Below are 112,540 nucleotides of genomic sequence, written 5' to 3'. Positions count from 1 at the left end.
CGGGTGAAGTGTTCAGTCTGGCAATGCGTATCCAGGGCCGCCTGGTCTGGCCATTGCTCGATAAAAATGAAGTGCCCGGGGTCTTTTTGGTCAACGAACAGATCGTAGGCGATACACAGCGGTTCCAGGCGGGTTTTTTCCACCAGTTCGGCGTACCACGGCCTTACGGTGTCCAGGTGTTCGGGTTTTATAAAGTCTTCGGCGATGACTTTCAGCATGGCAATCATCCTTTAAGCAGCGGCTGTTTCATGGGGCTCAAAACTATCGGCCCGCGCCATCTGCCACATGCGCGAATAGAACTCGCCGTTGACCTCGCCGGTGAGCAATTCGCCCGGCTTGAGGAACACATGCAACTGCGAGAACAGCTTGATCTCGGTTGCCGACATGCGCCGCACCAAGTGCTTGGCTGACAGCTGCGACGGGTGATCGAGGCCGGCGGCGGCGAGCATTTCGGCCAGGGCCTTGAGGGTATTGCGGTGGAAGTTGAACACGCGCTGGGCCTTGTCCGGTACGACAAGTGCGCGTTGACGCAACGGGTCCTGGGTGGCCACGCCGGTGGGGCATTTGTTGGTGTGACACGACTGCGACTGGATGCAACCAATGGCGAACATAAAGCCGCGGGCGGAGTTGGCCCAGTCGGCGCCGATGGCCAGTACGCTGGCGATATCGAATGCGCTGACGATCTTGCCGCTGGCGCCGAGCTTGATCTTGTCGCGCAGGTTCAAGCCCACCAGGGTGTTGTGCACAAACAGCAGGCCGTCACGCAGTGGCACGCCGATATGGTCGGTGAACTCCACCGGCGCAGCGCCGGTGCCGCCTTCCTTGCCGTCGACCACGATGAAGTCCGGGAGGATGCCGGTCTCCAGCATGGCCTTGGCGATGCCCATGAACTCCCACGGGTGGCCCAGGCAGAACTTGAAACCCACCGGCTTGCCACCGGACAGCTCGCGCAGTTGAGCGATGAATTGCATCAGCTCGATGGGCGTGGAAAACGCACTGTGGCGTGACGGCGAGACGCAGTCTTCACCCATCATGATGCCGCGCGTCTCGGCGATTTCCTGGGTGACCTTGTGCTTGGGCAGGATGCCGCCATGGCCGGGCTTGGCGCCTTGGCTCATTTTGATTTCGATCATGCGCACTTGCGGGTTCTGCGCCTGTACGGCGAAGCGTTCCGGGTCGAAACGGCCGTCGCTGGTGCGGCAGCCAAAGTAACCGCTGCCCAGTTCCCAGGTCAGGTCGCCGCCGTTTTCACGGTGGTAGGGGCTGATGCTGCCTTCGCCGGTGTCATGGGCGAAGTTGCCGAGCTTGGCGCCCTGGTTCAGCGCGCGGATCGCGTTGGCACTCAGGGAACCAAAGCTCATCGCCGAGATGTTGAACACCGACGCCGAGTACGGCTGCGTGCACTGCGGGCCGCCGACGATCACGCGAAAGGCGCTGGGGTCGCTTAGCGGCGCCGGGCGCATGGAGTGGCCGATGAATTCGAAGCCCGACTGGTACACATCGATCAGTGTGCCGAAGGGTTTGTCGGCGGTTTCGTTCTTGGCGCGCGAGTAGACCAGCGAGCGTTGTGAGCGAGAGAAGGGCAGGGCGTCGCTGTCGGATTCCACCAGGTACTGGCGGATTTCCGGGCGGATGGCTTCCACCAGGTAGCGGATATTGCCCAGGATCGGGTAGTTGCGGCGCACCGCGTGAGGGCTTTGCAGCAGGTCGAAAATGCCGATCAGGCTGAGGATGCCTGTGACCAGGGTGAAGGGCCACAGCCATTCATGTTCGATAAAAGGGAGGCTGGCGAGGGTGAAAATGACGCAGATGGCAAAGAACGCATAACGGCTTAGCAAGGACAGGCTCATACGGTTACCTTGGTTCGGACTCATCAGGAGCTGTAGGCGCCAGATAAATTCGGCTCCTACGGGGCTCATTCAGGCGTTTTGTGCCTGAAGAAAGATCGAGAACAGCTCTGACTGGGATTTGATCCCTAGCTTGCTGTACATGTGCTTTTTATGGACTTTCACGGTTTCAACAGAGATTTCCAGCTTACGAGCGATTTCCTTGCTGGAGCAACCGCTGAGCATCAAGCGGCCTACATCCAGCTCGCGGGCGGTGAGGTGTGCGCCCCAGTCATCATTCTGGATCGGCGGCTGCGGGGCGCTGACCTGGTTGAGTTCATAGGGCAGACGCTGGCGCAGCAAGCTCAGTACCCAGGGCTGAATCAACGAGAGCAAGGCAATCTGTTCCGGTTCAAAGCGCTTGCGTGAGCCCAGTGACAGGCAAAACGTGCGCCCATCAGGCAGATGGCAATTGAACTGGATCTCATCCGCCACCACATTCAGACGGAAGTAGCGCTGGTAATATTCGGTCAGCTCGAAATGCTCCGGCGCCACTTCGGCCAGGCGAAACAGCCCGGTGCGCGAGTGTTCGCGGCTGGCGATGTAGAACGGGTCGAGCAGGTAGAGACCGTTAAGGTAATCCTGGAACAGATGGTCCGGCGTACCATCCGCGCCGGGGCATTCGGCGAATACCAGCGGGCGGTGTTCGCTGCTGAACAGCAACACCACCCAACTGTCGAACGGCACATATGGGTCCAGCAAACGCACCAGTTGGGTCCAGAAGTTGGCCTGGTCGAGGGCGTCTATCATTTGCCCCACCGAACGATGCCAGGCGATGTCTTGCAGCGAAACTATCATTCGTCTACCCCCATAGGGTTACCCCAGCGGCGTGATTTCCCCGGGGGGTGCGGCTGCGCATACTGCGCCACAGATAAAACAACAGGACGTCCCATGAAGGTCGAATTTGCCCAGTTGGCAGGCCGCGATAACGGCACAGCTTACAACCTTGAGCGCGCCTTGACGGCAATTGCTGCCTGCGCCGTCGACACGCAACTGATCGTCTTTGCGGAAACCCACTTGATGGGCTTCCCCTCAGCCGAAACCGTCGCCGACATCGCCGAGCCGGTTGATGGCCCCACGGTGCAAGCGATTGTCCAGGCTGCCCGCGTGGGCAACATCGCGGTGGTCATCGGCATGGCCGAGCGCGATGGCGATCAATTCTATAACACTACCTTGCTGATCACCCCCGAAGGCATCGCCCTGCGCTATCGCAAGACCCACCTGTGGGCTTCGGACCGTGGCGTATTCACCCCAGGGGATCGCTACGCCACTTGCCTGTGGAACGGCGTGCGCGTCGGCTTGCTGATCTGCTACGACATCGAGTTCCCGGAAACCGCCCGTGCTCTGGCGCAGTTGGGCGCTGAATTACTGATCGTCACCAACGGCAACATGGACCCGTACGGCCCTACGCATCGCACCGCGATCATGGCCCGCGCTCAGGAAAACCAGGCGTTTGCGCTGATGGTCAACCGGGTGGAAGAGGGCGATGGCGGGTTGTTGTTTGCCGGTGGCAGCGCATTGGTCGACCCGTTTGGCACTTTGTTGTTCGAAGCGGGGCGTGAGGAAGGCCAGTTCGCGGTCGAGCTGGATCTCGGCCAACTGATGGCCGCCCGCAAGGACTACCGCTATCTGGATGACCAACGCTTGAAGTTGCCGGGTGAGGTAATCGAGCACGCTGACGGGACACGCGAGCTGCTTATCCCGAAACACTGACCCGATCGTGTGGCACGGACGCCGTTGTGGCGAGGGAGCAAGCGCCCTCGCCACAGGTAAAAGTGATCTGTATGCCTATAACAATTAGTGCACCCGCTACACCGACTTCAGTTCTGCCATAAATCTAATAAATCAGCGGAGAATCACTCATGGCTCGTTTGCAACGCACCCTTTCGTTAGGCTCGGTGGTGCTGTTTGGCATCGCTTATATGACGCCGATCATTGTGCTCGGCACCTTCGGCATCCTCGCTCAATCCACCGCCGGCATGGTCCCCGCCGCTTACCTCGCCGCCCTCGTGGCGATGTTTTTCACCGCGATGAGTTACGGGCGCATGGCCTCGGCCTTCCCAGTGGCGGGTTCGGCCTACAGCTATGTGCGCAAGGCGATCAGCCCCAAGCTCGGCTTTATCGCCGGTTGGGCGGTGTTGCTCGACTACCTGTTCCTGCCGATGGCTATCTGGCTGATCGGCGCGGCCTACCTCAACTCCGCTTTTCCCGCAGTGCCGCAGTGGATCTGGGTGCTGGCCTTTATCGGCATCACCAGCGCGATCAATATCGTCGGGCTCAAACTGGCCAACGGCATCAACGCCTTGCTGATGCTGGTGCAGTTTCTGGTGCTGATTGCGTTTGTCGCGCTTTGCATCCACTACCTCGGCGGCGATGCCAGCAAGCCGCTGTGGACGATCACGCCGTTCTTCAATGGCCAGATGCAAATACCGCTGATCATGAGCGGCGCCGCCATTGCCTGCTATTCGTTCCTGGGCTTTGACGCGGTCAGTACCCTCACCGAAGAAACCCGTGACCCACGGCGTACCATCCCACGCGCGATCATGTTGATCACCTTGATCGGCGGGTTGATCTTTGTAGCGGTGTCCTACTTTGTGCAGATCGCCCATCCGTCATCCGAGTTCGCCAACGTGGACTCGGCGGCGTATGAAATCGCACGCAACATCGGCGGTGATCTGTTTGTGTCGATCTTCCTGATCGGCCTGATCGTCGGCCAGTTCGCCTCGGGGCTGTCGGCACAGGCCAGCGGTTCACGCCTTCTGTTTGCCATGGGTCGCGATGGGGTGTTGCCCAAATCGTTTTTCGGTACCTTGCATGCGCGCTTCGGCACGCCAGTCAACAGCATCCTGTTGTGTGCGGTTGTGGCATTGCTGGCGTTGAAGCTGGATGTGACGACCTCCACCTCGTTCATCAACTTCGGTGCGTTCCTGGCGTTCAGCCTGGTGAACCTGTCGGTGATCTTCCACTACTGGATCGGCGCCAAACAACGCGGTGTGCGTGAGTTGATCCTGTTCCTGGTGTTCCCGGCCATCGGCCTGGTGGCGGACTTGTGGTTGATGGTCAGCCTCGATCACTTGGCGATTTATCTGGGCCTGGCGTGGTTGGCGATTGGGCTTGTTTACCTGGGTGTGCTGACGCGCGGTTTCTCGCAACAGCCGCCGGAAATGGACTTTCAGGAAGCGGCATAGAAGTTTCGGGTCTATTTTTATTGCAATCGGTTCTCGTTTGGGTACGTATTTTTGTGTTACTGTATAACAAATCAAATGCACCCAGACGCCCCGGAGGCCTTATGAAAACCGGTATCCATCCCGACTACCGCACCGTGCTGTTCCACGACACCGCCGCCGACAGCGACCGCACCCATCAACACAGCGACGGCAACACCTACCCCTACATCCCCCTCGACGTGTCGAGCGCCTCGCACCCGATCTACACGGGCCAGCAGCGCAAGACCCAGGTCGAAGGCCGGATCGCCGGGTTCAACAAGCGTTTTGCTTCGTTTGGTTCGAGTCCGAAACAAGCTGAGGCGTGATTGCGGCTAAAGCGTTTGGCGAATGGGCAGCACCACCCTGAACGTGGTGCCTTTGCCCACTTCGCTGCTGACGGAGATCGTGCCATGGTGTTTCTTGACGATCCCGTAGGAGAGTGACAACCCCAACCCCGTCCCTTCGCCCACCGGCTTGGTGGTGAAGAACGGATCGAAGATTTTCTGCACCGCCTCCGGGGCAATCCCGCAGCCGTTGTCCGCCACTTCCAGCCAGATATTCTCGCCTTCCACGCCGTTGCTGAGGGTAATGGTCCCGCGCTCCGGTCCCATGGCTTGCGCCGCGTTGATCACCAGGTTCATCACCACCTGGTTGATCTGTGAGGCCAGGCATTCGATTTCCGGCAATGGCGCATAGCGCTTGACCACGTCGGCCTTGTACTTGAGTTCGCTGGCCACGATGTTCAAGGTCGAGTCGATGCCTTGTTGCAGGTTGGCCCACTGCCAATTCTGATCGTTGTCCACCCGGGAAAAATCTTTCAAATCCTTGACGATTTGCACCACGCGACCAATGCCTTCCTTGGATTCGCGAATCAGCGTCGGAATGTCTTCCTTGAGAAACTCCAGGTCCAGGCTCAAGCGCAGGGCTTCGAGCTGATCATCGCCCATCGCCGCCTCTGCCTGCCGATAGGCATCCAACATCTGTTGCAACTGTTTGAAGTAGCCGTCCAGGGCGCCCAGGTTGGAGGAAATGAACCCCACCGGATTGTTGATCTCGTGGGCCACGCCGGCCGCCAGTTGGCCCAGGGACGCGAGTTTTTCCGACTGCACCAGCTGGCTTTCCAGTTGCTTGCGCTCGTCGATCTCCAGCTGCAAGGCCTGGCTGGCAAGCGTCAACGCCTGGGTGCGCTGTTCTACCAAGTGTTCCAGGTGGCTGGTTTGCAACGTCGCGCGCCGCGCCATGTCCCATTTGGCGGCTAGGGTGTTGGCCATTTGCTGGACTTCGATATTGTCGAAGGGTTTTTTCAGGATCAGCAGCCGGTCGTGGGCCTTCAGCCGAAACAGCAGCTCCTCCCAGGAGTAATCCGAGTACGCCGTACACACCACCACTTGCAGGTACGGATCCACCTTCCAGAGTGCTTCGATGGTCTGCGCACCGTCCCAACCCTGGGGCATGCGCATATCGACAAACGCCAGGGCATACGGTTGTTGCTCGGCCATGGCGGTTTCAAGCAACTGCAACCCCTCCTGGCCGCCGTACGCCGAGTCCAGTTCGAACGAGAGGCCCTGCAGTTTTTCGCTGGCCCCGAACAGCGTGGCTTCCATATCGTCCAGGGCGTGATTTTGCTCCATGGGCGGCTTGAGGATCTTGCGGAAGTCTTCGTGGATCGACGGCGTGTCGTCGATCAGCAGGATGCGCCGGTTCGGTGGTTTATTCATGCTTGGCCTGCGGCTTCGTTAAAGGGGATTTGCAAGGTGAACAGGGCCCCCTGGCCCGGCCCGTCGCTGTGGGCGGTCAGGCGGCCATTCATTTCAATGGCGGCCAGGGCGCAGCTGTGCAGGCCGAAGCCATGGCCTTCCTTACGCGTGGTGAACCCGTGGGTGAAGATCCGCGCCATGTTTTCGGCGGGGATACCTTCGCCGTCGTCCTTGACGCTGATCTGCAAGAGGTTGCCCTCCACGGTCTTGATCGACAAGGTAATCTGCCGAGGGCGGTTGGACAGGTTCGACATGGCGTACTTGGCGTTGCTGATCAGGTTGACCATGATCAGCAGCAGCCGGTGCTTGTCGGCCATTATCTCCGGCACCTCGGCGTATTCCTTGACCACGGTCACATGGTGGCGACTCAGCGCCCCGGAGTTCATGCGTAGGGCGTCCTCCATCAAGGCGCTGATATGCAAGGGCTCCAGCACGCTGGAAACGCCGGCGTAGGATTGCTGGGTGGAGACGATGTCCTTGATGTGGTCCACACTTTTGCTCAACTGCGCCAGCTCGTCGGTCAGGCCCTGTTGCTCGACGGCGATGGCTTCCACCAGTTGGTTGAGGTAGCCGGGCAGCAGTTTGCCTTTCTCGTCTTCGCGCAGGTAAGTGCCCAGGTCGTCAGGGTGTTCGTTGATCAATTGCATGGCCTTGCCCAGCCCCAATGCCTTGCTGGTGCGCAACTTGCGGGCGACCAGGTCGGCGGAGATGTTCACGCTGTTGAGCACGTTACCGACGTTGTGCAACACATTGGTCGCGATTTCCGCCATGCCCGCCTGGCGGGCACTGTCGAGCAGTTCGCTCTGTGCATCCTTGAGCTGACGGGTGCGTTCTTCCACGCGCTGTTCCAGGTTGGTATTGATGGCGTGCAGCGCGCGGTTGACGCGGTTGACCTCGGCGAAACTGCGCAACAGCCTGATGGCCAGGTACAGCAGCATCGCCACCAGCAAGGTGGAGAACACCAGCAGGTAATGGTGATATTTCTGTTCGATCAGGTCGGAGGCTTGCTGATCCTGGTTGAGGTGGGTGGTCAGGTCGTCCAGGCGCTCGGCCACCGGAACTGTGGCAATGCGTTCAAGCAAGGAGTTGACCACCGGCTGTTCGCGCACGATCAGCGCGATGTGGTTGCTCAGAATGTCCACCGGCACGTGGAATTCAGCCGGCATCTGTTCTTTGTTCACGGCCAGCAGGTTCAGGCCCAACAGGATTTCGGCCGCACGATCGTCGCTGGCGACCTGGGCGAACTCCAGGCTGCTGAGCAGCAGGTCATAGGTGTCGGTAGCCACGCTTTGCAGTTGCATGCGGCCCTCGTCGCCCAGCCGGTTGAACTGGGCCTGGATATCGTCTTCGGCGGTCGGCAGGAACGCCAGCGAGTTACGCAGTACCGCGTTATGGGATTTGAATTGGTCCACCAGCCGCGCTTTTTCCTCCAGCGCAACCTCGCCAGCCTCCAGGCCGGCTTGCCAGCGCGGCAGGTCTTGCGGGTCGTGATACGACGCGTGGCCCTGCAGTTCGGCCCACAGCCGGGTGATCTCGGTCAGCGGCGCTACCAGGGGGTCGTAGTTTTGAGTCAGGGCGATGCGGGCCTTGAGCACTTCACTGTCCCACTGGGCATTGAGTTGCTGCATCTGGCGAATCAGGTCGCGCGATTGCGTGTAGTGGGCGGTCTGGTCGGTGGATGACTTGATGTATAAAAATACCAGCACCGACGCCAGCAACACGGTCACGGTACCGAGCAGTAATTGGACAGCGTTGCGTCGCGAGGGTCTCATAAAGGCTTGCCTGCCCATTCGCCGGTCAGCGTCTTGAGAAATTTGACGATCCGGTCTTTATCTTCCTGGGAGGGGATACGTCCCAGTTGAAAGGTGAACATCACGTCGACGGCTTCTTCCAGTGTCTTGGCCGAAGCGTTGTGGAAGTACGGCGCGGTGACCGCGACGTTGCGCAAGCTCGGCACCTTGAACACGTTGCGGTCTTCTTCATCCTTCGTCACCAGATAGCGCCCCAGGTCCGTCTCGGCGGGCTCGCGCCCCTTGAAGTAATCGCCCATCACGCCGAACTTCTGGAACATGTTGCCGCCGATGTTCACACCTTGGTGACAGGCGATGCAGCCGTACTCCTTGAAGCGCTGGTAGCCGTATTTTTCTTCGAGGGTAAGGATCTCGGTGTTGCCCAGCAGGTACTGGTCGAAGCGCGAGTTGGGTGTGAGCAGCGTGCGCTCATAGGTCGCCAGCGCATTTTTTACGTTGGCCGCGGTCACGCCGTCGGGGTACACCTGGGTGAACGCCGCCTGGTATTGCGGCATGGCTGCCAGGTTGTCGATCACGGTCTTCCAGTCGCTGCCCATTTCCGCCGGGCTGATGACCACCTGTTCGATCTGGGCCTCAAGCGTGGTTGCCCGGCCGTCCCAGAACTGTTTGAAATTCAGGCTGGCGTTGAACACGGTAGGTGTATTGACCCGCACCGGCTTGCCATCAAAGCCCAGGGAAAAAGGCTTGTTGTCGGCCCCGCCTGTCGCCAGTTGATGGCAACTGGCGCAGGACAAGCTGCCATTGACCGAGAGGCGCTTCTCATTGAACAACTGGCGTCCCAATTCAACCGTTGCCCTATCCAGCGCCGGCTCGGGCGGGAGCGGTTTGAGCGGTTCATTCAGCGGCGCCGCCATGACGGCCGTGCACCCCAGGGTAATGACAAGGCCCAGCGCCTGTGGCGACAGGCAAAGCGAGCGTGACGGAGTGCGGCTCAAGCGGTCAGTCCTTGGGGCAAGAGGTTAATGGTCGGGCATCAGGCTGGGTTGCCCGGCTTGCATCAGCAGGGCGAAGTCGTCGGCAGCCACGGCCTTACTGAACAGGAAACCCTGGCCCTCCTCACACCGCAGGGCCTTGAGAAATTCCAGCTGCTCAATGGTTTCTACGCCCTCGGCAACGATGTTCAAGTCGAGGCTTTTACCCAGGCTGATGATCGCACCGATCAGTTGCGCGTCCTTGCTGTTGTCACTCAAGCCGCGAACAAACGATTGATCGATTTTCAGCACATCGATGGGAAATCGTCGCAAGTAGCTGAGGCTGGAGTAGCCGGTGCCGAAATCATCGACGGACAGCCGCACGCCCATCGCCTTGATCCCACGCAGCGTTGTGAGCGTGTCCTCGACGTTTTGCATCAGCACACTCTCAGTGATCTCCAGTTCAAGCAAAGCGGGCGCCAGGCCCGTGCGCTCAAGGATCGCCGCCAGGTTGGCGATAAAACTGCGCTGGCGAAAATCAATTGCCGAAATGTTCACCGAGATACACAGCGGGGGCAGGCCAGCCGCTTGCCAGGCTTGTGCCTGTTCGCAAGCCTCGCGCAACACCCACTGGCTCAGGGGCACGATCAAGCCGCTGTCTTCGGCCACGGGGATGAAGGTTGATGGGTAGATCCAGCCATGGTCGGGCTGGTGCCAGCGAATCAGTGCTTCGGCGCCGACAATCCGCCCGGTGGTCAAATCCAGTTTAGGTTGGTAATGCAAGACAAATTCATTGTTCTGCAGGGCCAGCCGGATAGCAGTTTCCAGGCTCTGCTGTTGCTGGGCGCGAAGGTTCATCTCGTCGATGAAAAAGCTGAAGTCGTTGGGGCCATGGTCCTTGATGGCGTGCATGGCGGTTTCGGCTTTCTTGATCAATTCCACGGCGCTGAAACTGTCATTGGGATAAATACTGATGCCGATGCTGGCGGTGACGCTCAGGTCGTGACCGGCCACATAACGGGCGGTGCTGACCGCCGCGAGGAGTTTTTCGGCAATGTACTGGGTTTGCTGGGGGTGCTTGATGTCGTTGAGGATCAACACGAATTCATCGGAGCCGTAGCGAAACACTGAGTCCGACTCGCGCACCGTCGCCACCAGGCTTTGGCTGACTTGCTTGAGCATTTCATCGCCGACCGGGTGGCCCAAGGCGTTGTTGATGCGCTTGAAGCGGTCCAGTCCGATAAAGATCACGGCCAATTGCGTGTCATGACGCCTGCAGACTGAAATGGCTTGTGTCAGCCGGTCGCCCAGCAGGGTGCTGTTGGGCAGTTCGGTCAGGGCGTCGTATTGCAGCAGGTGCGAAACCTTGAGCAGTTCCTGTACGCGCTCCTCAATCGTGCGTTCGAGCCCGATCAGTTTGAGCGCAGCGTCCTGCGCCAGCTGCCATTTCCAGGTCAGGGCACTGGCCATCTGGCGGATTTCCAGATTGTCGAAGGGTTTTTTCAGGATCAGCAACTGGTCGTCGTATTTGAGGCGCGCTTCGATGGCTTCGAAGGAATAGTCGGAGTAGGCCGTACACAGGGCGATTTGCAGGTTGGGGTCCACCTCCCACAGACGCTCGATGGTTTCCAGGCCATCCCAGCCCGGCGGCATGCGCATGTCGATGAACACCAGGGCATAGGGCGCGTTGTCGGCCAGGGATTTGTTGACCAGTGCCAGGGCTTCCTCGCCCTGGTAGGCGGAATCCAGTAAAAAGGTCTGCCGCACGGCCGGGGCGGTGCCAAACAGGGTTTCTTCGATACTGTCCAGCGACTGGCGGCCAGTGGCGTCGGCACACAGGATTTTGCGGAAATCCTCGTGGATTGAGGCGGTGTCATCAACGACTAAAATACGTCGATTGGCCCGCTCTGAGCGCGGGTTCACGGTTGATACCGAAAGGTGCGCAACTGCGAATTCTGGCGCATAGGGCTTCCTTACCTTGAATGCTTCGGTAGACAACCACGGACAATAGCTTCATGCCACTAGTCTAGTCGAATCCCTTGAATAAGTTGGTGACTTGGCGTCAAATCAACGCCAATTATCCCAGTCTTTATCTAGCGCTCAATGCTTGTGCATGTACAGCGATGGATCACAACGGGCGCAATGAAGCAATTTTGTGTCATTGCCAGGAGATGTCGCCATGGATGAACTACTCGCTACGACGTCCCCCTATAAACCCACTATTTTGCTGGTGGACGACGAAGAATCAATCCTCAACAGCCTGCGCCGCCTGCTGCGGGGGCAGCCCTATGATGTGCTGCTGGCCGGCAGTGGTGCCCAGGCCCTGGAGATTATGGCCGCCCAGCCCATCGACCTGATAATGACCGACGCGCGCATGCCGAACATGGACGGTGCGATGTTGCTGGCCGAGACCCACCGCCTGTACCCCACCACCACGCGCATCCTGCTGACCGGCTACGCCGACATGAGCATGATGATCAAGGCGATCAACGAAGGTCAGATTCACCGCTACATCAGCAAGCCCTGGAACGATGAGGAAATGCTCCTGACGTTGCGCCAGTCCCTGGAGCACCAGTATTCCGAGCGTGAGCGCCTGCGTCTGGAGCAACTGACCCGTGAGCAGAACGACCAGCTCAAGGCCCTCAACACCACCCTGGAAAAGCGCGTGATAGCGCGTACCAGCGAGTTGCAGCAAACCGCCGACATGCTCGACCTGGCCTACGATGAACTCAAGCGCAGCTACGTGACCGGCACGGAAGTGTTTTCGCTGCTGGCCAACCTGCGGCTGCCCAAGCAGAAACAGACCAATCGCCAGTTGATCGAGCTGATTCGGGTGTACTGCAAGGCCCAGTCGATGGACGAAGCCAGCGCCCGCGACCTGACCATGGCCGCAGCGCTCTACAACATCGGCAAGTTGAGCTGGAGCGACGGCATGATGATCGCGCCTTCGGACCAACTGCACAGCACGGACCGCGAACGCTATCGGGCTTATCCGACCCAGAGCGAGTCGTTGCTGATGACCCTGGAGCCGATGAAGGACGCCGCCCGGCTGATCCGCCATCACCAGGAACGCTGGGACGGCAGCGGTTTTCCGGACCACCTCAAGGGCGAGCTGATTCCAACGGGTTCCCGGTTATTGAAGCTGGCCGTTGACTTTATCGAGTTGCAAAAGGGGTTGGTCCTCGAACGGCAGATGAACAGCGATGAGGCGCTGCTGTACATCCGTAAATATGCCGGCAGGCTCTACGACCCGGACATGGTGGAAGACTTTGTGCAGGCGTGCTCGGCGTTCCTCAGTGACGTGACCTTGGGCGACCCGAGCGTGAAGGTGCTGACCACCCGCGAGCTGGCCGAAGGGATGGTGCTGGCGCGTAACCTCAATGCGGACAATGGCATGTTGCTGCTCAACGCCGGCAAGGTGCTGAACCTGCCGCTGGTGGACAAGTTGATCGCGTTTGAAGCCATGGAGGGTGCCAAGTACAGCGTGTTTATCAAAGAGCCGGATGAGGCGCTGCTTTCAGGTTGAGACGCTTCGTGTGATCCTTGCGTCTTTGCTTTCGAGGTCGCTTTTCCATGACGTCTACCATTCGCATCGCCGCAGCCCTCCTGATCGGCGGCGACGGCCAAACCCTGCTGGTGCGCAAGCGCGGCACTCAGGCCTTCATGCAACCGGGCGGCAAGATCGACGCCGGCGAGCAACCCGTGCAAGCCCTGGCCCGTGAACTGCACGAAGAGCTGAACCTGCGTATCGACCCGAACGAAGCGGTATACCTCGGACGCTTCTCGGCACCCGCCGCCAACGAGCCGGGCTTCACCGTGGAAGCCGAGCTGTTCCAGGTGCACATCGACGTGCCGGTGACGCCCGCTGCGGAAATCGAAGAGGTGCGCTGGATCGACCCGGCTGGTGACGGTGGCCTCGTCTTGGCACCCTTGACACGTGACCTGATCCTGCCGTTTTATCGTTCATCGCTGACTACCCTCGCCTGACTCACAAGCTCAAAGGACTGAACCGTGATCCCGCTAAACGAGTTGCTGATTTTTGCCGCTGCCTCCCTGCTGCTGGTGCTGACGCCGGGGCCGAACATGCTCTACCTGATCTCCCGTTCTATCTGCCAGGGCCGCAAGGCGGGGGTGGTGTCGTTGGTGGGCGTCGTAGCGGGTTTCTTCGTTCACCTGTTCGCTGCTGCAGCGGGCTTGACCGCCGTGTTTCTCGCCGTGCCGATGGCGTATGAAGTGTTGAAATGGGCCGGTGCCCTGTACCTGCTATGGCTGGCCTGGCAGGCGGTGAAGCCGGGCGCACGTTCGCCGTTCGAAGCCCAGCAACTGCCGCCGGATTCGACGCGAAAACTGGTGACCATGGGTTTTCTCACCAGCGCACTCAACCCGAAAATCGCGGTGTTCTACCTCTCGGTCTTCCCGCAATTCATCACCCCGGAACACGGCTCGGTGTTCACCCAGAGCCTTATGCTCGGCTTCACCCAGATCAGTGTGAGCTTCATGGTCAACCTGCTGATTTCGCTGTTCGCCGCGACCATTGCCGGATGGTTTATCAACAACCCCACCTGGCTCTCGGTGCAGCGCTATTTCATGGGCTTCGTGCTGGCGGCCCTGGCCGTGCGCCTGATGCTTGAGCAGCGTCGTAGCGCATGATTATTCGTGTGCTTGGGTCCCGCGATGCCGAGGCTTATCGGGCGTTGATGCTGGAGGCGTACGGCGCTTATCCCCAAGCGTTTACGTCCAGCGTGGCCGAGCGTGCGGCGATGCCGTTGAGTTGGTGGGAAAAGCGCATCGACAGCCCGCTGGATCGGCTGCTGGGTGGTTTTGATGGGGATGCGCTTGCGGGTATTGTCGGCCTGGCGTATGAACCTCGGGAAAAGGCGCGGCACAAGGTGACGTTGTTTGGCATGTATGTGACTGCGGCCTGTCAGCAGCAAGGTTTGGGGCGCCTATTAGTCGAGGCGGCGCTGGATGAAGCACGCAAGCATCCGCGGTTGAAAGTGATTCAACTGACCGTTACTGCCGGTAATGACGCAGCGTTTGCGCTTTACCAACGGTGCGGTTTTATCCAGTTCGGGTTGGAGCCGTTGGCGGTGCGGGTTGGGGTCGATTATTTCGACAAGATCCATATGTGGCGCGAGCTTAGGTTCGGCTGAGGACCTGTGGCTGGGTAGACGGAGTACATTGATCGTTCCCACGCAGAGCATGGGAACGATCATTCCCCCCTGGGCCCGGCCTAGCGAACCGCGCTGACGCCATCCAGCGTGGAAAACGATGTGTCCTTCGCCGTCAGCAAAAAGTCGCGCATATACGGCGCATCCAGCATGTCCGCGCGAATCCCCGCATACAGCGTCGCAAACAAGCCTTTCTCGCCCAGCCGCTTGGCCTTCACGTACCCACGTGAGCTGTATTCATGCAGCGCCCAATGCGGCATGCCGCACACGCCACGACCGCTGGCGACCAGTTGCATCATCATCACCGTCAGTTCCGAGGTGCGTACCTGGGCCGGTTCGACGTCGGCGGGTTCCAGGAAGCGGGTGAAGATGTCCAGGCGGTCGCGCTCCACCGGGTAGGTGATCAGGGTTTCGGTGAGCAGGTCTTCCGGCACGATGTACGACTTGCTCGCCAGCGCGTGCTGGTTGGCCACGGCGAGCATGGCTTCGTAGGTGAACAGCGGCACATAGGTGATGCCCGGCAGTTCCAACGGGTCGGATGTGACGACCAAGTCCAGGTCGCCACGGGCCAGTGCCGGCAGCGGCGCGAAGGCGAAACCGGACGCGAGGTCCAGCTCGACTTCAGGCCAGGCATCGCGGAACTGGTCGATGGTCGGCATCAGCCATTGGAAGCAACTGTGGCACTCGATGGCCATGTGCAAACGCCCGGCGGTGCCGCCGGCCAAGCGGGCGATATCGCGCTCGGCACCGCGCAGCAGCGGCAGGGTGGCGTCGGCCAGTTGCAGCAGGCGCAGGCCGGCGCTGGTGAAGCGCAGTGGTTTGGTCTTGCGCACGAACAGCTGCATGCCCAGGCGCTCTTCCAGTTCCTTGAACTGGTGGGACAGCGCCGATTGCGTCAGGTGCAGGCGTTCGGCGGCTTCCACCAGGCTGTCGGCTTCACGCAGGGCGTGCAGGGTCTTGAGATGACGGATTTCGAGCACGGGCTTTCCATGAGAAAAATTTGAGACGGAATCGAATAGCGTGAGTCTGTCTCATGTTGTTGCGACTGTCGACATCCGCATGTCTTTTTGCAAGGCCGGTTTCACAGAGCAAGTCATCGGGCCAGCCCCCTATTAAAAGTGAGTAGCGCGCGTGCCAAGGCGTACATCGTTGGCGGCGGTTTCGACCGTTGAGCGGCTTTAATCAAACTGTCACGTAACTGTGGCAGCGCGCTTGAACAAACTTCATCAGACTCGCGCTCTACTGGGGTTCTGCGTTTCGGTGTTTTTCATGCGCGTGTTGTTTTTACTGGCTGCTCTTTTGTTCAGCCTGCCGTCTTTTGCGGCGTCTCGATGTGATGTCAATGTTCCGACCCAAACCGTCGACCTGGCCCAGGTGAGCATCGCCTACCAGAGCATCGGCCGTGCGTCTGACCCTGCCTTGCTGCTGGTGATGGGCCTGGGCGGGCAGTTGATCCACTGGCCCGACGAAGTGGTGGTCGCCCTCTGCCAGCAAGGCTTTCGGGTGATCCGCTATGACAACCGCGACGTCGGCCTGTCCACTTGGCGCCAGGCCCCGGCCAGTGCCAACCTGACCTTCGAAGTGCTGCGCTACAAGCTTGGCCTGCCGGTGGCTGCGCCCTACACCCTGACCGATATGGCCGACGATGCCCTGGGCTTGATGGACGCCTTGCAGGTCAAGCAATTCCATGTGCTGGGCGCGAGCATGGGCGGGATGATCGCCCAGCACCTGGCGGCCATGGCGCCGCAACGGGTCGAGAGCCTCACGCTGATTATGACCAGCTCCGGCGCCGAAGGCCTGCCGGCACCGAATGCGGCGCTGGTGCAATTGCTGTCGCGGCGCAGCGCGCCCAATCGCGAAGTTGCACTGGAGCAACAGGCCGATTTGCTCGCGGCGCTGGGCAGCCCGAATGTGCAGGATGATCGCCAGGTGTTGCTGCATCAGGCGGCGCTGTCCTACGACCGTGCCTTCAACCCGGACGGTGTGAAGCGCCAGATCATGGCGATTCTCGCGGAACCCAGCCGCGTGCCGCTGCTCAACCAGTTGCGCGTGCCGACGCTGGTGGTGCATGGCACTGCCGACCCGTTGTTGCCGGTGATGCATGGCGTGCACTTGGCCGCGCATATCCAGGGTAGCCAGTTGAAGCTGATTCCCGGCCTGGCCCACAGGTTTCAGGAAGCGTTCAAGGCGCCGTTGCTGGCGGCGGTGTTGCCGTACCTGCAAGCCCATCGCGAGGATGCCGCGCATTGGGCGCAGATTGAACCGGTCGCGCCTTCGAAGGTGTTGTGACATTGGTGTATCGTGGTGACCTTTACGGCGTGCTAATGCCAACAAGAATGCCTGCGAGGTTGCCTAGCCATGAGTACTCCCCTGAAAATCGATTTCGTCAGCGACGTGTCCTGCCCCTGGTGCATCATCGGCCTGCGCGGTCTGACCGAAGCCCTCGACCAGCTCGGCGCCGAGGTGCAGGCTGAGATCCGTTTCCAGCCGTTCGAGCTGAACCCGAATATGCCCGCCGAAGGGCAAAACATCGTCGAGCACATCACCGAAAAATACGGCTCCAGCGCCGAAGAGTCCCAGGCCAACCGTGCGCGCATTCGTGACATGGGCGCCGAGTTGGGCTTTGCCTTCCGTACCGACGGCCAGAGCCGTATCTACAACACGTTCGACGCGCACCGCTTGCTGCATTGGGCCGGGCTGGAAGGCTTGCAGTACAACCTCAAGGAAGCGCTGTTCAAGGCTTACTTCAGCGACCAGCAGAACCCATCCGATCACGCGACCCTGGCGACCATCGCCGAGAGCGTCGGCCTGGACATCAAGCGCGCTGCCGAGATTCTTTCCTCCGACGAATACGCCGCCGACGTTCGCGAACAAGAGCAATTGTGGATAACCCGTGGCGTGACCTCGGTGCCGACTGTCGTATTCAACGACCAGTACGCCGTGAGCGGTGGCCAACCGGCCGAAGCTTTTGTCGGCGCGATTCGTCAGATCATCAACGAAGCCAAAAACTAAAGCCGAACGCGGAACAAAATGTGGGAGAGGGCTTCAAGAGTGCTGTTCACTTGAACGGCTGGCCCGCCCCTTGCATTGACCCCCTAAAGCCCATCCGGTATGCGGATGGGCGCTGCCATTAGGGGTGAAACATTACCTTGAACATTCTTGACCTCGACCACAGCCTCACAGGCCAGGCGCCGATTGCCCGGCGTTTGGCCAGCGGCCGTGCCACGCGTATCGACCTGCTGGACCTGGGCCCGAAACTGCGCCTGTGGTCCACCGAAAAAACCTGGAAGCGCTTCGCCGAACGCCTGGCCCATCGGCCCCGGCCGACCGATGCGCGGCCGGAAATCCTGTTTGTCGGCTCCGGTGATTATCATCACCTGACGCCGGCATTTCTCGCCGACTTGAAAGAACCGATCAGCCTGATCCACTTCGACAACCACCCCGACTGGGTGCGCCTTGCGCCCAAGCGCCACTGTGGTTCGTGGGTCAACCGCGCGCTGAAAATGCCGGCGATCAAACGTATCGTCACCCTCGGCCCTTGCAGCGACGACCTGCATAACCCGCAACTGCGCGGCGGCAACCTCGGCGCCCTCAAGCGCGGGCAATTGCAGCTGTTTCCGTGGCAGCATCCGCCGTCTAAAGTCTGGGGCAGGGTCGGCGACGGCGCCGGTCACCAGCAACAGGAAAACCACCTGCATTGGCGCAACCTGGCGGAGCTGGACTGGGCCGCGTTCCTCGACCAGATGATCACCAGCCTGCCCACCGAGGCGATCTGGATCACCATCGACAAAGATGTGCTGGCCAGTGAAGACGCCGCTACCAACTGGGACCAGGGCGGCATGCGCTTGACCCACTTGCTGCAAGCCCTGCGGGCGTTGGCCGCGTGTAAACGCATCATCGGCATCGACGTGTGCGGCGAGTTTGCGGCGCCTGCGTTCAGCAATGCGTTCAAGCGCTGGGAAGCCAAGTCCGACCAGCCACCGCCGGAGCGCTGGAGCCCTGAAGACTTGCAGCGCAATGCCGCGACCAATGAAGCCCTGATCGACCTGTTTGAGGAGTTGTTCCCGTGACCCTGGCCGTGGTGTTACTGGTGGCTTTTTCCATCGTACTCGACGTGATCGGCCAGCTGTTTTTCAAGATGGGCCTGGACCGTTTGCCGGCGTTGGAGGGCGGGTTTCGCCTGAACGCCTTCTGGGGCCAGGTGTTCAATGCGCCGTTGTTGTGGGCAGGGATCGGCGCCTATGTCATCGAGTTTTTCGTCTGGCTCGAAGCCTTGTCCCGCGCGCCCCTGAGCCTGTTGTTTCCGGCAGCGGCGCTGGCCTATTGCGGCGTGGTGCTGGCGGGCAAGGTGGTGCTGGGGGAGACCGTCAGCCGTCGGCGTTGGCTGGGGACGCTGGTGATCACGCTGGGTGTGATGTTGGTGGCGATTTCCGGGAGTCAGGCATGAGTACGCAGAATATCGATCAAGGCTGGTTGCACGACCGCCTCGGCACCGTGGTGCTGTGGGCGTTGCTGATCTGCACCGAAAGCGCCGGGCAATTGTTTACCAAGGTGGCCGGCGATCAACTGGGGCAGATGGATTTTACCTGGCAGTGGTTGGCCGATGTGGCACGCAACCCCGCGATTCTGGCGGCGATTGCCTGCTACATCGGCGCGTTTTTCGTGTGGATGCTGATCCTGCGGCGCAGCAGCCTGTCCCTGGCTTTTCCGTTGAGCTCACTGGTGTTTGTGGTGGTGCTGCTCGGTTCATGGCTGGGGCTGGGGGAGCACATCAGCCTGCTGCACTGGGTGGGGGTGGCGGTGATTATCGGCGGCATCGCCCTGCTGGCCGAAGGCGAAGAAAACTGACTCACTCGATCGTTCCCACGCGCAGCAAAGGAATGCAGCCCTCGATCGTTCCCACGCTCTGCGTGGGAATGCAGCCCGGGACGCTCCGCGTCCCCAAAGCGTGACGCAGAGCGTCACAAGAGGCATTCCCACGCAGAGCGTGGGAACGATCAACAGCGTAAGAACGCTCAACGATCATTGCGCTTAGTCGAATTTGTAGCTGATCGCCGTCTGCACCTGGCCCTGGTTCACTTCGCCGGTCTGTTTGACGATGCTGCTGTCCGCCGCCGAGCCAACCAGGTGCACCCAGCTGGCGCTGGTCAGCAGCGACCATTTAGCTGCCAGGGGAAACTCGAAACTCTGGGTGAACGTCACGTTCTGGAAGCCGCCGCTGGCGTTGTACGGCCTATAGCCCGAGGCCGCAGCTTCGTTGTTGTCCACGCCGAAAAACGTGTTGGTTTGACGAGCGTCGGCGAAGTGCGCCATCAGGCCGCTGCTGCCAATGATCCCGCCGCCCAGCGGATACCCCAGCTCGCCACCGACCTTGCCGAGCACGCCGCCCTGATCGTGACCGCCGCCCACCGCCCGGCCCAGTTGGGCGTAGACCCGCCAGAAGTCAGCCGGTGCGTACTGCACGAACCCGCCCACCTCGGCCATGCTCGACACATCCCGCAGGCCGCCGAGCGCACCGTTGGCGGTGCGACCCGACAGGTAATTGATATACGGGCCGGCGCTGAAACCGTTGGTATTCAGCGCGCTCCAGGTCAGGCCGTCATCGGTGCCCAGGCTCACGTCGCCCCAGTCCAGATCGAAGTACGGCACGGGGGTGGTCTGGTAGCGGGTGCCGGTGGGTTCCTTGGGTTGATAGCTGATGCCAGCTCCCACTTCGCCGGTGATGCCGTCGGCCAGCGCGGCAGATGAAACGCTGCACAGCCCCAATAATCCGGTGAATACAACGGAGGTGATCCTGAACATGGTCACGGTTCCTTGATTGAATACGCGCGCATGAACGCGCAAAGCGTCTCTCCTGTGCAAGCACTCATCTTGTTTGTAGCAAGCTACAAAAATTGTAGCTCCCGCGACACATTTTCTCCCTGAATACGAGCAAAGCCCCAGCCCTGCTGGGCGTTGTCCAGTTGGCACAGTCCCTGCTCTACCCCTGTTGAAAGCGCAAACAGCGCACTCCTTCAAGGTAACCGCAATGATTGACTGGCATATCGTGTGCGACTTCGACGGGACCATCACCCCCACCGATGTCATCGACAACGTCCTCCAACGCTTCGCAGGCCCCGAGTGGGAAACCATCGAACAGCAATGGCTGGACGGGCATATCGGTTCACGCGAATGCCTGAGCCGCCAACTGTCGCTGATCAAGGCCACGCCGAGTGAACTGCTGGCGTATTTCGACAGCGTCGAGATCGACCCGGACTTCCCCGACTTTGTCGATCACGTCATCGGCCTGGGCGCGTCCATCGAAGTGGTCAGCGACGGCATCGAGCAAGGCATTGCGCGGATCCTGTCGCGCAACTATGTGACCCTGCTGCCGATCATCGCCAACCGCCTGCGCCAGGTCGACCAGAACAGTTGGCGCATCGACTTCCCGTATTCCAGCGATGCCTGCCATGCCGCCTCCGGCAACTGCAAGTGCAAATCCACGCCGCGCAACAAGCGCGTGCTGGTGATCGGCGACGGCAAGTCCGACATGTGCGTCGCGTCCACCGCCGACTTCGTGTTCGCCAAAGGCAGCCTCGCCGAATACTGCCAGACCAACCGCATTCCTTACGCGCGGTTCGACACCTTTGCCGAACTGCCTGCATTGCTGGCCAGGCTGCCACAAGGCATCGCCGCCAACGCCAATACCTTCAATACCTCTTCCGACAATCAGGAACTCTTCCACCATGTCTGATATCCGTATCGCTACCGCCGAAGACCAGATCCTTCTGGATAAAGAAGCCAAATACTGCTCCTACGGCGACACCGTTCACTACATCGAGCCGCCGCGTATTTTCAGCCGTTGCGAAGGCTCCTATGTGTGGGACACCGAAGACCAGGCCTACCTCGACCTGCAAATGTGGTACTCGGCCGTCAACTTCGGCTACGCCAACCCGCGCCTGAACAATGCGCTGAAACAGCAGATCGACACCCTGCCGCAAATCGCCAGCCAGTACCTGCACAAAGGCAAGATCGAGCTGTCGGAAATGATCGCGGTCGACGCCAAGAAGAAGTTCGGCCTCGACGGTCGCGTGCACTTCAACGTCGGCGGTTCGCAGTCCATCGAAGACTCATTGAAAGTGGTGCGTAACGCATCCAACGGCAAGAGCCTGATGTTCGCCTTCGAAGGCGGCTACCACGGCCGTACCCTCGGTGCTTCGTCGATTACCTCCAGCTTCCGCTACCGCCGCCGCTACGGCCACTTCGGCGAACGCGCCAACTTCATCCCGTTCCCGTACCACTTCCGTGGCCCAAAAGGCATGACGAAAGAAGAGTACGGCAGCCACTGTGTGCAGCAGTTCGCCCGTTTGTTCGAGACTGAATACAACGGCGTCTGGGACCCGAAAACCAACCAGTGCGAATACGCAGCCTTCTACGTCGAGCCGATCCAGGGCACCGGCGGCTACGTGATCCCGCCGATGAACTTCTACCGCGAACTTAAGCATGTGCTGGATCAACACGGCATCCTGATGGTGTCCGATGAAATCCAGATGGGCTTCTACCGCACCGGCAAACTGTGGTCGATCGAGCACTTTGACGTGCAACCCGACGTGATCGTGTTCGGCAAGGCGCTGACCAACGGCCTCAACCCGCTGGGCGGCATCTGGGCCCGTGAAGAGTTGATCAACCCGAAAATCTTCCCGCCAGGCTCGACCCACTCCACCTTCGCCTCCAACCCTTTGGGCACGGCGGTGGGCCTGGAAATGTTCAAGATGACCAGCGAAGTCGATTACGGCGCGATGGTCATTGCCAAGGGCAAATACTTCCTCGAAGGCCTGCAGGACCTGCAGAAACGTTTCCCGATTATCGGCGACGTCGATGGCCTGGGCCTCGCCCTGCGCTGCGAAATCTGCGGCCCGGACGGCTTCGCCCCGGACAAGGCGACCCTGGACTACATGGTCGAGGAAGGCATGAAGGGCGACATGGTGGTGGACGGTCAGAAACTCGGCCTGATCCTCGACGTGGGCGGCTACTACAAAAACGTGATCACCCTGGCACCGTCCCTGGAAATCAGCTACCCGGAAATCGACCTGGGCCTGAAGCTGCTCGAGCAACTGCTGGTGCGGGCGACCACGCGGTGAATGCGTCAGAGATCGACCTCGGTGAAGGTACTGCCGGCTTCGTTCTCGGTGAAGGTCCGGTCGGGATCCTGTTGATCCACGGCCTGACCGGCACCCCGACGGAATTGCGCCAGGTCGCCAAGGGCCTGGCCAAGGTGGGTAACTGCACGGTGTACGTGCCCACCCTGGCGGGGCACTGCGGCGACAACAGCGACCTGCAGGCCACCGGCTGGCGAGACTGGTACGAAGGGGTGCGCAAGACCTTCGCCCAGATCAGGCAGCGTCACGCACAGGTGTTTGTCGGTGGGTTGTCCATGGGCGCGGTGATGTCGATGTACGTGGCCGCCGAGCACCCAGGGCAAGTCGCCGGGTTGCTGATGTACTCCACCACCTTGAAGTACGACGGCTGGAGTATTAACAAGCTGGCGTTCCTCGCGCCGTTGCTGATGAAGATTCCGTTCGGCGTGCACCTCTGTCGCTTCGAAGAGAAGCCGCCTTACGGCATCAAGAACGAACGCCTGCGGGCCATCGTCGAGCGGCAGATGAGGGAAGGGGAGAGCAGCGAGGCGGGGTTGCTGACCATGGAGGGCATCACCGTGCGCGAATTGCACCGGATGAACGCCGTGGTCAGGAAACGCATGCCCGAGATCAAGGTGCCGGCGCTGGTGCTGCATTCCATCGAGGACGACATCACCAGCCGCTGGAACGCCGACTACGTGGAGCGCCACCTCGGCGGGCCGGTGACCAAGATCCTGTTGGACAACTGCTACCACATGATCACTGTCGACCTGCAATACCGGCGGGTGATCGAGTTGAGTGCGCAGTTTGTCGAGCAGCATGCGTTTGGCTTACTGACGGGCGAGCGCGTTGCCAGTGGCGAGCGGGCTTCCTCAAACGAACGGGCTTCCTGTGGCGAGCGGGCTTGCCCCGCGTTGGGCGGCGAAGCCGCCCCATCACAGGCACCGAGTTTTTCCAGTTAAACCGAGGGGGCAGGTTTTGGGGCGGCTTTGCCGCCCAACGCGGGGCAAGCCCGCTCGCCACGACAGGCCCGCTAGTCACGACAGCCCCGCTTGCCACAACAAATCGGCTGGCCACAAAAGCGCTGCCAACCACAAAGGATCAGATGTGATTACCACCCAAGCCTTCCCAACCATCCGGGCCATCCAGCGCAGTGCCTGGAATGACTGTTTCCCCGGTGCCCTGGAGGATTGGGACTATTACGTCGCCGTGGAAAACGCCGCCATCGATGATTTCCAATGGCGTTACCTGGCGGTCTTTGAAAACGGCACGCTGGTGGCCGTGGCGGCTGCGTTCATTACCCATTACCGCCTCGACACCACGGTGTCGGGCGCTGGCAAGCGTTTTACCGAGCGCCTGGAGCGACTGTGGCCGGGCGTTTTGCAGTTGGGGTTGTATGCCATTGGTTCTCCGGTCGCCGAGCGTTGCGACGCCGGGGTTGCCAGCGACATTCCTCAGGCGCGCCGCCCGCTGTTGCTCAAATATTTGCTGCAGGCCGCCCGCCAGGATGCCGATGAGTTCGGGGTCGGCCTGGTGGCGGTCAAGGATGCGCCGACCAAAGATCCGCACTGGGCCGAGAGTTGCCGGGCCGCCGGTTTCCAAAGCATGCCGAGCCTGCCCACCGGGTTGTTACCGGTGCCGTACGGGTCAGTGGACGCGTATCTGGGCTCGCTGGGCAAGTCCACCCGCAAGGACCTGCGCCGCAAGCTGCGTGCGCCGGGCCCACGGGTCGAGTGGCGGCGCAACATCGATGATGTGCTGCCCGAGGTCATGCGCCTCTACGAAGCCACGCTGACCCGCGCCGACTTGCAGTTCGAGCGTCTGCCCGCGAGCTATTTCACTGGCGTGCTCGGACGCCTTGAAGCACGCGCGGTCTGTGTACTTTATTGGGTGGACGAGGATCTGGTGGCGTTCAACCTGATGCTGTTGGACGAGCACCGGCTGGTCGACAAGTTTTTCGGGCATGACGTGGAATTCACCCGTGACTACAACCTGTACTTCCGTAGTTGGCTGACCAATGTCGACTACTGTATTCAACACAATATTGCGGTGTATGAGTGCGGTCAGGCCGGTTATGCCAGTAAGCTGCGCCTGGGGTGCGAGTTCCAGGGCAACAGTGTGTTTTTCCGGCATCGCAACCGGCTGGTCAACGGCCTGCTCAAGCTTGTAAAACTGTTTATTCGACCGGATCGTTCCGACCCTGCCATGGCTGCTGCGATAAGCGAAACCAGATGATCAACAAGACCCGCCAGAAAGCCCGCCCCTTTGCCATTTCGCGCTGGAGCGTCCAGCGCAAGCTGGTGCTGGCGTTCTGGTTGGTCAGTGTAATCCCGACCATGATCGCGGCCGAACTGGCCGCCACCACGCTGTCGCAGATTTTCGACAGCAACGTGCGCATCTGGCTGCAGGAGTCGACCAAGATCGTCAAGGACGAGATCGGCGACATCCTTCACGACAACGCGCGCATGGCCAAACTGTTCCTGCGCTACACCAGCCCGCCCTCCAGCCGGCAGGCGGCCAAGCACGACAGGCTCACTGCCGATATCGCCGACGCCACCGACATCGACGTGGTAGCGCTGATCCGCACCAGCGACCACAAACTGGTGTTCAGCACCGCCTCAGATGACATCGTCAAGCAGATCAGCCTGACCAGCAATGCGGTGTTGCAGACCGTTCAGGTGGCGGGGGTGAGTACCGGCATCGTGGTCTCGACCTTCGAGACCACCCAGGATGGCGTCGACTACCAACTGCTGGTGGCGACGTACCTGGACAGCAGCTTCCTCACCAGCGTGGCCGACGTGCATTCCCTCGACCTGCGCCTGTACCTGGCCAACCCCGAAGGCTTCTCGGAAATTTTCTCGACCCAGCGCTTCGAGGATCACCCGTCGCGCATTCCGAAAAGTGTCGAAACCGCGATGCGCAGCACCAAGCAGCCCAGCGAGCAGTTCACCAATAACTACAGCGGTTTGTACTGGCCGATCTTCAATGACAGCGGCGAGCTGCAAGGCGTGATTTTCAGCGGCCTGCTGCGTCACACCAGCCTGGTCGGGCTGGTGAACCAGAGCAACCTGTTCGTGCTGATTTTCCTGCTCAGTTCGGCATTGTCACTGGCGGCGGGGGTGCTGGTGTCGCGGCGGTTGACCCAGCCTCTGCGCGATCTGTCCGAGGGTGTGAGCGCCGTGATCTCGGGCAATTATGCGCACCGCGTGGTGGTCAGCGGCGGCGATGAACTGGCGCAATTGAGCAGCACCTTCAACCACATGACCGAACGCCTGGGCGAGTTGCATCACCTGGAGGCGCAACTGCGCCGCCGTGATCGCCTGCATGCCCTGGGCGAAGTTGCCATGGGCCTGGCCCACGAAATTCGCAACCCGTTGGGCATCATCAAGACCGCCACGCAACTGCTGCACCGCCGTGCCGACCTGCCCGACGCCGATAAGCGCCACCTGGAATACGTGATCAGCGAAGTCAGCCGGATCAACGACCTGATCACCGAATTTCTCGATTTCGCCAAGCCCAATCCGCCGTTGCGCGTGTTGCAGGCGGCACGCCCGTTGGTGGAGGAGATCCTTGGGTTCTGCGCGCCGGAGTTGGCCACCCATAACATTGATGCTCATATCGATGACCAGGCACCCGGCGCGACGATCTACGCCGACGCCAAGCAACTCAAGCAGGCGTGCCTGAATCTGATCCTCAACGCCATCGATGCCATGCCCGAAGGCGGTCGGTTGACCCTGAGTATTCGCACGGCCGACTACAACACCGTCATCGGCATCACCGACACCGGCCAGGGCATCCCGGCGGATATGATCGAACGCATCTTCACCCCGTTCGTCACCACCAAGGCCTCGGGTACTGGCCTGGGCCTGGCCAAAGTCTATTCGATCATGGAAAGTCACGACGGCAGCATCGAATGTGCCAGCGAAAAAGATGCCGGCGCCACCTTCCGCCTGTACATTCCGGCGATTGGCGAAGACGACGAGGACAGTCATGACGCATAACCTATTGGTGGTCGACGACGAGCCCAAGCTCTGCGACTTGCTGTCGTCAGCCCTGAGCCAGAACGGCATCCAGGTGTTCACAGCAGGCAATGGCCTGCACGCGCTCAAGGTGCTGGAACAGGAAGACATTGACCTGGTGATCAGCGACTGGCGCATGCCGGGCATGGACGGGCCGGCGTTGCTGGCCGAGATCAAGGTGCGCTACCCCCAGGTGCCGGTGATCGTGATGACCGCCTACAGCACGGTGAAAAACGCCGTGCAGTCGATGCGCAACGGCGCCTATGACTACATCGCCAAGCCGTTCGATATCGACGAGCTGGACATCACCGTGGCCAAGGCCCTGCAGTTTCGCGACATCATGCGCGACAACGCACGCATGCGCGCCGAGTTGGACGAGCATGCGCAGTTCGACAGCCTGGTGGGCGACAGCCCGGCGTTTCGCAAAGTGCTGCAAGCCGTGGATTCGGTGCGTGACAGTGCCGCGACCATTCTGCTCACCGGCGAAAGCGGCACGGGCAAGGAAATGGTCGCCCGTGCCATCCACAAGCACGGCAGCCGCGCCGACAAACCGTTTGTGGCAGTCAACTGCGCGGCGATCCCCGAAGGTCTGCTGGAAAGCGAAATGTTCGGCCATCGCAAGGGCGCGTTTACCGGCGCGGTGTCGGACCGGGTAGGGCGCTTCCAGCAGGCGGACAAGGGCACGCTGTTTCTCGATGAGGTCGGCGACATGCCGCTGGCGTTGCAGGCCAAGATTCTGCGCGCCTTGCAGGAGCGGGTGATCGAACCGGTGGGCGACCCCCGCGAGCGCAAAGTGGACGTGCGGGTCATCGCCGCCACCAACAAGAACCTGCTGGAGGCGGTGGCCAACAAAGAGTTTCGCGAAGACCTGTATTACCGCCTCAACGTGTTCCCGATCCCGCTGCCGGCCCTGCGTGAGCGCGTGGAAGACATCGCGCCCCTGGCCCGGCACTTCGCCCAGACCCTCAGCGCGACGGCCGGTAAACGCATCACCGGCTTCAGCGCCGAAGCGTTGCAGGCCATGGCGGCGTACCACTGGCCGGGCAATATCCGTGAGCTGCAAAACTGTGTGGAGCGCGCGACTATCGTGGCAGCAAAGCCTGTGATCGAGGATATCGACTTGCCGGGTTATCTGTTTGCCTCGAAGCCTGCCGAGGGCAGCGTCACGGCGATTCTCAGCGACGGGCCGGGTGTGCCGCAGGACCTGGATGCGGCGTTGGCTGATGTGGAGAAAGCCTACATCCTGGCGGCCTTGCAGGAGAGTAACGGCGTGCAGGCTGCGGCGGCGGCGAAGATCGGGATTTCCGAGAGGAGCTTTTGGTATCGATTGAAAAAACTGGGGATTCAGGTCGACAAGATAGTCCGCTGACACACTGCGATTAAACATGTGGGAGGGGGCTTGCTCCCGATAGCGGTGGTTCAGTCAATATCTTCAGTGACTGGCTCGCCGCCATCGGGAGCAAGCCCCCTCCCACATTTGGATTGTGGTGTGTCAGGTCTGCAGGCGTACCCACACGCTCACCAACACCGTCGCCGCCATCAACCACGCCACCGCCGCCACGGCGAGTGACGCCTCAAGCCGCATCCGATCGACCACCACGTACAGCGTCGCCAAATACACAAAATACGGAATGATCGACCACATCCCGAACAGGATGGTGGTCTTCAAGTCGTCCACCGAACGCCCCTTGCCGACGATGTAATGGGCGATCAACGCAAAGGTCGGAAACAGCGGCACCAGCCCTGCGATGTAATAGTTCTTGGTCTTGGCCAGCGCCGCCAGGATCAACACCACTGCCGCGCCAAGGGCGGCCTTCAAAAAAAGATCCATCAGTGGCTCAACCCGTATTTCTTGACCTTGTCGAACAGCGTGGTCTTGGCCATCCCCAGTTCCTGGCTGGCCTGGGTCAGGTTGCCGCCGCTGCGTTGCAGGGCGTCGTTGAGCAGGTTGCGCTCGAACGCCTCTACGGCTTCGGTAAAGGCCAGGCCCTGGCCGCCGCTGCTGGCGCCGCTTTTCTTGAAGGCGGGCAGGCCGAGGGCAAAGCGCTCGGCGACGTTGCGCAGTTCGCGCACGTTGCCGGGCCAGTCGTGGCTCATCAGGCTGGACAGGGTCTGGTTGTCGAGGTCCGGCACGCTGCGGTCAAAGCGCAACGATGACAGCTGCAGGAAGTGTTCGAACAGTTGCAGGATGTCTTCGCGGCGCTCGCGCAGGGGCGGCAGTTCCAGGGTCACCACGTTGAGGCGGTAGTACAGGTCGCTGCGAAACTGGTTGGCGCGGCTCAGCTCATCGAGGTCGGACTTGGTGGCGGCGATTACTCGGCAATCCACCGCCACGCTCTGGTTCGAACCGAGGCGTTCGAGAGTGCGCTCCTGCAATACCCGCAGCAATTTGATCTGCAGGTTGATCGGCATGCTTTCCACTTCGTCGAGAAACAGCGTGCCTTCGTGGGCGTGCTCGATCTTGCCGATGCGACGTTTTCCGGCGCCAGTAAAGGCGTTGGCCTCGTGGCCGAATATTTCGCTTTCGAACAGGTTCTCCGGCAGGCCGCCGCAGTTCAGCGCGACGAACTGGTGGGAGTGACGCCGGCTGAAATCATGCAGGCACCGCGCGACCAGTTCCTTGCCGGTGCCGGTCTCACCCTCGATCAACACGTTGGCCGAGGTGTCGGCGACGTTGGCGATCAGCTCGCGCAGGTTCTGCATGGCCGGGGAGCGGCCGATGATGCGGCCTTCCAGGGAGTCGCGCTCGGCCAACTGGCGGCGCAGCGACCAGACTTCCCGCGCCAGCCCGCGCTGCTCAAGCGCACGACGGGCGACGTCGACAAGACGCTCGGGAGAAAAGGGTTTTTCCATGAAGTCGTAGGCGCCGTTGCGCATCGCGCCGACCGCCATGGAGATATCGCCATGCCCGGTGATCAGCACCACCGGCAGGCTTTTATCCAGGGCCTTGAGGCGGGTCAGCAGTTCCAGGCCGTCGATGCCCGGCAGGCGAATATCGCTGATGACGATGCCGGCAAAGTTCTCGCCGACGCGCTTGAGCGCCTCTTCGGCACTGCCCACACCCACGCTGGGAATGTCTTCCAGCGCCAGGGCCTGCTGGCAGCCGAGCAGCACATGGGGGTCGTCTTCAACGATCAGGACGGTCAGGTCGGAGGTGTTTTCTACGTTCATGTCGACTCGACTGGTTGAGGGCTCACCAACGGCAAGCTCAGGGCAAAGGCCGTTCCACCGCTGGCCGGGTGCTCGACGGCGAGGTTGCCGCCGGTGGCCGCAGCGAGGCTGGCAGACAAGGTCAGGCCCAGGCCCAGGCCTTGCTCCCCGGGTTTGGTGGTGAAGAACGGTTCGAACAGATGCTTGCGTGCCTCGGGGTCGATGCCGTGGCCGTTGTCACGTACGAGCAGGCGGTATTTACCGTCGGCGCTGCTGCCTTCCAGCCACAGTTGCGGTGCCGGTTGGGCCTGCATCGCATCGAGGGCGTTGCCGATCAGGTTAACCAGAATCTGCTCCAGGCGCGTCTGATCAATCTGCAATTGGGCAGGGCTAAAGTCGCGGTGGAGGGTCAGCGGCAGGCCGTCCAAGCGTGCGCCCAGCACCTGGAACGCCGCGTCCACGGCCTTGCTCAGGCTGGCTTCGCCCTGGTCATCGCCGCGCCGGGCGAAGGAGCGCAGGCTCGCGGTGATGCGGCCCATGCGGTCGATCAGTTCGTTGATGGTCTTGAGGTTGGCACTGGCGGTGTCCAGGGCCCCGCGTTCGAGGAAGCGCACGGTGTTGCCGGACAAGGTGCGCAGCGCGGCCAGGGGTTGGTTCAATTCGTGGGCGATGCTGGTCGACATCTGGCCGATTGCCGCCAGCTTGCCGGCCTGCACCAGCTCATCCTGGGCGCGGCGCAGGGTTTCTTCGGCCTGGCGGCGTTCGCGGATCTGGCTCTTGAGCCGTTCGTTGCTGGCGCGCAGGTCGGCGGTGCGTTCGGCAATCCGTCGTTCCAACTGGCTGTTGGCTTCCTGCAAGGCTTCCCGCGCGGCGAGGCGCGTGGCAATGACCTTGCGTCGCTCGTTCCAGGCAATCAACAGGAACGCCACCAGGCCAAAGGCGACGGCCACCAGGATGCCCTGGTTGATCGCCGCCCGGCGCAGGTCGTTGAGCGGGGTGAGCAGGGTGAAATTCCACGGGGTGTCGTTCAACGGACGGGTCTGGGCCAGGTAACTGACTTCCTTCTCGTCCGCCACCACTTCGGTGTTGGCCGGGAAGGTCAGTTTTTCGGTGCCTTCGTTGAGGCGCTCGCGGGCCAGGGGCTCCAGCTCATTGAGCGTCGCCCAGTAGTATTGCAGGCTGTGGGCCAGACGGTCCTTGGTGTCATCGCTGAGGGGGCGCACGGATTTGAGGCGGCGGGCCGGGTCGCTGGAGAGAATGATGATGCCGTTCTCGTCGCTGACAAACGCTTCGAGGCGCGCGCGCTGCCAGCGTTCTTCGAGGGCTTCGAGGCGTACTTTGACCACGGCGACACCGATGATCTTGCCGTGCTCTTCCAGGCCGTGGGCCAAGTAGTAGCCGGGTTCGCCGTTGGTGCTGCCGATGCCATAGAAACGGCCGGGCTGGCCACGGACGGCGTTCTGGAAATAGGCACGGAAGGACAAGTCTTCACCTTGATAACTGTCGGCATCGCGCCAGTTACTGGTGGCCAGCACGCGGCCGGTAGTGTCCATCACGTAGATGGCCCGACTGCGACTGCGTCGGTTCAGGCCTTCGAGGTAATCATTGACCGTTTTGCGGGTTTCCTGGGTCGGGTCGGCCAGCAGCTTGGAGACGCTGGATTCCAGCTCCAGCAGGCTGGGCAGGTAGGTGTATTTGCTCAGTTCGCTTTCGACGGTGCGGGCATGCAATTCCAGTTGGCGCTCGCCGGTATCGCTGAGGGTGCGGATACCGTAGTACTCGCTGATCCAGAAGCCGATGTAACCCAGGCCGATCATCAGGGCGATGATCAACGGTGGCAGGAACAGTTGGCGAATCAGACGTGGCTTCACGGCAAGTGATGGCGGAGCGGCGCGATAGAGGTTGGGGTCGCATTTCATCACAGATGCCTTGGGTCAACCAGTTGTGGTGAAGGGGGATCGCCCCCCCACCACAATGGGGTAGTGCTTAGTGCTGCAGGATCTTCTCAAGGAAGTGCTGCGCACGCTCGGAGCGGGCGCTGATGTCGCCGAAGAATTCTTCTTTCGGGCAGTCTTCGATGATCTTGCCGGCGTCCATGAAGATCACGCGGTCAGCCACTTTGCGGGCGAAGCCCATCTCGTGGGTCACGCACATCATGGTCATGCCTTCCTGGGCCAGTTGCACCATGACGTCGAGCACTTCGTTGACCATTTCCGGGTCCAGCGCGGAAGTCGGTTCGTCGAACAGCATGACGATCGGGTCCATGGCCAGGGCGCGGGCAATCGCCACACGTTGCTGCTGACCACCGGAAAGCTGGCCAGGGTGCTTGTGGGCATGCGCCGACAGGCCCACGCGCTCAAGCAGTTGCAGGCCCTTCTTGGTGGCTTCTTCCTTGCTGCGGCCCAACACCTTGATCTGCGCGATGGTCAGGTTTTCGGTGATGGTCAGGTGCGGGAACAGTTCGAAGTGCTGGAACACCATGCCCACGCGCGAACGCAGTTTCGGCAGGTTGGTCTTCGGGTCGGCGATGGAGGTGCCGTCGACGACTACGTCGCCTTTCTGGAACGGTTCCAGCGCGTTGACGCACTTGATCAAGGTGGATTTACCCGAGCCGGAAGGCCCGCACACCACGATCACTTCGCCTTTTTTAACCTCGGTGCTGCAATCGGTCAGCACCTGGAAGTCGCCATACCACTTGTTGATATTCTTGATAGAGATCATACGGCAAACCTTTTTTGCAGACGCTTGACCAGCAGCGAGGCGGAAAAGCTGATGATGAAGTAGACGACACCGGCGAAGATCAGGAACTCATTGGAGCGGCCGATGATGTCGCCGTTGGAGCGGGCGGAGTTGAGGAAGTCCACCAGGCCCACGGTGTAGACCAGCGAGGTGTCCTGGAACAGGATGATCGACTGTTGCAGCAGCAACGGGGTCATCTTGCGGAACGCCTGGGGCAGGATGACCAGGCGCATGGTCTGGCCGTAGGTCATGCCCATCGCTTGTGCGGCGGCCATCTGGCCCTTGGGGATCGACTGCACGCCGGCCCGCACGATTTCACAGAAGTACGCGGCTTCGAACATCATGAAGGCCACGACGCAGGAGGCGAACGCGCCGATCGGCGTGTCTTCGCCGGTGATCCAGCGCAGCACGAACGGCACCGCCAGGTAGAACCAGGTGATCACCAACAGCAGCGGGATCGAACGGAAGTAGTTCACATAGGCGCCGGCCACGCGGGACAGCAGCTTGTTGGACGACAGGCGCATCAGCGCCAGGACGGTACCCAGCGCGATACCGCCAACCACACCCATGACCATCAACTGCAAGGTCATGACCATGCCGTTCCACAGGCCCGGGATAGCGGGGATGATGCCGCTGAAATCAAGTTCCATTATTTACCCCCCACGGAGATCAGGCCGGGCACCGCGACTTTCTTCTCGACCACGCGCATCAGCAGCATGAGGCTCATGTTCAAGGTGAAGTAGATCAGCGTGGCCAGGGTGAAGGCTTCAAACAGGTTGGCCGAGAACTCGGCGGTCTGTTTGGTTTGCGCCAGCAGTTCCATCAGGCCGATCAAGGACGCCACGGAGGAGTTCTTGAAGACGTTGAGGAATTCCGAGGTAAGCGGCGGAATGATGATGCGGTAGGCCTGGGGCAGCAGCACGTTCCAGTAGATCTGCGGCAGCTTGAAGCCCATGGCGCGCGCGGCGGCTTCCTGGCCACGTGGCAGCGCCTGGATGCCGGTGCGCACTTGCTCGCACACACGGGCAGCGGTGAACAGGCCCAGGCACACGACGACGCTCAGGTAGGCCGAGGTGGTCGGGTTGAGGTCTTGTTTGTACCAGTCTTGCAGGTTCTGCGGCAGCAGGTCCGGTATCAGGAAGTACCAGACGAACAGCTGAACCAGCAGCGGCACGTTACGAAACAGTTCCACGTAGCAGGTCGCAATGCCTGATACGAGGCGGTTTGGCACGGTGCGCATGACCCCCAAAATGGAGCCAAGCAGCAAGGCGATAATCCATGCCACGACAGCGATGGCGATGGTCCAGCCCAAGCCGGCGATGTACCAGTCGAGATAAGTCTCGCTGCCCACGCCGGTGGACTTGAAGAACACGCCCCAGTCCCAGTTGTAATTCATTAGGGTCTCCCCTCGAGATCGATCGATGTACAAGCACCCGCTTGGGGAAAGTCCTTTCCCGCCTGACGATGAACGCCAGGCACACACGATCGGCTCGAAAACCGCCAGGTCGAGTGTTCCAAATATAGCCAGCAGGTAGTAACAGACGCCTGAGGGAGGGTTGGCTCCCTCAGGAGATAAGGTTAGTCAGGAATCAGATTTTTACGTCAGGCGCCGGCTTGTCAGTCGGGTTCTTGATCAGTTCCTTAACCTTGTCGCTCATTGGGAAGTTCAGGTTCAGGTTTTTTGGTGGGATCGGGCTTTCGAACCACTTGGCGTAGATCTTGTTGATTTCGCCGGATTTGTACAGGCCAGCGATGGCGTCATCTACCGCTTTCTTGAAGGCAGGGTCTTCTTTGCGAACCATGCACGCGTAGGCTTCGAAGGACTGTGGAGTACCGGTGATGACCCAGTCATCCGGCTTCTTGGCCTTGGCTTCTTCACCGGCCAGCAGGGCGTCGTCCATCATGAAGGCTACGGCACGGCCGCTTTCCAGCATCTGGAAGGACTCGCCGTGGTCTTTGGCGGAGATGACGTTCATGCCCATCTGCTTGTTAGCGTTCATCGCCTTGATGATGCGCTCGGACGTGGTGCCGGCGGTGGTTACGACGTTCTTGCCTTTTAGGTCGGCGAAGTCGGTGTAGCTAGGCTTGCCTTCTTTGTCTTTCTTGACCAGCAGGCGGGTGCCGATTTCGAAGATGTTGGTGGTGAAGGCGACTTGCTGAGCGCGTTCGGCGTTGTTGGTGGTGGAACCGCACTCGATGTCGACGGTGCCGTTCTGAACCAGCGGAATACGGGTCTGCGACGTGACCAGGTTGTACTTGGCCTGCAGATCGGGTTTGTTCAGGTCTTTTTTCAGGGCTTCAACGATGGTCAGCTGAATGTCGTGGGAGTAGCCCACAGGTTTGCCCGAACCATCCGCAATGTAGGAAAACGGAATGGAACTGTCGCGGTGCCCGAGGGTGATGGTGCCGGAGTCGTTGATTTTCTTCAGTGTGCCGGTGAGTTCGGCGGCGAAAACTGGAGTGCTGATCAGAGCAGCAGCGATAGCTGCGCCCAAAATATGGGGAACGATGCGCATCAATACTTCCTCGACATTTGTTTTTTTTATGAAGCCGGCTAAACGGCTCTCTTGTACAGCGAATGCCCGTGACGGCTCCTGAGGCGTCTCAGGCAATCGTCAAGGAGTGTAGAGCATGAGTCGTGCCAGACATGGAATAAAAGGTTAACTATTTGATTTATATGTGGATTAACTTTGTGTGACGGCAAATTTGTAACCGTAAGGTCCGGCAAACCGAATGGAGCGGGGCATGGTGTTCGGAAAACCGAATGAGCGCGCAGGTATAAAAAAGCCCCTGGGCCTTACGGCGCAGGGGCTTTTGTACGATCGGTCTGTCAGGCCGCTTCGATCTTGCTGCGATTCTGCTCAACCTTGGACAGGTAACGCTGCACGTTGTCCTGTTCTTGCGGTGTGGTGAACAGGCCAAGCTTGGTGCGGCGCCACAGGACGTCCTGGGGTTGGGTCGCCCATTCTTCGGCGCACAGGTAGTCGACTTCGCGGGTGTACAGGCCACCCCCCAGGTGGTCACCCAGATCGGCGAGCGATTGCACGCCTTCCAGCAGGCGCCAGGTGCGGCTGCCGTAGGTGGTGGACCAGCGGCGCGCGATTTCGCTCGGCACCCAGTCGAACTTGCTGCGGATGGCTTCGGCCAGGGCTTCTGGCGTGGTCATGTCTTCGCCGCCGGGCAGGCTGGCCGTGGCGGTCCAGCTTGGGCGCATCTGTGTGAAGTACGGTGCCAACTGCGCCATCGCTGACTCGGCGAGTTTGCGATAGGTGGTCAGCTTGCCGCCGAATACCGACAGGATCGGCGCCTCGCCGGTGCCGCCCGACAGCGACAACGTGTAGTCACGGGTGATGGCCGACGGGTTATCCGACTCGTCGTTGCACAGTGGGCGCACGCCGGAGTAGGTGTGGACGATGTCATCGCGGCTCAGTTGCTTCTTGAAGTGAGCATTGACCACCTTGAGCATGTAGTCGGTTTCGCCTTCGGTGATCGCCACTTTCGCCGGGTCGCCGGTGTATTCACGGTCGGTGGTGCCGATGATGGTCAGGTGGTTCAGGTACGGAATGGTGAAAACGATGCGCTGGTCTTCGTTCTGCAGGATGTGCGCGTGGGCGCCTTCGTACAGTTTTGGCACGATCAAGTGGCTGCCCTGGATCAGGCGGATGCCGTAGGGCGAATCCAGCTTCAAGTCATCCCTGATGAACTTGGCGACCCATGGGCCGGCGGCATTCACCAACGCTTTGGCGCGAATCGAAAACAGGCTGCCGTCGGCGCGTTCCATGTTCATTTCCCACATGCCGTTGCTGCGGTGTGCGTTGACGCAACGGGTTTGGGTATGGATGTGTGCGCCTTTTTCGCGGGCGGCCATGGCGTTGAGTACGACGAGGCGGGCGTCATCGACCCAGCAATCGGAATATTCGAAGCCTTTGGTGATTTCGCTTTTCAGCGGGCTGTCGGGGCCGAACTTGAGGCTTTTCGAGCCGGCGAGCTTCTCGCGTTTACCCAGGTGGTCATACAGGAACAGACCCGCGCGGATCATCCACGCCGGGCGCAGGTGTGGACGGTGCGGCAGCACGAAGCGCATTTGCTTGACGATGTGCGGGGCCTTGGCCAGCAGCACTTCACGTTCGGCCAGGGCTTCACGCACCAGGCGGAATTCGTAATGTTCGAGGTAGCGCAGGCCGCCGTGGATCAGCTTGCTGCTGGCGGAGGAGGTGTGGCTGGCCAGGTCGTCCTTTTCGCAAAGGAATACCGACAAACCGCGACCGGCTGCGTCTGCTGCAATGCCGACGCCATTGATCCCGCCACCGATAACGGCAACGTCATAGACTTCGGCAAGCGGTGGAGCAGGCAAGGTGGAAGGGTTCATCGGCTGGCCTCGCGATTTTTTTCGTCTTGGAATTCGAACATTAATGTTCATTTGCGAAAATGGTAGCTGATAAATGCGCGCACAGCCACCCGACTTCGATTAAAAAAACTCATCGAGGGGACGAAAAAGGAAAAATTGTGAACATTAAATGACTGATAGTTCCCACGCTTTGCGGGAGAATTCAGCCCGTGACGCTCTGTGTCGCAGCAGGCGCGGAGCGTCCAGTTATGCATTCCCACGCGGAGCGTGGGAGCGAGAAGGCAGGGTTACACGACCTCGAGGCGAACCTTGTGATGATTCAACAGCTGCACCAGCGCTGGCACCGGCTGCTGGTCGGTCACCAGGCAGTCCACCAGGCTGATCGGCCCCAAGCGAATCATGGCATTGCGCCCGAATTTGCTGGAGTCCGCTGCCAGAATCACCTTGCGCGCATTGGCGATGATCGCCTGGGAGACGCGCACTTCCTGGTAATCGAAGTCGAGCAGGCTGCCGTCTTCGTCGATGCCGCTGATGCCCACTAACGCGAAGTCGACCTTGAACTGGTTGATGAAGTCGACACTGGCCTGACCCACCACACCGCCGTCACGGCGCACGTTGCCGCCGGTCAGGAGCACGTCAAAGTCATCCTTGGCGCTGAGCATGGTGGCGACGTTGAGGTTGTTGGTGATGATTTTCAGGTGGTTGTGGTTGAGCAATGCGCGGGCGATGGATTCGGTGGTGGTGCCGATATTGATGAACAGCGAGGCGTGATCGGGGATTTGCGCGGCGATGGCTTCGCCGATGCGCTGTTTCTCGTCGCGCATCTGGTCGGCACGCATGGCGTACGCGGTGTTCTCGACACTGGAGTCATAGGCCGCGCCGCCGTGATAGCGGCGCAACAGGTTGGCGTCCGCCAGCTGGTTGATATCGCGGCGGATGGTTTGCGGGGTGACAACGAAAAGCTGCGCCATTTCCTCGATACTGACATAGCCGCGTTCGCGGACCAGTTCGAGGATTTGTTGCTGGCGGGGAGGCAGATTCATGGGGCGTCCTTTGGGCTGCCATACAAAAGTGGCCCATGATGACGCAGGAATCCGCTCCCTGCCAGTTACAACCCTATATGGGTTCTGCGCCTGGCTTATTCAGCGCCTTCGTGCGGTTCCCAGTCGCGGGTGCGGCTGACCGCTTTTTGCCAGCCCGCGTAAAGTTTCTCTTTGGTGACTTCGTCCAGTTGCGGTTCGAATTCGCGTTCGATCACGGCCTTGCCGCGCAACTCATCCAGGCTGCCCCAGAAGCCACAGGCCAGGCCTGCCAGGTACGCCGCGCCCAGTGCGGTGGTTTCGCGCATTTGTGGGCGCTCGACCTGCGTACCGAGAATGTCGGCCTGGAATTGCATGAGGAAGTTGTTCGCCACCGCGCCACCGTCTACCCGCAGGGATTTGAGGCGTTCGCCGGAGTCCTGCTGCATGGCGTCCAGAACGTCGCGAGTCTGGTAGGCAATCGACTCCAGGGCTGCACGAATAATGTGATCCACGCGTACGCCACGGGTCAGGCCGAACAGTGCACCACGGGCATACGGGTCCCAGTACGGAGCGCCCAGGCCGGTGAATGCCGGGACCAGGTACACGCCGTTGCTGTCCTTGACCTTGCCGGCAAAGTATTCGGTGTCGTGGGCGTCGTTGATGATTTTCAGCTCGTCACGCAGCCACTGTACGGTGGAGCCGCCGTTGAACACCGCGCCTTCGAGGGCATAAGCCACTTCGCCGCGCGGGCCGCAGGCGATGGTGGTGAGCATGCCGTGTTTGGATTTCACTGCTTTGTCACCGGTGTTCATCAGCAGGAAGCAGCCGGTGCCATAGGTATTCTTGGCCTGGCCTGGTTCTACGCACATCTGGCCGAACAGCGCCGCCTGTTGGTCTCCGGCGATACCGCCGATGGCGATGCCGCTCTTGGTGCGGCCGTAGATTTCCGAGGAGGACTTCACTTCCGGGAGCATTTCGCGCGGGATGTCTAGAATCTCCAGCATCTTCGCATCCCACTCCAGAGTGTGGATGTTGAAGAGCATGGTGCGCGAGGCGTTGGTGTAGTCGGTGACGTGGGTCTTGCCGCCGGTAAATTTCCAGATCAGCCAGCTGTCGATGGTGCCGAACAGCAACTCGCCGTTGCGTGCACGCTCGCGGCTGCCTTCGACGTTGTCGAGGATCCACTTGAGCTTGGTGCCGGAGAAGTACGGGTCGGTGACCAGGCCAGTGGTGTCGCTGATGTACTGCTCGTGGCCATCGCGCTTGAGCTGTTGACAGATCTCGGTGCTGCGACGGCACTGCCAGACGATGGCGTTATAGATCGGGCGGCCGGTGACTTTGTCCCACACTACGGTGGTTTCACGCTGGTTGGTGATGCCGATGGCAGCTACCTGGTCGTGGTGCAGGCCGGCCTGGGCCAGGGCCTCGACCATCACCGCGCTCTGGGTGGCGAAGATTTCCATGGGGTCGTGTTCGACCCAGCCGGCCTGTGGGTAATGCTGGACGAATTCACGCTGGGCGGTGCAGACCACGTTGGCGTCACGGTCAAAGATGATCGCGCGGGAACTGGTGGTGCCCTGATCAAGGGCAATGATGTAGTTCTTATTCTGAATGTCGGTCATGTCGATTGCCTTGGAAGGAAATGATGAAGTCAGTAGTCAGCCTGGGCCGCAAAGGGCAGGGGGGCCAGGCTGGCGCGTTCAGGAGATACGGGTTTCGCCGTTGACGGCGCTTTCTTTGGCATCAGGTGTAGCAGGTGCTGCGCTTGGCAGGTGACGGGCAATCAGCCCGCGATAAGCCGCTGCACCCAGGCAAGCGCCGACAATCGGCGCGAAAATAGGAATCAGGAAGTAAGGAATATCGCGTCCGCCGGTAAACGCCATTTCACCCCAACCTGCGAAAAAGGTCATCAGCTTGGGCCCGAAGTCCCGCGCCGGGTTCATCGCAAAGCCGGTCAGCGGGCCCATGGCGCTGCCGATGACGGCGATCAGCAGGCCGATCAGCAGCGGGGCCAACGGGCCGCGTGGCAGGCCGTTGTTATCGTCGGTCAGGGCCATGATCACGCCCATCAGGATCGCGGTAATGACCATTTCCACCAGGAACGCCTGAGCCGTGCTCAGCAGCGCATGGGGATAGGTAGAGAACACCGAGGCCAATTCCAGGCTGGCCTGCGTGCCGCGAACCATATGGTGAGTTTGTTCGTAATCGAAAAACAGGTTGCTGTAGAGCGTATACACCAACGCCGCCGAGCAGAAGGCACCGGCGACCTGGGCGAGGATATAGAAGGGCAGTTTGCGCTTATCGAAGTCGGCAAAAATACACAGGGCAATACTGACCGCCGGGTTGAGGTGTGCCCCCGAAATACCGGCGCTGAGGTAGATCGCCATGCTGACGCCGATCCCCCAGATGATACTGATTTCCCAAAGGCCAAAGCTGGCACCCGCGACCTTGAGCGCAGCGACACATCCAGTACCGAAGAAGATCAGTAGCGCAGTCCCCAGGAATTCGGCCATGCATTGGCTCGAAAGTGAAGGCTGTTGAAGAGCAGTTGTCATGGAAAACCTCAATTGTTGTTCTTGTCTGGCGTTTGGCCTCAACGGGCCATGCGCGATTTTCACCGTGAAGGGGATCCCCATCTCCAACTCGGCTTACTGCTCGAATCCTGTGGTCTATTCCTACAGTATTCGGAAACGAAAAAATATAGACAAGAATGGCGGCTGTCAAAGGTCGAAAGTGAACTGTTGGTCACATTCGAACTATTGGTCTGGTGAATGATCACGCTGGTTACGCGGAGCCTGTGTCTCAGGAGCGGGCGCACTAGAGCGTTTTGCGCGGTCTTGGCCTAGAATTGGCCATCTGTTTGCCGCACCCGGAGAGTTCATGACACCCGCATTGGATCTGTTGAAAAAAGTTCGTGCCGAACATCGCATCCACAGTTATGAACATGACCCCAAGGCGGCTTCGTATGGGCTGGAGGCCGCAGAGAAATTGGGCCTCGACCCTGCTCAGGTGTTCAAGACCTTGTTGGCCAGCAGTGAGAAGGGCGAATTATTGGTCGCGGTGGTGCCGGTCGTCGGAAGTCTGGATTTAAAGGCTCTGGCTCACGCGGCGGGGGTGAAAAAAGTCGAAATGGCCGACCCGGCGGCTGCGCAACGTTCCACCGGTTACCTGTTGGGCGGTATCAGCCCGCTGGGGCAGAAAAAGCGACTGCGCACCTTTATCGATGTGACGGCGCAGCCGTTCGCGACGATATTTGTCAGTGCGGGGAGAAGGGGCTTGGAAGTGGAGTTGCCGGCGGCGGTGCTTGCCGAACATACCCAGGCCAAATTCGCACCGATTGGTCGGATGTAATCTCAAGTCGCTGGAGACCAATGTGGAAGGGGCGGTTTCTTCCGATACTCAGCTGGCGGGGCTGTAGCGCCGCACACCTGATTCGGTGTGAGGAATCTGCGCCGCAGTGCTGCCTGAGGCCTGGAACAACACCAGGTGTTCGGCGGCGACACGAATGCCGACGTCGGCACCGACCTGATGATCGGCATGGCTGGGGAAGATCGATTCCAGTTGCGCGCCGGTTGGCAGTTGCAAGCGGTATAAGGTCGAAGCGCCGAGGAACGTCTTGCCGACGATTCGCGCTTTCAGTGTACTGTCAGGCGCGTAGACGATGTCGTCCGGGCGCAGCAGCACATCCACGGCACCGCCTGTAGGCCAGGTGTAAGCCCGGTTACCCCGCAGGTCGCCCAGTTCGGTGCTGACGGACTCCGGCGAACTCAATTGGCCACGAATGAAATAGCCCTGGCCGATAAAGCTGGCGACGTAGGGTGTCAGCGGTTCGTGATAGAGGTTGTAGGGCGTATCCCACTGCTCCAGGCGCCCTTCCTTGAACACGCCGACATGGTCACTCACGGCAAACGCTTCTTCCTGGTCATGAGTCACCAGGATCGCGCTGGTGCCGCGCGCCTTGAGAATGTCGCGCACCTCGTGGCTGAGCTTGCGCCGCAGTTCGCCGTCAAGGTTGGAGAAGGGTTCGTCCAGCAGCAACAGTTGCGGCTCCGGCGCCAAAGCGCGGGCGAGGGCGACACGTTGTTGCTGGCCGCCGGAAAGCTCGTGGGGGAAACGCTTGCCCAGGTTCTTCAGGTTGACCAGCTCCAGCAGTTCGGCGACCACGCGGTCTTTGTGCGGGTGCTTGCGAATGCCGAAAGCAATGTTGTCGGCCACGCTGAGGTGCGGAAACAGCGCGTAGTCCTGGAACACCATGCCGATGCGACGTTTCTCTGGTGCGAGCGTGAAACCTGCACTGGAGATGACTTCGCCCGCCAGGCTGATCTCACCTTCATGCACTGGCTCAAACCCGGCAATCGCTCGCAGGGTGGTGGTTTTGCCGCACCCCGAGGAGCCGAGGAGGCAACCGATGTCACCCGCGTTGAGGTGCAGGTTGAGGTTCTGCACCACCCGTTGATCTTGATAGCCGCATGCCAGATTGCGCAGGTTCAGCAGGAGTGGCTGGCTCATGCGTGGTGGTACGCCGCTTCGACCAGAAACTCAAGCAGGGCCTTTTGCGCATGCAGGCGGTTTTCGGCCTGGTCCCAGGCGACCGAGCGTGGGTCGTCGAGCAGGTCCAGGCTGATTTCTTCGCCACGGTGGGCCGGTAGGCAATGCATGAACAGCACGTCCGGCGCGGCCTGGTCGAGCAGTGCGCGCGTGACCTGGAAGGGCGCGAAGAGCGCGAGGCGCTTGGCGGTTTCGTCTTCCTGGCCCATGGAGGTCCAGACGTCGGTGCTCACCAAGTGCGCGCCGATCACCGCGTCACGCGGGTCGCGCACTACGGTCACACGATCGCCGGCCTGTTCGAGGAAACGCGCGTCAGGCTCGTAGCCTTCCGGGCAGGCGATGCGCAACTGGAAGTCGAACTGGATCGCCGCTTCTATATAGCTGTTGCACATGTTGTTGCCGTCGCCGATCCAGGCCACGGTCTTGCCCTGGATCGAGCCACGGTGCTCAAGGAAGGTTTGCATGTCGGCCAGCAACTGGCAGGGGTGCAGGTCATCGGACAAACCGTTGATCACCGGTACGCGCGAGTTGGCGGAAAATTCAGTCAAGGTGCTGTGGGCGAAGGTACGGATCATCACCGCATCGAGCATGCGCGACATGACGATGGCGCAATCGCTGATTGGCTCGCCACGGCCCAGTTGGGTGTCGCGCGGCGACAGGAAGATTGCCTGGCCACCCAGTTGGATCATGCCGGCTTCAAACGACAGGCGAGTGCGGGTCGACGACTTCTCGAAAATCATCCCGAGCACGCGGTTTTTCAAAGGCTCGAACAGTACGCCGCGGTTACGCAGGTCTTTAAGCTCAATGCCTCGACGGATCACGCTGACCAGCTCTTCGGGCGTGCAATCCATCAGGGAGAGAAAGTGCCTTGCGCTCATCATTAACTACCTTTTGTAACAGACCGCAGATACTCAAAGCCTTGTTTATTGTGACAACGGGCGAGACCTGCGGCGAAAGCCGCACGGGGCGACGAAATAGGGGAAGGCGCGATCTTATAATTAAATGTCGCGCCTTACCAATAGGGCTACGGTGTTTAAGGGTGTTCAAGAAGGACGCGAGAGCGCTTTTGAAGACGATTTCCAGACAGCAGCCGGTCATTTGTACACTGGCGTTGCAACCTTTTGCAATGCGCCAGGGCGTGCCCAGGCTGGGCTGTGTCGGTTTCAGGGGGCTCTTGGGGGCTTCTGAAACATTTGTTCACGCTTGGTCATGGCGTGGCCTGATGCCCTTCAATTCACGGGACGAACGTTGCTGGCGCCCTTGCAGGTCGAGGCCCATAGTTGGGCCAACGCCCTAATAAAGAGACTGGCCATGACCAAGACTCTCCACCACCGTGCCTGCCATCTGTGTGAAGCCATCTGCGGACTGACCCTGGAAACCACCCAGGCTGAGGACGGCAGCCTGGCGATTACTTCGATCAAGGGCGACGCCCAAGACAGTTTCAGTCGTGGGCATATCTGCCCCAAGGCCGTGGCGCTGCAGGATATCCAGAACGATCCGGACCGTCTGCGCCAGCCTATGTTACGGGTGGGCAGCGAATGGCAGCCGATCCCGTGGGACGACGCGTTTGCGCTGGTGGCCGAGCGACTCGCGTGTATTCAGGCGCGGCATGGGCAGAACGCGGTGGCGGTGTATCAGGGCAATCCCAGCGTGCATAACTATGGATTGATGACCCACAGCAACTACTTCCTGGGCCAGCTCAAGACGCGCAACCGGTTCTCCGCGACCTCTGTGGACCAGTTGCCCCATCATCTCACCAGCCACCTGATGTACGGCCATGGCCTGTTGCTGCCGATCCCGGACATTGACCACACCGACTTCATGCTGATCCTGGGCGGCAACCCGCTGGCGTCCAACGGCAGCATCATGACCGTGCCCGATGTGGAGAAGCGCCTGAAAGCCATCCAGGCCCGGGGCGGCAAAGTGGTGGTGGTCGACCCGCGGCGCAGCGAGACGGCGGCGATTGCCGATCAGCACCTGTTTGTGCGACCTGGCGGTGATGCGGCGCTGTTGTTCGGGGTGCTCAACACGCTGTTTACCGAGAAGTTGACCCGCGACAGTCACCTCCCGGTTGAAGGCCTGGAGGAGGTGCGCCGTGCAATTGCCGGGTTCACCGCCGAGGCCATGAGCCGCCAATGTGCTGTGCCTGCCGAGCAGATCCGCCAGTTGGCGCGGGACTTTGCCGCTGCGGACAAGGCGGTGTGCTACGGCCGTATGGGCGTGTCGACCCAGGCATTCGGCACGTTGTGCCATTGGCTGGTGCAGTTGATCAACCTGGTCAGCGGGAATCTGGACCGGGTCGGCGGCGCCTTGTGCACGACGCCAGCGGTGGACCTGGTGGCGTCGACTGGCGGCGGGCATTTCAATCGCTGGCAGAGCCGTGTGTCAGGGCGCCCTGAGTATGGTGGCGAGTTGCCTGTGTCGGCCCTGGCGGAAGAAATGCTGACCGAAGGCGAGGGTCAGATTCGCGCCCTCGTCACGGTCGCCGGCAACCCGGTGCTGTCGACACCCAATGGCCGTCAGTTGGAACAGGCTCTGGACGGGCTGGAGTTCATGGTCAGCGTCGACCTCTATATCAACGAGACCACGCGTTACGCCGACCTGATCCTGCCGTCCACGTCGGCGCTGGAAAACGATCATTACGACACTACCTTCAATATGTTCGCGGTGCGCAATGTCACCCGCTTCAATCGCGCGATCCTGCCCAAGCCTGAGGGCGCGCTGCATGACTGGGAGATTTTTGTCGGCCTGGCCAAGGCCTTTGCAGCGCAGACAGGTGTCGCGCTGAAGCCGACGATGCCGCCGGCGCAGATGATCGACTTCGGGCTGCGTGCAGGGGCGTACGGTGATGCGTCCAGTCACAAACTGTCGGTGGCGATGCTGGCGGATCATCCCCATGGCGTGGATCTGGGGCCGCTCAAGCCCAATCTCGCCGCGCGGCTGAAAACCGCCGATGGCCAGGTGCAGGCGGCGCCCGCGGTGATTCTGGCGGACTTGGCGCGTTTTTCGGCGCAGCCTGTACCTGTTGCGAACGAACTGCTGCTGATCGGCCGTCGTCATGTACGCAGCAATAATTCATGGATGCATAACTATCATCGGCTAGTGAAAGGCAAGCCTCGGCATCAATTGCACATGCATCCCGACGACCTGGCCAGCCGCCATTTGAGCGATGGGCAGCGGGTGAGGGTCAGTTCGCGTATCGGCATGATCGAGGTGGAAGTGGTCGCCAGCCTGGACATGATGCCCGGTGTGGTCAGCCTGCCGCACGGTTGGGGCCATGGCCGCCCGGGGGTGCAGATGACCATCGCCAGTAATCAGCCGGGGGCGAGCGCCAATGACTTGACCGACGAGCGGCAGTTGGATGAGTTATCCGGCAACGCCGCGCTGAACGGCGTGCCGGTACAGGTAGCGGCCGCATAGGGCGCCCGCGCACCGCGCCGGGATTTTGCGTTACAATGCGCCACCGTGCCGACCTGTGAGTCGCAAAGTTCCAGCAGAGGTGTTCCATGGATATCATTGAAACGATCAAAGAGCAGATTGCCAGCAACACCATTCTGCTTTACATGAAGGGCGCGCCAAACGCTCCTCAGTGCGGTTTCTCCGCGAAGGCCTCCCAGGCCATCATGCAGTGCGGCGAGAAGTTCGCCTACGTGGATATCCTGCAGAACCCGGAAATCCGTGCCAACCTGCCGAAGTACGCCAACTGGCCTACTTTCCCACAATTGTGGGTAGCCGGTGAGTTGGTCGGCGGCAGTGACATCATCACTGAAATGGCCGCTGATGGTTCGTTGCAAACGCTGGTCAAAGACGCAGCGGCAAAAGCAGCAGCCAAGACCGAAGCCTGATCCCGTAGGAGCCGGCTTGCCGGCGATTGGCCCTTGAGCCTGGCGCCGCACTTGCGGACGCCATCGTCGGCAGGCAGGCTCCTACAATATGCCGGTCAATAAAAAGCCCCGCTTCTCGTTGAGAGAGCGGGGCTTTTTGTGGCTGCGAACTAAGGGTTATTCACCCATCTGCGATTGCAGGTAGTTCTCCAGGCTGACCTTGTCGATCAGGCCCAGTTGGGTTTCCAGCCAGTCGATGTGTTCTTCCTGGTCTTCCAGGATATCTTCCAGCAGTTCGCGGCTGCCGAAGTCCTTGGCCACTTCGCAGTGTGCGATGGCGGCCTTGAGGTCGCTATGGCTCTTGCGCTCAAAACCCAGGTCGCTGCTGATCATTTCCTGGGTGTGCTCGCCGATGCTCAGCTTGCCCAGGTCCTGCACGTTCGGCAGGCCTTCCAGGAACAGGATGCGCTTGATCAGCGCGTCAGCGTCCTTCATGGCCTTGATGGATTCTTTGTATTCACGCTTGCCCAGCTTTTCCAGGCCCCAATCGTCATACATGCGTGCATGCAGGAAGTACTGATTGATCGCGACCAGTTCATTGGCAAGGATTTTGTTGAGTTGCTGGATGACTGAGATGTCGCCTTTCATGACTGGGGTCCTGCCCTGTAATAGCTGTGTATAGGGCGGAGTTTGAGCGGCGATAACGCGAGTGTCAAACCTAAGTTATTGAATAATAAATGAAAATTAATCGGAATAAGAATGTTTGTGTTCCGCGTCTTGGCGCTAACTATTTGAATTACAGGCATAAAAAAACCGGACACTAAGTCCGGTTCTTTAAAACACGCCTATTTAAGCGTGTGTAAATTCTGCTGAATAGGGGAGCGCGGCCTGGGCTGTTTGCAGCTGCGTCAGGGTTTCCCGTACCACTTGCTTGGCGAGGCAAGCACATTTACCACATTGGCTGGCAACGCCGGTGGTTTCACGCACTTCCTTGTAGCTGCAGCAACCTTCGTAGATTGCTTCGCGGATTTGTCCGTCGGTGACGCCAGTACAGAGGCACACATACATAAGGGAGAACCATCACGGTTTAAGGCTTAAGTGCGGTGGATCTTAATGTTAACGAGAATGATTGTCAAAGTAGAATCGTAGGTCTTTGCACCTGCGCCGCCCGCGCACTGACGAACGGTTTTTTCAGTGTATGATGGTCGGTCTTCACGAAGCGTGACCGCGTCACAGACCTGTCGCTTATACGCGGCAGAATCAGGGCCGGTCCTTTACTTCAATCGTCACCCTTACATCAGGAGTTATCCAATGAGCGTACTCGTCGGCAAACAAGCCCCGGATTTCGACGTCCCAGCCGTCCTCGGCAATGGCGAAATCGTTGACAGCTTCAAGCTGTCTGAAGCCATCAAAGGCAAATACGGCCTGGTGTTCTTCTACCCGCTGGACTTCACCTTCGTCTGCCCTTCGGAGCTGATCGCTCTGGATCACCGCATGGACGATTTCAAGGCGCGCAACGTTGAAGTAGTCGCTGTTTCCATCGACTCCCACTTCACCCACAACGCCTGGCGTAACACGGCCATCAATGATGGCGGCATCGGCAAAGTCAAATACACCATGGCTGCCGACATGAAGCACGACATCGCCAAGGCCTACGACGTTGAATCCGAAGGCGGCGTGGCTTTCCGTGGCGCGTTCCTGATCGACGACAAAGGCGTTGTCCGTTCGCAGATCATCAACGACCTGCCGCTGGGCCGTAACATGGAAGAGCTGATCCGCCTGGTCGACGCCCTGCAATTCCACGAAGAGCACGGCGAAGTCTGCCCTGCCAACTGGAAAAAAGGCGACAAAGGCATGAACGCTTCGCCAGAAGGCGTCGCGGCTTACCTGACCGAGAACGCCGGCAAGCTGTAAGCCGGTTTCGCGGTACAAAAAAACCGGCCTGAAAAGGCCGGTTTTTTTATGCGCGGGATACGACTGTGGCGAGCGGGCTTGCCCCGCGTTGGGCTGCGAAGCGGCCCCAGAACCTGACACCGCGGTCTGCCAGGTAAATCGCGGAGGTCTTATTGGGGCCGCTTCGCAGCCCAACGCGGGGCAAGCCCGCTCGCCACAACAAGCCCGCCCCCCGCAACGAGTTTGCTTGCAACAAAAGTTCGCGCTAGATATCAGTCGTTGAAATCTTCCCAGCCACCCATCTGTTTCCAGCGGTTGACGATGCCGCAGAACAGTTCTGCGGTCTTCTCGGTGTCGTAGCGGGCCGAGTGAGCTTCGCGTCCGTCAAAGTCGATACCGGCGGCCTGGCAGGCTTTGGCCAATACGGTCTGACCGTAGGCCAAGCCGGCGAGGGTCGCCGTGTCAAAGCTGGAGAACGGGTGAAACGGGTTGCGCTTCATGTCCAGTCGCGCGACGGCTGCGTTGAGGAAGCCCAAATCAAAACTGCTGTTATGCCCGACCAGGATCGCGCGTTTGCAGCCATTGGCCTTCAGTGCCTTGCGCACGCCGCGGAAGATGTCGGTCAGCGCCGCTTCTTCACTCACTGCCATGCGCAATGGGTGATCGAGCTTGATCCCGGTAAATTCCAGGGCCGCCGCCTCGATATTGGCGCCTTCGAACGGCTCAACACGGAAGAAGTGCGTGTGTTCCGCGAACACAAAACCCTGTTCGTCCATGCCGATGGTGGTGGCGGCGATTTCCAGCAGGGCGTCGGTGGCGCAGTTGAAACCACCCGTTTCTACGTCGATGACAACCGGCAGATAGCCGCGAAAACGCTCGGCCATCGGGTGACGAGAGCCGCCACCACTGTGCTCGTGTTCGTCGTCGTAATGGTCTTCACTCACTTGCTTTCCTCCAGCAGGCGCCAGCGCAGTGTTTCACCGGCGCGCAGCGGGATAACAGTCAGCTCGCCAAATGGCAGGCTGGTAGGGGCGGTCCAATCTTCACGGACCAGGGTAATGCGGTCGGTATTCGCCGGCAGGCCATAGAAACACGGGCCATTGAGGCTGGCGAAGCCTTCGAGCTTGTCCAGGGCGTTGCGCTGTTCGAACGCTTCGGCGTACAGCTCGATCGCCGCATACGCGGTGTAGCAACCGGCACAGCCGCACGCGGCTTCTTTTGCGTGTTGGGCATGGGGTGCGGAGTCGGTGCCGAGGAAGAACTTCGGGTTGCCGCTGGTCGCGGCGTCCAGCAAGGCCACCTGGTGGGTGTTGCGCTTGAGGATCGGCAGGCAATAGAAGTGCGGCCGAATCCCGCCCACCAGCATGTGGTTGCGGTTATAGAGCAGGTGATGCGCAGTGATGGTCGCGCCAACATTGGCCGAGGCCTCGGTGACGAACTGCACGGCATCGGCGGTGGTGATGTGTTCGAACACCACCTTGAGGGTCGGGAACAGCTCGACCACCCGGCGCATATGCTCGTCGATGAAGACCTTCTCGCGATCGAATACATCCACGTCGCCACGGGTAACTTCACCGTGGATCAGCAGCGGCATGCCGACTTCCGCCATGGCTTCGATGGCCGGCAGGATCTTGTCGATGCTGGTCACGCCGGAGTCGGAGTTGGTGGTCGCGCCTGCCGGGTACAACTTGGCGGCGTGAACATAACCGCTGGCCTTGGCCTCGCGAATTTCTTCGGGCTGGGTGCGGTCGGTCAGGTAGAGCACCATCAACGGTTCGAAGCGGCTGCCGGCCGGTCGCGCAGCGAGGATGCGCTGGCGATAGGCGTCGGCTTCCGCGGCATTACGCACCGGAGGTACCAGGTTAGGCATGATGATGGCACGGCCAAACGTGCGCGCTACATCGGCCACGGTTTGGGGCAACGCAGCACCATCGCGAAGATGAATATGCCAGTCGTCGGGACGCAGCAGGGTCAGGCGGTCGGACATTGGGGATTCCAGGCGGGTCAATCTGGTGGGAATGCTACCGGAAAAGACACTTGCAGGCACTCGCTATCAAGTTTTGCAGGATGCGACCGATATCCCTGGGTATGCCTTAACGATGTATGACGCTTTGAAGTGTTGTAGAAACCAGTGGAGCCTCCCGTGCGCCAGCATTATCTAGCCCTGCTCAGTGTGTTCGCCAGCCTGCCTGCGATGGCCCTCACGTTCCAGACACGTCTGGAGAATATTGAGTGGAAAGTGGAGGGCGACAAATTCGAGTGCCGCTTGACCCAGCCTATCACCGATTTCGGCTCGGGTGAGTTCGTGCGCCGCGCTGGCGAGCAGGCCACGTTCCGTCTGAAAGCCTATAACGGCTCGCTGGGCGCGGGCTCCGCCACCTTGTTGGCAGCCGCTGCGCCCTGGCAACCGGGCCGGGGCGATATCAACCTCGGTTCCGTGCGCGCGGGCAGTGGCGACGTACTGTTCAACAGTTCACAGGCCCAGGCCGGGCGCCTGTTCACTGGGTTGCTCGAAGGGCGCAGCCCCACCGTGAGGCATTACGGGCGCGAAGGCGGCTACTCGGAAATTCGCCTGTTGCCGATGAAGTTCAACAAAGCCTACAACGACTATCAACTGTGCACTGCCAAGCTGTTGCCGATGAACTACGATCAGGTCAAGCAGGCGGAAGTCGGTTTCCCCGGTGGCGGCATCGAACTGGATGCGGCCGCCAAGCAGAAACTGGCGGTGATAGTGGCGTTCATGAAGGCCGACCCGACGGTCAACCATATCGAGTTGAACGGGCACTCCGACAACAGCGGTAACCGCCTGACCAACCGCGATGTTTCGCGCCGTCGTGCCTTGGCCGTGCTGGACTACTTCAAGGCCAATGGCATCCAGGAGTCGCAGATCACCATGCGGTTCCACGGTGAAAGTTACCCCTTGGCGCCCAACTCCAATGCTGCCAACCGGGCTCGCAACCGCCGCGTGAACATTCAGCTTGAGCGCGTCGCCGCTCCCGAAAAACCGGCACCCCAGGCCACGGGCCCAAGTAACCCGGCAGCCACCTCATAAGGTGCGACCATCGGTCGCCCACTCGACATAATCTGTCGCTTTATCTTCATTTGCTGTCGCGCCCCTGTAATTTCACGGTTTTGGTCGGTAGAATCGACGCCTTTCCGTAAAACCCCGTGGAGTGATGGCATGGCCGACGTAAACAAGGTCGTTCTCGCGTATTCCGGCGGCCTGGACACTTCGGTGATCCTCAAGTGGCTGCAGGATACTTATAACTGTGAAGTGGTGACCTTCACCGCTGACCTGGGTCAGGGCGAAGAGGTCGAACCTGCACGTGCCAAGGCGCAAGCCATGGGCGTGAAAGAGATCTACATTGACGACCTGCGCGAAGAGTTCGTCCGCGATTTCGTTTTCCCGATGTTTCGCGCCAACACCGTCTACGAAGGCGAGTACCTGCTGGGTACCTCCATCGCACGTCCGCTGATCGCCAAGCGCCTGATCGAAATCGCCAACGAAACCGGCGCTGACGCCATTTCCCATGGCGCCACCGGCAAGGGTAACGACCAGGTGCGTTTCGAGCTGGGCGCCTACGCGCTGAAACCTGGCGTGAAAGTGATTGCTCCTTGGCGTGAGTGGGACCTGCTGTCCCGTGAAAAGCTGATGGATTACGCTGAAAAGCACGCGATCCCGATCGAGCGTCACGGCAAGAAGAAGTCCCCGTACTCGATGGACGCCAACTTGCTGCACATCTCCTATGAAGGCGGCGTGCTGGAAGACACCTGGACCGAGCACGAAGAAGACATGTGGAAATGGACCGTCTCCCCGGAGAACGCTCCTGACAAGGCCCAGTACCTGGAACTGACCTACCGCAACGGCGACATCGTCGCGCTGGACGGCGTCGAAATGACCCCGGCCACCGTGCTGGCGACCCTGAACCGTATCGGCGGCGAACACGGTATTGGCCGTCTCGACATCGTCGAGAACCGTTACGTGGGCATGAAGTCCCGTGGCTGCTACGAGACCCCGGGCGGCACCATCATGCTGCGCGCTCACCGCGCCATCGAGTCCATCACCCTGGACCGCGAAGTGGCTCACCTCAAAGATGAGCTGATGCCCAAGTACGCCAGCCTGATCTACACCGGCTACTGGTGGAGCCCTGAGCGTCTGATGCTGCAACAGATGATCGACGCCTCCCAGGCCCACGTGAACGGCGTTGTGCGCCTGAAACTGTACAAGGGCAACGTGATCGTCACCGGTCGCAAGTCGGATGAGTCGCTGTTCGATGCCAACATTGCTACCTTCGAAGAAGACGGCGGCGCCTACAACCAGGCGGACGCAGCTGGCTTCATCAAGTTGAATGCACTGCGCATGCGCATTGCGGCCAACAAGGGTCGCAAGTTGTTCTGAGTGCACCAGGTGATTTGAAGAGTGGCCCCTTGTTGAAGGGGCCATTTTTTTTGCCTGTATAAAGGAAAGGCAAACCTCATGTTTATTAATGTTTAACGCCTGTAGATATTCTGTCGCTTAGAAATCATTGCAATTTGATTACGGACAATTGCTTTCTGTTTGCGCAGTTGAGTGAATTATTTACACCTCAACAGGAACTATGTCTTACAGATAATTCACTCACAGAAGTGCGGCGTGAATGCAGTGCGCTGAAATATCTGTAGGAAAATTGTGGTGTAAATAAATATGTTGAATGGAACTGAAACAGCTGGCTTATTTTCACCTGCTCACGCGTTCGGAACGGACAAGCAAGGGGCATTTCCTGAAACTCGTGTGCGTCACGTTTACCCTGTCCCCCTTATCTGTTGGGGATTTCACTCAAAATATGTGTGGTCCCGGAAAGGTCTGAAAGCCTGCATAAAACGCGATACCTCTAAGCTGGCGTTTTTTTGTAGGCTAATTCCTATCTCATTGTGGGGTGCGTCTCTGCTTGCTGTTGCTTGGGGGGTAAAGCTATGCCAACTAGGAAACGACTAGGCTATTGTGCTTGCTCTGAATAATTCGAACAGCGAAATTGGACTTTCTCATGAATAAAGTGCTGATCGTGGATGATCATCCCGTCATTCGTCTTGCTGTGCGTATGCTAATGGAGCGTCATGGTTATGAGGTCGTTGCCGAGACCGATAACGGTGTCGATGCGTTGCAACTTGCGCGGGAGCATATGCCGGACATTGTCATACTGGATATTGGAATTCCCAAACTTGATGGTCTGGAAGTTATTTGCAGGCTGTCCTCCACCAAGCAAGCCGTACCGTTCAAGGTGCTGGTTCTTACGTCACAGGCCCCGGGCCATTTCTCCATGCGTTGCATGCAGGCGGGGGCGGCCGGCTACGTGTGCAAGCAACAGGACCTGACCGAGTTGCTGAGTGCCATAAAGGCGGTACTCTCCGGCTACAGCTACTTCCCGAACCAGGCGTTGAACTCGGTGCGCTCCACCATGGGCAACGCCAGCGAGGCCGACATGGTCGAGCGCCTTTCGGGGCGAGAGATGATGGTGCTGCAACAACTGGCTCGGGGCAAAACCAACAAGGAGATCGCCGACGGCATGTTCCTCAGCAACAAGACCGTCAGCACCTACAAAACACGCTTGCTGCTCAAGCTAAATGCCCGTTCCCTGGTGGACTTGATCGAGTTGGCCCAACGCAACGGTTTGGTATAGAGGAGGGCGTCGCCCTAACGATTGATAGCCAGGCATATCGGCAGAAAAAAGCCTCCGTCAGGGAGGCTTCTGGCCGTTATCGGCTCTATCAGAGGTCGAAGTCGTAGTCGGCCAGCTGTTTTTGCAAGCGTCGCTCTTCCAGAAGATTGTCGATAGTGCGGCGTTTGCTTAGATTGGTCTTGGCTACCTCTGTAACAGGTGCTTCCGGCGCATCGTCCTCTGACTCAACGAGCTCGTCTTCCACTTCCAGTTGTTCTTTGCCAGTGCTCATAAGGTTCACTCCGGGCTAAGACTGCCGTTGGCGCTCCTTATAACGATAATCCATGGGCGGGTAAAAAAGATTTTTTCAATCGACTCATCGAAAAAAGTGTTGATCACTCAATCGTCGGAAGTTTTTTCCTTGTATTCGCACAGGTCTTCGATGCGACAGCTGCCGCAGCGTGGCTTGCGGGCCTGGCAAACGTAGCGTCCGTGAAGGATCAGCCAGTGGTGGGAATCAAGCAGATACGGCTTGGGAACAAACTTCATCAACTGCTTTTCCACTTCCACCACGTTTTTGCCACGGGCAATGCCGGTTCGGTTGCTGACACGGAAAATATGCGTGTCCACAGCCATCGTCAGTTGCCGAAACGCCGTATTGAGCACCACGTTAGCGGTCTTACGGCCTACACCCGGCAGAGCCTCCAGGGCTTCGCGGGTTTGCGGCACTTCACTGCCATGCAGTTCCACCAGCAGGCGGCAGGTCTCAATGACATTTTTGGCCTTGCTGTTGTACAAGCCGATGGTCTTGATGTATTCGGACAGACCTTCAACACCCAGCGCATGGATCGCCTCCGGCGTGTTAGCCACCGGATAAAGCTTGGCCGTGGCCTTGTTGACGCCAACGTCCGTGGATTGGGCTGAGAGAATCACCGCAATCAGCAACTCGAAGGGCGAGGAGTAGGCCAGTTCGGTCTTGGGTTCCGGATTGTCTTCGTGAAGCCTGCGGAAAATTTCCAGGCGTTTTGCGGCGTTCATGGGGCAGGGGTTTCCTTGCTGGCGGTCAGCGTGATGTTGAAAAGTGGGTCCAGGCCTGGAACCCTGCGAGCAATAGTCCGAGGAGGATAAACCCGGCAGGTATCAATATGGTGGCGCCGCTGGCGCGCAGCAACCCCAGGGTGATCAGCAATGCGCCAAACAGGCCGAACAACTGCAGTCGAGCCTTGTGTTGACCCGCATCGAAAAAACCGCACTGCTCTAATACGACACATTGAACGCTGATCAGTGTGAGATAGATGCCCAAATGCTGATACATCGGCAGTGCAAACGCCTGTAACAGTAACTGCACGGCACTGACCAACGTAGCCGCCAGCATCAGGCTCGCAATCAGCTGCAGGGACGTGCTCAGGCGCGCTCGCAAACCTCCCATGGCCAAGCCGAACAGCGTCACGATCAACACCGACAGCCCGAAGAAACTCAACGCCTTGGGCAGTGTGTCACTCACGCCGATCAACGGCGCCAGCATCATCGTGTTGGCCAGGCCAAAAGCTCTAGTCATGCGCGTGTTGCTCCAGCAGTAAAGACCGGTGCTCGTCGAAGTAACGCAACGCATCGTGAACGGCGTTGATCACCGCGCGAGATGTCAGGGTTGCTCCGGCCATCTGGTCGAAGTCCTGCGTGTCGCTGCGTGAGTGCCGCTGAAAAGCGGCCAGCCAGGCATTACCCGGCTCGCTGATATGGCCGCCGAGGCTCGGCGTTTCTGACTGCTCCAAGGTTTTGATCCCCACGAGCTTGCCGTTACGGTCGATGGCGATCAGCAACTCGATCGGTCCACCGTAGCCGCTGGCTTGCACGCGCAGCAACACGGCGCTGGGTTGCCCCGAAAGGGTCGCCAGGTAGCCGCCGTGCAGTTGGCTGTTTGTCAGTGGCTGCGGATCAATAGCCAGCGGCTGGTCTAATGGCTGGTTGTCATAGCGGTCGGCGGGCAACAGGTCAAGCAGGGCTTGGCGCTCTAGCGCCTGGGATTGTTGGGCTGCGCTATCGGCAGTCAGGTGCTGAAGGGCCAGGATCAGAGTGATTCCTCCGGCGGCGATGAACAGCGTCAGCAGCAGGCCTTTGGTGGGTTTCATGCATTCACCGCCGGCTGTTTCGTTGCCGCCAGACGCTCCAGCGCAGGCACCGCCAGGTTCATCAGCAGAACTGCAAAGGCTACACCATCCGGGTAACCGCCCCACATGCGAATCAGATAAGTCAGCACGCCCACGCCCGCACCAAATAACAGGCGTGCCTTCGGGCTTCTCGGGCCGGACACCGGTTCGGTCACGATGAAAAATGCGCCGAGAAAGGTCGCGCCGCTCAGCAGATGAAACAGCGGCGAGCCATGGGAATCAGAGCCCGACCCATTCCAGCACAACAAGCTGATCACGAAGAGGCTGCCCAGCATGCCGACCGGTGCGTGCCAGCTGAATACCCGTTGCCGCAACAACACAATCCCGCCCGCCAGAAAGGCCAGGTTCACCCACTCGCTGCCGTTGCCGCCGAAAAAACCAAAGGCCGGGCTACGGGCGAACAACTCATCGATGGTCAGGCTCTTGTTGATTCGCAGGGCATCCAGTGCGGTCGCCTGTGCCCAGGCATCTGGCGTATCGCCCTGCAGGCCCAATACCTGATGCACGCCGGCCAACAGGTCCAGCCCATGGGGCGCGGGCCAGTGGGTCATCGGTTGTGGAAAGGCAACCAGCATCAAGGCATAGCCGACCATTGCCGGGTTGAACGGGTTGCGGTTGCTGCCATACAGATGCTTGCCCAACAGCAGCCCGCCAGCGACCGCAGCCACGCACAGCCACCAGGGGCAATAAGGGGGCAGTGCCAGGGCCAGCAGTGTAGCGGTGATCAGACTGCTCAGATCACTGAGGCGCCGTCCCCGCAGCCGATTGACACCCGTATCGACCAAGAGTGCGCAACCACCCGCCAGCAACAGATTGATCAGCACGCCCCAGCCGTATAACCAGAACATCGCCAAGACACCCGGCAGCGTCGCCAGCAACACGCGCTGCAGGACCTGTTGCGGGTCAAGCGTGGCCATGGGCATCGACCTGGCGCTGCGCTTCATCGAGCTTGCCTTGCGCCTCGGCTAATTGGTGCGGATCGGCGTTCTGATCCTGGGCTTTCTTCAGCTCGGCACGGCGCATTGCCAGCTGGATTTTGGCGCGCTTGAGATCGGCCGTATTGGCGGGCGGTGGCGCCGCCGCGGGAGCGCTGTTTACCTCCAGTGTGGCAAGTGTTTGCTCCGCTGCTTCGAACTGCTGTTGCAGCACGATCAATTGCGACTGCTGTTCAAACGTGGGCGGATGACCAAAAGCTTTCAACGATTTGTGCAACTGGGCGCGGCTCATCGCGACACCGATTTTGGCTTTCTTGACTGCCGCATCGTGGGCCGCCTGGGCTGTATCGACCTGCACCGGTTCCACCGGCGCGGCGCGCTTGGCCCGAGCCAGGCGTTCGGCAGTCCTGTGCGCTTCTTCCCGTTGCAGGCGCGCGTTGCGTTGTTCAAAGCGCCGCCGTGCGCGGTCGCGCTTGAGACCACGTTCATGGCGTTCGTTATCGTTGGCCGCCAAGCCGCCGACGATAGGCAACACCGTGGCCAGCGGACGCATCTCGATGCAATCGACTGGGCAGGGCGCAACGCACAGATCACACCCGGTGCACTCATCGATGATCACCGTGTGCATCAGCTTGGCGGAGCCGACAATCGCGTCCACCGGGCAGGCCTGGATGCATTTTGTACAACCGATGCACTCGGCCTCGCGGATATAGGCAATCTGCGCAGGCGCCTCGCCACGGGTGGTGTCCAGTGCCAGCACTGGAACATTCAGCAAATTCGCGAGCCCTGCGATGGTTTCCTGCCCACCCGGCGGGCACTTGTTGATCGCCTCGCCTTGGGCAATGCCCTCGGCGTAAGGCTTGCAGCCCGGGTGCCCGCACTTGCCGCATTGGGTTTGCGGCAGCAGCGCGTCGATACGTTGAATCAGGTTCATGCTTTGATCATTGCGTTGAAACCCAGAAAAGCCACCGCCATCAACCCGGCGCTGATCAGCTCTACCGGCAAGCCGCGAAAGGGCAGGGGGATATCGTTCTCGGCGATGCGCTGGCGCAGATCGCTGAACAGGCTCAATACCAGCCAGAAACCAAGCCCGGCTCCGAGGCTCAATGCGGTCATGTGCGCCAGGCCCTTATCGTCTTGGATGCCCAGCAGTACCACGCCCAAAATGCCCGCATTGCCGAGCAGCAGTGGCCACAGACCTTCCAGCGGCAGCGCGGGGCGCAGGCGATTGAGCAGGTTCAGCACGGGGCGAATCAGCAACGCAGTCAGCGGTAGAAACACGAACAGCCGCAGGGCGGTCAGCGCCAGTGGCTGCAGCACAAAATGATCCAGCAGATAGCCCAGCACGCCGCTCAATACCATCAACACCGTGGTGGCAATGCCCAGGGCATGCACCTGTGGGCGTGAAGCCTTGGCCAATACCGAGTCGACAGCCAGCGGCATCTGCAACACGAAGTTGCTGATCAGGGCGGCGCTGACAAGGGTGAGGAGCATATCGGTCATGGTCATGCCGGTTAGCGAACAGGGCGTGTTGTGGTGGTTGGGCTTGTAGTGGCGAGCGGGTTTGTCGTGGTGAGCGGGCTTGCCCGCGTTGGGGCGCGCAGCGGCCCTAAACCAGGCACCCGGTTTTAACTATAGATAATGCGGTTGCCGTATTGGGGCTGCTACGCAGCCCAACGCGGGGCAAGCCCGCTCGCCACTACAAGCCCACCTTGCCACTACAAGCGCGCTTGCCACAATACGCCCGCTCTCCACAGGCCTTCTCAAGCCACAGGCCTTACTTAATGCGTTGACCCGGCTTGGCTCCGCTGTCGGGGCTCAGCAGGTAGATTTCTTCGCCACCAGGGCCCGCCGCCATCACCATGCCTTCGGAAATACCGAACTTCATTTTCCGTGGCTTGAGGTTGGCGATCATCATGGTCAGGCGACCATCGAGCTTGGATGGGTCCGGGTAAGCACTCTTGATCCCGGAGAACACGTTGCGTTGCTCGTCACCGATGTCCAGTGTCAGGCGCAGCAGCTTGTCGGCGCCCTCCACGGCTTCGGCCTTCACGATCAGCGCAACACGCAAGTCCACGGCGGCAAAGGCGTCGAACTCGATTTCCGGGGAAAGCGGGTCCTTGGTCAATTCGCCATTGCCCGCAGGCGTCGATTCGCCCGTGTCGGTCTGGCTGGCGGCGAGGTCTTCTTTCGATGCGTCGGTCATGGCCTGGACCTTGACCGGGTCGATGCGGGTCATCAACGGTTTGAACTCATTCAACTGATGGTTGCTGAGCAAAGTGGCGTGATCGTTCCAGGTCAACGGCGCAACGTTGAGAAACGCCTCGGCGTCCGCCGCCAACAATGGCAGCACCGGCTTGAGGAAGATCACCAACTGGCGGAACAGGTTGATGCCCGTGGCGCAGATAGCCTGGACTTCAGCTTGCTTGCCTTCCTGCTTGTTCAGCGACCACGGCGCCTTGTCGGCGATCCAGGCGTTGGCGCGGTCGGCCAGGCCCATGATCTCGCGCATGGCGCGGGCAAAGTCGCGGGCTTCGTAGGCATCGGCGATGCTTGGCGCAGCGGCCAGGAATGCGTCGGTCAGCTCCGGTGCGGCGTTCTCGGCCGCCAGCACACCGGCGTTGCCCTTGTGGATGAACCCGGCGCAGCGGCTGGCGATATTGACGACTTTGCCCACGAGGTCCGAGTTGACCTTCTGTACGAAGTCTTCGAGGTTCAAGTCGAGATCGTCGACGCCACGGCCCAGCTTGGAGGCGTAGTAGTAGCGCAGGTATTCCGGCGACAGGTGGTCCAGGTAAGTGCGCGCCTTGATAAAGGTGCCACGGGACTTGGACATCTTCTGGCCGTTGACGGTCAGGTAGCCGTGCACGGCGATCCCGGTCGGCTTGCGGTAGCCCGAACCTTCGAGCATCGCCGGCCAGAACAGCGCGTGGAAATTGACGATGTCCTTGCCGATGAAATGGTACAGCTCGGCAGTGGAGTCCTTGGCCCAGAACGCATCGAAGTCCAGGTCCGGCGTGCGGTCACACAGGTTCTTGAAACTGGCCATGTAGCCGATCGGCGCGTCCAGCCACACGTAGAAATACTTGCCTGGTTCATCGGGAATTTCGAAGCCAAAGTACGGCGCATCGCGGGAGATGTCCCACTGTTGCAGGCCGGCATCCAGCCATTCGGCGATCTTGTTCGCCACGGCGTCCTGCAGGGTGCCGCTGCGGGTCCAGGTTTGCAGCATTTGCTGGAAATCCGGGAGCTTGAAGAAGAAGTGCTGGGAATCCTTGAGCACCGGGGTGGCGCCGGAGATGGCCGACTTCGGATCCTTCAGGTCAGTCGGTGCGTAGGTGGCACCGCATTTCTCACAGTTGTCGCCGTACTGGTCTTCCGTGCCGCATTTCGGGCAGGTGCCCTTGATGAAGCGGTCGGCCAGGAACATTTTCTTTTCCGGGTCGAAATACTGGGTGATCGAGCGCGTATCAATGTGCCCGGCGTCGCGCAGACGCTTGTAGATCTGGCTCGACAGCTCACGGTTTTCTTCGGAGTGGGTCGAGTGGAAGTTGTCGAAGTCCACCAGGAACTCGGCAAAGTCGGCGCTGTGTTCAGCCTGCACATTGGCGATCAGTTGTTCCGGGGTGACCCCTTCCTTTTCGGCGCGTAGCATGATGGCCGAACCGTGGGCGTCGTCCGCGCAGACATAAATGCATTGATTGCCGCGATGCTTCTGGAAGCGCACCCACATATCGGTCTGGATGTACTCAAGCATATGGCCAAGATGGATGGAACCATTGGCATAGGGCAGGGCGCTGGTGACGAGGATCTTGCGTGGCTCGGACATGGGGCTCGGCTACTTGATGAAACGGAGGTCGGCCACTATAAAGCGCCGGGAAATTTATTTCACCCCGTGGCGCTGTTTCAGAATTTTCCCAGGCTGCGAAAGCATGCCGCTGGGCCGCTGGAACGGTTAGGATAGCCGCCTGTTTCAGTCAGTCTTTTTTCGGGAGTAGCCCATGAGCGCCGTCAATCGCGCAGCGGTGGAAGCCGTTCTTCGCCAGTACACCGACCCCTATTTGAACCAGGACCCGGTCAGTGCCGGCTGTGTACGCGCCATCGATGTCCAGGGCGACCAGGTGTCGGTCCAGTTGGAACTGGGCTATGCCGCCGGTCTGTTCAAGAACGGTTGGGCGCAGATGCTGCAAATGGCCATCGAAGGCCTGGACGGCGTGCGTTCGGCCAAGGTCGACATCCAGTGCGTGATCGCACCGCACAAGGCGCAGGCGCAGATTCCTGGCCTGGCCAACGTCAAGAACGTGGTGGCTGTGGCGTCCGGCAAGGGCGGCGTGGGTAAATCCACCACCGCGGCCAACCTGGCCCTGGCCCTGGCCCGTGAAGGTGCGCGCGTGGGGATTCTCGACGCCGATATCTACGGCCCGAGCCAAGGCGTGATGTTCGGCATTGCCGAAGGCACACGTCCGAAAATCAAGGATCAGAAGTGGTTCGTGCCCATCGAGTCCCTGGGTGTGGAAGTCATGTCCATGGCGTTCCTGACCGATGAGAATACGCCGATGGTCTGGCGTGGGCCGATGGTCTCCGGTGCGCTGCTGCAGCTGGTCACCCAGACCGCCTGGGGCGACCTGGACTACCTGGTGATCGATATGCCGCCAGGCACCGGTGATATCCAACTGACCCTGGCGCAAAAGGTGCCGGTGGCCGGTTCGGTGATCGTGACCACTCCTCAGGACCTGGCGCTGCTGGACGCGAGGAAAGGCGTGGAGATGTTTCGCAAGGTCAACATCCCGGTGCTGGGCGTCGTAGAGAACATGGCTGTGCACATCTGCTCCAACTGCGGCCACGCCGAGCATCTGTTCGGTGAAGGTGGTGGCGAGAAGCTAGCCACGCAGTACGGGGTCGAGTTGCTGGCCTCGCTGCCGCTGTCGATGGGCATTCGCGAACAGGCAGATGGCGGCAAGCCTACCGTGGCCGCCGAGCCCGATGGCCAGATCGCTATGGTTTATCAGGAGCTGGCCCGTCACGTGGGCGCGCGGATCGTCCTCCAGGAAGCGGCGGCACCGGCGATGCCGACCATTACAGTCAGCGACGACTGAACCCTTTTAAGGGAAAGAAGCCTCGACGTTGTCGGGGCTTTTTCTTGTCTGCAGAATGGGCAAGGGGGGCTTGTTACGCTTTTACGCAATGGCTGGTGTAAGCATTCACTTACTTTCTCGTAAGCGAACGGGTTATTTAGCCGTCATGAGCGACTCTGATTATCGAGAGTATTTTCTATCTACTTGAAAAATAACAATTATTTATTGTGGCTTGAAGCCTTGCCCCTGTCAGTCCTCAAGTTGCATCCTGTTGAACTTCCTTTGGAACTCTTTAAGATCAGCCCTGTGTCCACGGATTGACACGGCCATCAAGGAACGATGGTTTGAGGGAACGTCGCAGGATGCGATTCATCAGGACGATGAAAAGGAATACAGGGACTAGGGAAAAAATGTGGGCGGGTCATACCGCCCCTTTTTTTGCCTGCAGAAAAGTGAAACTTGCCATCCAGAAACGCAAAAAGGCCCGCAAGGGGCCTTTTGGGGGCGACGACGCTATCAGCGTTCGAGGTCTGCAATCTTACCTTTTTTGCCATCCCACTCGGCTGCATCCGGCAGCGAGTCTTTCTTCTCAGTGATGTTCGGCCAGATTTCCGCCAGCTCAACGTTCAACTGAATAAATTGCTGCATCTCTGCCGGGACTTCATCCTCGGAGAAAATAGCGACGGCCGGGCATTCAGGCTCACACAGGGCGCAGTCAATGCACTCGTCCGGGTGGATGACCAGGAAGTTCGGGCCTTCGTAAAAGCAGTCCACCGGACACACTTCTACGCAGTCGGTGTACTTGCACTTGATGCAGTTGTCGGTGACGACGAAGGTCATTTCTAATTTTCTCCTCAGGCGGCGGCAGCGAAACCCCTTCTGGTGGGGCTCGCGAGGTTTGAGAGCGATAGTCTGCGGACCAGGCTAAAAGCCCGCAGCATCCCAAACCGCGCGAGATTCTATCAGCTTGCAAGCGTCTGCGTTATATCCGAGTCTTCAGTGCATATAACATTTCGAGCGCTTTTCGCGGTGTCAAGTCGTCCAGGTCAAGCTTTGCCAGCTCATCCAGCACTGGATGGGGCAGGCTGGCGAACATGTCACTCTGGTGCGGAGCGCTGGGTTTGCTCGCCGCCTTGGTGGGGCTGGCGACCACGGTTTCGTGGGGCAGCGCCGTGGTTTCCAGGCGACTGAGGTGCTCGCGGGCGCGGGTAATCACGTCGTTCGGCACGCCGGCCAATTGCGCCACGGCCAGGCCGTAACTCTGGCTGGCCGGCCCTGGCAGTACGTGGTGCAGGAACACGATGCGCTCGTTGTGCTCGGTGGCATTGAGGTGCACGTTGGCCACCAGCGGCTCGCTTTCCGGCAGCACGGTCAGTTCGAAATAGTGCGTGGCAAACAGCGTATAGGCGCGCAGATGCGCCAGGCGCTCGGCCGCCGCCCATGCCAGTGACAGGCCGTCGAAGGTGCTGGTGCCGCGACCCACTTCGTCCATCAGTACCAGGCTGCGTTCGGTGGCGTTGTGCAGGATATTCGCGGTTTCACTCATTTCCACCATAAAGGTCGAACGGCCGCCGGCCAGGTCATCACTGGAGCCGATCCGCGTGAAAATCCGGTCGACCAGAGACAATTCGCAGCTCGCCGCCGGTACAAAGCTACCGATATGCGCCAGCAGCACGATCAAGGCGGTCTGACGCATGTAGGTGGATTTACCGCCCATGTTAGGACCAGTGATCACCAACATGCGGGTATCGTCGTCCAGCGACAGGTCGTTGGCGACGAACGGCGTCGTCAAAACCTGCTCCACCACCGGGTGACGACCCTGGACGATGCGCATGCACGGCTCGCTGACAAAGCGCGGGCAGTTCAAATCAAGGTTAAGCGCACGTTCGGCGAGATTACTCAGCACATCCAGTTCCGCCAGGGCCGCAGCGGTGTCCTGCAACGGCGCCAGTCGGCTGATCAAGTCTTCGAGCAAGGCTTCATAGAGCATCTTTTCACGAGCCAGGGCGCGGCTTTTGGCCGACAGCGCCTTGTCTTCAAAGGCTTTCAGCTCAGGGGTGATAAAGCGTTCGGCACCTTTGAGGGTCTGGCGGCGCTGATAGTCGATCGGCGCCTGCTCGGCCTGCTTGCTCGGCAACTCGATAAAGTAGCCGTGCACGCGGTTGTAACCGACTTTCAGGTTCGCCAGGCCGGTGCGGGCTTTCTCGCGGGCTTCCAGGTCAATCAGGAACTGCCCGGCGTTTTCGCTCAGTGACTGCAGATCATCCAGTTCGCTGTCGTAACCGGTCTTCAGCACGCCGCCGTCACGGATGATCGCCGGCGGGTTGTCGATGATGGCTTTTTCCAGCAGGGCCGCGAGGTCCGGGTAGGTGCCGGCAGTGACTGCGAGTTGCTGCAGGTGCGGCGTGTCCAACTCGGTCATTGCAACTTGCAACTGCGGCAGGGCGCTAAGGGCATCGCGCAGACGTGCCAAGTCACGGGGGCGCGCGTTGCGCAGGCCGATCCGCGCCAGGATGCGCTCGATATCGCCGATTTCCTTGAGCTGCGGCTGCAGCTTTTCAAAGCGATAACCGTCGAGCAAGCAGGTAATAGAAGTCTGACGCGCTTGCAACACAGTCAGGTCTCGCAGCGGACGGTTCAACCAACGTGTCAGCAAACGGCTGCCCATGGCGGTCTGGCAACGGTCGACCACCGATTGCAGGGTGTTGTCACGCCCGCCGGCCAGGTTGGTGTCCAGCTCCAGGTTGCGACGGCTCGCGCCATCGAGCACCACGGTATCGTCCAGGCGCTCATGGCGCAGGCTGCGCAAATGCGGCAGGGCGGTACGCTGGGTTTCCTTGGCGTAGCTGAGCAGGCAGCCGGCAGCGCCGATGGCCAGGGTCAGGGTTTCGCAGCCGAAGCCTTTAAGGTCTTGCACCGAGAACTGCTGGCACAGACTTTTCAGCGCCGAATCACGCTCAAAATCCCACGGCGCGCGACGCTTGGTCCCACGACGCTTTTCCGCCGGCAAGTCCTTAGGCCAATCATCCGGAATCAACAACTCCACCGGATTGATGCGCTCCAGTTCCGCCAGCAGGTTCTCCCAGCCTTTAATCTCCAGCACGCTGAAGTTGCCGCTAGTGATATCCAGAACAGAAAGGCCGAACAAACGCTCATCGCCCAGCACGGCGGCGATCAGGTTATCGCGTCGCTCATCCAGCAACGCCTCATCACTCACCGTCCCCGGCGTAATAATGCGCACCACCTGACGTTCCACCGGCCCTTTACTGGTCGCCGGATCGCCGATCTGCTCGCAGATCACCACCGACTCGCCCAGCTTCACCAGCTTGACCAGATAGCCTTCCAACGAATGGTAAGGAATCCCACACATCGGAATCGCCTGCCCCGCCGACTGCCCGCGCGCGGTCAGGGTGATATCCAGCAACTTGGCGGCCTTCTTCGCGTCTTCATAGAAGATCTCGTAGAAGTCGCCCATGCGATAGAACATCAACTGATCAGGGTGCTGGTTTTTCAGGCGCCAGTACTGCTGCATCATCGGCGTGTGGGAGGACAGGTCGGAAGTGTTTTTACTCATTGGATAGTAGGCAAATTCGTTGAAAGTGATGGGGCAAAGGGGGCGCTTGGCCCAGCATTTTTTGCGATGGGCGCAAGGTTAACACGCGAGGTCGGGGGTTCGCAGGTCGCAAACGGGTAGGTAAAACGCAAAGGGGGCGGCCCCCAATGCCGATCAGTCAAGAAGGAACACTGTAACCGTGGCGAGGGAGCTTGCTCCCGTTGGGGCGCGAAGCGTCCCTCAAAAGGGGACTGCTACGCAGTCCAGCGGGGCGGTGCGGCGATCCGACAAGCGCCCTCGCCACAGGTTATCGGTTGCCCGTTCATCGACATCATCAATGCGCTCCTGATGGTAGCCCGAGCCTGGAATCCAGGTTGGCCCGCGTATGCTGCTCGGGAATACGGTAGCCAATCTTATGGGCACCAGCTTTGTAAAGTCGTTCGCCGGTACGTGTAAGAAGGGTACATGGCTAAGATCTCAAGGAAATTTCGACACAAGCTCATTTTTATGCATTGGATATGCAAATTAGCATTTGCCAACCCCGAAAACTACCGTCACTATCCCCGTTATGCAAAAACGCAACGTTTCTATCGTCTTAAGAGAGCTGCTGGACCGCGACCGGATCTCCCCCACGGAGCTTCACCGGCGTACCGGCGTGCCTCAATCCACATTGTCCCGGATCCTCAGCGGCAAGATCGTTGACCCGTCGGACAAGCACATCTCCCGCATCGCCGAGTACTTCCGCGTCAGCACCGACCAACTGCGCGGGCGCGCGGCGGTGGGTTCTTTGCGTGATGACGGGCGCGACCCGATGCATTCGGAGCTCAAGGACATAAGCCTGTGGGACGACGACACGCCCGTTAATGATGACGAGGTGTCGATCCCCTTTCTGCGCGAGGTTGAATTGGCTGCTGGATCAGGAAGATTCGTCATCGAGGAAAGCGAGAAGGCCAGCCTGCGTTTTGGAAAGCGCAGCCTGCGTCACAACGGTGTGCAATTCGACCAGGCCAAGTGTGTGACGGTGCGCGGCAACAGTATGTTGCCGGTGCTGCGCGATGGCGCGACGGTAGGTGTGAATGCGGGCAAGAGCGGGATTGGCGACATCGTTGATGGCGACTTGTATGCCATCAATCACAATGGCCAATTGCGGGTCAAACAGCTCTATCGTCTGCCTTCCGGGATCAGGCTGCGTAGTTTCAATCGCGATGAGCACCCGGACGAGGACTATAGCTTCCAGGATATCCAGGATGAGCAGATCAGCATCCTCGGTCACGTGTTCTGGTGGGGCATGTACGCCCGTTAACCTTATTGCGTAAGACAAGGCCCGCCAATGAGCGGGCTTTTTTACGTCTGCAGAAAATCGCCAAACCCTTTGCCCGTAAGGCCCTAAATGCATGCGTGCATTTACATGGCAAAAATAAATGCATTTATGCATTGACTGTATATGCATACATGCATATTCTCGGTCCCAAGCCAGCCAACAAGGCCTGGTGGAGGCGGCAAGGATGCTGCCAAGGAAGACAAGGAAGGCACGCAACATCGGCAAGGACGCCATCGAAGCGATGGCAGGGATGCCAGGCAACACCGGCAAGGATGCCGACGCTCTTTAGTCATACCGCTTTACAAGAACAGGCAGCGATGAACCGGCCTTAACGGTTCAGAGGGTTGGCAACTGACCCGGGTGTGCAGCGTAAAGCACCAGAAGTAGTTATCCGGCAGACAGGGATCGTGGTCGGAAAAACATCGAGGAAAGAACCGTACCGCGCCAGTAGCGCCGAACGTTCGAGGACATCATTACTGAAAAGCCCGGGCAACCGGGCTTTTTGGAATGCCTACCTACCCATTGAATTACCCAAACACCGGCACTCTGCCGGCATTGCTCAGCCAGGAGGCGTGACATGACAAACGAGCAGCAAGCGTTAGCGGAAATGCCTATCTGGCTGGTCATCGCACTGGCTGTGATCGGCGGGGTTTCCGGCGAAATGTGGCGCGCCGACAAGGAAGGCGCCCGTGGTTGGTCGCTGATTCGGCGCCTGGCCCTCAGATCTGGGGCGTGCATGGTCTGCGGGGTTTCGGCCCTGATGCTGTGTTACGCCGCCGGCATGTCGATCTGGACCGCCGGCGCCATTGGTTGCCTGACCGCCATGGCCGGTGCCGACGTAGCCATCGGGCTTTATGAACGGTGGGCGGCCAAGCGCATCGGGGTCAACGAAGGCTCCCGCCCGGATCAGCAGTAACCGTTGCAAGGACGCTACTCAAATGACACTTATCGAAAAACCATCCCAACTGCCCCAAGCCATCGTCGAGTCGCTGCACGCCGCCTTCCCGGACCTGAAAGTCGGCAATCATCAGGACTTTCAGGGCCCCGGAGAAAAAACCGGCGTGTTGATCACGGTCGAAGGCAATGGCCCGGGTATTCGCTCTCGCGAAGGACGTAAAGCCCATGCCTTGGCGATTTCGCTCAAGGCCATGGTCGCTCCCGGTGCATTGCCGTTTGATGCCTGCGACCTGGCCAGCCAACTCATGGACCTGGTGCTGGATAACCGTTGGAACCTGCCGCAGGCACAGTGCGATTTGCCGACGAATATCGTCGCCGCGCCCTCTATGCACAACACAGCAGAAACGGACTACGACACCTGGACCGTTTCCTTCACCCAAACCCTCTATCTCGGACCGACGTTACTCAACGATCCCACAGGCCAACCGCTGTTTGCCCGCACTTGGGACGTTTCGAACATCGACGACCCCGATCAATACAAACCCCTGGCGGAGTAGCCCATGTTCGACGCGCTGTTACGCATGCAATTAGGGCCGATCATCGAACGCCTGGCGGAGATGGAAACCCAGCTTGAAGACCTGTATCGACGCGCTGAAAGTTTTTGTCGGATTGGCATCTGCCAGGAAGTCGACGCCGCCAGCAATACCTGCAAGGTCAGCCATGGTGAGCTGCTCACACCGGCGATCCGTTTTTTTAACCCCAGCGCCGGTGCGCAGACCGAGACCCGCATTCCGTCAGTGGGCGAGCAATGCCTCTTGCTCAACTATGGTGGCGGGGAAGGTGGCACGCAGTCTGTGGCCTTGTTCGGTCTCAACAGTAGTCTGTTTCCGCCCGTCTCCAGCGTTGCGACGCTGACCCGGCGCCGGCATCAGGACGGCACCCAAAGCGATTACGACGATGCCAGCCACACGTTCAACTGGGTCAATGGTCCAACCACGTTCACCGGTTCCCGCGAACAGGTCGACGTCAAGGTCGGTGCCGCCAGTCTGACGATCAACGCCCAAAGCATCACGTTGCAAATCGGCGGCACCAGCCTGTTGTTGGATGCCGCCGGCGCGCATTTCAGCGGCCCGGTGGTGGACCACCAAGGTCGAGTCATCAGCCCCCGATAAGGACATCTTATGATCGGAATCGATAGGAACACCGGGGCGGCCGTCGATGACTGGCTGCAATTCGTGCAGCGCGCCACCCGAGCGCTGACCACCCCCGTGGGCACTCGCCAGAAACGCCCGTTGTACGGCTCGCTGATCCCGCAACTGCTCGGCCAAAACCTGGGCGACGACCTGCTGATCCTCGCTCAAAGCCACGCCGCCCAGGCGTTCTATAACGCCCAGAACGGCATCAGCGATTTTCAACCTCAGGTCATCGTCGCCACCCGCCAGGGCGCTGGCCTGTTGCTGCGTTTCGCTGGCACCTGGAAAAACCGCCAACAATCCTTCGAGGTCGTGACATGAGCATGCTGATCCCCGGCCAGAACCAACTGGCGGAACCGGCCATCATCGCGGTGGATGAGTTCGAACCCTTGCTGGCTGAATTCAAGGGCTTCGTCATCGACTACGTCGCCACCCGAGCGCCGCAAAACGCGGCAAAACTCAAGGTCAGTCTCGATAATGAAAGTGAGTTGCTGACCCTGGCCCTGGAAGCGTTTTGCGTGCGCCTGCAAACCCACGAGCGCAAGTACAACGCCCGTATAAAGCAGATGCTTGCGTGGTGGGCAACGGGCAGTAACCTTGATGCACGCCTGGCCGATATGGGGTTGGAGCGCCAAGTGCTGGACCCAGGTGACCCGGCGGCTTTCCCACCCGTGCCGCCGACATTGGAAAGCGACGACGACGCTCGCCTGCGCTATTACCTGGCGCCCCATGCTCCGGCGGCAGGCTCGCGCATGCAATATCGCCGCGAGGTGTTCACCCTTGGCGAACGGCCTGCGGTGAAAGTGCAAAGCGCGACACCTGGCGTGGTGACCGTCACCTATACCTTTGACCCGGACGGCTATGCGGCCCGGGTCAAAGACGGCAACGGTCGACGCACGGCCCCCGGCGAAGTCATGGTTACGGTGTTGTCCCGTGAAGGCGACGGTACGGCGTCCGCCGATTTGCTTGACGGCGTTCGTCGACATTTCGCACGGCCGGATGTGCGACCGGAAACCGATCTCGTCTCCGTCCAGGGCGCACAGATTCAACCCTACAAAATTCGCGTAGTGGCGAAGATCAACGCCGGGCCGGATTCCGGGCTCACTCAGGTAGCCGCGCAGCAACTGCTGCAAACCTATGCCGACTCCTGTCATCGCCTGGAAGGGCGAGTGGACCCGAGCTGGATCGACTACGCGATTCACAGCGCAGGCGCCGCGCAACTGCAAATCCTTGAACCCCTGGAGCCGATCATCAGCACCGCGTTCCAGGCCCCGTATTGCACGGGCGTCGAGGTGGAGGTGCGCACGCTATGAGTGAGCCCAAAGCGAGTTTGTTGCCGGCCAACAGCTCACCGTTGGAAAAGGCGTTGGACCTGGGATTCGGACAATTGCTCGACCGGGTCATCCCGCCGTTTCCGGCGTTGATGAACCCGCTGCAGACCCCCACCGAGTTTCTTCCCTACCTTGCCGCCGACCGGGGTGTCAGCGAATGGGACGCTGACGCCAGCGAAACGGAAAAGCGCCTGACGGTGGCCCTATCCTGGCAAATCCAACGCCAGGCGGGCACGCCCAAAGCCTTGAGTTATGCGGTGGAATCGCTGGGGTTCACGCCGGATATCAGCGCTTGGTACCAGCAGCGGCCGTTGGGCGTGCCTTATACCTTCGACGTGCAGGCGATCATCGGGCGCAGTTGGTCCAGTGGCGACCACAACCGGCTGATTCGCCGGATCAACGCGGCGAAGAGTGAGCGGGACCAGGCGACGATTACCGTCGTACATGAGACGCAAGGTCGACTTGCCTTGAGCGCAATTGTTCATGCCCCGTTTAGCGACAGCGAGTTAAGCCTGCAAGGTGCGCTACCTGAATTTGCACTGGTTGCTCGACTTAACAGTGCGGGCGTTGCCCTGCACTACACCATCAACGACTACGACCTCAGGGCGCAGCCATGACAGATGAAATCACACGCCTGGTGCGCTTCACCTCCAAGGGATTGGATGAAGTGCTGCAGGCAAAAAACCAGGGATTGAAAGGCGAAATCACCCACATCGGCGCCGGCACCGGCCGCTACAACCCAGACGGCACGGAAGTGGCCTTGCGTGATGAGCGCCAACGGGTCGCCATTGTGGACTACGAGGACCTGGGCGACCGCCAACTCAGGATGGCCGCGCTGTTTGATGGCGAGGGTGAGTATGAGATTGGCGAGTTTGGGTTTTACCTCGCCAGCGGGACTTTGTTGGCAGTGTATTCCGTAGCGGGGAAGTTGCTGACGTATAAAGCGGCGGCGGCTCGGGTGCTGCAGAAGTTTACGTTGGATGTTTCGCCGTTACCGGCGGATAGCGTCACTGTGGTCGTTGGTACGGAAAATCTGAATATCCTTATTGCTGACGAGCTGGCGGCGGTAGCGTCGGCAAATGTCGACAATATGGCTCGTCATCTGGGGTTGCTATTTCGCGTGATGAAGCTGGAGCAAAATAGTCTAATCGTTTAATAACGTATTAGGTCATCTTGGTTGTCATTTGGTTATGGCTGCTGAGCGGTCTAAGCTAGCAGAATAAAGGAGCTACTACTTTGAGTACGGAAACGCAAATAGCTAACTTGGTTCAGGCGTCTAATAACCTGACAAATGCTGTGACTGGGAAAATTGGCGCCATCGACGCACGAATGGATCAGGCTCGCGCAGAGTTTGATCATTTTCGTGCCCTCAAAGATGTTGTAGGCGAAGCCGGTGAGCCCGGTACGCTCTTGATGAGTGTTTTTCAGGGGCTAATTTGGGGGACTGGGGCGCCTTACGACGTCGGAGCGACCGGTGGTATGGTCGCAACTGATTTGGGGTCGTCGATGAATGTGTATGTCCATTTCAAATTGCCGTTTTCTATTAATTCTGATGACCAGATGTTTTGGCTAAATATTCGTGGTTATAGTTATGGTAGCTCTTTGGTACTGGACGAAACCTTTGCTGGTTACGTGTATGCACCGCAACGGGCAGTCATCAATCAATCGTGCTTTGGTAAATTCGAACCGACTATTTATGCTGATACAGCTGGTAATGCTGTTTGCCGGATCAAGATATCCAATGTTTATGTGACTTCGTTGCGAATTGATACGATGCAAGTTGGTCGCTATCGATCTATTAAGCTTGGAGATATAAAGTCGAAGCTGTCCCTTTCGCCAACGGTGGTGTTTTAAATGAATGATGTTTCTATCGATGTTTTTCCATCTCTTATTCCCAGTAAGGAAGGTTTGGAACTTTTGGAATGGTCTTCTATTCGCGTTCGTCGTGATCAGTTGTTGCGCGAGACTGACCATACCCAAGTTCAGGACTGCCCTTTGAGTGACGTCCAACGTACTCAAGCTGCTGCCTATCGCAAATTGTTGCGGGATGTCCCGCAAGATGTGGGAGATCCTTTCACGGTTGTTTGGCCAGAAATGCCTGCCTTTCTACAATATTCAAAATAACCGCGAAAGCGGTTTTTTTCGCCTCCCCAAAGCCCCTCTCGCAGGGGCTTTGGCGTTTTCCATCCGGAGAATTCGACTCATGCCCAACCGCCAAACCTACACCGTCCTCATCCCATTCCCCGTCGGCGCCGGCCACTGGTCCACCGTCGGCCAGGAACTGGAACTGCTGGACGTCGAAGCATCCGCCCTGCGCACCGCCGGCCGTCTGGAGCTCACCCGCGTCCTCAACTCCACCCCCAAGAAGGCTGAATAATCATGGCTGAGGTTTTGAACTTCGAGCACAACGGCATCACTGTGAATGCCACTGAATCCCCCGAGGCCATGGGTGGCCTTGGCGACAACGTCATCGGCTTGGTCGGCACTGCCCCAATGCCCATGCGTCGATCCCGAAAAATGCGCCGTTTCGCATCAATAGCTTCACCACCCAAGCGCTGCTGGACCCCACCGGCGCGGAGAGTGGCACGCTGTTCCACGCCGTCTACCAGATACTCAAGGTAGTAAAAGTGCCGGTCTATGTGGTGATCGTGGAGGAGGGCGCGACCCCGGCGGACACGATCAACAATGTGATCGGCGGCAACGAACCCGTTACCGGCCGCAAACTCGGCCTGGCTGCCCTGAGCAGCGTGCCGGAAGACCTGACCATCATCGGCGCCCCAGGCTTCACCGGCACCAAGGCCGTGGCCGGCGAGTTTGCCTCCTTCGGCAAGCGTATCAAGGCTCGCGTCGTGCTGGATGGCAAGGACGCCTCGGTCGCCGACCAGGTGACCTACAGCGGCGAACTGGGCGGTGCCGACCTCGGTTTCGACCGTTGCCTGCTGGTGCACAACATGCCGGCGGTGTACTCCAAGGCCGCGAAGAAAAACGTATTCCTGTCGCCGTCCTCTTTGGCTATTGCAGCACTGGCCAAGGTCAAGCAGTGGGAAAGCCCGGGCAATCAGGTGACGTTCGCCGAGGATGTTTCCCGCGTGGTCGAGTACAACATCCTCGACACCTCCACCGAAGGCGATCTGCTCAACCGCTACGGCGTGAGCTACTACGCCCGCACCATCCTCGGCGGGTTCTCGCTGCTGGGTAACCGCTCCATCACCGGCAAGTTCATCAGCTACGTCGGTCTGGAAGATGCGATTAGCCGCAAGCTGGTCAAGGCCGGCCAGAAAGCCATGGCCAAGAACCTCACCAAGTCCTTCATGGACCAGGAGGTCAAGCGCATCAACGACTGGCTGCAAACCCTGGTCGCCGACGAAACCATTCCCGGCGGCAGCGTGTACCTGCACCCGGAACTGAACAGCGTCGAGAAGTACAAGAACGGCACCTGGTTCATCGTCATCGACTACGGCCGCTACGCGCCGAACGAACACATGGTTTATCAACTCAACGCCCGCGATGAAATCATCGAGCAGTTCCTGGAGGACGTTCTCTAATGTTTACCAACCGAGTCAGACAGGCCATTGCGGCCACCCTTCAGGGCCTGCCGTTGTCCGCAACCGTGGATTCGTTCACGCCACCGAAGATCGAGTTCGAGATGGAGGCCATGACCGGCGGCCGTTTCATTGCCGAAGAAATGGCCAAGAGCGGCAAACCCCTGGTTGCTACCTTGGTCCTGCAAGGCGCCGGCCCGGAAATCATGCTGGCCCTGGGCGTGCGCCTGGGTGACGACATCCTGCTGAACGTGCGAGAAGCCGGCCAGGACCAGGACGGCAAGACCTACTTCACTTACCACACCGTCGGCGGCAAGCTCAAATCCCTGGCCGAGGCGGCGATGGTGATGAACACCAAGGCCACCACCACCCTGGAACTGTCCTGCCGCACCTACAACCGTCTGGAAAACGGCATTCCGGTGATCGACATCGACGTGCGCACCCAGAAGTTCGTGCTCAACGGCGTCGATATTCTCGGCGACGCCCGCCGTGCGGTACTAATGCCGTAACACCCAGGGGGCGGGCGTGCTCGCCCCCATACTTAACCAAGGAATTGCCCCATGGCCTGGATGCCACCCCTGCACCTCCTGCTGTCTCCGATCACCGCCGACACTGGCGCGACGATCCAGCAGGTCCAGCTCAAACCGCTGTACTACGCCGCGCAAAAAGACGCGCTGGCCCGGGCCGGTGACGACGAGGACGACCAGTTTTTCGAACTGGCGAAACTCGCCACCGGCTTGTCGGAAAAAGAGCTCGACCAACTCAAGCGCCCGGACTACGTGAGCATCGCCCAGTACGTACATGAAATGTCGACTCGCCCCGCATCGTTCTTCCGGGGCGAGCGCGATGAATCGACGCTGCATGAACAGGTGCAATTGTTGCTGCCCCTCGACGCTGCCGGCCGTACCTTGGCCGCGCTTCCCCTGGAGATGCCCGCCCTGCGTGCGACAAAAGTGATGAAAAAACTCGCCACCAACAAAGAGCGCGCCGAGTTCATCACCGCTCACTGCACCGGCCTGATGATCCCTGATCTGGCTGGCTTGACCGTGCCCGACTGGACAGAACTGCAGGAGCGCATCGACGATTTTTTAAATCAACCGGCGGACTTCTTTCGGAGCGCGACATCGAAGTAATCCTCGATGTGGTGCCGCTGATTTACTCGGTCAATGAAGCGGAAATCCTCGACTGGGACGCCGGAAAAGCATTGCGCCGCTACGACATTGCGATCACTCGCCTTGGCGTTAAACAGGAGTAGAGCGGGATGCAAGAGACTCAATATGGGCTCAGGCTCGCGGAAGAAGACAAACGCTGGATGACCTTTGCCGGCCTGTCGGGTGATGCGGATCTCAACAGTGTGCTGGCGCCGCTTCACGATAACTTTGTCGGGGCTTCCAGCCTCGATGCTACGCCGCAACCAGAATCGGAACTCAGCGTGGCGCTGGTGAATGTCAGCGTGGATATCAACGCTTTGACGCTGGAGCAAGTGCGCCTGCGCGAGACACTGGAAACGCTCAATAGCACGTTGTTCATTACCGGGGATTCGTTGGCAATCAAGACGGTGGATACCCGCTCCGTGACGTCTGGGGGTGAGCAGAAAGAACCGGCGCCAGTTGCCGGATCCTGGGTCGACAAAGGCCTTGAGATGGGGGCGGATGCCGGTAAGTTCGTCGGCAAGGAACTAATGTCCAGCGTGTGGGACACCCTTAAGAGCAGAGTCTCGGGTAAGGCGATTGATAAAATCGCAGAGAAGATTCCTAGCACGCGCAAATGGCTCAAGGACGACAGCAAGGGCAAGGACTGCTGCTGCCCTGGCGAACCTCTTCTTGCGCCCAAACCCCCGAACATCTTCATGCCTCCTGACAATGGTCGTGCGGGTGAGCCAAAAAACTCCGGAAAGAGAGCTAGCTCAGGCTCCGGTAAAAAAACCGGCAAGGTGAGGACGTTGCTGCGTGGTGTTTTTGATGGGCAGAGCAAGGCTGTGTTCGGTGGCTCTCGGGCAAGCTTCCACGCCGGGACGTCGGCTTTGTCCCCCTCCAGCAGTCGTCAGGGCCTTGGCAACGGTGGCGCTAAGAACCTCGGTTTGATCGGGGCATTGGAGCGTGGTGTGGTTGCCATGCCCGGAGACGCAGGAGGTAAAACTCACAATACACTTCAAACCTCAGTTCCTACTCCACGCCCTGCGCCTGCGGCCCATTCACCCGGCGTGCCTACCTCCCGCCTGGCCGGAGCGATGACCCGTCTGGAGTCGTTCGGCGCCCGCCGCCTCGGCCCGTTGAAGTATGCCGACACCGCCGTGGATCTGATCCAGGGCGTTCGCAACGGCGACGCAAAAGCCATCGGTACCGGCCTCTCCACAGCCGGTGGCGCCTGGGCTGGCGCCTCCGCCGGAGCGGCCCTTGGCACACTGGTTTTCCCGGGCATCGGCACCGCTGTCGGCGGCGCCATCGGCGGTTTGCTGGGCAGCGAGGCGGGCTCCTGGCTCGGTGACAAACTGTTCGGCGCAAGTGATCGTCTGCCAGCCCCCAACACGGTGAGCAAGGAGCTCAACAGTGCCCGCACGGACAGCGTCCAGGTCACCATTGCCCCGAGCATCCAGATCACCGGCGTCAACCCCGCCGATGCCCAGCAGGTCGTCAATCAAGTGATCCAGGCCCTGCAATTCCAATGCATGCCGATGGTCACCGACTCTCTGGGGATCCGGCGCAACGCGGCACTGGCCGATCCAGGAGGTGATTGATGCGACAACAAATGGTACTGGGCGACTTCATTTTTGGGCTGTCCCGAGGGTTTGCCTATTCCTCGTTGATCCGCAACAGCGACGGCGGCTGGAGTGACCTGGCGATTATTGCCAGCAAGCCCCAGTCACGTCAGAACGGGCAAAAGCTCGAAAAGCTCACGTTCGGTGGCGCCGCCATGTACGCCATCGGCATGCAGCGACTGGACGAATTGCGCGCGCTGCAAAATGCGCGGGCACCGCTGCCCCTGGTCGATGGCATCGGCCGTAATTGGGGGCTCTGGCGGATCAATTCGCTCGTGGAAACCCAGGGCAATGTGATCGATGACGGCACCGCCATGAGCATGACCTGGGTCCTTGAACTGGAGGAGTTCGTCAATGCGTAGAGTGCGAAGTATTGCCGGTGATTCGGTCAACCTGCTGCTCTACCGAGAGTTGGGTCGTTGCGATGACGCGGCGGAAGAAACCCTTTGGCGCCTGAACCCTGCGCTCGCCGAATACGGCCCGGCTCTACCTGCCGGGGTGTGGGTCATCGTGCCGGAAATGCAATCGCGGCCGGGTGCGGTACGGCCCGTTTTGGCATGGGATTAAGGAGGTTGTATGGCACAGGGATTTACGCCAATCGTCGAGTTTTACGGCGCCAATGCGGCGTTGCTCAATCAGCGCCTGATGCACTGGAGCCACACCGATGCCGCCGGTATTGAGTCTGATCGGCTTGAGTTGACCCTTAATATCGAGGGGCTGGAAGGCCTGCCGAGCCTGAGTGGCAAGATCGGCTTGCGCGTCGGTTATGTGGAATCGGGGTTGGTGGAAAAGGGCGAGTTTGTCGTCACCCAGCGAACCCCGGTGCTGTTTCCCATGCGCTTGATGATCGTGGCGACTGCAGCGCCGTTCAGCGTGGCGGACGCCAGCGGCTATCGCCAGCGTCGATCTGCCAGTTACGGGCCGACCACCTTGGGTGCGTTGTTTCGCCTGCTGGTCAGCCGTCACGGGTTTTCACCCCGTGTGGCGCCGACGCTGGATGCTATTGCGATAACGCACATCGACCAGTCCAACGAAAGCGACATGGCGTTCATCACACGCCTTGCAAAACGCTACAACGCCGTCACCAAACCGATCAACGAACTGTATGTGCTGGCCGAAGCCGGGCAGGTCAAGTCGCTCTCCAACCAGCTATTGCCCGAGGTGACGTTATCCGTGACCGAGGACAACCGCCCCGGTGAACACGCCTTCATCAGCGCCAAGCTCGACGAAACATCACGTGCGAAGTACGAGGGCAGCCGCGCCACCTGGTGGGATGCCGCAGGGGGCAAGCAGCGCGTGGTTCAGGTCGGGAATGCCCCGTTCAAAACCTTGCGCCAACGCTTTCAGGATGAAGCTGAAGCCCGCGCCGTGGCCGAAGGCGAACTGCGCCGTGTGGGGCGTGAGGGTTTGAAGCTGATGATCGATTGCCCAGGTAACCCGTTGCTGGCCGCCGAGGGGTTGTTGCTACTGGATGAAACTTGGCCTTCGTACATGCGGGGGCGATGGTCGATGAAGCAGGTGGTTCATGTCGGCGATCCGGTGACGGGTTATCGCAGCTCGATCACGGCGGGTGGGTTGTCGGTATAGAGGCTTTTCAAGAGTAAAACCAATGGTGATAACACTTTCCCAGCTTCTTGACGTCATGCCGGGTGCTCGCCTTAGAGCGGGCCTTTTTTTAAGTGCTCTAAATGCAGCTATGGACCTTTACCGGATCAACAGTCCCCAACGCACCGCGGCCTTCCTCGCCCAAATCGGGCACGAATCCGGCGAACTGCGCTACGTCCGCGAACTGGGCAGCGATCAATACCTCAGCAAATACGATACTGGCACCTTGGCCGCCCGCCTGGGCAACACCCCCGAAGCCGACGGCGATGGCCAGAAGTACCGGGGCAGGGGGCTGATTCAGATCACCGGGCGTCGCAACTATTTAGCGTGCAGCCAAGCGCTGTTCGGCGACGATCGCTTGTTGCGACACCCGGAACTGCTGGAGCAGCCGCAATGGGCTACCGAATCTGCCGCCTGGTTTTGGCAAAGCAATGGCCTGAATGAACTCGCTGACAAGGACCAATTCACCACCATCACCCGGCGCATCAACGGCGGCCTCAACGGCCTGGAGGACCGTTTGCAGCTATGGGCGCGGGCGAAGGTGGTGTTATGCGTTTCTTAGGGATGTTCCAGTTGATTGGTGTTTGTTTGCTGATGGCAGTTACCTGGCAGGTACAAGCCTGGCGATATGCCGCACAACTTGAGCGGCAATCGGCTGATCACGCGCAGTCACTCAGCCAGCAACACCTGGCGGCCCTGAATCGACAGCAGGCTGAGCAAGACAAACGGCTGGCCCTGGAGCGAAAACTCAGCGCCCGCGATCAACAACATGCCCAGGAGCTGAGTGATGCGCAACGTAACCAAGCTGCTCTGCGCGACCGCCTGGCCACTGCTGATGTGCGGTTGTCAGTCCTTATCGACGCTGCCGACCCCGCCCTGGGCTGCGCAATGCCAACCCCCGCCACCGCCGGCGGCGTGGTTCATGCAGCCCCGCGAGCCCGACTTGACCCGGCGCATGCTCAGCGAATTATCAGCATCACCGACGACGGTGATAACGCCCTGATTGCCTTGCGAGCCTGCCAGGCGTATGCGCGTGCCGTAGCCCGTTAACCGCTTGATCCAGACTGTCACTTGCGCGTGGGATTTGCTCCTGTAGGGTAGGCAAACGCCCGCCCACTCCAGGAGACGACCGTGAAAGAAATCACCCAACTAGCTGCTGATCTGGGCCGACGTTTACAAGTGCTCAATGCCCACGTCACCACCGCCGAGTCCTGTACCGGCGGCGGTATCGCTGAGGCCATCACGCGGATACCGGGCAGCTCGGCCTGGTTCGAGGCGGGATACGTCACCTATTCCAATGGGCAGAAGACGCGGCAGTTGAATGTGCCGGAAGCATTGTTCGCCAAAGTGGGCGCCGTCAGTCAGGAAGTGGTGGAGGCGATGGTCAGGGGCGCGCAGGAAAAAAGCCTGGCACGTTTTGCCGTGGCCGTCAGCGGTGTGGCGGGGCCGGATGGCGGCTCGCCGGAAAAACCGGTGGGCACGGTGTGGCTGGCCTTTGGTGTTGGCGACGAGGTCACGGCTGAGTTGCAGCACTTCCCCGGCGACCGCGATGAAGTCCGCCGACAAACGGTAAAGGCCGCGTTAGAGGGCTTGTTGCGACGAGCTGCAGCAGAAATAGAAAATCAGGGGTAGGCGATCTCCGATCTTTGTGGAACAATACTGTCTACTTATACAGGTGTTGGCCGCCAGGCCTTATTGATTACGTGAGGACTTTAATGGACGACAACAAGAAGAAAGCCTTGGCTGCGGCCCTGGGTCAGATCGAACGTCAATTCGGCAAGGGTGCCGTAATGCGTATGGGCGATCACGACCGTCAGGCGATCCCGGCTATTTCCACTGGCTCTCTGGGTCTGGACATCGCGCTCGGCATTGGCGGCCTGCCAAAAGGCCGTATCGTTGAAATCTACGGTCCTGAATCTTCAGGTAAAACCACCTTGACCCTGTCGGTGATTGCCCAGGCTCAAAAAATGGGCGCCACCTGCGCGTTCGTCGACGCCGAGCACGCCCTCGATCCTGAATACGCCGGCAAGCTGGGCGTCAACGTTGACGACCTGCTGGTTTCCCAGCCGGACACCGGTGAGCAAGCGCTGGAAATCACTGACATGCTGGTGCGCTCCAACGCCATCGACGTGATCGTGGTCGACTCCGTGGCAGCCCTGGTACCGAAAGCTGAAATCGAAGGCGAAATGGGTGACATGCACGTGGGCCTACAAGCCCGTCTGATGTCCCAGGCGCTGCGTAAAATCACCGGTAACATCAAGAACGCCAACTGCCTGGTGATTTTCATCAACCAGATCCGTATGAAGATCGGCGTGATGTTCGGCAGCCCGGAAACCACCACCGGTGGTAACGCGCTGAAGTTCTACGCTTCGGTCCGTCTGGATATCCGCCGTACTGGCGCGGTGAAGGAAGGTGACGAGGTTGTCGGTAGCGAAACTCGCGTTAAAGTCGTGAAGAACAAAGTGGCCCCGCCATTCCGTCAGGCTGAGTTCCAGATCCTCTACGGCAAGGGTATCTACCTGAACGGCGAGATGATCGACCTAGGCGTACTGCACGGGTTTGTCGAGAAGTCCGGTGCCTGGTATGCCTACAACGGCAGCAAGATCGGTCAGGGCAAGGCCAACTCGGCCAAGTTCCTGGCGGATAATCCGGACATCGCCGCCACGCTTGAGAAGCAGATTCGCGACAAGCTGCTGACCCCAGCCCCCGACGTGAAAGCTGCAGCCAACCGTGAGCCGGTTGAAGAAGTAGAAGAAGCCGACACTGATATCTGAAGCAAACGATGACTGTTGTACTGGATACACTCGTCGCTGTTCGGCGCACTGCAATGGACCTGCTCGCTCGCCGCGAGCATGGTCGAGTCGAGCTGACGCGTAAACTGCGTCAGCGCGGCGCGGAGCCCGAGATGATTGATGCTGCCCTCGACCGTTTGACGGAAGAGGGGCTGCTGTCGGAATCCCGTTACCTCGAAAGTTTTGTTTCCTATCGAGCGCGCTCCGGCCACGGCCCTGCGCGAATTCGTGAAGAACTCAGCCAGCGCGGCCTGCAACGTGCCGATATCGACCTTGCCTTGCGTGAGTGTGGGATTAGTTGGCAGTCGCAGTTGGAAGAGACTTGGCGTCGCAAGTTCTCTGGGCATCTCCCAATAGATGCCAAGGAGCGCGCGAAACAGGGGCGCTTCCTGAGTTATCGCGGGTTTTCGATGGAAATGATCAGCCGCTTATTCAGCGGCCGAAGTATGGACGACTGAGTAATGCAAAACAAAAAAGGCCCGCTATGAAAATAGCGGGCCTTTTTGCGTTTCAGGATTTACGCCGGCTCTGGCGCCACCCGCTGCTGGGCCTTCCCCTGAGCCTGTGCCCAATTCTCCGGCAAGTTGATGTAGTCCACCAACTCTCGCAGCCGGCCCTGATCGCGCCCGTTGAAGTTGAACACCAACCGCGTCAAATGGCTGAAGCTCGGCTCATCATGGTCCTCGCCTGAATAGGCAAGCTGCTGAAAGTCCCCACTCAGCCGAAGGCTGGCGAACTCTTTCTGCAAGTGGGCCAAGGCGCGATCGCTGAGCGGGTGATTCATGCGCACCACGAACTCGCGCTTCAACCAGCGCGTGGAATGGAAGTTGGCATAGAACTGGTTGATCTCGTCCACCGCTTCTTCGGCGCTATACACCAGGCGTATAAGCTTGAGGTCGGTGGGCAGGATATAGCGATTGGCTTCCAGTTGGTTGCGAATGAAGTCCAGGGCGCCTTGCCAGAAACCGCCGCCTGGCGCATCCAGCAGTACTACCGGCACCAGCGGGCTCTTGCCGGTCTGGATCAGCGTCAGCACTTCCAGCGCTTCATCCAGCGTGCCAAAACCTCCCGGGCACAGCACCAGCGCATCGGCTTCCTTGACGAAGAACAGTTTGCGGGTAAAGAAGAAGTGGAAGGACAGCAGGTTCTCGGTGCCATCGATGGTCGGGTTGGCGTGCTGTTCAAACGGCAGGGTGATATTGAACCCCAGGCTGTGTTCCAGGCCCGCGCCTTCGTGGGCCGCAGCCATAATGCCGCCACCGCCGCCGGTAATCACCATCAGGTCTGAGCGTGCCAGCGCCGCACCCACTTCCCGGGCCAGCGCATACAGCGGGCTTTCGGCCGGCGTTCGGGCTGAGCCGAACACGGTGACCTTGCGCCGCCCCTTGAACTGTTCCAGTACGCGGAAGGCGTGGTCCAGTTCGCGGATCGCCTGCAAAGTGATCTTGGCGTTCCAGCGGTTACGGTCGTCCTGAGCCATGCGCAGGACAGTGAGGATCATGTCGCGATAAAGCGGGATATTCGGGCTGTTGGGCGCAATCAACTGGAGCTGAGCTTCGACCTGCTGCGCGAGGTCGGCTCCGTTTTCTTCGAAATGCCGAAGCAGGTGGTCATTCGGTTCGTAAGGCATTCAACTTCTCCTTCTTCACAGAGCCTGGGTCAACGGCGAGAAATTCGTCCGGGGCCACGACACTGCATGTGCCGCTGCATGCCCAAGGCATTGCACGATGTTCGCCAAGCGGCAAAGCGAGCTCTGTCTGTTCCTTGTGATGTGGAAACCTTTGCGCTGCGAGTCGCTGGAGGGCAATCCTCTTTTGCTCTGAAAGTGTTACAGAACGGCGTAAAAGTCGTTGTGAACGCGCAGCAGGAATGACTCGATCATGGGCCGAAAAACCCTTGGCTGGCAACCGCTTATTGGTCACTCATCAAGCGGTTTAGTCGTCGGCGGGAAATTGAAGCGGTGCAAGTGCGCGCCACTGGACAGCAGCGCGCGAGGGTCAGGCAGGGTTTACTTTTTCTTCTTCGGTGCAGCCGGTGCCGGGCAATCCGCTTCCACGAATTTCACCGATGCCACCGGGCGGTTGGTCTTGTTCTCGGTAATTTCATAGCGCATGACGGCGCCCTTTGCCATCAACTCGCGATAGCCCTTGTTCAGGCACACGCTTTGGCCCAGCTGGAAGTAAACAGCTTTGGGGTTGGCGCGCATCTGTTCGGCGCGATCAGGCAGTACGCTGAGGTGATCGATCAGTTGCAAGCCCTCGACGGTATAGGCCACTTCCAGGGTTTTTTCGTCGATTTCCCGTGGCAGGTCCTTGTTGCTTTCGGCCGCGACGCTTTGCAGCTTCTTGTTCAATTGGGCCTCCAGCAGCGAGGCCGCTTGGGCGCCTACAGGCAAGACCAGCGCAAGGGCGACGGATGGGGCGACAAGACGCAGCATGGAACGCAGCATGAAACTCTCCTGATTCGGTTACTGGTGCATAGACCAGCCACTGCGCTGTGCGTTCAGTGGCGCGCGATTATAGGTGACCCCTTGCCACTACAGCCAGGCGTATCGATGGAAGAGCGTGTGGCTCTGGTAAACTGCGGCCACTTAAGCCCCCACGAGTTTTCTCAGTGCCGATCTACCTGTCCCAATGGCGCATCCGATGAGCCACGCCGTTTCCCGCCTGCGCACCCAGCGCCTGGCGCGCGCGATCAAGCCGTTCGTCAACCGTGGCTCGCGTGCCGAACGCTGCGCCGGCTGCCGGGTCATTCCGCAATACTGTCTGTGCGCCTGGCGGCCCAAGGTCGAGGCCAAGTCCGCCATGTGCCTACTGATGCATGACGTCGAACCGATGAAACCCAGCAACACCGGCTGGCTGATCGCCGATGTCATCGACGACACCACGGCGTTCGCCTGGTCGCGCACTGAGGTGGACCCCGACTTGCTCACCTTGCTCGCTGACCCTCAATGGCAACCGTATATCGTGTTCCCCGGCGAATTCGTGGTGCCTGAACGGGTCGTCAGCCAAGTAAGCGTGGAGGAGGGCAAGCGTCCGCTGTTTATCCTGCTGGACGGTACTTGGAGCGAAGCGCGCAAAATGTTTCGCAAAAGCCCATATCTGGAGCACCTGCCGGTACTGAGCCTGGCACCGGAACAACTGTCGCGCTACAAGCTGCGTCGTTCAAAACGTGATGACCATTTCTGCACCGCCGAAGTGGCAGCGCTGTGCCTGGAGCTGGCCGGTGACCAAGCCGCCAGCGAAGTGCTGGATGCTTACCTCGACGTGTTCAGCACTCATTACCTGGCCGCCAAGTTCCAGCAACCGCTGGACCTGGCTGACGTCGTCCATACTCGTCTTGCTCCCTCTATACCTGGGCTATAACCAGACGACGTTTGCATGATGGCACCGCAAACTCGCACGCCGCCAAAATGCCCACGGGCGTAGTGCTTGACCCCCCAGCCTACGCTGGGCATGCTGGGCGCCGATTGGGGCACAACCGTGAATTTTCGACGTCGTTTCAGGTGCTTTTGACGTTGAGCTTGCCCTGTGGCGATGGCTGCCTGGCCGTCGCCTTGTGTACTGGCTAACCCTGAACCCATCAGGGCTGCCATAAAAACAGGATCATTTAATCAATGGCCACATACGAAATCCTGATAGCCGATGACCATCCGCTGTTTCGCAGTGCGCTGCATCAGGCCGTAACCCTGGGCCTTGGCCCGGATGTCCGCCTGGTCGAAGTGGCCAGCATTGCCGAGCTGGAAACCCGCCTTACCGAAAAATCCGACTGGGACCTGGTACTCCTCGACCTGAACATGCCTGGCGCCTATGGTTTCTCTGGGTTGGTGCTGTTGCGTGGGCAATACCCGCAGATCCCGGTGGTGATGGTCTCGGCCCAGGAAGAAGCTGACATAGTGGTGCGCTCCAAGGAGTTTGGCGCCAGCGGCTTCATTCCCAAGTCCAGTTCGATGGAAGACATCCAGAAAGCCGTGCGCACGGTGTTGGATGGCGATGTGTCCTGGCCGCCGCAGGCGTTTGAAGAAATCAACGTGTCCGACGAAGCCAAGGCCGCCCGCGATGGTCTGGCCAGCCTCACGCCCCAGCAGTTCCGAGTGTTGACCATGGTTTGCGAAGGCCTGCTGAACAAGCAGATTGCCTACGAGCTGAGTGTGTCGGAAGCGACCATCAAGGCCCACGTAACGGCGATTTTCCGCAAGCTGAATGTGCGTACGCGCACCCAGGCGGCGCTGCTCTTGCAACAACTTGAGTCAATTTCGCATCATTAAAATGTAACCGATTCACGCTTTTTTGACTTTGCGTGATCTAGTTTCCCCACTTCTTTGGTTCAGTTGCCTACGTCTATGTCGCCTTTCAAGGGTCAAACCGGTATCAAACGTATCTTCAATGCAGGGGGCTATTCCCTGGATGGCCTGCGCGCGGCCTTCACCGGCGAGGCGGCGTTCCGTCAGTTGGTGTTGCTGAACGTCATCCTGATCCCCCTGAGCTTTTTCCTGCACGTCAGCCGAGTCGAGCGGGCGCTGCTGATTGCAGTGTGCCTGCTGGCGCTGATCGTCGAGTTGCTCAATTCGGCAGTGGAAGCGGCCATCGACCGGATTTCCCTGGATCGTCATCCCCTGTCGAAAAACGCCAAGGACATGGGCAGCGCCGCGCAATTCGTGGCGCTGACCATGATCACCCTGGTGTGGGCCGTGATCCTGATCTAAGGATCAGGCGATGCTCGGCAGCACGATCTCGTCGCTGCGCTGAACCCCTGCGGTGAAGGCGCGGCACAGTTCCAGGAACTCGCGCATTGCCGAGGTCTGGTACTTTTGTTTATGCCAGATGAAGTAGAACTGCCGGGCCAGGTCCAGGTCCGGGGTTTCCACCGGTACCAAACTGCCACGGCGGAACGCATCGCGCAGCGCCAGGCGCGAAATGCAGCCAATCCCCAGCCCCGACTCCACTGCACGCTTGATCGCTTCGGTGTGTTCCAGCTCCAGGCGGATGTTCAGCGCGCTGCGGTGATGTCGCATCGCCTGGTCAAACGTCAGGCGTGTGCCCGAGCCTTGTTCCCGCAGGATCCACGCTTCATGGGTCAATTCGTCCATGGTGGCGACGCCACGCTTGGCCAGATGATGCTGCGGTGCGCAAAACACTACCAGTTCATCTTCCACCCAGGTTTGCACCTCGATATCCGGGTGGCTGCAGTCGCCTTCGATTAGACCCAGGTCAATTTCGTAATGCGCCACTTGGTGCACGATATGCGCAGTGTTCTGCACATGCAGCTTTACCTGGCTTTCGGGGTGCTGCTGCATGAAGCTGCCGATCAGCAGCGTGGCCAGGTAATTGCCGATGGTCAGGGTGGCGCCGACCGCCAGGGAGCCGAAACCGGACTTGCCATTGAGCAGGTCCTCGATCTCCTTGGCCTGGTCCAGCAGCGCCACCGCCTGCGGCAACAGCTGACGCCCGAGGGCGTTGAGGCTCAGGCGTTTACCGGCACGATCAAATAATTGGCAGCTGGATTGACGCTCCAGCTCGGTAATCGAGGTACTGGCTGCGGATTGAGATAGGGCCAGAAGGCCAGCAGCGCGCGAGACGCTTTCCTGCTGGGCGACGGCGACGAAAACTTGCAGTTGACGGAGAGTAAATCGCATATCGATATAACCGATAACCCTTATCTTAATAATCCAGTTAACAGATATTGTCGCCGCCATTAGAATACTGTGCAATTGCGCAGCTATCAGTTGGCGCAGACCCATTTCCAGGAGTTCCCCGTACATGAGCAACATGAACCACGAACGTGTCCTCAGTGTTCATCACTGGAACGACACGCTGTTCAGCTTCAAGTGCACCCGTGATCCGGGCCTGCGCTTCGAGAACGGTCAGTTCGTGATGATCGGCCTGCAACAGCCCAACGGCCGCCCGCTCATGCGCGCTTACTCCATTGCCAGCCCGAACTGGGAAGAGCATTTGGAGTTCTTCAGCATCAAGGTGCCCGATGGCCCGCTGACTTCCCAATTGCAGCACTTGAAGGAAGGCGACGAGATCATCATCAGCAAAAAACCGACAGGCACTCTGGTGCTTGACGATTTGAAGCCGGGCAAACACCTGTACCTGCTCAGCACCGGTACTGGCTTGGCGCCCTTCATGAGCGTGATCCAGGATCCGGAAACCTACGAGCGTTTCGAAAAAGTGATCCTGTGCCACGGCGTGCGCTACGTCAACGAAGTCGCCTACCGTGAGTTCATCACCGAGCACCTGCCGCAGAACGAGTTCTTCGGCGAGGCACTGCGTGACAAACTGATCTACTACCCGACCGTAACCCGCGAGCCGTTCGAAAACGAAGGCCGCCTGACCGACCTGATGCGCAGCGGCAAGCTGTTCACCGACATCGGCCTGCCACCGATCAACCCTGAAGACGACCGTGCCATGCTGTGCGGCAGCCCAAGCATGTTGGACGAGACCAGCGAAGTGTTGAACAGCTTCGGCCTTAAAGTCTCGCCACGGATGCGTGAGCCGGGTGATTACTTGATCGAGCGTGCCTTCGTCGAGAAATAAACGCGGTAAAAAAATATGTGGGAGGGGGCTTGCTCCCGATAGCGGTTGATCAGCCAATACATGTGCTGACGGTCAGTGCGCTATCGGGAGCAAGCCCCCTCCCACATTTGGTTTCCGGTTTACTTCGCCGGAACCACTTCCAACACACAAATCATCCCCGCCTCCGGGTAGTGCCAACGCACATCCACATCCCAGAACTGCGCGCCATATTCGCGCTCAGGCCCAGGCGTTTGATAAGCCGGCCGTGGGTCTTGTGCCAGGCATTGGTCGATCAATGCGACCAACGGCTCGTCAAGGCGCTGAGCGTGGCCTTGTGCCTGGTGCAGGGCAGACTTCAGCCACTGCACCGGAATCAGCTGCGGCGCAGCGCTGGCGATGTTGTTGGTAGCGGTGTCGATAATGTCGGCATACGGCACATACGGCTTGATATCCAACACCGGGGTGCCATCGAGCAGGTCAATCCCGGAAATCCACAACTTCCCCGGCTCGACCTTGTCCAGCTTCACCACTGACTGGCCGATGCCATTGGGCCGGTGGGTCGCGCGGGTGGCAAACACGCCCATGGACGTGTTGCCGCCGAGGCGCGGCGGGCGCACTTTCAGGCGGGGCTTGTCTTCCAGGGCCTGGTGGAACAGGAACAACAGCCAGACATGGCTGACCTGTTCCAGGCCCTGCACCGCCTCACCCTGGTCGAACGGCGCCACCAGCTCCAGCACGCCCCGGGCGGCAGGCGCCAGTTGTGGCTGGCGCGGGATAGCGAACTTCTCCTTGAAGCAGGAGCGCACGAAGCCGACGGGCGAGACTTGGTAGGCCATTTCTGGAGCCTCAAGTTGCAAGCTACAAGCCGCAAGCTTCTAACTTGCAGCTTTGCGCTTGTGGCTGCGGATTAAGCTCTGACGCGCAGCGTCAGGCCCTTGAGGAAGTTGCGCAGCAACTGGTCGCCACAGGTGCGGTAGTTGGTATGGCCGAACTTGCGGAACAGCGCGCTCAGCTCCGGTTTGGACACCGGGAACTCAGAGGCCTTGAGGATCGCGTGCATGTCGTCTTCCTTCAGTTCGAAGGCCACACGCAGTTTCTTGAGGATGATGTTGTTGGTCACCGGGGTTTCGATCGGCTGCGGCGGACGGCTTTCGTCCTTTCCGCGCTTGAAGATCACCAGGCCATCGAGGAAATGGGCCATGACGTCATCCGGGCAGAACACAAAGCCTTCTTCCTCGTCTTTCTTGAGGTAAGTCAGCAGGTCTTCCTTGGTTACGTCCATGCCGCCGAGTTTGATCAGCTCGACCATCTTGTTGTCGCTGATGTCGAGCATGTAGCGCACGCTACGCAGTACGTCGTTGTGAATCATGATGGGCAATCCTGGTTTTCAACGGTGGACACCGCCCAATCAGGCGGTGTCGAAAAAAGGGGTAGCGGCTTAGAACTTCTCTTTGCCGGACAGGTAACGCCATTGGCCGACCGGCACCTTGCCGATGGACACGCCGCCAATGCGGATGCGACGGATGGCAATGACCTTCAGGCCAACGGCTTCGCAGAACAAGGCGATTACTCCCGGCTGCGGGTTTTTCATCGCAAAGCGCAGGCGGTTTTCGTTCTGCCAGCTGGCTTTCACCGCCGGCAGCTCTTTGCCTTTGTAGGTCAGGCCGTGATTCAGGCGGTTGAGGCCATGGGCAACCATGTCGCCTTCGACCTCCACCACGTATTCCTGCTCGATCTTGGTGGCATCGGCAGTTAACTTGCGCAGAATCTTCCAGTCCTGGGTAAACACCAACAGGCCGCTGGCCTTGGCTTGCAGGTCGGCGCTGGCGGTCAGGCGCAGGAAATGACCCTTGAGCGGGCGCTTGCTGAAACGGTGTTCTTCGGACAGGGTCTCGGCGCTGATCGAGGCCATCGCTGTCTCTGCATCCATACCAACAGGCGCGTGCAGCAGGATGGTCACTGGCTCCGGCGCAGTGGCCTTGGCCTCCGGGTCCAGCTCGACCTTTTGGGTGGTGACCTTGAACTGCGGCTCGTCGATCACTTCACCGTCCACCGAGACCCAGCCGCCTTCGATAAACAGCTCAGCCTCCCGACGGGAGCAACCGACCAGTTCGATAAGGCGTTTGGAGAGGCGTATGGGGTCAGTCATGACAAGGGCCGTAACAAAAGGGGGCGGCTATTGTACCTGCCTGGAGCCGGTTAATCCCGGCCCCATTTCAGCACGGTGCTTTTTACCCGAATTTACCTGAAACACGCCTATCCATCTGTAGGAGCCGGCTTGCCGGCTCCTACAGATGATCGGTGGCGTTTCAGCCGCTGCGTATTTGTTGCTGTTGGCGCAGACGCAGGTGCAGCAATGGATAGGGCTGGCCCAAGCCGTCATGTTCCGTGCGTCCAATCACCTCAAAGCCCTGCTTGAAGTAAAACCCCAGGGCCTGCGGGTTCTGTTCGTTGACGTCCAATTGATCGGCATTCATACACTCGATCGCATAACGCAGCAATTGCCGGCCCAGGCCCTGGCCCCGGTGCTGCGGGTCAATGAACAGCATCTCGACCTTGCCCGCCGCCACCCCGGCAAACCCGGTGATACGCTGGCGCGAGTCCTTGGTGCAGATCAGCATGACGGCATCCAGGTAGCGGGTCAGCACCAGGTTTTTCAGCAACACGATGTAACTGTCCGGCAAAAAAACATGGGTGGCCCGCACCGAGGCCTCCCAGATGCGCGCCAACTCTGGGTAGTCGCTGGTTTTAGGTGTGTGGATAGTCGAATGCTGACGCATGCCCGCTGCCCCTTGCCGGTGATCGGTGCTGATGGGCAAAACGATAGACCTAAAAAAGCCCCGCATCTTGTCCAGAGGCAGGGCTTTTTCAATTTTTTACAGCTTAGACGCGTTTTTCAGCCCACAAATCGTACTCGTCGGCGTCGGTCACGGTGCACCACACCTTGTCGCCCGGCTTCAAGCCGCTGGCATCGTCGATAAACACATTACCGTCGATTTCCGGGGCGTCGAAGAAGCAGCGGCCAACCGCGCCCTGTTCGTCGACTTCGTCGATCAGTACTTCGATTTCCTTGCCGATGCGCAGTTGCAGGCGCGCCGAGCTGATGGCCTGTTGGTGCGCCATGAAGCGATCCCAACGGTCTTGCTTGACGTCATCTGGCACCACGGCCAGGTCCAGCAGATTGGCCGGAGCACCTTCCACCGGCGAGTACTGGAAGCAGCCGACGCGGTCCAGTTGGGCTTCGGTCAGCCAGTCCAGCAGGTACTGGAAGTCTTCTTCGGTTTCGCCGGGGAAGCCGACGATAAAGGTCGAACGGATGATCAGTTCCGGGCAGATCTCGCGCCAGTTCTTGATGCGCGCCAGGGTCTTGTCTTCGAAGGCTGGGCGTTTCATGGCCTTGAGGACTTTCGGGCTGGCGTGCTGGAACGGGATGTCCAGGTACGGCAGGATCTTGCCGGCGGCCATCAACGGGATCAGCTCATCCACGTGCGGGTACGGGTAAACGTAGTGCAGGCGCACCCACACGCCCAGGCTGCTGAGGGCTTCGCAGAGTTCGGTCATGCGGGTTTTCACCGGCGCGCCGTTCCAGAAGCCGGTGCGGTATTTCACGTCGACGCCATAGGCGCTGGTGTCCTGGGAGATCACCAGCAGCTCTTTCACGCCGGATTTGACCAGGCGCTGGGCTTCGTCCAGCACATCACCGACCGGGCGGCTGACCAGCTTGCCGCGCATCGACGGGATGATGCAGAAGCTGCAGCTGTGGTTGCAGCCTTCGGAAATCTTCAGGTAGGCGTAGTGGCGCGGGGTCAGCTTGATACCTTGCGGCGGCACCAGGTCGATCAGCGGGTTGTGGTCCTGGCGCGGCGGCACCACTTGGTGCACGGCATTGACTACCTGCTCGTACTGCTGCGGGCCGGTCACGGCCAGCACGCTCGGGTGCACCTTGCGGATGTTGCCTTCTTCGACACCCATGCAGCCGGTGACGATGACCTTGCCGTTCTCCTTGATGGCTTCGCCGATCACTTCCAGGGACTCCGCCTTGGCCGAGTCAATGAAGCCGCAGGTGTTGACCACCACCACGTCAGCGTCCTGGTAAGTGGACACGACGTCATAACCTTCCATGCGCAATTGCGTCAGGATGCGTTCGGAGTCGACCAGAGCCTTCGGGCAACCCAGGGAAACAAAGCCAACCTTGGGGTTGGCTTTTGCGATGGTGGTGGACATGTCTAACCTCGGTATTGAATGACGCCGCCAGTCGGGCACGACAGGGCTGCGGACGGGCGCTTGGTGCGCCTCTGATCAAAAAGTGCGCAATTCTAGCGACGGGCAACGCACTTGACCAGCTTTATGCAGGGAAATGCGACGAGTGCTGCGCTATGCTTCCCGCCGTTGCACACGGGTGAAACCCGGGGGTCAATAAAACGTCTGTTACGAGAAGTAAAACGGCGCATCATGCTGGGTTCAGCTTAGACGCGTTGTTTATAAAAGACCTCAGGTCAAAGGGCAGGAGTGGTTGATGGGTCAGGCAAGTAGTCAGGCAGCGGATGCCGAGCATTCAAACGCCAAGCCGATAGGCATGCTGGTGGCAGCGGTCGGGGTGGTTTACGGCGATATCGGTACCAGCCCGCTCTACACCCTCAAAGAGGTGTTCAACGGCGGTTATGGGGTTCAGGTCAACCATGACGGCGTATTGGGGATCCTGGCGCTGATCTTCTGGTCGCTGATCTGGGTAGTGTCGATCAAATATATGCTGTTCGTGCTGCGCGCCGACAACCAGGGCGAGGGCGGCATCATGGCGCTTACTGCGCTGGCGCGACGCGCGGCCGGCACGCGTAAGCGGCTGCGCAGCTTCCTGGTGGTGTGCGGCCTTTGCGGCGCGGCGCTGTTCTACGGCGACAGCATGATCACCCCGGCGATTTCCGTGTTGTCGGCTATTGAAGGCCTGGAACTGGCGTTCGATGGCCTGGAAAAATGGGTGGTACCGATCGCGCTGGTGGTGCTGGTGGCGCTGTTCCTGATCCAGAAACACGGCACCGACCGCATCGGCAAGCTGTTCGGCCCGGTGATGGTCACCTGGTTCCTGGTGCTGGGCGCCCTCGGCGTCTACGGCATCCTGCAGCAGCCTGAAGTGCTGAATGCGATGAACCCGGTGTGGGGCGTGCGCTTCTTTATGGTCCATCCCGGTATCGGTGTAGCGATCCTTGGCGCGGTGGTGCTGGCGCTGACCGGCGCCGAGGCGCTGTATGCCGACATGGGCCACTTCGGTCGCAAACCCATCGCTCGCGCCTGGTTCATCCTCGTGCTGCCGGCGCTGGTGCTCAACTATTTCGGCCAGGGTGCCATGCTGCTCGGCGACCCGGAAGCCGCGCGCAACCCGTTCTACCTGTTGGCGCCAAGCTGGGCGCTGATCCCGCTGGTGGTGTTGTCCACACTGGCCACGGTGATCGCATCCCAGGCGGTCATTTCCGGCGCGTTCTCGTTGACCCGCCAGGCGATCCAGCTGGGTTACATTCCGCGCATGCACATCCAGCACACCTCGAGTGCCGAACAGGGCCAGATCTATATCGGCGCGGTGAACTGGTCGCTGATGGTCGGCGTAATCCTGCTGGTACTGGGCTTCGAGTCCTCCGGCGCGCTGGCGTCGGCCTACGGCGTGGCGGTGACCGGCACCATGCTGATGACCACCATCCTGGTGGCGGCGGTGATGCTGCTGTTGTGGAAATGGCCTCCGGTGCTGGCTGTGCCGCTATTGCTCTGCTGCTTGCTGGTCGACGGCCTGTTCTTTGCCGCCAACGTGCCGAAGATCATCCAGGGCGGCGCCTTCCCGGTGCTGGCGGGGATCGTGTTGTTCGTGCTGATGACCACCTGGAAGCGCGGCAAGCAATTGCTGGTCGACCGTCTCGACGAGGGCGGCCTGCCGCTGCCGATATTTATCAGCAGTATCCGCGTACAGCCGCCCCATCGTGTCCAGGGCACGGCGGTATTCCTCACCGCGCGGCCCGACGCAGTGCCCCATGCGCTGTTGCACAACCTGCTGCATAACCAGGTATTGCACGAGCAGGTGGTGTTGTTGACGGTGGTTTATGAAGATATTCCGCGCGTACCTGCCTCACGGCGCTTCGAGGTGGATGCCTACGGGGAAGGTTTCTTCCGCGTCATCCTGCACTTCGGTTTTACCGATGAGCCGGACGTGCCTGAAGCGCTGAAGCTGTGCCATTTGGATGACCTGGATTTCAGTCCGATGCGCACGACGTACTTCCTCAGCCGCGAAACGGTGATCGCCTCGAAGATCGAAGGCATGGCCCGATGGCGCGAAGGTTTGTTTGCGTTCATGTTGAAGAACGCCAACGGCAACCTGCGCTTCTTCAAACTCCCGGTAAACCGGGTGATCGAACTGGGCACCCAGATCGAAATGTAGGCCGTTGCAGCACGGGAGCTGGCAATCGGCTCCCGCTTTGCGTCTGAACCCTGTGCAATCCACCGTTGTCGACTAGGCTCTAAGCACTGTTTGAATAGTGCCCACAGAACCCAGAAGAGGTGCGCCATGAGTCAGCTGCTCGAACCCTATACCCTGCGCCAATTGACCCTGCTCAACCGCATTGCCGTGTCGCCGATGTGCCAGTACTCAAGCGTGGATGGCCTGGCCAATGACTGGCACCTGGTCCACCTCGGCAGCCGTGCCGTCGGCGGCGCCGGGTTGATTTTCACCGAAGCCACCGCCGTGACCGCCGATGGTCGCATCACCGCCGAAGACCTGGGCTTGTGGAACGACGCACAGATCGAACCGCTGCAACGCATCACCCGCTTTATCGCGGCCCAAGGCGCTGTGGCCGGGATTCAACTGGCCCATGCCGGGCGCAAGGCCAGCACCCATCGTCCTTGGATCGGCAAGCACGGCAGCGTCAAGTCGGAAGAGGGCGGCTGGGTGCCGGTGGGGCCATCGCCGATTGCCTTTGACCCGAATCACACGCAACCCAATCAGCTCGACGAAGGGCAGATCCAGCAAGTGATCGCCGACTTTGTCGCCGCCGCCAAACGCGCATTGACTGCCGGTTTTGAAGTGGTGGAAATCCACGCCGCTCACGGTTACCTGCTGCACCAATTTCTCTCGCCCCTGAGCAACCAGCGTCAGGACCACTACGGCGGTTCCTTTGAAAACCGTATCCGCCTGGTGCTGCAAGTCACCGAAGCCGTGCGCGAAGCCTGGCCTCAGGATCTGCCGTTATTTGTGCGAGTGTCAGCCACCGACTGGGTGGAAGACGGCTGGAACCCTGATGAAACAGTGGAACTCGCGCGCCGTCTGAAGGCCCTGGGCGTGGACCTGATCGACGTGTCCTCCGGTGGCACCGCCGCCAATGCCGAGATCCCCACCGGCCCCGGTTACCAGACGCGCTTTGCCGAGCGCGTGCGCAAGGAGTCGGGGATAGCCACTGGCACTGTCGGCATGATTACCGAACCGGCCCAAGCCGAACACATCCTGCGCACCTGCCAGGCCGACCTCATCTTCCTCGCACGTGAACTGTTGCGAGACCCGTACTGGCCGCTGCACGCCGACGACGATCTCGGCGGGCGCAAGGCGATCTGGCCGGCGCAGTACCAACGGGCGACTCACCGTGACCAGCCGATTCATGAGTCTGATCTCAGGGATTGACCTTTCGCTCGTTCCATCGAAACCCACCCTGACCCGGTGGGTTTTTTTACGCCTGGTCTGTGGGATAAAGCTGTAGGTATTTGTTACCGAAGCAATTTATTTAAGTGAATACTCTAAAAAAATCCCACAAGCATCGAGATTGTTTCTACTCTTAGGGTGAGTCTGATTTCTGGCCCAGGAAGTCATTCGGTTTGCCCACGTAGGCATTGCGCTTCACGGGAGGCAGGTGATGGGCACCAGGAGTATTTGTTCGATATCAGGAGAAGCAGTCCATGGCCAAGTCCTATGGTGTAGCGGGTGCGGTAGTGTGTTTTCTGACGCGCAGGTTGGCCTTGCGCGGTCGCAGGTTGAGTTCGGATGAGGCCGAATTGCTGGCACAGTATCGCGCCCTGACCGAGAACGATCAGGTGGCGATGCGGTATCTGATTGGGGCGATGAAGAGTGTGTCGCGGTTCTAGTCGTTCATACGATCGTTCCACGCTCTAAGTGGGAATGTATACCGTGACGCTCCGCGTCGCCCTTGCGCAGGACGTGAGGTGGACGCGGAGCTTCTCGGGCGGCATTCCCACGCAGAGCGCGGGAATGATCGGTGTCAGGTGTACTTGCGCTGGTCCGGTGCCGGCGGGAAGTACTGGTACAACCAGGTTTCACTCAAGGTGCGGTCCTGGGTTCGAATAAACAGGCGCAGTTCCACCGGTTCTACGCTGTCGCTGGTCGGGTACCAGTCGAACAGGATGCGGTAGCCCTTGATGCTGTCGAGCACCAGCACGCTGAAATCCTTCACCTGGCCGTGGGAACACGTCACCACCGGTTCGATCCCGGTGCCGGGTGGCAGGCGATCCAGGCCACCGCCCTTGAAGTCCACGGCAAAACGCCGTGCCCAGACTTGCGGGTAGTGCTCGCCGGGTGCCCACCCTTCCGTAAAGCCGCCCATGCCTGAACGCGTGGCGTCGACTTGTGCCAACGGCGTGCTCACCGGCGGTAGGGCGCTCCAGTACAGTTTGTAGCCGTAGTTGAGTGATTCGCCCGCTGCCACGGGTTTTTTCGGGGTCCAGAAGGCCACTATATTGTCCAGGGTTTCGCCCGTGGTGGGGATTTCCAGCAGGTCGATCGAGCCTTCGCCCCAGGCGGTGGTTGGTTCTACCCACAGGCTCGGACGCTTGCTGTACCAGTCGACGGTGTCCTGGTAGCTGGCGAACTCGTGGTCGGTCTGCACCAGGCCGAAGCCTTTCGGGTCGGTGTCGGCAAATGCGTTGAATTGCAGCTTGGCCGGGTTGTTCAGCGGGCGGCAGATCCACTCGCCATTCCCGCGCCACATCGCCAGGCGGTCTGAATCGTGGATTTGCGGGTGGATGGTGTCGCACATCCGCCGTTCATGAGTGCCGCAGCTGAACATGCTGGTCATCGGGGCGATGCCCAGTTGTTCGATAGCGGTACGCGCATTGATGTTGGCGTCGATGGCCATCACTACCTGGTTGGCCTGGCAGTCGATATCGAAGCGGTAGGCGCCGGTTGCACTGGGCGAGTCGAGCAGGGCGTAGACCACGAAGCGCGTGGCGTTCTTGTCCGGCGTTTCGAACCAGAACTGCGTGAAGTCGGGGAATTCCTCGCGCTTCTTCGCGTAGGTATCAATCGCCAGGCCGCGTGCGGAAAGGCCGTACTGGCCGGTGGAATCCACCGCGCGGAAGTAGCTGGCGCCGAGAAACGACAGCACGTCGTGGCGATCCAGTTCCGGCGCCTTGAACAGCTTGAAGCCTGAGAAACCCAGGTCGCCGGTCAACTGTTTGGTGTCGACCGTGGTTTTTTCATAGTTGAACAGCGAAGGGCGGAAGTGCACTTCGCGGGCTTCACGGGTCTTGGGGTCAACGCTGTGCATGCGCACCGGCGTCTTGAAACCCATGCCAACGTGGAAGAACTGCACGTCCAGCTGGCCGTTCAATTCCTTCCACAACGAATGGTTGCCGTCGTAACCGATGGCGTTGAAATTCTGCGGGGTCATAGTCGCCAGGGTCGGCGGCAGCACCTGTTTGGTGTCCTGGTAGCCACGGGTTGCGAGCTGCTTGGCCTGGGCCTTGAGCGTTTCGAAGTCGAACGCCACGGCCTTGCCATCGGCGGCACGGTTCCCGGCCCAAGCCTGCGCGGCGAGCAGGCCGCTGGCCGATAAACCGGTGTAAGCCGCAATGGCCATGGACGCTTTGAGCAAATTCCTGCGGTGCATAGAGACAACCTGTCGTGAGCAAATCCCGCGCCGTTCCTGGCACGTAGCGGATCAGAAATTACGGTTCGGACATGCCTTCGGCCAAACGCAACGGACATTAAACAGACGCCGGATAGCTTAAGCGGTTCGGTGGGGAAGGAAAATTGATTGATGGCGGGGTGATGGCGTTGCATATGAAACAAGGTGTTTCCTGACATGCAGGGGGCCTGGCGAGCGAGCCCATTGTGGCGAGCGGGCCTGCCCCGCGTTGGGCTGCGAAGCAGCCCCAAAACCAGACCCCGTGGAATACCTGAAATAACCCGGTGGCTTTATTAGGGCCGCTGCAAGAGCGCGTTACATCTGGAAGCACTCTAGATCGGGGCTTTTTGGCACTTAGTTTTACGCTGAGGGCCTATTGGTCCTATGAACCCTAGTGTCTGGAGGCTACGAATGAATACCCGTGGATTGCTCGATCAGTTGCTCAAGTCTGGTCAGGACATGTTGCAGAACAAGGCTGGCGGTCAGCGTAAATCCGACGATAAAGGTGCCTTGGGCGGATTGCTTGGTGGTGGCGGCCTCGGCAGTTTGCTCGGCGGAGCAGGCGGCGGCGCCCTGGCGGCCGGGGCCATGGGCCTGCTGCTGGGTAACAAAAAAGCGCGCAAGTTCGGCGGCAAGGCCCTGACCTACGGCGGCTTGGCGGCGTTGGGTGTGATTGCCTACAAGGCCTACGGTAACTGGCAGGCGCAACAGGCCAGCGCGCCCCAAGGCGAACCGCAAACCATCGACCGCCTGCCACCGGCCCAGGTCGAGCAGCACAGCCAGGCCATCCTCAAGGCACTGGTGGCCGCAGCCAAGGCCGATGGGCATGTGGATGAGCGTGAGCGCGCGCTGATCGAGGGGGAATTCACCAAGCTGGATAACGACCGCGAGCTGCAAAGCTGGCTGCACGCCGAGTTGAATAAACCGCTGGATCCTGCCGATGTGGCGCGGGCGGCAGGCACGCCTGAAATGGCCGCCGAGATGTACATCGCCAGCGTGATGCTGGTGGATGAGGAGAACTTCATGGAGAAGTCCTACCTTGATGAACTGGCCCGGCAACTCAAGTTGGAGCCCGGCTTGAAGGTCGAGCTGGAGAAGCAGGTGCGCCTTAACCAGTAAATACGTGTCGTACGCAGATCCAAATGTGAGAGGGGCTTGCTCCCGATGGCGGTGTGTCAGTCAGCTTATCTGTAGCTGACCCACCCCCATCGGGAGCAAGCCCCTCTCACATTTGCATCGTGTAGCGCCCTACATCGAAACCCGTTGATAAATGAGGGCATGTGCTCAGCTATACTCCTCGGCATTTGATCGGCCCCTCGAGGAAATACTGTGAAGAATTGGACCTTGCGCCAGCGGATTTTGGCGAGCTTTGCGGTGATTATCGCGATCATGCTGCTGATGGTTGTCGTGTCCTACTCACGGTTGCTGAAGATCGAAACCAGCCAGGAAGCGGTCCGTGACGATGCGGTGCCGGGCGTCTATCTCAGTTCGATGATCCGCAGCGCGTGGGTCGACAGCTATTTGCAGACCATTGATATCATCGGCCTGCGCGACGATAAAACTTTCACCAATGCCGACAAGACGGACTACAAGTCCTTCGAAGCGCGTATTGAACAGCAGATGGCCAACTACGAAAAAACCATTCATAGCCAGGCTGACCGCATGGAGTTCGATAACTTCAAGGCGGCGCACACCAACTACAACAGGATCCTTGCCGAGGTGCTGGCGCGTGTTGACGCGAATGACCTGCACGGGGCGAATGTGTTGCTGGAAGAGCAATTGACGCCGGTCTGGACCGAAGGGCGCATGAAGCTCAACGACATCATCACCGAAAACAAGAGTGTGTCCGACCGAGCCACGGCGGCCATTGATGAGTCCGTGCTGTCGGCGAAGATCAGCATGGCCGTGTCGTTGGTCATCGCCATTCTCGCCGCTGGCCTCTGTGGTCTGCTGCTGATGCGCGCGATCATGGCGCCGATGAAGCGCATCGTTGAAATCCTCGACACCATGCGCACCGGCGACCTGAGCAAACGCTTGAACCTGGAGCGCAAGGACGAATTCGGTGCTGTCGAGACCGGCTTCAACGACATGATGACCGAGCTGACCGCCCTGGTGTCCCAGGCGCAACGCTCGTCGGTGCAGGTCACCACGTCGGTGACCGAGATCGCCGCCACCTCCAAGCAGCAACAGGCCACTGCCACTGAAACCGCTGCGACCACTACGGAGATCGGCGCTACTTCGCGGGAAATCGCTGCCACTTCCAAGGACTTGGTTCGCACCATGACCGAAGTGTCCACTGCTGCCGACCAAGCCTCGGTTGCCGCCGGTTCCGGCCAGCAAGGCCTGGCACGTATGGAAGAAACCATGCACTCGGTGATGGGCGCCGCCGAGCTGGTCAACGCCAAGCTGGCGATCCTCAACGAGAAGGCCGGCAACATAAACCAAGTGGTGGTGACCATCGTCAAGGTGGCCGACCAGACCAACCTGCTGTCGCTCAATGCCGCCATCGAGGCTGAAAAGGCCGGTGAGTACGGTCGCGGTTTTGCCGTGGTGGCCACCGAAGTGCGGCGCCTGGCTGACCAGACCGCCGTGGCGACCTACGATATCGAGCAAATGGTGCGTGAGATTCAATCGGCGGTGTCCGCCGGGGTGATGGGCATGGACAAGTTCTCCGAAGAAGTCCGCCGCGGCATGTTCGAAGTGCAGCAAGTGGGCGAACAACTGTCGCAGATCATCCACCAGGTACAGGCGCTGGCGCCGCGCGTGTTGATGGTCAACGAAGGCATGCAGGCCCAGGCCACCGGTGCCGAGCAGATCAACCACGCCCTGGTGCAACTGGGCGATGCCAGTAGCCAGACCGTGGAATCCCTGCGCCAGGCCAGCTTTGCCATTGATGAGCTGAGCCAGGTTGCGGTGGGTCTGCGCAGCGGCGTGTCGCGTTTCAAAGTCTGATGAGCGACCTCGCGGCTAAACGCGGCGCCGTCCCGGCAGCGAAAAAGGCGTTGTTCCTGGTGTTCCACATCGGCAACGAACGTTTTGCCCTCAGGGCCACTGAAGTGGCCGAGGTGCTGCCGCGCCTGCCACTCAAACCCATCGCCCACGCGCCGCTGTGGGTGGCGGGCATCTTCGCCCATCGCGGCGCGTTGGTGCCGGTGATCGACCTCTGCGCCCTGACCTTCGGCACACCAGCCCAGACCCGCACCAGCACACGGCTGGTGCTGGTCAATTACCAGCCAGAACCCTGGGTCGCGGCGCGCTGGCTGGGGCTGATTCTGGAACAGGCCACCGAGACCCTGCGGTGCGACCTGGCGGAGTTCAAGCCTTATGGCCTGGACAACCGCGAGGCGCCGTACCTGGGGCAGGTGCGTGAAGACGCCTTGGGCCTGATGCAGTGGGTTGGCGTCAACGAACTGCTCACCGAGCCCGTGCGTGCCATGCTGTTCTCCACCGAGCTGAGCCTATGAGCAACGACCCGCGCTTCTTTGCCTTCCTTAAGGAGCGCATCGGCCTGGACGTAGCGTCGGTCGGCGAGGCGATCATCGAGCGTGCCGTGCGCCAGCGCAGCCAGGCCGTGCAGGCACAGACGGCGGATGATTACTGGCAGCACCTGCAAAGCTCCCACGACGAACAGCAAGCGCTGATCGAAGCGGTGATCGTCCCCGAGACCTGGTTTTTCCGTTACCCCGAATCCTTTGCGACCCTGGCTCGCCTGGCCAAGGTGCGCCTGGCCGAGATCAATCAGATGCGCGCCCTGCGCATTCTCAGCCTGCCATGTTCCACCGGCGAAGAACCCTACTCGATCGCCATGGCCTTGCTCGACGCCGGCTTGGCGCCGCACCAGTTCAAGGTGCTGGGCCTTGACGTCAGCCCGCTGTCGGTGGAACGCGCCCGGCGCGGCGTGTATGGGAAAAATTCGTTTCGCGGCGGCGATCTCGAGTTTCGCGAGCGCCATTTCATCGAGCAGGCCGACGGCTACCACCTCGCCGACCGGGTGCGTGAACAAGTGCGCCTGCAGGTCGGCAACCTGCTCGACCCTGCGCTGCTCGCCAATGAACCGAGCTATGACTTTGTGTTTTGCCGCAACCTGCTGATCTATTTCGACCAGCCGACGCAAAAACAGGTGTTCGACGTGCTCAAAGGCCTGACCCACGTGGATGGCGTGCTGTTCATCGGCCCCGCCGAGGGTAGCCTGCTGGGGCGCCATGGCATGCGCTCGATTGGTGTGCCGCAGTCATTTGCGTTCAGTCGGCAGACCGAGCCGGTCAAGCCTGAGCCGGTGTTTGTACCGATGCCCGCGCCCGCGCCACAGCGCAGTTCGGCGCCGATCCCGTTCACGCCGCGACCGTTCAGCGCGGTCAGCGCTCCGGTGGTGCCGATCAAATCGCCGCAGTCCGACGCCAGCGACTTGCTCAGCCAGATCGCCACTTTGGCCAACGAAGGTAAAAGTGCCGAGGCCCGTGCCGCCTGTGAGCGTTATTTGAGCAACCACCCGCCGGCCGCCCAGGTGTTTTACTGGCTGGGGCTGCTCAGCGATGTGGCCGGAAGCGTCCTGGAAGCGCAGGGGTATTATCGAAAAGCCTTGTACCTGGAACCGCAGCATTCGCAGGCCTTGATGCACCTGGCCGCGTTGCTTGAATCCCAGGGTGACAGTGCGGGGGCGCGCCGTTTGCAGGCGCGGGCCGCCCGTAGCGAGCGAGCTGACAGTGAGTTCAAACGATGAGTAGCCCAGACGCGCTCGATACCGCTGGCCTGGACCTAGGCCTGGCCGTGGCCGACACCCAAGCCATTGATGATTGCTGGAACCGTATTGGCATCCACGGCGACAGGTCCTGCCCGCTGCTCGCCGACCACATTCACTGCCGCAATTGCTCGGTGTACTCCGCCGCCGCCACCCGCTTGCTGGACCGGTATGCCTTGCAGCAGGAGGATCGCCGCCCGGTGGCCGCTGCCGAGGGCGATGAAGATATTGTCACCCGTTCCCTGCTGATATTCCGTCTTGGCGAAGAGTGGCTGGGCATCGCCACTCGCTGCCTGGTGGAAGTGGCGCCGTTGCAACCGATTCACTCCTTGCCGCACCAGCGATCCCGCGCGTTGCTCGGCGTGGCCAATGTGCGCGGTGCCCTGGTGGCGTGCCTGTCGCTGGTGGAACTGCTCGGTCTGGACAGCACTCACAACGGCGCCAGCAGTGGGCGGATCATGCCGCGCATGTTGATCATCGCCGCGCAGGACGGCCCGGTGGTGGTGCCGGTGGACGAAGTCGACGGCATCCATGCCATCGACGAGCGCACGCTGAAGGCATCGTCGGCCTCCGGCACCCAGGCCAGTGGGCGTTTCACCCAGGGTGTATTGCAGTGGAAAGGCCGCAGCCTGCGTTGGCTGGATGAGGCGCAATTGTTGTCCGCCGTGACCCGGAGCCTCACATGACCCCCGACCAGATGCGCGATGCGTCGCTGCTGGAACTGTTCAGCCTGGAAGCCGATGCGCAGACCCAGGTCTTGAGCGCCGGGCTGCTGGCCCTGGAACGCAACCCGACCCAGGCCGACCAGCTCGAAGCCTGCATGCGTGCCGCGCATTCACTTAAAGGTGCGGCGCGGATTGTCGGGGTGGACGCCGGGGTTAGCGTGGCCCATGTCATGGAGGATTGCCTGGTCAGCGCCCAGGAAGGTCGCCTGTACCTGCAACCCGAACACATTGATGCGTTACTGCAGGGCACCGACCTGCTGATGCGCGTCGCTACGCCCGGCAACACCGTGGGCCCTGCGGATATCGAGGCCTATGTGGCGCTGATGGAGCGCCTGCTTGCCCCGTCGCAGCTGACGGCCAAAGTCGCCCCACCGCCGGCAGCGCCAGCACCGGTCGTTGAAGCACTGCCACCCGAGCCGGAACCCGCACCGCCCGTCAGCAGCGAGCCGCCGCGCCAGAATAAGCGCATGACCGAAGGCGGCGAACGCGTGCTGCGGGTCACCGCCGAGCGCTTGAACAGCCTGTTGGACCTGTCCAGCAAATCCCTGGTGGAAACCCAGCGGCTCAAGCCGTACCTGGCCAGCCTGCAGCGCCTCAAGCGTATTCAAAGCAACAGCGTGCGCGCCCTGGACAACTTGGATGGCCAACTCAAGACCCTCGGTCTGGGCCTGGAAGCCCAGGAAGCCTTGTCCGATACCCGCCGCCTGCTGAGCGAAGCCCAGGCATTGCTGGCGGAAAAAACCGCCGAGCTGGATGAGTTTGGCTGGCAGGCCGGGCAGCGCGCGCAGGTGCTCTACGACACGGCGCTGGCCTGTCGCATGCGGCCGTTTGCCGATGTGCTCGCCGGGCAGGTACGCATGGTGCGTGACCTCGGTCGCAGCCTGGGCAAGCAGGTACGCCTGGAAATCGAGGGCGAAAAAACCCAGGTCGACCGCGACGTCCTGGAAAAGCTCGAGGCGCCGCTTACCCACTTATTGCGCAATGCCGTCGACCACGGCATCGAAATGCCTGACCAACGTGTGCTGGCGGGCAAACCGGCGGAAGGCCTGATCCGCCTGCGAGCGTCCCATCAGGCCGGCCTGTTGGTGCTGGAACTGAGCGATGACGGTAATGGCGTCGACCTGGAGCGCCTGCGCGGTACCATCGTCGACCGGCACCTGTCGCCCGTTGAAACCGCCCTGCGCCTGAGCGAAGAAGAGCTGCTGACGTTCCTGTTCCTGCCGGGTTTTAGCCTGCGCGACAAGGTCACCGAAGTGTCCGGGCGCGGCGTTGGCCTGGACGCGGTGCAGCACATGGTCCGCCAATTGCGCGGTGCGGTGGTGCTGGAACAGACGGCGGGGCAGGGCAGTCGCTTCCACCTGGAGGTGCCCCTGACCCTGTCGGTGGTGCGCAGCCTGGTGGTGGAAGTCGGCGAAGAGGCCTACGCCTTTTCGTTGGCCCACATCGAACGCATGTGCGACCTGGCGCCGGATGACATCGTGCAACTGGAAGGCCGCCAGCATTTCTGGCATGAGGGCCGGCATGTCGGCCTGGTCGCCGCCAGCCAATTGTTGCAGCGCCCGCCGGGGCAAAACAGCCAAGAAACGCTGAAAGTCGTGGTAATCCGCGAGCGCGATGCGGTATACGGCATTGCGGTAGAGCGCTTCATTGGCGAACGCACCTTGGTGGTGTTGCCGCTGGATGACCGCCTGGGCAAGGTCCAGGATATTTCCGCCGGCGCCTTGCTCGATGACGGCTCGGTGGTGTTGATCGTCGACGTCGAAGACATGCTGCGTTCGGTCGACAAGCTGCTCAACACCGGCCGCCTGGAACGCATCGCCCGGCGCAGCCAGCAAGCCACCGAAGCGCCGCGCAAACGCGTGCTGGTGGTGGACGACTCGCTCACCGTGCGTGAACTGCAACGCAAATTGCTGCTTAATCGGGGTTATGAAGTGGCCGTGGCGGTCGACGGCATGGACGGCTGGAACGCCCTGCGCTCGGAAGACTTCGACCTGTTGATCACTGACATTGATATGCCTCGCATGGACGGTATTGAATTGGTCACACTCTTGCGCCGAGACACACGCTTGCAATCGTTGCCGGTGATGGTCGTGTCCTACAAGGACCGCGAAGAAGATCGACGTCGTGGGCTGGACGCCGGCGCCGACTATTATTTAGCCAAAGCCAGTTTCCATGACGACGCCTTGTTGGACGCCGTGGTGGAACTGATTGGAGGGGCAAGGGCATGAGGATTGCGATCGTCAATGACATGCCCATGGCCGTTGAGGCGCTGCGCCGCGCCCTGAGTTTCGAGCCTGCGCACGAACTGGTGTGGGTGGCCAGCAACGGCCTGGAAGCCGTGCAGCGCTGCGCCGAACTGACCCCGGACCTGATCCTGATGGACCTGATCATGCCGGTGATGGACGGCGTGGAAGCCACCCGGCAGATCATGGCCCAAACCCCGTGCGCGATTGTGATCGTCACCGTCGACCGCCAGGCCAACGTCAGCCGGGTGTTCGAAGCCATGGGCCATGGCGCCTTGGATGTGGTGGATACGCCCGCGCTGGGCGTGGGCAACCCCAAGGACGCGGCCGCGCCGTTGTTGCGCAAGATCCTCAATATCGGCTGGCTGATCGGCCAGCGTGGCAGCCGCGTGCGCGCCGAAACCGCGCCCCAGCGCAGCACCGGCAAACGTCAGCGCCTGGTGGCGATTGGTTCGTCGGCCGGCGGCCCGGCGGCCCTGGAAATCCTGCTCAAGGGGTTGCCACAGGACTTTCCGGCGGCCATCGTGCTGGTGCAGCACGTAGACCAAGTGTTTGCCGCCGGCATGGCTGAGTGGTTGAGCAGCGCTTCGGGCCTGCCGGTGCGCCTGGCCCTCGAAGGTGAGCCGCCGCAGAGTGGCGTGGTGCTGCTGGCTGGCACCAATCACCACATTCGTCTGTTGAAGAACGGCACGCTGGCCTATACCGCAGAACCGGTGAACGAGATTTATCGGCCTTCCATCGACGTGTTTTTCGAGAGCGTGGCCAGCCACTGGAATGGCGATGCTGTCGGCGTGCTGCTGACAGGCATGGGCCGCGATGGGGCCCAGGGGCTCAAATTAATGCGTGAACAAGGATATTTGACCATCGCTCAGGACCAGCAGAGTTCGGCGGTGTATGGCATGCCCAAAGCGGCGGCGGCGATTGATGCTGCTGTTGAAATTCGCCCATTGGATAGAATTGCGCCCCGATTGCTGGAGGTCTTTGCAAAATGATCCGAACCTCCCGCTGCTGGCTTGCAGGTAGTAATTCAGGTGACTGCACATGAATGATTTACAGATCGACGGCATCAAGACCGACGAAAATGCCGCCATGGTGTTGCTGGTCGACGACCAGGCCATGATCGGCGAAGCCGTGCGGCGTGGCCTGGCCCATGAAGAAAACATCGACTTCCACTTTTGCGCCGACCCGCACCAGGCGATCGCCCAGGCGATCCGCATCAAACCGACGGTGATCCTGCAAGACTTGGTGATGCCGGGCCTGGACGGCCTGACCCTGGTGCGCGAATACCGCAACCACCCAGCCACGGCGAATATTCCGATTATCGTGCTTTCCACCAAGGAAGACCCGCTGATCAAGAGTGCGGCGTTTGCGGCCGGGGCCAACGATTACCTGGTTAAGCTGCCGGACAACATCGAGCTGGTGGCGCGCATTCGCTATCATTCGCGCTCCTACATGACCCTGTTGCAGCGCGATGCGGCCTACCGCGCGCTGCGGGTCAGCCAGCAACAACTGTTGGACACCAACCTGGTGCTGCAACGGCTGATGAACTCCGATGGCCTCACCGGGCTGTCCAACCGCCGGCATTTCGACGAATACCTGGAGTTGGAATGGCGCCGCGCCCTGCGTGACCAGGCCCAACTGTCGTTGCTGATGATCGACGTGGACTTCTTCAAGACCTACAACGACAGCTTCGGCCACGTCGAAGGCGATGAGGCCCTGCGCAAAGTCGCTGCCGCCATCCGCGAAGCCAGCAGCCGCCCCTCGGACCTGCCAGCGCGCTACGGCGGTGAAGAGTTCGCCCTGGTGCTGCCGAATACCTCGCCCGGCGGCGCGCGCCTGGTGGCCGAAAAGCTGCGCATGGCTGTCGCAGCGCTGAAAATCCCGCACATCGCCCCGGCCGAGGGCTCGAGCCTGACCATCAGCATCGGGCTTTCGACCATGACGCCGGTGCAAGGCAGCGATTGCCGGCAGCTGATCATGGCGGCGGACAAGGGGTTGTATACGGCCAAGAATAATGGGCGTAACCAGGTGGGGATCGAGTAAGCCTGAGTACATATCCGTTATCTAGGTAACAGCGACTTATGGTTCCGCTCTTACAGCGGGTCACTTTTGGAAAGACCCAAAAGTAACCAAAAGGTCTTCGCCCCACCACTCGGCACCTCGCCTAGGCTCGGTGTGCCCGCACGCAGGCTTGAATCCGTGGGCCGCCGCGATGGGCCATCCTTGGCCCAGCGCGGCTAACCCGGCGTCCTGCCGGGTTACCCACGGATTCAAACCTGCGTGCGGCCAGCGTGGTTAACGGGGCGCTTCAGATCAAGATCAAGAACAGATCAAAAGCAGAGCACGGCGGCCTAGTAGCCGACCTGAGTGGTAGAAGCAAAGGCTAGATCAACAGCGGTGTGCTTTTGATTTGATGTATGGAGATCCAAGTGCGGGAGGGGCGGTGCGAAGATTCGACTTGCTCCCGATGGGGGCAGCTATAGATAAGCTGACTGATACACCCCCATCGGGAGCAAGTCGAATCGTCGCACCGCCCTCCCATATTTAAACCGAGATCGGCTTCCGGTATCAGGTCGGCTGTCAGGCCGCCTCGGCCCTGCTTTTGATCTACACCACTCAGGTCGGCTACTAGGCCGCCGTGCTCTGCTTTTGATCTGTTCTTGATCTTGATCTTAGGCGCCCCGTTAACCACGCTGGCCGAACGCAGGTATTACGGAGCGGGTAAACCGGCAGGACGCCGGTTTAGCCGCGACGGGGCAGGGACGCCCCGTCGCGGCGGCCCGCTTCGTGATGCCGGAGTGAGGGCACACCGAGCCTAGGCGAGGTGCCGAGTGGTGGGGCAAGAGCCCTTTTGATTACTTTTGGCTGGGCCGGCATTCCGGGCTCTTTTCCAAAAGTGACCCGCCGTAAGGGCGGAACCAATAACCGCCGTTACGCAAATAACGGATATGTACTCGGTTCCCTCATCGCACATAAGCCCGCCTTTTCGCCAAGCGGCCTGCCGTTCCCCCCCGATTGTCGTTATACTCGTCGGCTTTCAAAAGTTCGCCAACGAGTGCTGCCCGCCATGGAAATCAACCCGATCCTTAACACCATCAAGGACCTGTCCGAGCGCTCCGAAACTATTCGGGGGTATCTTTGACTACGATCAAAAGCATGAGCGTCTGACCGAAGTCAATCGCGAGCTTGAAGATCCGAGTGTCTGGAACAAACCTGAATACGCCCAGGAACTGGGCCGCGAGCGCTCTGCGCTGGCGCAGATCGTCGATACCCTCGACGAGTTGAACACCGGTCTGGGCGATTGCCGCGACCTGCTGGACATGGCCGTCGAAGAAGACGATGAAGGCGCAGTGGGCGATGTCGTCGCCGAGCTGGCCCGTCTCGAGGAAAACCTCGCCAAGCTTGAATTCCGTCGCATGTTCAGCCACGAAATGGACCCGAACAACGCTTACCTGGATATCCAGGCCGGTTCCGGCGGCACCGAAGCCCAGGACTGGGCCAACATTCTGTTGCGCATGTACCTGCGCTGGGCCGACAAACGCGGTTTCGACGCAACCATCATGGAGCTGTCGGCCGGTGAAGTCGCTGGCATCAAAGGCGCGACCGTGCACATCAAGGGTGAATACGCTTTTGGCTGGCTGCGTACCGAGATCGGCGTGCACCGCCTGGTGCGCAAGAGCCCGTTCGACTCCGGCAACCGTCGCCACACGTCGTTTTCCGCTGTTTTCGTCTCGCCAGAGATCGACGACAAGGTGGAAATCGAGATCAACCCGGCAGACCTGCGTATCGACACCTACCGCTCCTCCGGTGCCGGTGGTCAGCACGTAAACACCACCGACTCGGCCGTACGTATTACCCACGTACCGACCAACACCGTGGTTAGCTGCCAGAACGAACGTTCCCAGCACGCGAACAAGGACACCGCCATGAAAATGCTGCGGGCCAAGTTGTACGAGCAGGAAATGCAGAAGCGCAACGCCGCTTCCCAGGCGTTGGAAGACACCAAGTCGGACATCGGCTGGGGTCACCAGATCCGTTCTTATGTGCTCGACGCGTCGCGGATCAAGGATCTGCGCACCAACATCGAACGCAGCGACTGCGATAAGGTGCTCGACGGCGATATCGACGAATACCTGGAAGCCAGCCTGAAATCGGGGCTGTAAGACTGCAATACGGGATCGGCTGATACAGCACGATCCCGTAGGAGCCGGGGGGACGCCTAGTCCTTGCCCAGCGATCCCCAGGCCGCAGGCCTGGGGGCAACGAACCTGTGATGGAATTTCAAAAGACATGAGCGACCAACAACTCGATCCGCAAGCCCTGCAACAGGAAGAAAACTCCCTGATCGCCCTGCGCAAGGAAAAGCTTGCTGCCGAGCGCGCCAAGGGCAATGCCTTCCCCAACGACTTCCGTCGCGACGCCTACTGCGAAGACTTGCAGAAGCAATACGCGGACAAGACCAAGGAAGAGCTGGCGGAGGCTGCGATCCCGGTCAAGGTGGCAGGTCGCATCATGCTCAACCGTGGCTCGTTCATGGTGATCCAGGACATGTCCGGGCGCATCCAGGTTTACGTCAACCGTAAAACCCTCTCCGAAGACACCCTGGCCGCCGTGAAAACCTGGGACCTGGGCGACATCATCGCAGCCGAAGGCACCCTGGCCCGTTCCGGCAAGGGTGACCTGTACGTTGAAATGACCAGCGTGCGCCTGCTGACCAAATCGCTGCGCCCGCTGCCGGACAAGCACCACGGCCTGTCCGACACCGAGCAGCGCTACCGCCAGCGCTACGTTGACCTGATCGTCAACGAAGACGTGCGCCACACCTTCCGCGTGCGTTCGCAAGTGATTGCCCACACCCGCGCCTTCCTGATGAAGCGTGACTTCCTGGAAGTGGAAACGCCGATGCTGCAAACCATTCCTGGTGGCGCCGCAGCCAAGCCGTTCGAAACCCACCACAACGCGCTGGACCTGGAAATGTTCCTGCGCATCGCGCCGGAGCTGTACCTCAAGCGCCTCGTTGTCGGCGGCTTCGAGAAAGTGTTCGAGATCAACCGCAACTTCCGCAACGAAGGCGTCTCGACTCGTCACAACCCAGAATTCACCATGTTGGAGTTCTACCAGGCTTACGCCGACTACGAAGACAACATGGACCTGACCGAAGAACTGTTCCGCGAACTGGCGCAGTTGGTGTTGGGCAGCACCGACGTGCCGTACGGCGACAAGGTGTTCCACTTCGGCGAACCGTTCGTGCGCCTGTCGGTGTTCGATTCGATCCTCAAGTACAACCCTGAGCTGACCGCTGACGACCTGACCGACGTCGACAAGGCCCGCGCCATTGCCAAGAAAGCCGGCGCCAAGGTGCTGGGTTTCGAAGGCCTGGGCAAACTGCAGGTGATGATTTTCGAAGAATTGGTGGAGCACAAGCTGGAACAGCCGCACTTCATTACCCAGTACCCGTTCGAAGTGTCGCCGCTGGCCCGTCGCAACGATGACAACCCGAACGTCACCGACCGTTTCGAGCTGTTTATTGGTGGCCGCGAAATCGCCAACGCCTACTCCGAGCTTAACGACGCGGAAGACCAGGCTGAGCGCTTCATGGCCCAGGTGGCCGACAAGGACGCTGGCGACGACGAAGCCATGCACTACGACGCCGACTTCGTGCGTGCCCTGGAATACGGCATGCCGCCGACCGCCGGTGAAGGCATCGGCATCGACCGCCTGGTGATGTTGTTGACCAACTCGCCGTCGATCCGCGATGTGATCTTGTTCCCGCACATGCGGCCACAAGCGTAACCGTAGCGAAATCCGAAGCCGCCTTTTATAAGGCGGCTTTTTTATGTGGCGTATATAAGCGTCAAGCAAACGGCGCCAGCTGATCGTTCCCATACTTTGCGTGGGAATGCAGCCCGTGACGCTCCGCGTCACCTCTTAAAGGAAGATCTGTCGTGAACCGTGTAATGGCTCAAGAAGGCGCCGCCGGCATTGCTGCTGCTGTGGCTGAAAGCGTGCAGTACCAGGGCCGCAAGGCCAGCCGCCGGGGACGCAGGCAAGACATTCTCGATGCGGCCATGCGTATCGTGGTACGCGACGGCGTGCGTGCCGTGCGCCATCGCGCGGTGGCGGCGGAGGCCGGGGTGCCGTTGTCGGCCACCACCTACTACTTCAAAGACATCGATGACCTGCTCACCGATACCTTCGCCCAATACGTCGAACGCAGCGCCGCCTTCATGGGCAATCTGTGGGTGCGTAACGAAGGCCTGCTGCGCGAAATGGTTGCCTATGGCGATGGCAGCCCGGAGTCGCGCTCGCAACTGGCCGATGACATCGCGCGGCTGACCGCCGACTACGTGCAGCGCCAACTGACCAACCGTCGCGAACACCTGATGGCCGAACAGGCCTTTCGCCAGGAGGCCCTGCTGAACCCACGCCTGGCCGAACTGGTACGCTCCCATCAGCAGATCCTGTTGCAGGGCACCGGGCAGTTTTTCCAGGTATTGGGTTCTCGCGAGCCGCAACAGGATGCCAAGGTGTTGACGGCGATAATCAGTCGGATGGAATATCAGGGCCTGCTGGGCGGCGCAGAGCCTCTGACCGCTGAAGAGATGCTTGAGATTCTCAAGCGTTACATGCATTTGGTGTTGGCCTCGGTCTGACACCGGGGGATGTCCAATGAAAGCCTGGCGTGTCGTGGTAATCGCCTTGTCGTTCCTGTTACTCAGTGGTTGCCTGGTGACTTTCAAGGAGCCGCTGCCGGCCCAAGAGGCTGCGCCGAAGGAACTGTTGGGCCAATGGTCGAGCAAAAACGCCTGGGGCGAGCCGCTGAATCTGCAGATCACCCGCGTCGGCGAACACCGTTACAAGGCCGTGAGCTACCCTAAAACCAAACCGGGCCAGCGCGATGAGTACCTGTTCACGGTATCGCGCCACGGCGACCGCTGGTACCTGTCGGCGCCGTTGCCTTCAAAGCTGGGTGGAAATTTCATCCTTGCGGGCTTCGAACTTGATGAAAAACACGAATTGGTGGTCTACAACCTCGACCTGGAGCAGATCCGCCAAGCCATAGGGCAGAAGGCGTTGCACGGCAGCACCGTTGAGACTGTCGAAGGCACCGGCGTGCTGGTTGACAGCCCCATGGACCAGGTGTTTGCCTACCTGGATGACCCGGCCAATGCCGATGTATTCGTGGAAGCTGTGCGCTACCAGCGTGCGGGCAAATAACGT

Annotated in this window: 114 protein-coding genes and 1 pseudogene (1 of these 115 running past the window's edge); 70 read left to right on the top strand and 45 right to left on the bottom strand. The window is 60.1% G+C overall.

The features are described from left to right. The 3 genes from ACR52_RS02775 to ACR52_RS02765 all read right to left on the bottom strand — a co-directional run. Positions 1–218, bottom strand: partial view of a putative quinol monooxygenase gene (locus ACR52_RS02775; protein WP_048720247.1) — the 5' portion only. 67 nt of this gene lie to the left of the window's left edge; 218 of the gene's 285 nt are visible here — the first part of the coding sequence; it begins with the start codon at positions 216–218; its stop codon lies beyond the left edge, outside the window. A gap of 12 nt (positions 219–230) precedes the next feature. Continuing rightward, positions 231–1,850 (bottom strand): FMN-binding glutamate synthase family protein, encoded by a 1,620-nt coding sequence (locus tag ACR52_RS02770; RefSeq protein WP_048720244.1) that lies wholly within the window; start codon positions 1,848–1,850, stop codon positions 231–233. Between the two features lie 69 nt (positions 1,851–1,919). Further along, complete coding sequence (locus tag ACR52_RS02765) at positions 1,920–2,684, bottom strand: helix-turn-helix transcriptional regulator (protein WP_048720242.1); 765 nt, start codon at positions 2,682–2,684, stop codon at positions 1,920–1,922. Positions 2,685–2,777: 93 nt separating this feature from the next. Between ACR52_RS02765 and ACR52_RS02760 the strand changes: the two genes are divergently transcribed. From ACR52_RS02760 to ACR52_RS02750, 3 genes are all read left to right on the top strand, one after another. Next, positions 2,778–3,599, top strand: coding sequence for a carbon-nitrogen hydrolase family protein (locus ACR52_RS02760; RefSeq protein WP_048720241.1), 822 nt, complete (start codon positions 2,778–2,780; stop codon positions 3,597–3,599). A gap of 149 nt (positions 3,600–3,748) precedes the next feature. Further along, entirely contained in the window at positions 3,749–5,074 is a 1,326-nt protein-coding gene (locus ACR52_RS02755) for an APC family permease (protein WP_048720239.1), read from the top strand. Positions 5,075–5,175: 101 nt separating this feature from the next. Beyond that, positions 5,176–5,418 (top strand): type B 50S ribosomal protein L31, encoded by a 243-nt coding sequence (locus ACR52_RS02750; protein ID WP_048720237.1) that lies wholly within the window; start codon positions 5,176–5,178, stop codon positions 5,416–5,418. A gap of 6 nt (positions 5,419–5,424) precedes the next feature. Here ACR52_RS02750 and ACR52_RS02745 read toward each other — a convergent pair whose 3' ends face one another. The 4 genes from ACR52_RS02745 to ACR52_RS02730 all read right to left on the bottom strand — a co-directional run bounded on the left by ACR52_RS02745 (position 5,425) and on the right by ACR52_RS02730 (position 11,494). Continuing rightward, positions 5,425–6,810: an ATP-binding protein gene (locus ACR52_RS02745; protein ID WP_048720235.1), complete on the bottom strand. Its 1,386-nt coding sequence runs from the start codon at positions 6,808–6,810 to the stop codon at positions 5,425–5,427. After that, positions 6,807–8,621 (bottom strand): DAHL domain-containing protein, encoded by a 1,815-nt coding sequence (locus ACR52_RS02740; protein WP_048720232.1) that lies wholly within the window; start codon positions 8,619–8,621, stop codon positions 6,807–6,809. Before ACR52_RS02740 ends, ACR52_RS02745 begins: the two co-directional genes overlap by 4 nt. After that, on the bottom strand, positions 8,618–9,514 hold the full coding sequence (locus ACR52_RS02735; RefSeq protein WP_082143092.1) for a cytochrome-c peroxidase: 897 nt from the start codon (positions 9,512–9,514) through the stop codon (positions 8,618–8,620). The genes ACR52_RS02740 and ACR52_RS02735 overlap by 4 nt, the downstream gene beginning before the upstream one ends. 105 nt (positions 9,515–9,619) lie before the next feature. Then, complete coding sequence (locus ACR52_RS02730; RefSeq protein WP_048720228.1) at positions 9,620–11,494, bottom strand: putative bifunctional diguanylate cyclase/phosphodiesterase; 1,875 nt, start codon at positions 11,492–11,494, stop codon at positions 9,620–9,622. A 256-nt stretch (positions 11,495–11,750) separates the two neighbouring features. On the opposite strand from ACR52_RS02730, the gene ACR52_RS02725 reads away from it, so the two are divergent. The 4 genes from ACR52_RS02725 to ACR52_RS02710 are packed head-to-tail and all read left to right on the top strand — an operon-like array spanning position 11,751 to position 14,724. Then, a complete protein-coding gene (locus ACR52_RS02725) occupies positions 11,751–13,097 on the top strand; it encodes an HD domain-containing phosphohydrolase (RefSeq protein WP_048720226.1) in 1,347 nt (448 codons plus the stop codon). A 47-nt stretch (positions 13,098–13,144) separates the two neighbouring features. Then, complete coding sequence (locus tag ACR52_RS02720) at positions 13,145–13,558, top strand: NUDIX hydrolase (RefSeq protein WP_048720224.1); 414 nt, start codon at positions 13,145–13,147, stop codon at positions 13,556–13,558. Between the two features lie 24 nt (positions 13,559–13,582). Continuing rightward, positions 13,583–14,221 carry a LysE family translocator gene (locus ACR52_RS02715; RefSeq protein WP_048720222.1) on the top strand — a complete coding sequence of 213 codons (639 nt, stop codon included), beginning with the start codon at positions 13,583–13,585 and terminating at the stop codon, positions 14,219–14,221. Beyond that, a complete protein-coding gene (locus ACR52_RS02710; protein WP_048720220.1) occupies positions 14,218–14,724 on the top strand; it encodes a GNAT family N-acetyltransferase in 507 nt (168 codons plus the stop codon). The genes ACR52_RS02715 and ACR52_RS02710 overlap by 4 nt, the downstream gene beginning before the upstream one ends. An 80-nt stretch (positions 14,725–14,804) precedes the next feature. Here ACR52_RS02710 and metR read toward each other — a convergent pair whose 3' ends face one another. Beyond that, entirely contained in the window at positions 14,805–15,722 is a 918-nt protein-coding gene (metR, locus tag ACR52_RS02705) for a transcriptional regulator MetR (protein WP_048720218.1), read from the bottom strand. A 289-nt stretch (positions 15,723–16,011) separates the two neighbouring features. Here metR and ACR52_RS02700 point away from each other — a divergent pair, with 289 nt between their 5' ends. From ACR52_RS02700 to ACR52_RS02680, 5 genes are all read left to right on the top strand, one after another. Next, positions 16,012–17,031 (top strand): alpha/beta fold hydrolase, encoded by a 1,020-nt coding sequence (locus ACR52_RS02700; RefSeq protein ID WP_048720216.1) that lies wholly within the window; start codon positions 16,012–16,014, stop codon positions 17,029–17,031. Positions 17,032–17,100: 69 nt separating this feature from the next. Next, complete coding sequence (locus ACR52_RS02695; RefSeq protein WP_048720214.1) at positions 17,101–17,754, top strand: DsbA family oxidoreductase; 654 nt, start codon at positions 17,101–17,103, stop codon at positions 17,752–17,754. Positions 17,755–17,891: 137 nt separating this feature from the next. Next, positions 17,892–18,812, top strand: a complete 921-nt coding sequence (locus tag ACR52_RS02690; protein WP_048720212.1) for an arginase family protein — start codon at positions 17,892–17,894, stop codon at positions 18,810–18,812. Next, positions 18,809–19,189, top strand: a complete 381-nt coding sequence (locus tag ACR52_RS02685) for a DMT family transporter (RefSeq protein ID WP_048720210.1) — start codon at positions 18,809–18,811, stop codon at positions 19,187–19,189. The genes ACR52_RS02690 and ACR52_RS02685 overlap by 4 nt, the downstream gene beginning before the upstream one ends. After that, positions 19,186–19,590 carry a DMT family transporter gene (locus ACR52_RS02680; RefSeq protein WP_048720208.1) on the top strand — a complete coding sequence of 135 codons (405 nt, stop codon included), beginning with the start codon at positions 19,186–19,188 and terminating at the stop codon, positions 19,588–19,590. Before ACR52_RS02685 ends, ACR52_RS02680 begins: the two co-directional genes overlap by 4 nt. A gap of 183 nt (positions 19,591–19,773) precedes the next feature. On the opposite strand, the gene ACR52_RS02675 is transcribed toward ACR52_RS02680, so the two are convergent. Next, entirely contained in the window at positions 19,774–20,544 is a 771-nt protein-coding gene (locus ACR52_RS02675) for a MipA/OmpV family protein (RefSeq protein ID WP_048720206.1), read from the bottom strand. Between the two features lie 226 nt (positions 20,545–20,770). On the opposite strand from ACR52_RS02675, the gene ACR52_RS02670 reads away from it, so the two are divergent. The 6 genes from ACR52_RS02670 (at position 20,771) to ACR52_RS02645 (ending at position 28,247) form a co-directional block, all read left to right on the top strand. Beyond that, positions 20,771–21,475 carry an MtnX-like HAD-IB family phosphatase gene (locus tag ACR52_RS02670; protein ID WP_048720204.1) on the top strand — a complete coding sequence of 235 codons (705 nt, stop codon included), beginning with the start codon at positions 20,771–20,773 and terminating at the stop codon, positions 21,473–21,475. Next, on the top strand, positions 21,468–22,862 hold the full coding sequence (locus tag ACR52_RS02665) for an aspartate aminotransferase family protein (RefSeq protein WP_048720202.1): 1,395 nt from the start codon (positions 21,468–21,470) through the stop codon (positions 22,860–22,862). The genes ACR52_RS02670 and ACR52_RS02665 overlap by 8 nt, the downstream gene beginning before the upstream one ends. Then, positions 22,859–23,821, top strand: a complete 963-nt coding sequence (locus ACR52_RS02660) for an alpha/beta hydrolase (protein ID WP_048720199.1) — start codon at positions 22,859–22,861, stop codon at positions 23,819–23,821. Before ACR52_RS02665 ends, ACR52_RS02660 begins: the two co-directional genes overlap by 4 nt. A gap of 145 nt (positions 23,822–23,966) precedes the next feature. Continuing rightward, the gene (locus ACR52_RS02655) at positions 23,967–25,094 is read left to right on the top strand and encodes a GNAT family N-acetyltransferase (protein WP_048720197.1); all 1,128 of its coding nucleotides are present in this window, start codon (positions 23,967–23,969) and stop codon (positions 25,092–25,094) included. Further along, positions 25,091–26,860 carry a HAMP domain-containing sensor histidine kinase gene (locus tag ACR52_RS02650; RefSeq protein ID WP_048720195.1) on the top strand — a complete coding sequence of 590 codons (1,770 nt, stop codon included), beginning with the start codon at positions 25,091–25,093 and terminating at the stop codon, positions 26,858–26,860. The genes ACR52_RS02655 and ACR52_RS02650 overlap by 4 nt, the downstream gene beginning before the upstream one ends. Further along, positions 26,850–28,247 (top strand): sigma-54-dependent transcriptional regulator, encoded by a 1,398-nt coding sequence (locus ACR52_RS02645; RefSeq protein WP_048720193.1) that lies wholly within the window; start codon positions 26,850–26,852, stop codon positions 28,245–28,247. The genes ACR52_RS02650 and ACR52_RS02645 overlap by 11 nt, the downstream gene beginning before the upstream one ends. A gap of 123 nt (positions 28,248–28,370) precedes the next feature. On the opposite strand, the gene ACR52_RS02640 is transcribed toward ACR52_RS02645, so the two are convergent. From ACR52_RS02640 to ACR52_RS02590, 11 genes are all read right to left on the bottom strand, one after another. Beyond that, positions 28,371–28,709, bottom strand: a complete 339-nt coding sequence (locus ACR52_RS02640; protein ID WP_048720191.1) for a GlpM family protein — start codon at positions 28,707–28,709, stop codon at positions 28,371–28,373. Next, on the bottom strand, positions 28,709–30,049 hold the full coding sequence (aauR, locus tag ACR52_RS02635; protein WP_048720189.1) for a two-component response regulator AauR: 1,341 nt from the start codon (positions 30,047–30,049) through the stop codon (positions 28,709–28,711). The genes ACR52_RS02640 and aauR overlap by 1 nt, the downstream gene beginning before the upstream one ends. Beyond that, complete coding sequence (aauS, locus tag ACR52_RS02630) at positions 30,046–31,947, bottom strand: two-component sensor histidine kinase AauS (RefSeq protein WP_048720187.1); 1,902 nt, start codon at positions 31,945–31,947, stop codon at positions 30,046–30,048. Before aauS ends, aauR begins: the two co-directional genes overlap by 4 nt. Before the next feature lie 67 nt (positions 31,948–32,014). Continuing rightward, positions 32,015–32,749, bottom strand: a complete 735-nt coding sequence (locus ACR52_RS02625; protein ID WP_003208734.1) for an amino acid ABC transporter ATP-binding protein — start codon at positions 32,747–32,749, stop codon at positions 32,015–32,017. Next, a complete protein-coding gene (locus ACR52_RS02620; protein WP_048720182.1) occupies positions 32,746–33,417 on the bottom strand; it encodes an amino acid ABC transporter permease in 672 nt (223 codons plus the stop codon). The genes ACR52_RS02625 and ACR52_RS02620 overlap by 4 nt, the downstream gene beginning before the upstream one ends. After that, positions 33,417–34,163: an amino acid ABC transporter permease gene (locus ACR52_RS02615; protein WP_048720180.1), complete on the bottom strand. Its 747-nt coding sequence runs from the start codon at positions 34,161–34,163 to the stop codon at positions 33,417–33,419. Before ACR52_RS02615 ends, ACR52_RS02620 begins: the two co-directional genes overlap by 1 nt. Positions 34,164–34,356: 193 nt before the next feature. Continuing rightward, positions 34,357–35,283 carry a glutamate/aspartate ABC transporter substrate-binding protein gene (locus ACR52_RS02610; protein WP_048720178.1) on the bottom strand — a complete coding sequence of 309 codons (927 nt, stop codon included), beginning with the start codon at positions 35,281–35,283 and terminating at the stop codon, positions 34,357–34,359. A gap of 314 nt (positions 35,284–35,597) precedes the next feature. After that, a complete protein-coding gene (glpD, locus tag ACR52_RS02605) occupies positions 35,598–37,136 on the bottom strand; it encodes a glycerol-3-phosphate dehydrogenase (RefSeq protein ID WP_048720176.1) in 1,539 nt (512 codons plus the stop codon). 266 nt (positions 37,137–37,402) lie between these two features. Next, positions 37,403–38,158 (bottom strand): DeoR/GlpR family transcriptional regulator, encoded by a 756-nt coding sequence (locus ACR52_RS02600; RefSeq protein WP_048720174.1) that lies wholly within the window; start codon positions 38,156–38,158, stop codon positions 37,403–37,405. A gap of 95 nt (positions 38,159–38,253) precedes the next feature. Further along, positions 38,254–39,759, bottom strand: coding sequence for a glycerol kinase GlpK (glpK, locus tag ACR52_RS02595; protein ID WP_048720172.1), 1,506 nt, complete (start codon positions 39,757–39,759; stop codon positions 38,254–38,256). Positions 39,760–39,837: 78 nt separating this feature from the next. Beyond that, positions 39,838–40,692: an MIP/aquaporin family protein gene (locus ACR52_RS02590; protein ID WP_048720171.1), complete on the bottom strand. Its 855-nt coding sequence runs from the start codon at positions 40,690–40,692 to the stop codon at positions 39,838–39,840. A 325-nt stretch (positions 40,693–41,017) separates the two neighbouring features. Here ACR52_RS02590 and ybaK point away from each other — a divergent pair, with 325 nt between their 5' ends. Beyond that, positions 41,018–41,488, top strand: coding sequence for a Cys-tRNA(Pro) deacylase (gene ybaK, locus ACR52_RS02585; RefSeq protein WP_048720169.1), 471 nt, complete (start codon positions 41,018–41,020; stop codon positions 41,486–41,488). A 48-nt stretch (positions 41,489–41,536) separates the two neighbouring features. Here the strand turns inward: ybaK and ACR52_RS02580 are convergent, their stop codons facing one another. Both ACR52_RS02580 and argF read right to left on the bottom strand, forming a co-directional pair. After that, entirely contained in the window at positions 41,537–42,646 is a 1,110-nt protein-coding gene (locus tag ACR52_RS02580; RefSeq protein ID WP_048720167.1) for an ABC transporter ATP-binding protein, read from the bottom strand. After that, positions 42,643–43,563: an ornithine carbamoyltransferase gene (gene argF, locus ACR52_RS02575; RefSeq protein ID WP_048720165.1), complete on the bottom strand. Its 921-nt coding sequence runs from the start codon at positions 43,561–43,563 to the stop codon at positions 42,643–42,645. The genes ACR52_RS02580 and argF overlap by 4 nt, the downstream gene beginning before the upstream one ends. A 433-nt stretch (positions 43,564–43,996) precedes the next feature. Here argF and ACR52_RS02570 point away from each other — a divergent pair, with 433 nt between their 5' ends. Next, positions 43,997–46,105, top strand: a complete 2,109-nt coding sequence (locus ACR52_RS02570) for a molybdopterin oxidoreductase family protein (RefSeq protein ID WP_048720163.1) — start codon at positions 43,997–43,999, stop codon at positions 46,103–46,105. An 86-nt stretch (positions 46,106–46,191) separates the two neighbouring features. Continuing rightward, on the top strand, positions 46,192–46,530 hold the full coding sequence (gene grxD, locus ACR52_RS02565; RefSeq protein WP_048720162.1) for a Grx4 family monothiol glutaredoxin: 339 nt from the start codon (positions 46,192–46,194) through the stop codon (positions 46,528–46,530). A 156-nt stretch (positions 46,531–46,686) separates the two neighbouring features. Here the strand turns inward: grxD and bfr are convergent, their stop codons facing one another. Further along, positions 46,687–47,157 (bottom strand): bacterioferritin, encoded by a 471-nt coding sequence (gene bfr / locus ACR52_RS02560; RefSeq protein WP_048720160.1) that lies wholly within the window; start codon positions 47,155–47,157, stop codon positions 46,687–46,689. 201 nt (positions 47,158–47,358) lie between these two features. Then, entirely contained in the window at positions 47,359–47,577 is a 219-nt protein-coding gene (locus ACR52_RS02555) for a bacterioferritin-associated ferredoxin (RefSeq protein WP_010564137.1), read from the bottom strand. Positions 47,578–47,820: 243 nt separating this feature from the next. Here ACR52_RS02555 and ACR52_RS02550 point away from each other — a divergent pair, with 243 nt between their 5' ends. Next, positions 47,821–48,423, top strand: a complete 603-nt coding sequence (locus ACR52_RS02550; RefSeq protein ID WP_003172097.1) for a peroxiredoxin — start codon at positions 47,821–47,823, stop codon at positions 48,421–48,423. Positions 48,424–48,674: 251 nt separating this feature from the next. Here the strand turns inward: ACR52_RS02550 and rnt are convergent, their stop codons facing one another. Next, positions 48,675–49,346 (bottom strand): ribonuclease T, encoded by a 672-nt coding sequence (rnt, locus tag ACR52_RS02545; RefSeq protein WP_017844623.1) that lies wholly within the window; start codon positions 49,344–49,346, stop codon positions 48,675–48,677. After that, positions 49,343–50,389, bottom strand: a complete 1,047-nt coding sequence (pyrC, locus tag ACR52_RS02540) for a dihydroorotase (protein ID WP_048720146.1) — start codon at positions 50,387–50,389, stop codon at positions 49,343–49,345. The genes rnt and pyrC overlap by 4 nt, the downstream gene beginning before the upstream one ends. A 156-nt stretch (positions 50,390–50,545) precedes the next feature. Here pyrC and ACR52_RS02535 point away from each other — a divergent pair, with 156 nt between their 5' ends. From ACR52_RS02535 to ACR52_RS02525, 3 genes are all read left to right on the top strand, one after another. Beyond that, on the top strand, positions 50,546–51,454 hold the full coding sequence (locus ACR52_RS02535) for a flagellar protein MotY (protein WP_048720143.1): 909 nt from the start codon (positions 50,546–50,548) through the stop codon (positions 51,452–51,454). 129 nt (positions 51,455–51,583) lie between these two features. Then, the gene (locus tag ACR52_RS02530; RefSeq protein ID WP_048720141.1) at positions 51,584–52,801 is read left to right on the top strand and encodes an argininosuccinate synthase; all 1,218 of its coding nucleotides are present in this window, start codon (positions 51,584–51,586) and stop codon (positions 52,799–52,801) included. 625 nt (positions 52,802–53,426) lie between these two features. Then, entirely contained in the window at positions 53,427–54,059 is a 633-nt protein-coding gene (locus tag ACR52_RS02525) for a response regulator transcription factor (RefSeq protein ID WP_048720139.1), read from the top strand. 88 nt (positions 54,060–54,147) lie between these two features. On the opposite strand, the gene ACR52_RS02520 is transcribed toward ACR52_RS02525, so the two are convergent. From ACR52_RS02520 to metG, 8 genes are all read right to left on the bottom strand, one after another. Beyond that, positions 54,148–54,330, bottom strand: coding sequence for a PA3496 family putative envelope integrity protein (locus ACR52_RS02520; protein ID WP_048720138.1), 183 nt, complete (start codon positions 54,328–54,330; stop codon positions 54,148–54,150). A gap of 107 nt (positions 54,331–54,437) precedes the next feature. Next, on the bottom strand, positions 54,438–55,076 hold the full coding sequence (nth, locus tag ACR52_RS02515) for an endonuclease III (protein ID WP_048720136.1): 639 nt from the start codon (positions 55,074–55,076) through the stop codon (positions 54,438–54,440). Positions 55,077–55,101: 25 nt separating this feature from the next. Next, entirely contained in the window at positions 55,102–55,596 is a 495-nt protein-coding gene (locus tag ACR52_RS02510) for an Rnf-Nqr domain containing protein (protein WP_048720135.1), read from the bottom strand. Further along, positions 55,589–56,167, bottom strand: coding sequence for an RnfABCDGE type electron transport complex subunit G (locus tag ACR52_RS02505; protein WP_048720134.1), 579 nt, complete (start codon positions 56,165–56,167; stop codon positions 55,589–55,591). The genes ACR52_RS02510 and ACR52_RS02505 overlap by 8 nt, the downstream gene beginning before the upstream one ends. Further along, complete coding sequence (locus tag ACR52_RS02500) at positions 56,164–57,123, bottom strand: RnfABCDGE type electron transport complex subunit D (RefSeq protein ID WP_408003330.1); 960 nt, start codon at positions 57,121–57,123, stop codon at positions 56,164–56,166. The genes ACR52_RS02505 and ACR52_RS02500 overlap by 4 nt, the downstream gene beginning before the upstream one ends. Further along, entirely contained in the window at positions 57,110–58,075 is a 966-nt protein-coding gene (gene rsxB / locus ACR52_RS02495) for an electron transport complex subunit RsxB (RefSeq protein ID WP_048720131.1), read from the bottom strand. The genes ACR52_RS02500 and rsxB overlap by 14 nt, the downstream gene beginning before the upstream one ends. After that, a complete protein-coding gene (locus tag ACR52_RS02490) occupies positions 58,072–58,644 on the bottom strand; it encodes an Rnf-Nqr domain containing protein (protein WP_048720130.1) in 573 nt (190 codons plus the stop codon). The genes rsxB and ACR52_RS02490 overlap by 4 nt, the downstream gene beginning before the upstream one ends. A 274-nt stretch (positions 58,645–58,918) precedes the next feature. Then, positions 58,919–60,970, bottom strand: a complete 2,052-nt coding sequence (gene metG, locus ACR52_RS02485) for a methionine--tRNA ligase (protein WP_048720128.1) — start codon at positions 60,968–60,970, stop codon at positions 58,919–58,921. A gap of 172 nt (positions 60,971–61,142) precedes the next feature. Between metG and apbC the strand changes: the two genes are divergently transcribed. Further along, on the top strand, positions 61,143–62,237 hold the full coding sequence (gene apbC, locus ACR52_RS02480; RefSeq protein WP_048720126.1) for an iron-sulfur cluster carrier protein ApbC: 1,095 nt from the start codon (positions 61,143–61,145) through the stop codon (positions 62,235–62,237). Between the two features lie 495 nt (positions 62,238–62,732). On the opposite strand, the gene fdxA is transcribed toward apbC, so the two are convergent. Further along, positions 62,733–63,056, bottom strand: coding sequence for a ferredoxin FdxA (gene fdxA / locus ACR52_RS02475; protein WP_048720124.1), 324 nt, complete (start codon positions 63,054–63,056; stop codon positions 62,733–62,735). A 142-nt stretch (positions 63,057–63,198) separates the two neighbouring features. Then, on the bottom strand, positions 63,199–65,790 hold the full coding sequence (mutS, locus tag ACR52_RS02470) for a DNA mismatch repair protein MutS (protein ID WP_048720123.1): 2,592 nt from the start codon (positions 65,788–65,790) through the stop codon (positions 63,199–63,201). Between the two features lie 547 nt (positions 65,791–66,337). Between mutS and ACR52_RS02465 the strand changes: the two genes are divergently transcribed. The 23 genes and pseudogenes from ACR52_RS02465 to recX all read left to right on the top strand — a co-directional run bounded on the left by ACR52_RS02465 (position 66,338) and on the right by recX (position 81,666). Beyond that, positions 66,338–67,072: a LexA family transcriptional regulator gene (locus ACR52_RS02465; RefSeq protein WP_082143084.1), complete on the top strand. Its 735-nt coding sequence runs from the start codon at positions 66,338–66,340 to the stop codon at positions 67,070–67,072. Positions 67,073–67,667: 595 nt separating this feature from the next. Next, positions 67,668–68,006 (top strand): phage holin family protein, encoded by a 339-nt coding sequence (locus ACR52_RS02460; RefSeq protein ID WP_048720119.1) that lies wholly within the window; start codon positions 67,668–67,670, stop codon positions 68,004–68,006. Positions 68,007–68,028: 22 nt separating this feature from the next. After that, on the top strand, positions 68,029–68,544 hold the full coding sequence (locus tag ACR52_RS02455; protein ID WP_048720117.1) for a hypothetical protein: 516 nt from the start codon (positions 68,029–68,031) through the stop codon (positions 68,542–68,544). Positions 68,545–68,547: 3 nt separating this feature from the next. Then, the gene (locus ACR52_RS02450; protein WP_048720115.1) at positions 68,548–69,159 is read left to right on the top strand and encodes a phage baseplate assembly protein V; all 612 of its coding nucleotides are present in this window, start codon (positions 68,548–68,550) and stop codon (positions 69,157–69,159) included. Positions 69,160–69,168: 9 nt separating this feature from the next. Beyond that, complete coding sequence (locus tag ACR52_RS02445; protein WP_048720113.1) at positions 69,169–69,501, top strand: phage baseplate protein; 333 nt, start codon at positions 69,169–69,171, stop codon at positions 69,499–69,501. Further along, complete coding sequence (locus tag ACR52_RS02440; protein WP_048720111.1) at positions 69,498–70,493, top strand: baseplate J/gp47 family protein; 996 nt, start codon at positions 69,498–69,500, stop codon at positions 70,491–70,493. Before ACR52_RS02445 ends, ACR52_RS02440 begins: the two co-directional genes overlap by 4 nt. Next, positions 70,490–71,128 (top strand): phage tail protein I, encoded by a 639-nt coding sequence (locus tag ACR52_RS02435; protein ID WP_048720109.1) that lies wholly within the window; start codon positions 70,490–70,492, stop codon positions 71,126–71,128. The genes ACR52_RS02440 and ACR52_RS02435 overlap by 4 nt, the downstream gene beginning before the upstream one ends. After that, the gene (locus ACR52_RS02430; protein ID WP_048720107.1) at positions 71,125–71,667 is read left to right on the top strand and encodes a tail fiber protein; all 543 of its coding nucleotides are present in this window, start codon (positions 71,125–71,127) and stop codon (positions 71,665–71,667) included. Before ACR52_RS02435 ends, ACR52_RS02430 begins: the two co-directional genes overlap by 4 nt. Before the next feature lie 80 nt (positions 71,668–71,747). Beyond that, positions 71,748–72,365, top strand: coding sequence for a hypothetical protein (locus ACR52_RS02425; RefSeq protein ID WP_048720105.1), 618 nt, complete (start codon positions 71,748–71,750; stop codon positions 72,363–72,365). Next, a complete protein-coding gene (locus ACR52_RS29030) occupies positions 72,366–72,635 on the top strand; it encodes a tail fiber assembly protein (RefSeq protein ID WP_082143083.1) in 270 nt (89 codons plus the stop codon). Positions 72,636–72,714: 79 nt separating this feature from the next. Beyond that, on the top strand, positions 72,715–72,888 hold the full coding sequence (locus ACR52_RS30880) for a hypothetical protein (protein ID WP_173439163.1): 174 nt from the start codon (positions 72,715–72,717) through the stop codon (positions 72,886–72,888). Between the two features lie 2 nt (positions 72,889–72,890). Beyond that, positions 72,891–74,056: pseudogene (locus ACR52_RS02420) on the top strand (phage tail protein). Further along, positions 74,056–74,562 (top strand): phage major tail tube protein, encoded by a 507-nt coding sequence (locus ACR52_RS02415; protein WP_048720103.1) that lies wholly within the window; start codon positions 74,056–74,058, stop codon positions 74,560–74,562. Before ACR52_RS02420 ends, ACR52_RS02415 begins: the two are co-directional and overlap by 1 nt. Before the next feature lie 51 nt (positions 74,563–74,613). Next, positions 74,614–75,186 (top strand): phage tail assembly protein, encoded by a 573-nt coding sequence (locus ACR52_RS02410; RefSeq protein WP_048720102.1) that lies wholly within the window; start codon positions 74,614–74,616, stop codon positions 75,184–75,186. Between the two features lie 128 nt (positions 75,187–75,314). Continuing rightward, positions 75,315–76,790, top strand: coding sequence for a hypothetical protein (locus ACR52_RS02400; protein WP_048720100.1), 1,476 nt, complete (start codon positions 75,315–75,317; stop codon positions 76,788–76,790). Continuing rightward, the gene (locus ACR52_RS02395; protein ID WP_048720098.1) at positions 76,790–77,173 is read left to right on the top strand and encodes a phage tail protein; all 384 of its coding nucleotides are present in this window, start codon (positions 76,790–76,792) and stop codon (positions 77,171–77,173) included. Before ACR52_RS02400 ends, ACR52_RS02395 begins: the two co-directional genes overlap by 1 nt. Then, positions 77,166–77,378, top strand: coding sequence for a tail protein X (locus ACR52_RS02390; RefSeq protein ID WP_048720097.1), 213 nt, complete (start codon positions 77,166–77,168; stop codon positions 77,376–77,378). The genes ACR52_RS02395 and ACR52_RS02390 overlap by 8 nt, the downstream gene beginning before the upstream one ends. Before the next feature lie 9 nt (positions 77,379–77,387). After that, positions 77,388–78,398: a contractile injection system protein, VgrG/Pvc8 family gene (locus ACR52_RS02385; RefSeq protein WP_048720095.1), complete on the top strand. Its 1,011-nt coding sequence runs from the start codon at positions 77,388–77,390 to the stop codon at positions 78,396–78,398. Positions 78,399–78,420: 22 nt separating this feature from the next. Next, positions 78,421–78,978 carry a glycoside hydrolase family 19 protein gene (locus ACR52_RS02380; RefSeq protein WP_048720093.1) on the top strand — a complete coding sequence of 186 codons (558 nt, stop codon included), beginning with the start codon at positions 78,421–78,423 and terminating at the stop codon, positions 78,976–78,978. Beyond that, positions 78,966–79,466: a lysis system i-spanin subunit Rz gene (locus ACR52_RS02375; protein WP_048720091.1), complete on the top strand. Its 501-nt coding sequence runs from the start codon at positions 78,966–78,968 to the stop codon at positions 79,464–79,466. The genes ACR52_RS02380 and ACR52_RS02375 overlap by 13 nt, the downstream gene beginning before the upstream one ends. A gap of 81 nt (positions 79,467–79,547) precedes the next feature. Next, positions 79,548–80,048 (top strand): CinA family protein, encoded by a 501-nt coding sequence (locus ACR52_RS02370; protein ID WP_048720089.1) that lies wholly within the window; start codon positions 79,548–79,550, stop codon positions 80,046–80,048. A gap of 83 nt (positions 80,049–80,131) precedes the next feature. Then, the gene (gene recA / locus ACR52_RS02365) at positions 80,132–81,190 is read left to right on the top strand and encodes a recombinase RecA (RefSeq protein ID WP_048720087.1); all 1,059 of its coding nucleotides are present in this window, start codon (positions 80,132–80,134) and stop codon (positions 81,188–81,190) included. Positions 81,191–81,198: 8 nt separating this feature from the next. Then, positions 81,199–81,666: a recombination regulator RecX gene (recX, locus tag ACR52_RS02360; protein ID WP_048720083.1), complete on the top strand. Its 468-nt coding sequence runs from the start codon at positions 81,199–81,201 to the stop codon at positions 81,664–81,666. Between the two features lie 59 nt (positions 81,667–81,725). Here recX and ACR52_RS02355 read toward each other — a convergent pair whose 3' ends face one another. Further along, on the bottom strand, positions 81,726–82,838 hold the full coding sequence (locus ACR52_RS02355; RefSeq protein ID WP_048720082.1) for an LOG family protein: 1,113 nt from the start codon (positions 82,836–82,838) through the stop codon (positions 81,726–81,728). A gap of 78 nt (positions 82,839–82,916) precedes the next feature. Between ACR52_RS02355 and ACR52_RS30755 the strand changes: the two genes are divergently transcribed. Further along, complete coding sequence (locus ACR52_RS30755; RefSeq protein ID WP_161799282.1) at positions 82,917–83,081, top strand: hypothetical protein; 165 nt, start codon at positions 82,917–82,919, stop codon at positions 83,079–83,081. Between the two features lie 135 nt (positions 83,082–83,216). Here ACR52_RS30755 and ACR52_RS02350 read toward each other — a convergent pair whose 3' ends face one another. After that, a complete protein-coding gene (locus ACR52_RS02350; protein ID WP_048720080.1) occupies positions 83,217–83,657 on the bottom strand; it encodes a PA3611 family quorum-sensing-regulated virulence factor in 441 nt (146 codons plus the stop codon). A gap of 196 nt (positions 83,658–83,853) precedes the next feature. Between ACR52_RS02350 and ACR52_RS02345 the strand changes: the two genes are divergently transcribed. The 3 genes from ACR52_RS02345 to ACR52_RS02335 all read left to right on the top strand — a co-directional run bounded on the left by ACR52_RS02345 (position 83,854) and on the right by ACR52_RS02335 (position 85,913). After that, complete coding sequence (locus ACR52_RS02345) at positions 83,854–84,573, top strand: tRNA-uridine aminocarboxypropyltransferase (RefSeq protein WP_048720078.1); 720 nt, start codon at positions 83,854–83,856, stop codon at positions 84,571–84,573. 251 nt (positions 84,574–84,824) lie between these two features. Then, the gene (gene erdR / locus ACR52_RS02340; protein ID WP_048720076.1) at positions 84,825–85,475 is read left to right on the top strand and encodes a response regulator transcription factor ErdR; all 651 of its coding nucleotides are present in this window, start codon (positions 84,825–84,827) and stop codon (positions 85,473–85,475) included. A gap of 75 nt (positions 85,476–85,550) precedes the next feature. Continuing rightward, positions 85,551–85,913, top strand: coding sequence for a diacylglycerol kinase (locus ACR52_RS02335; protein ID WP_017137081.1), 363 nt, complete (start codon positions 85,551–85,553; stop codon positions 85,911–85,913). A gap of 3 nt (positions 85,914–85,916) precedes the next feature. Here ACR52_RS02335 and ACR52_RS02330 read toward each other — a convergent pair whose 3' ends face one another. After that, complete coding sequence (locus ACR52_RS02330) at positions 85,917–86,843, bottom strand: LysR family transcriptional regulator (RefSeq protein ID WP_048720074.1); 927 nt, start codon at positions 86,841–86,843, stop codon at positions 85,917–85,919. Positions 86,844–86,967: 124 nt separating this feature from the next. Here ACR52_RS02330 and fpr point away from each other — a divergent pair, with 124 nt between their 5' ends. Next, the gene (gene fpr / locus ACR52_RS02325) at positions 86,968–87,747 is read left to right on the top strand and encodes a ferredoxin-NADP reductase (protein ID WP_003231344.1); all 780 of its coding nucleotides are present in this window, start codon (positions 86,968–86,970) and stop codon (positions 87,745–87,747) included. Between the two features lie 119 nt (positions 87,748–87,866). Here fpr and tsaA read toward each other — a convergent pair whose 3' ends face one another. The 5 genes from tsaA to rimO form a co-directional block, all read right to left on the bottom strand. Beyond that, complete coding sequence (gene tsaA / locus ACR52_RS02320) at positions 87,867–88,562, bottom strand: tRNA (N6-threonylcarbamoyladenosine(37)-N6)-methyltransferase TrmO (protein ID WP_048720072.1); 696 nt, start codon at positions 88,560–88,562, stop codon at positions 87,867–87,869. Between the two features lie 71 nt (positions 88,563–88,633). Then, positions 88,634–89,095, bottom strand: coding sequence for a YehS family protein (locus ACR52_RS02315; protein WP_048720070.1), 462 nt, complete (start codon positions 89,093–89,095; stop codon positions 88,634–88,636). A 69-nt stretch (positions 89,096–89,164) separates the two neighbouring features. Next, positions 89,165–89,875, bottom strand: a complete 711-nt coding sequence (locus ACR52_RS02310) for an rRNA pseudouridine synthase (protein ID WP_048720068.1) — start codon at positions 89,873–89,875, stop codon at positions 89,165–89,167. Between the two features lie 160 nt (positions 89,876–90,035). Next, on the bottom strand, positions 90,036–90,506 hold the full coding sequence (locus ACR52_RS02305) for a GNAT family N-acetyltransferase (protein WP_048720066.1): 471 nt from the start codon (positions 90,504–90,506) through the stop codon (positions 90,036–90,038). A gap of 103 nt (positions 90,507–90,609) precedes the next feature. Then, positions 90,610–91,950: a 30S ribosomal protein S12 methylthiotransferase RimO gene (rimO, locus tag ACR52_RS02300; RefSeq protein ID WP_048720064.1), complete on the bottom strand. Its 1,341-nt coding sequence runs from the start codon at positions 91,948–91,950 to the stop codon at positions 90,610–90,612. Between the two features lie 292 nt (positions 91,951–92,242). On the opposite strand from rimO, the gene ACR52_RS02295 reads away from it, so the two are divergent. From ACR52_RS02295 to ACR52_RS02285, 3 genes are all read left to right on the top strand, one after another. Beyond that, the gene (locus tag ACR52_RS02295) at positions 92,243–94,144 is read left to right on the top strand and encodes a potassium transporter Kup (RefSeq protein WP_048720063.1); all 1,902 of its coding nucleotides are present in this window, start codon (positions 92,243–92,245) and stop codon (positions 94,142–94,144) included. A 126-nt stretch (positions 94,145–94,270) separates the two neighbouring features. Further along, entirely contained in the window at positions 94,271–95,377 is a 1,107-nt protein-coding gene (locus ACR52_RS02290; protein ID WP_048720061.1) for an NADH:flavin oxidoreductase/NADH oxidase, read from the top strand. Between the two features lie 272 nt (positions 95,378–95,649). Next, positions 95,650–95,835 carry a hypothetical protein gene (locus ACR52_RS02285; RefSeq protein WP_048720058.1) on the top strand — a complete coding sequence of 62 codons (186 nt, stop codon included), beginning with the start codon at positions 95,650–95,652 and terminating at the stop codon, positions 95,833–95,835. A 134-nt stretch (positions 95,836–95,969) separates the two neighbouring features. Here the strand turns inward: ACR52_RS02285 and ACR52_RS02280 are convergent, their stop codons facing one another. Next, positions 95,970–97,595, bottom strand: coding sequence for a glucan biosynthesis protein D (locus tag ACR52_RS02280; protein WP_048720056.1), 1,626 nt, complete (start codon positions 97,593–97,595; stop codon positions 95,970–95,972). 429 nt (positions 97,596–98,024) lie between these two features. Here ACR52_RS02280 and ACR52_RS02275 point away from each other — a divergent pair, with 429 nt between their 5' ends. The 13 genes from ACR52_RS02275 to ACR52_RS02215 all read left to right on the top strand — a co-directional run bounded on the left by ACR52_RS02275 (position 98,025) and on the right by ACR52_RS02215 (position 112,537). Then, positions 98,025–98,732 (top strand): tellurite resistance TerB family protein, encoded by a 708-nt coding sequence (locus ACR52_RS02275; protein ID WP_048720054.1) that lies wholly within the window; start codon positions 98,025–98,027, stop codon positions 98,730–98,732. A gap of 210 nt (positions 98,733–98,942) precedes the next feature. After that, positions 98,943–100,565: a methyl-accepting chemotaxis protein gene (locus ACR52_RS02270; protein WP_048720052.1), complete on the top strand. Its 1,623-nt coding sequence runs from the start codon at positions 98,943–98,945 to the stop codon at positions 100,563–100,565. Continuing rightward, positions 100,565–101,077, top strand: a complete 513-nt coding sequence (locus tag ACR52_RS02265; RefSeq protein ID WP_048720050.1) for a chemotaxis protein CheW — start codon at positions 100,565–100,567, stop codon at positions 101,075–101,077. Before ACR52_RS02270 ends, ACR52_RS02265 begins: the two co-directional genes overlap by 1 nt. After that, positions 101,074–102,333: a CheR family methyltransferase gene (locus tag ACR52_RS02260; protein ID WP_048720048.1), complete on the top strand. Its 1,260-nt coding sequence runs from the start codon at positions 101,074–101,076 to the stop codon at positions 102,331–102,333. The genes ACR52_RS02265 and ACR52_RS02260 overlap by 4 nt, the downstream gene beginning before the upstream one ends. After that, complete coding sequence (locus ACR52_RS02255) at positions 102,330–103,037, top strand: chemotaxis protein CheW (RefSeq protein ID WP_048720045.1); 708 nt, start codon at positions 102,330–102,332, stop codon at positions 103,035–103,037. Before ACR52_RS02260 ends, ACR52_RS02255 begins: the two co-directional genes overlap by 4 nt. Then, the gene (locus ACR52_RS02250; RefSeq protein ID WP_048720043.1) at positions 103,034–105,304 is read left to right on the top strand and encodes a hybrid sensor histidine kinase/response regulator; all 2,271 of its coding nucleotides are present in this window, start codon (positions 103,034–103,036) and stop codon (positions 105,302–105,304) included. Before ACR52_RS02255 ends, ACR52_RS02250 begins: the two co-directional genes overlap by 4 nt. Continuing rightward, complete coding sequence (gene cheB / locus ACR52_RS02245) at positions 105,301–106,311, top strand: chemotaxis response regulator protein-glutamate methylesterase (RefSeq protein WP_048720040.1); 1,011 nt, start codon at positions 105,301–105,303, stop codon at positions 106,309–106,311. Before ACR52_RS02250 ends, cheB begins: the two co-directional genes overlap by 4 nt. A 49-nt stretch (positions 106,312–106,360) precedes the next feature. After that, on the top strand, positions 106,361–107,362 hold the full coding sequence (locus ACR52_RS02240) for a response regulator (protein ID WP_048720039.1): 1,002 nt from the start codon (positions 106,361–106,363) through the stop codon (positions 107,360–107,362). A gap of 808 nt (positions 107,363–108,170) precedes the next feature. After that, positions 108,171–108,461 carry a hypothetical protein gene (locus ACR52_RS30875; RefSeq protein ID WP_173439157.1) on the top strand — a complete coding sequence of 97 codons (291 nt, stop codon included), beginning with the start codon at positions 108,171–108,173 and terminating at the stop codon, positions 108,459–108,461. Next, a protein-coding gene (gene prfB, locus ACR52_RS02230; protein WP_152687572.1) for a peptide chain release factor 2 occupies positions 108,387–109,482 on the top strand; the annotation gives its coding sequence in 2 pieces (ribosomal slippage) (positions 108,387–108,458 and positions 108,460–109,482; 1,095 coding nt in all). The genes ACR52_RS30875 and prfB overlap by 75 nt, the downstream gene beginning before the upstream one ends. A 127-nt stretch (positions 109,483–109,609) precedes the next feature. Beyond that, positions 109,610–111,112, top strand: coding sequence for a lysine--tRNA ligase (lysS, locus tag ACR52_RS02225; protein WP_048720035.1), 1,503 nt, complete (start codon positions 109,610–109,612; stop codon positions 111,110–111,112). Positions 111,113–111,264: 152 nt separating this feature from the next. Then, on the top strand, positions 111,265–111,972 hold the full coding sequence (locus ACR52_RS02220) for a TetR/AcrR family transcriptional regulator (RefSeq protein WP_082143082.1): 708 nt from the start codon (positions 111,265–111,267) through the stop codon (positions 111,970–111,972). A 16-nt stretch (positions 111,973–111,988) separates the two neighbouring features. Then, positions 111,989–112,537: a lipoprotein gene (locus tag ACR52_RS02215; protein ID WP_048720032.1), complete on the top strand. Its 549-nt coding sequence runs from the start codon at positions 111,989–111,991 to the stop codon at positions 112,535–112,537. The last annotated feature ends 3 nt before the right edge of the window (positions 112,538–112,540 follow it).

The organism is Pseudomonas fildesensis (assembly GCF_001050345.1).
Classification (GTDB): domain Bacteria; phylum Pseudomonadota; class Gammaproteobacteria; order Pseudomonadales; family Pseudomonadaceae; genus Aquipseudomonas; species Aquipseudomonas fildesensis.
Note: the sequence above shows the minus strand (reverse complement) of the source record. Positions and strands in the feature narration are given on the sequence as shown.

Excerpts from the sequence above, each read along its gene's own strand:
- ACR52_RS02770 (WP_048720244.1), bottom strand. The coding sequence starts at position 1,850 with ATGAGCCTGTCCTTGCTAAGCCGTTATGCGTTCTTTGCCATCTGCGTC.
- ACR52_RS02765 (WP_048720242.1), bottom strand. The coding sequence starts at position 2,684 with ATGATAGTTTCGCTGCAAGACATCGCCTGGCATCGTTCGGTGGGGCAA.
- ACR52_RS02760 (WP_048720241.1), top strand. The coding sequence starts at position 2,778 with ATGAAGGTCGAATTTGCCCAGTTGGCAGGCCGCGATAACGGCACAGCT.
- ACR52_RS02755 (WP_048720239.1), top strand. The coding sequence starts at position 3,749 with ATGGCTCGTTTGCAACGCACCCTTTCGTTAGGCTCGGTGGTGCTGTTT.
- ACR52_RS02750 (WP_048720237.1), top strand. The coding sequence starts at position 5,176 with ATGAAAACCGGTATCCATCCCGACTACCGCACCGTGCTGTTCCACGAC.
- ACR52_RS02745 (WP_048720235.1), bottom strand. The coding sequence starts at position 6,810 with ATGAATAAACCACCGAACCGGCGCATCCTGCTGATCGACGACACGCCG.
- ACR52_RS02740 (WP_048720232.1), bottom strand. The coding sequence starts at position 8,621 with ATGAGACCCTCGCGACGCAACGCTGTCCAATTACTGCTCGGTACCGTG.
- ACR52_RS02735 (WP_082143092.1), bottom strand. The coding sequence starts at position 9,514 with ATGGCGGCGCCGCTGAATGAACCGCTCAAACCGCTCCCGCCCGAGCCG.
- ACR52_RS02725 (WP_048720226.1), top strand. The coding sequence starts at position 11,751 with ATGGATGAACTACTCGCTACGACGTCCCCCTATAAACCCACTATTTTG.
- ACR52_RS02720 (WP_048720224.1), top strand. The coding sequence starts at position 13,145 with ATGACGTCTACCATTCGCATCGCCGCAGCCCTCCTGATCGGCGGCGAC.
- ACR52_RS02710 (WP_048720220.1), top strand. The coding sequence starts at position 14,218 with ATGATTATTCGTGTGCTTGGGTCCCGCGATGCCGAGGCTTATCGGGCG.
- ACR52_RS02700 (WP_048720216.1), top strand. The coding sequence starts at position 16,012 with ATGCGCGTGTTGTTTTTACTGGCTGCTCTTTTGTTCAGCCTGCCGTCT.
- ACR52_RS02695 (WP_048720214.1), top strand. The coding sequence starts at position 17,101 with ATGAGTACTCCCCTGAAAATCGATTTCGTCAGCGACGTGTCCTGCCCC.
- ACR52_RS02680 (WP_048720208.1), top strand. The coding sequence starts at position 19,186 with ATGAGTACGCAGAATATCGATCAAGGCTGGTTGCACGACCGCCTCGGC.
- ACR52_RS02675 (WP_048720206.1), bottom strand. The coding sequence starts at position 20,544 with ATGTTCAGGATCACCTCCGTTGTATTCACCGGATTATTGGGGCTGTGC.
- ACR52_RS02670 (WP_048720204.1), top strand. The coding sequence starts at position 20,771 with ATGATTGACTGGCATATCGTGTGCGACTTCGACGGGACCATCACCCCC.
- ACR52_RS02665 (WP_048720202.1), top strand. The coding sequence starts at position 21,468 with ATGTCTGATATCCGTATCGCTACCGCCGAAGACCAGATCCTTCTGGAT.
- ACR52_RS02650 (WP_048720195.1), top strand. The coding sequence starts at position 25,091 with ATGATCAACAAGACCCGCCAGAAAGCCCGCCCCTTTGCCATTTCGCGC.
- ACR52_RS02645 (WP_048720193.1), top strand. The coding sequence starts at position 26,850 with ATGACGCATAACCTATTGGTGGTCGACGACGAGCCCAAGCTCTGCGAC.
- ACR52_RS02640 (WP_048720191.1), bottom strand. The coding sequence starts at position 28,709 with ATGGATCTTTTTTTGAAGGCCGCCCTTGGCGCGGCAGTGGTGTTGATC.
- aauR (WP_048720189.1), bottom strand. The coding sequence starts at position 30,049 with ATGAACGTAGAAAACACCTCCGACCTGACCGTCCTGATCGTTGAAGAC.
- aauS (WP_048720187.1), bottom strand. The coding sequence starts at position 31,947 with ATGAAATGCGACCCCAACCTCTATCGCGCCGCTCCGCCATCACTTGCC.
- ACR52_RS02625 (WP_003208734.1), bottom strand. The coding sequence starts at position 32,749 with ATGATCTCTATCAAGAATATCAACAAGTGGTATGGCGACTTCCAGGTG.
- ACR52_RS02620 (WP_048720182.1), bottom strand. The coding sequence starts at position 33,417 with ATGGAACTTGATTTCAGCGGCATCATCCCCGCTATCCCGGGCCTGTGG.
- ACR52_RS02615 (WP_048720180.1), bottom strand. The coding sequence starts at position 34,163 with ATGAATTACAACTGGGACTGGGGCGTGTTCTTCAAGTCCACCGGCGTG.
- ACR52_RS02610 (WP_048720178.1), bottom strand. The coding sequence starts at position 35,283 with ATGCGCATCGTTCCCCATATTTTGGGCGCAGCTATCGCTGCTGCTCTG.
- glpD (WP_048720176.1), bottom strand. The coding sequence starts at position 37,136 with ATGAACCCTTCCACCTTGCCTGCTCCACCGCTTGCCGAAGTCTATGAC.
- ACR52_RS02600 (WP_048720174.1), bottom strand. The coding sequence starts at position 38,158 with ATGAATCTGCCTCCCCGCCAGCAACAAATCCTCGAACTGGTCCGCGAA.
- glpK (WP_048720172.1), bottom strand. The coding sequence starts at position 39,759 with ATGACCGACATTCAGAATAAGAACTACATCATTGCCCTTGATCAGGGC.
- ACR52_RS02590 (WP_048720171.1), bottom strand. The coding sequence starts at position 40,692 with ATGACAACTGCTCTTCAACAGCCTTCACTTTCGAGCCAATGCATGGCC.
- ybaK (WP_048720169.1), top strand. The coding sequence starts at position 41,018 with ATGACACCCGCATTGGATCTGTTGAAAAAAGTTCGTGCCGAACATCGC.
- ACR52_RS02580 (WP_048720167.1), bottom strand. The coding sequence starts at position 42,646 with ATGAGCCAGCCACTCCTGCTGAACCTGCGCAATCTGGCATGCGGCTAT.
- argF (WP_048720165.1), bottom strand. The coding sequence starts at position 43,563 with ATGAGCGCAAGGCACTTTCTCTCCCTGATGGATTGCACGCCCGAAGAG.
- ACR52_RS02570 (WP_048720163.1), top strand. The coding sequence starts at position 43,997 with ATGACCAAGACTCTCCACCACCGTGCCTGCCATCTGTGTGAAGCCATC.
- grxD (WP_048720162.1), top strand. The coding sequence starts at position 46,192 with ATGGATATCATTGAAACGATCAAAGAGCAGATTGCCAGCAACACCATT.
- bfr (WP_048720160.1), bottom strand. The coding sequence starts at position 47,157 with ATGAAAGGCGACATCTCAGTCATCCAGCAACTCAACAAAATCCTTGCC.
- ACR52_RS02555 (WP_010564137.1), bottom strand. The coding sequence starts at position 47,577 with ATGTATGTGTGCCTCTGTACTGGCGTCACCGACGGACAAATCCGCGAA.
- ACR52_RS02550 (WP_003172097.1), top strand. The coding sequence starts at position 47,821 with ATGAGCGTACTCGTCGGCAAACAAGCCCCGGATTTCGACGTCCCAGCC.
- pyrC (WP_048720146.1), bottom strand. The coding sequence starts at position 50,389 with ATGTCCGACCGCCTGACCCTGCTGCGTCCCGACGACTGGCATATTCAT.
- ACR52_RS02530 (WP_048720141.1), top strand. The coding sequence starts at position 51,584 with ATGGCCGACGTAAACAAGGTCGTTCTCGCGTATTCCGGCGGCCTGGAC.
- ACR52_RS02525 (WP_048720139.1), top strand. The coding sequence starts at position 53,427 with ATGAATAAAGTGCTGATCGTGGATGATCATCCCGTCATTCGTCTTGCT.
- ACR52_RS02520 (WP_048720138.1), bottom strand. The coding sequence starts at position 54,330 with ATGAGCACTGGCAAAGAACAACTGGAAGTGGAAGACGAGCTCGTTGAG.
- nth (WP_048720136.1), bottom strand. The coding sequence starts at position 55,076 with ATGAACGCCGCAAAACGCCTGGAAATTTTCCGCAGGCTTCACGAAGAC.
- ACR52_RS02510 (WP_048720135.1), bottom strand. The coding sequence starts at position 55,596 with ATGACTAGAGCTTTTGGCCTGGCCAACACGATGATGCTGGCGCCGTTG.
- ACR52_RS02505 (WP_048720134.1), bottom strand. The coding sequence starts at position 56,167 with ATGAAACCCACCAAAGGCCTGCTGCTGACGCTGTTCATCGCCGCCGGA.
- ACR52_RS02500 (WP_408003330.1), bottom strand. The coding sequence starts at position 57,123 with ATGGCCACGCTTGACCCGCAACAGGTCCTGCAGCGCGTGTTGCTGGCG.
- rsxB (WP_048720131.1), bottom strand. The coding sequence starts at position 58,075 with ATGAACCTGATTCAACGTATCGACGCGCTGCTGCCGCAAACCCAATGC.
- ACR52_RS02490 (WP_048720130.1), bottom strand. The coding sequence starts at position 58,644 with ATGACCGATATGCTCCTCACCCTTGTCAGCGCCGCCCTGATCAGCAAC.
- metG (WP_048720128.1), bottom strand. The coding sequence starts at position 60,970 with ATGTCCGAGCCACGCAAGATCCTCGTCACCAGCGCCCTGCCCTATGCC.
- apbC (WP_048720126.1), top strand. The coding sequence starts at position 61,143 with ATGAGCGCCGTCAATCGCGCAGCGGTGGAAGCCGTTCTTCGCCAGTAC.
- fdxA (WP_048720124.1), bottom strand. The coding sequence starts at position 63,056 with ATGACCTTCGTCGTCACCGACAACTGCATCAAGTGCAAGTACACCGAC.
- mutS (WP_048720123.1), bottom strand. The coding sequence starts at position 65,790 with ATGAGTAAAAACACTTCCGACCTGTCCTCCCACACGCCGATGATGCAG.
- ACR52_RS02465 (WP_082143084.1), top strand. The coding sequence starts at position 66,338 with ATGCAAAAACGCAACGTTTCTATCGTCTTAAGAGAGCTGCTGGACCGC.
- ACR52_RS02460 (WP_048720119.1), top strand. The coding sequence starts at position 67,668 with ATGACAAACGAGCAGCAAGCGTTAGCGGAAATGCCTATCTGGCTGGTC.
- ACR52_RS02455 (WP_048720117.1), top strand. The coding sequence starts at position 68,029 with ATGACACTTATCGAAAAACCATCCCAACTGCCCCAAGCCATCGTCGAG.
- ACR52_RS02450 (WP_048720115.1), top strand. The coding sequence starts at position 68,548 with ATGTTCGACGCGCTGTTACGCATGCAATTAGGGCCGATCATCGAACGC.
- ACR52_RS02445 (WP_048720113.1), top strand. The coding sequence starts at position 69,169 with ATGATCGGAATCGATAGGAACACCGGGGCGGCCGTCGATGACTGGCTG.
- ACR52_RS02440 (WP_048720111.1), top strand. The coding sequence starts at position 69,498 with ATGAGCATGCTGATCCCCGGCCAGAACCAACTGGCGGAACCGGCCATC.
- ACR52_RS02435 (WP_048720109.1), top strand. The coding sequence starts at position 70,490 with ATGAGTGAGCCCAAAGCGAGTTTGTTGCCGGCCAACAGCTCACCGTTG.
- ACR52_RS02430 (WP_048720107.1), top strand. The coding sequence starts at position 71,125 with ATGACAGATGAAATCACACGCCTGGTGCGCTTCACCTCCAAGGGATTG.
- ACR52_RS29030 (WP_082143083.1), top strand. The coding sequence starts at position 72,366 with ATGAATGATGTTTCTATCGATGTTTTTCCATCTCTTATTCCCAGTAAG.
- ACR52_RS30880 (WP_173439163.1), top strand. The coding sequence starts at position 72,715 with ATGCCCAACCGCCAAACCTACACCGTCCTCATCCCATTCCCCGTCGGC.
- ACR52_RS02415 (WP_048720103.1), top strand. The coding sequence starts at position 74,056 with ATGTTTACCAACCGAGTCAGACAGGCCATTGCGGCCACCCTTCAGGGC.
- ACR52_RS02410 (WP_048720102.1), top strand. The coding sequence starts at position 74,614 with ATGGCCTGGATGCCACCCCTGCACCTCCTGCTGTCTCCGATCACCGCC.
- ACR52_RS02400 (WP_048720100.1), top strand. The coding sequence starts at position 75,315 with ATGCAAGAGACTCAATATGGGCTCAGGCTCGCGGAAGAAGACAAACGC.
- ACR52_RS02395 (WP_048720098.1), top strand. The coding sequence starts at position 76,790 with ATGCGACAACAAATGGTACTGGGCGACTTCATTTTTGGGCTGTCCCGA.
- ACR52_RS02390 (WP_048720097.1), top strand. The coding sequence starts at position 77,166 with ATGCGTAGAGTGCGAAGTATTGCCGGTGATTCGGTCAACCTGCTGCTC.
- ACR52_RS02385 (WP_048720095.1), top strand. The coding sequence starts at position 77,388 with ATGGCACAGGGATTTACGCCAATCGTCGAGTTTTACGGCGCCAATGCG.
- ACR52_RS02380 (WP_048720093.1), top strand. The coding sequence starts at position 78,421 with ATGGTGATAACACTTTCCCAGCTTCTTGACGTCATGCCGGGTGCTCGC.
- ACR52_RS02375 (WP_048720091.1), top strand. The coding sequence starts at position 78,966 with ATGCGTTTCTTAGGGATGTTCCAGTTGATTGGTGTTTGTTTGCTGATG.
- recA (WP_048720087.1), top strand. The coding sequence starts at position 80,132 with ATGGACGACAACAAGAAGAAAGCCTTGGCTGCGGCCCTGGGTCAGATC.
- recX (WP_048720083.1), top strand. The coding sequence starts at position 81,199 with ATGACTGTTGTACTGGATACACTCGTCGCTGTTCGGCGCACTGCAATG.
- ACR52_RS02355 (WP_048720082.1), bottom strand. The coding sequence starts at position 82,838 with ATGCCTTACGAACCGAATGACCACCTGCTTCGGCATTTCGAAGAAAAC.
- ACR52_RS30755 (WP_161799282.1), top strand. The coding sequence starts at position 82,917 with ATGCCCAAGGCATTGCACGATGTTCGCCAAGCGGCAAAGCGAGCTCTG.
- ACR52_RS02350 (WP_048720080.1), bottom strand. The coding sequence starts at position 83,657 with ATGCTGCGTTCCATGCTGCGTCTTGTCGCCCCATCCGTCGCCCTTGCG.
- ACR52_RS02345 (WP_048720078.1), top strand. The coding sequence starts at position 83,854 with ATGAGCCACGCCGTTTCCCGCCTGCGCACCCAGCGCCTGGCGCGCGCG.
- erdR (WP_048720076.1), top strand. The coding sequence starts at position 84,825 with ATGGCCACATACGAAATCCTGATAGCCGATGACCATCCGCTGTTTCGC.
- ACR52_RS02335 (WP_017137081.1), top strand. The coding sequence starts at position 85,551 with ATGTCGCCTTTCAAGGGTCAAACCGGTATCAAACGTATCTTCAATGCA.
- ACR52_RS02330 (WP_048720074.1), bottom strand. The coding sequence starts at position 86,843 with ATGCGATTTACTCTCCGTCAACTGCAAGTTTTCGTCGCCGTCGCCCAG.
- fpr (WP_003231344.1), top strand. The coding sequence starts at position 86,968 with ATGAGCAACATGAACCACGAACGTGTCCTCAGTGTTCATCACTGGAAC.
- tsaA (WP_048720072.1), bottom strand. The coding sequence starts at position 88,562 with ATGGCCTACCAAGTCTCGCCCGTCGGCTTCGTGCGCTCCTGCTTCAAG.
- ACR52_RS02315 (WP_048720070.1), bottom strand. The coding sequence starts at position 89,095 with ATGATTCACAACGACGTACTGCGTAGCGTGCGCTACATGCTCGACATC.
- ACR52_RS02310 (WP_048720068.1), bottom strand. The coding sequence starts at position 89,875 with ATGACTGACCCCATACGCCTCTCCAAACGCCTTATCGAACTGGTCGGT.
- ACR52_RS02305 (WP_048720066.1), bottom strand. The coding sequence starts at position 90,506 with ATGCGTCAGCATTCGACTATCCACACACCTAAAACCAGCGACTACCCA.
- rimO (WP_048720064.1), bottom strand. The coding sequence starts at position 91,950 with ATGTCCACCACCATCGCAAAAGCCAACCCCAAGGTTGGCTTTGTTTCC.
- ACR52_RS02295 (WP_048720063.1), top strand. The coding sequence starts at position 92,243 with ATGGGTCAGGCAAGTAGTCAGGCAGCGGATGCCGAGCATTCAAACGCC.
- ACR52_RS02290 (WP_048720061.1), top strand. The coding sequence starts at position 94,271 with ATGAGTCAGCTGCTCGAACCCTATACCCTGCGCCAATTGACCCTGCTC.
- ACR52_RS02285 (WP_048720058.1), top strand. The coding sequence starts at position 95,650 with ATGGCCAAGTCCTATGGTGTAGCGGGTGCGGTAGTGTGTTTTCTGACG.
- ACR52_RS02280 (WP_048720056.1), bottom strand. The coding sequence starts at position 97,595 with ATGCACCGCAGGAATTTGCTCAAAGCGTCCATGGCCATTGCGGCTTAC.
- ACR52_RS02275 (WP_048720054.1), top strand. The coding sequence starts at position 98,025 with ATGAATACCCGTGGATTGCTCGATCAGTTGCTCAAGTCTGGTCAGGAC.
- ACR52_RS02265 (WP_048720050.1), top strand. The coding sequence starts at position 100,565 with ATGAGCGACCTCGCGGCTAAACGCGGCGCCGTCCCGGCAGCGAAAAAG.
- ACR52_RS02260 (WP_048720048.1), top strand. The coding sequence starts at position 101,074 with ATGAGCAACGACCCGCGCTTCTTTGCCTTCCTTAAGGAGCGCATCGGC.
- ACR52_RS02255 (WP_048720045.1), top strand. The coding sequence starts at position 102,330 with ATGAGTAGCCCAGACGCGCTCGATACCGCTGGCCTGGACCTAGGCCTG.
- ACR52_RS02250 (WP_048720043.1), top strand. The coding sequence starts at position 103,034 with ATGACCCCCGACCAGATGCGCGATGCGTCGCTGCTGGAACTGTTCAGC.
- cheB (WP_048720040.1), top strand. The coding sequence starts at position 105,301 with ATGAGGATTGCGATCGTCAATGACATGCCCATGGCCGTTGAGGCGCTG.
- ACR52_RS02240 (WP_048720039.1), top strand. The coding sequence starts at position 106,361 with ATGAATGATTTACAGATCGACGGCATCAAGACCGACGAAAATGCCGCC.
- lysS (WP_048720035.1), top strand. The coding sequence starts at position 109,610 with ATGAGCGACCAACAACTCGATCCGCAAGCCCTGCAACAGGAAGAAAAC.
- ACR52_RS02215 (WP_048720032.1), top strand. The coding sequence starts at position 111,989 with ATGAAAGCCTGGCGTGTCGTGGTAATCGCCTTGTCGTTCCTGTTACTC.